Source organism: Pseudoxanthomonas mexicana (assembly GCF_046736355.1).
Taxonomy (GTDB): Bacteria; Pseudomonadota; Gammaproteobacteria; order Xanthomonadales; family Xanthomonadaceae; genus Pseudoxanthomonas_A; species Pseudoxanthomonas_A mexicana_B.
This window is the reverse complement of sequence record NZ_CP157201.1, coordinates 869,097-980,868: the sequence shown is the minus strand read 5'-3', so window position 1 is coordinate 980,868 and position 111,772 is coordinate 869,097. Positions and strand designations below refer to the sequence as shown.

The 111,772-nt window shown below is 69.5% G+C and carries 100 protein-coding genes, 1 tRNA gene and 2 pseudogenes (2 of these 103 only partly in view); 26 read left to right on the top strand and 77 right to left on the bottom strand.

The genetic code is table 11. The annotated features are described in order from the left end of the window. Nucleotides 1-495 carry the 3' portion of an ABC-type transport auxiliary lipoprotein family protein gene (locus AAG688_RS04400; protein WP_411834146.1) on the top strand. It extends 156 nt beyond the left edge of the window, so the window shows 495 of its 651 coding nt (coding positions 157-651); its start codon lies off the left edge, out of view; the stop codon is at nucleotides 493-495. Here the strand turns inward: AAG688_RS04400 and AAG688_RS04395 are convergent. Continuing rightward, a complete protein-coding gene (locus AAG688_RS04395) occupies nucleotides 444-1,097 on the bottom strand; it encodes an alpha-ketoglutarate-dependent dioxygenase AlkB family protein (protein WP_411834145.1) in 654 nt (217 codons plus the stop codon). The genes AAG688_RS04400 and AAG688_RS04395 overlap by 52 nt on opposite strands. 82 nt (nucleotides 1,098-1,179) lie before the next feature. On the opposite strand from AAG688_RS04395, the gene AAG688_RS04390 reads away from it, so the two are divergent. Next, nucleotides 1,180-2,805 carry a 4Fe-4S dicluster domain-containing protein gene (locus AAG688_RS04390; RefSeq protein ID WP_411834144.1) on the top strand — a complete coding sequence of 542 codons (1,626 nt, stop codon included), beginning with the start codon at nucleotides 1,180-1,182 and terminating at the stop codon, nucleotides 2,803-2,805. A gap of 239 nt (nucleotides 2,806-3,044) precedes the next feature. On the opposite strand, the gene AAG688_RS04385 is transcribed toward AAG688_RS04390, so the two are convergent. The 3 genes from AAG688_RS04385 to AAG688_RS04375 form a co-directional block, all read right to left on the bottom strand. Then, nucleotides 3,045-5,396 carry an FG-GAP-like repeat-containing protein gene (locus AAG688_RS04385; RefSeq protein ID WP_411834143.1) on the bottom strand — a complete coding sequence of 784 codons (2,352 nt, stop codon included), beginning with the start codon at nucleotides 5,394-5,396 and terminating at the stop codon, nucleotides 3,045-3,047. Nucleotides 5,397-5,576: 180 nt separating this feature from the next. Then, nucleotides 5,577-6,206, bottom strand: coding sequence for a CoA transferase subunit B (locus AAG688_RS04380; protein WP_411834142.1), 630 nt, complete (start codon nucleotides 6,204-6,206; stop codon nucleotides 5,577-5,579). Then, nucleotides 6,206-6,952 (bottom strand): CoA transferase subunit A, encoded by a 747-nt coding sequence (locus AAG688_RS04375; RefSeq protein ID WP_411834141.1) that lies wholly within the window; start codon nucleotides 6,950-6,952, stop codon nucleotides 6,206-6,208. Before AAG688_RS04375 ends, AAG688_RS04380 begins: the two co-directional genes overlap by 1 nt. 245 nt (nucleotides 6,953-7,197) lie before the next feature. Between AAG688_RS04375 and AAG688_RS04370 the strand changes: the two genes are divergently transcribed. The 8 genes from AAG688_RS04370 (at nucleotide 7,198) to AAG688_RS04335 (ending at nucleotide 13,340) form a co-directional block, all read left to right on the top strand. Next, nucleotides 7,198-7,944 carry an electron transfer flavoprotein subunit beta/FixA family protein gene (locus AAG688_RS04370; RefSeq protein WP_411834140.1) on the top strand — a complete coding sequence of 249 codons (747 nt, stop codon included), beginning with the start codon at nucleotides 7,198-7,200 and terminating at the stop codon, nucleotides 7,942-7,944. Nucleotides 7,945-8,033: 89 nt separating this feature from the next. Beyond that, nucleotides 8,034-8,975, top strand: coding sequence for an electron transfer flavoprotein subunit alpha/FixB family protein (locus AAG688_RS04365; RefSeq protein WP_411834139.1), 942 nt, complete (start codon nucleotides 8,034-8,036; stop codon nucleotides 8,973-8,975). 62 nt (nucleotides 8,976-9,037) lie between these two features. Then, complete coding sequence (locus AAG688_RS04360; protein WP_411834138.1) at nucleotides 9,038-9,985, top strand: glycosyltransferase family 2 protein; 948 nt, start codon at nucleotides 9,038-9,040, stop codon at nucleotides 9,983-9,985. Continuing rightward, a complete protein-coding gene (locus tag AAG688_RS04355; protein WP_411834137.1) occupies nucleotides 9,982-10,560 on the top strand; it encodes a hypothetical protein in 579 nt (192 codons plus the stop codon). The genes AAG688_RS04360 and AAG688_RS04355 overlap by 4 nt, the downstream gene beginning before the upstream one ends. Beyond that, complete coding sequence (locus tag AAG688_RS04350; protein WP_411834136.1) at nucleotides 10,557-11,282, top strand: WbqC family protein; 726 nt, start codon at nucleotides 10,557-10,559, stop codon at nucleotides 11,280-11,282. Before AAG688_RS04355 ends, AAG688_RS04350 begins: the two co-directional genes overlap by 4 nt. A gap of 72 nt (nucleotides 11,283-11,354) precedes the next feature. Beyond that, a complete protein-coding gene (locus AAG688_RS04345; RefSeq protein WP_411834135.1) occupies nucleotides 11,355-11,720 on the top strand; it encodes an EamA family transporter in 366 nt (121 codons plus the stop codon). 27 nt (nucleotides 11,721-11,747) lie between these two features. Beyond that, nucleotides 11,748-12,878 (top strand): dTDP-4-amino-4,6-dideoxygalactose transaminase, encoded by a 1,131-nt coding sequence (rffA, locus tag AAG688_RS04340; RefSeq protein WP_411834134.1) that lies wholly within the window; start codon nucleotides 11,748-11,750, stop codon nucleotides 12,876-12,878. 33 nt (nucleotides 12,879-12,911) lie between these two features. Then, nucleotides 12,912-13,340: a hypothetical protein gene (locus AAG688_RS04335; RefSeq protein ID WP_411834133.1), complete on the top strand. Its 429-nt coding sequence runs from the start codon at nucleotides 12,912-12,914 to the stop codon at nucleotides 13,338-13,340. 125 nt (nucleotides 13,341-13,465) lie between these two features. Here the strand turns inward: AAG688_RS04335 and AAG688_RS04330 are convergent, their stop codons facing one another. The 27 genes from AAG688_RS04330 to AAG688_RS04200 all read right to left on the bottom strand — a co-directional run bounded on the left by AAG688_RS04330 (nucleotide 13,466) and on the right by AAG688_RS04200 (nucleotide 42,679). Continuing rightward, the gene (locus AAG688_RS04330; RefSeq protein ID WP_411834132.1) at nucleotides 13,466-13,966 is read right to left on the bottom strand and encodes a hypothetical protein; all 501 of its coding nucleotides are present in this window, start codon (nucleotides 13,964-13,966) and stop codon (nucleotides 13,466-13,468) included. Next, on the bottom strand, nucleotides 13,963-15,090 hold the full coding sequence (locus tag AAG688_RS04325; protein ID WP_411834131.1) for a hypothetical protein: 1,128 nt from the start codon (nucleotides 15,088-15,090) through the stop codon (nucleotides 13,963-13,965). The genes AAG688_RS04330 and AAG688_RS04325 overlap by 4 nt, the downstream gene beginning before the upstream one ends. Nucleotides 15,091-15,136: 46 nt before the next feature. Next, on the bottom strand, nucleotides 15,137-15,688 hold the full coding sequence (locus tag AAG688_RS04320; protein WP_411834130.1) for an HAD family hydrolase: 552 nt from the start codon (nucleotides 15,686-15,688) through the stop codon (nucleotides 15,137-15,139). After that, nucleotides 15,685-16,377 (bottom strand): nucleotidyltransferase family protein, encoded by a 693-nt coding sequence (locus tag AAG688_RS04315; protein ID WP_411834129.1) that lies wholly within the window; start codon nucleotides 16,375-16,377, stop codon nucleotides 15,685-15,687. The genes AAG688_RS04320 and AAG688_RS04315 overlap by 4 nt, the downstream gene beginning before the upstream one ends. Continuing rightward, nucleotides 16,370-16,966, bottom strand: a complete 597-nt coding sequence (locus tag AAG688_RS04310) for an SIS domain-containing protein (RefSeq protein ID WP_411834127.1) — start codon at nucleotides 16,964-16,966, stop codon at nucleotides 16,370-16,372. The genes AAG688_RS04315 and AAG688_RS04310 overlap by 8 nt, the downstream gene beginning before the upstream one ends. 172 nt (nucleotides 16,967-17,138) lie before the next feature. Next, the gene (locus tag AAG688_RS04305) at nucleotides 17,139-18,173 is read right to left on the bottom strand and encodes an acyltransferase family protein (protein WP_411834126.1); all 1,035 of its coding nucleotides are present in this window, start codon (nucleotides 18,171-18,173) and stop codon (nucleotides 17,139-17,141) included. A 194-nt stretch (nucleotides 18,174-18,367) separates the two neighbouring features. Then, complete coding sequence (locus AAG688_RS04300) at nucleotides 18,368-19,804, bottom strand: hypothetical protein (protein WP_411834125.1); 1,437 nt, start codon at nucleotides 19,802-19,804, stop codon at nucleotides 18,368-18,370. Between the two features lie 267 nt (nucleotides 19,805-20,071). After that, nucleotides 20,072-22,315, bottom strand: a complete 2,244-nt coding sequence (locus AAG688_RS04295) for a type II secretion system protein GspD (RefSeq protein WP_411834124.1) — start codon at nucleotides 22,313-22,315, stop codon at nucleotides 20,072-20,074. A 74-nt stretch (nucleotides 22,316-22,389) separates the two neighbouring features. Next, entirely contained in the window at nucleotides 22,390-22,863 is a 474-nt protein-coding gene (locus AAG688_RS04290) for a hypothetical protein (protein ID WP_411834122.1), read from the bottom strand. After that, complete coding sequence (locus AAG688_RS04285; protein ID WP_411834121.1) at nucleotides 22,860-23,471, bottom strand: hypothetical protein; 612 nt, start codon at nucleotides 23,469-23,471, stop codon at nucleotides 22,860-22,862. Before AAG688_RS04285 ends, AAG688_RS04290 begins: the two co-directional genes overlap by 4 nt. Further along, nucleotides 23,464-24,513: a hypothetical protein gene (locus AAG688_RS04280; protein WP_411834120.1), complete on the bottom strand. Its 1,050-nt coding sequence runs from the start codon at nucleotides 24,511-24,513 to the stop codon at nucleotides 23,464-23,466. Before AAG688_RS04280 ends, AAG688_RS04285 begins: the two co-directional genes overlap by 8 nt. Beyond that, nucleotides 24,452-25,528: a hypothetical protein gene (locus AAG688_RS04275; RefSeq protein WP_411834118.1), complete on the bottom strand. Its 1,077-nt coding sequence runs from the start codon at nucleotides 25,526-25,528 to the stop codon at nucleotides 24,452-24,454. The genes AAG688_RS04280 and AAG688_RS04275 overlap by 62 nt, the downstream gene beginning before the upstream one ends. Continuing rightward, nucleotides 25,518-26,114 carry a type II secretion system protein gene (locus tag AAG688_RS04270; protein WP_411834117.1) on the bottom strand — a complete coding sequence of 199 codons (597 nt, stop codon included), beginning with the start codon at nucleotides 26,112-26,114 and terminating at the stop codon, nucleotides 25,518-25,520. The genes AAG688_RS04275 and AAG688_RS04270 overlap by 11 nt, the downstream gene beginning before the upstream one ends. A gap of 17 nt (nucleotides 26,115-26,131) precedes the next feature. Beyond that, nucleotides 26,132-26,554 (bottom strand): type II secretion system protein J, encoded by a 423-nt coding sequence (locus AAG688_RS04265; RefSeq protein WP_411834116.1) that lies wholly within the window; start codon nucleotides 26,552-26,554, stop codon nucleotides 26,132-26,134. After that, on the bottom strand, nucleotides 26,544-26,975 hold the full coding sequence (locus tag AAG688_RS04260) for a prepilin-type N-terminal cleavage/methylation domain-containing protein (RefSeq protein WP_411834115.1): 432 nt from the start codon (nucleotides 26,973-26,975) through the stop codon (nucleotides 26,544-26,546). The genes AAG688_RS04265 and AAG688_RS04260 overlap by 11 nt, the downstream gene beginning before the upstream one ends. Then, nucleotides 26,941-27,378: a type II secretion system major pseudopilin GspG gene (gspG, locus tag AAG688_RS04255; RefSeq protein WP_411834114.1), complete on the bottom strand. Its 438-nt coding sequence runs from the start codon at nucleotides 27,376-27,378 to the stop codon at nucleotides 26,941-26,943. Before gspG ends, AAG688_RS04260 begins: the two co-directional genes overlap by 35 nt. A gap of 22 nt (nucleotides 27,379-27,400) precedes the next feature. Then, on the bottom strand, nucleotides 27,401-28,609 hold the full coding sequence (locus tag AAG688_RS04250; RefSeq protein ID WP_411834113.1) for a type II secretion system F family protein: 1,209 nt from the start codon (nucleotides 28,607-28,609) through the stop codon (nucleotides 27,401-27,403). Further along, a complete protein-coding gene (locus AAG688_RS04245; RefSeq protein ID WP_411834112.1) occupies nucleotides 28,602-30,332 on the bottom strand; it encodes a GspE/PulE family protein in 1,731 nt (576 codons plus the stop codon). Before AAG688_RS04245 ends, AAG688_RS04250 begins: the two co-directional genes overlap by 8 nt. A 219-nt stretch (nucleotides 30,333-30,551) precedes the next feature. After that, complete coding sequence (locus AAG688_RS04240; protein WP_411834111.1) at nucleotides 30,552-31,580, bottom strand: dehydrogenase; 1,029 nt, start codon at nucleotides 31,578-31,580, stop codon at nucleotides 30,552-30,554. A gap of 10 nt (nucleotides 31,581-31,590) precedes the next feature. After that, complete coding sequence (locus AAG688_RS04235) at nucleotides 31,591-35,877, bottom strand: glycosyltransferase (protein ID WP_411834110.1); 4,287 nt, start codon at nucleotides 35,875-35,877, stop codon at nucleotides 31,591-31,593. Then, complete coding sequence (locus AAG688_RS04230) at nucleotides 35,877-37,229, bottom strand: ABC transporter ATP-binding protein (protein ID WP_411834109.1); 1,353 nt, start codon at nucleotides 37,227-37,229, stop codon at nucleotides 35,877-35,879. The genes AAG688_RS04235 and AAG688_RS04230 overlap by 1 nt, the downstream gene beginning before the upstream one ends. Beyond that, complete coding sequence (locus AAG688_RS04225; protein ID WP_411834108.1) at nucleotides 37,219-38,067, bottom strand: ABC transporter permease; 849 nt, start codon at nucleotides 38,065-38,067, stop codon at nucleotides 37,219-37,221. The genes AAG688_RS04230 and AAG688_RS04225 overlap by 11 nt, the downstream gene beginning before the upstream one ends. Next, on the bottom strand, nucleotides 38,064-39,236 hold the full coding sequence (locus AAG688_RS04220) for a cystathionine gamma-synthase (RefSeq protein WP_411834107.1): 1,173 nt from the start codon (nucleotides 39,234-39,236) through the stop codon (nucleotides 38,064-38,066). Before AAG688_RS04220 ends, AAG688_RS04225 begins: the two co-directional genes overlap by 4 nt. Nucleotides 39,237-39,333: 97 nt before the next feature. Next, entirely contained in the window at nucleotides 39,334-40,704 is a 1,371-nt protein-coding gene (locus tag AAG688_RS04215; protein WP_411834106.1) for a pyridoxal-phosphate dependent enzyme, read from the bottom strand. Nucleotides 40,705-40,825: 121 nt separating this feature from the next. Continuing rightward, nucleotides 40,826-41,044, bottom strand: coding sequence for a YdcH family protein (locus AAG688_RS04210; protein ID WP_411834105.1), 219 nt, complete (start codon nucleotides 41,042-41,044; stop codon nucleotides 40,826-40,828). A gap of 358 nt (nucleotides 41,045-41,402) precedes the next feature. Further along, a complete protein-coding gene (locus tag AAG688_RS04205) occupies nucleotides 41,403-42,293 on the bottom strand; it encodes an OmpA family protein (RefSeq protein WP_411834104.1) in 891 nt (296 codons plus the stop codon). Then, on the bottom strand, nucleotides 42,290-42,679 hold the full coding sequence (locus AAG688_RS04200; protein ID WP_411834102.1) for a DUF4398 domain-containing protein: 390 nt from the start codon (nucleotides 42,677-42,679) through the stop codon (nucleotides 42,290-42,292). The genes AAG688_RS04205 and AAG688_RS04200 overlap by 4 nt, the downstream gene beginning before the upstream one ends. Nucleotides 42,680-42,772: 93 nt before the next feature. Here AAG688_RS04200 and AAG688_RS04195 point away from each other — a divergent pair, with 93 nt between their 5' ends. Further along, nucleotides 42,773-43,912 (top strand): PilT/PilU family type 4a pilus ATPase, encoded by a 1,140-nt coding sequence (locus tag AAG688_RS04195; RefSeq protein ID WP_411834101.1) that lies wholly within the window; start codon nucleotides 42,773-42,775, stop codon nucleotides 43,910-43,912. A 518-nt stretch (nucleotides 43,913-44,430) separates the two neighbouring features. On the opposite strand, the gene maiA is transcribed toward AAG688_RS04195, so the two are convergent. From maiA to rplM, 6 genes and pseudogenes are all read right to left on the bottom strand, one after another. Further along, nucleotides 44,431-45,093 (bottom strand): maleylacetoacetate isomerase, encoded by a 663-nt coding sequence (maiA, locus tag AAG688_RS04190; protein ID WP_411834100.1) that lies wholly within the window; start codon nucleotides 45,091-45,093, stop codon nucleotides 44,431-44,433. A gap of 83 nt (nucleotides 45,094-45,176) precedes the next feature. Beyond that, nucleotides 45,177-46,163, bottom strand: a pseudogene (locus AAG688_RS04185) (fumarylacetoacetate hydrolase family protein); the annotation flags it as partial. Nucleotides 46,164-46,209: 46 nt separating this feature from the next. Continuing rightward, entirely contained in the window at nucleotides 46,210-46,980 is a 771-nt protein-coding gene (locus AAG688_RS04180) for a 2OG-Fe dioxygenase family protein (RefSeq protein ID WP_411834098.1), read from the bottom strand. A 63-nt stretch (nucleotides 46,981-47,043) separates the two neighbouring features. Further along, nucleotides 47,044-47,118 (bottom strand) — tRNA-Gln (locus AAG688_RS04175). Nucleotides 47,119-47,190: 72 nt separating this feature from the next. Then, nucleotides 47,191-47,583, bottom strand: coding sequence for a 30S ribosomal protein S9 (rpsI, locus tag AAG688_RS04170; RefSeq protein ID WP_411834097.1), 393 nt, complete (start codon nucleotides 47,581-47,583; stop codon nucleotides 47,191-47,193). A gap of 2 nt (nucleotides 47,584-47,585) precedes the next feature. Further along, nucleotides 47,586-48,014 (bottom strand): 50S ribosomal protein L13, encoded by a 429-nt coding sequence (gene rplM, locus AAG688_RS04165; RefSeq protein WP_411834096.1) that lies wholly within the window; start codon nucleotides 48,012-48,014, stop codon nucleotides 47,586-47,588. A gap of 226 nt (nucleotides 48,015-48,240) precedes the next feature. On the opposite strand from rplM, the gene coq7 reads away from it, so the two are divergent. After that, a complete protein-coding gene (gene coq7, locus AAG688_RS04160; protein WP_411834094.1) occupies nucleotides 48,241-48,885 on the top strand; it encodes a 2-polyprenyl-3-methyl-6-methoxy-1,4-benzoquinone monooxygenase in 645 nt (214 codons plus the stop codon). An 88-nt stretch (nucleotides 48,886-48,973) separates the two neighbouring features. Here coq7 and sugE read toward each other — a convergent pair whose 3' ends face one another. Together sugE and speD are read right to left on the bottom strand one after the other, a co-directional pair. Then, complete coding sequence (gene sugE, locus AAG688_RS04155; RefSeq protein WP_411834093.1) at nucleotides 48,974-49,294, bottom strand: quaternary ammonium compound efflux SMR transporter SugE; 321 nt, start codon at nucleotides 49,292-49,294, stop codon at nucleotides 48,974-48,976. Nucleotides 49,295-49,482: 188 nt separating this feature from the next. Beyond that, nucleotides 49,483-50,277: an adenosylmethionine decarboxylase gene (speD, locus tag AAG688_RS04150; RefSeq protein WP_411834092.1), complete on the bottom strand. Its 795-nt coding sequence runs from the start codon at nucleotides 50,275-50,277 to the stop codon at nucleotides 49,483-49,485. A gap of 204 nt (nucleotides 50,278-50,481) precedes the next feature. Here speD and crp point away from each other — a divergent pair, with 204 nt between their 5' ends. Next, the gene (gene crp / locus AAG688_RS04145; RefSeq protein WP_411834091.1) at nucleotides 50,482-51,174 is read left to right on the top strand and encodes a cAMP-activated global transcriptional regulator CRP; all 693 of its coding nucleotides are present in this window, start codon (nucleotides 50,482-50,484) and stop codon (nucleotides 51,172-51,174) included. A 95-nt stretch (nucleotides 51,175-51,269) separates the two neighbouring features. On the opposite strand, the gene AAG688_RS04140 is transcribed toward crp, so the two are convergent. From AAG688_RS04140 to AAG688_RS04100, 9 genes are all read right to left on the bottom strand, one after another. Continuing rightward, entirely contained in the window at nucleotides 51,270-51,992 is a 723-nt protein-coding gene (locus AAG688_RS04140) for a haloacid dehalogenase-like hydrolase (protein ID WP_411834090.1), read from the bottom strand. Then, nucleotides 51,989-52,783, bottom strand: a complete 795-nt coding sequence (gene trpC, locus AAG688_RS04135) for an indole-3-glycerol phosphate synthase TrpC (protein WP_411834089.1) — start codon at nucleotides 52,781-52,783, stop codon at nucleotides 51,989-51,991. Before trpC ends, AAG688_RS04140 begins: the two co-directional genes overlap by 4 nt. Nucleotides 52,784-52,842: 59 nt before the next feature. Beyond that, entirely contained in the window at nucleotides 52,843-53,190 is a 348-nt protein-coding gene (locus AAG688_RS04130) for an antibiotic biosynthesis monooxygenase family protein (RefSeq protein ID WP_411834088.1), read from the bottom strand. Continuing rightward, nucleotides 53,187-54,230: an anthranilate phosphoribosyltransferase gene (trpD, locus tag AAG688_RS04125; protein ID WP_411834087.1), complete on the bottom strand. Its 1,044-nt coding sequence runs from the start codon at nucleotides 54,228-54,230 to the stop codon at nucleotides 53,187-53,189. Before trpD ends, AAG688_RS04130 begins: the two co-directional genes overlap by 4 nt. Nucleotides 54,231-54,326: 96 nt before the next feature. Next, complete coding sequence (locus tag AAG688_RS04120) at nucleotides 54,327-54,905, bottom strand: anthranilate synthase component II (RefSeq protein WP_411834086.1); 579 nt, start codon at nucleotides 54,903-54,905, stop codon at nucleotides 54,327-54,329. A 9-nt stretch (nucleotides 54,906-54,914) separates the two neighbouring features. Beyond that, nucleotides 54,915-56,396 (bottom strand): anthranilate synthase component I, encoded by a 1,482-nt coding sequence (trpE, locus tag AAG688_RS04115; RefSeq protein WP_411834085.1) that lies wholly within the window; start codon nucleotides 56,394-56,396, stop codon nucleotides 54,915-54,917. 152 nt (nucleotides 56,397-56,548) lie between these two features. Further along, on the bottom strand, nucleotides 56,549-57,496 hold the full coding sequence (yegS, locus tag AAG688_RS04110; RefSeq protein ID WP_411834083.1) for a lipid kinase YegS: 948 nt from the start codon (nucleotides 57,494-57,496) through the stop codon (nucleotides 56,549-56,551). A 400-nt stretch (nucleotides 57,497-57,896) separates the two neighbouring features. Continuing rightward, on the bottom strand, nucleotides 57,897-58,571 hold the full coding sequence (gene rpe / locus AAG688_RS04105; RefSeq protein ID WP_411834082.1) for a ribulose-phosphate 3-epimerase: 675 nt from the start codon (nucleotides 58,569-58,571) through the stop codon (nucleotides 57,897-57,899). A gap of 23 nt (nucleotides 58,572-58,594) precedes the next feature. Continuing rightward, nucleotides 58,595-58,951, bottom strand: coding sequence for a J domain-containing protein (locus AAG688_RS04100; protein ID WP_411834081.1), 357 nt, complete (start codon nucleotides 58,949-58,951; stop codon nucleotides 58,595-58,597). A gap of 140 nt (nucleotides 58,952-59,091) precedes the next feature. Between AAG688_RS04100 and AAG688_RS04095 the strand changes: the two genes are divergently transcribed. Both AAG688_RS04095 and AAG688_RS04090 read left to right on the top strand, forming a co-directional pair. Then, on the top strand, nucleotides 59,092-60,018 hold the full coding sequence (locus AAG688_RS04095; RefSeq protein WP_411834080.1) for a phosphoribosylaminoimidazolesuccinocarboxamide synthase: 927 nt from the start codon (nucleotides 59,092-59,094) through the stop codon (nucleotides 60,016-60,018). Nucleotides 60,019-60,185: 167 nt separating this feature from the next. Next, nucleotides 60,186-60,662: a DUF962 domain-containing protein gene (locus AAG688_RS04090; protein WP_411834079.1), complete on the top strand. Its 477-nt coding sequence runs from the start codon at nucleotides 60,186-60,188 to the stop codon at nucleotides 60,660-60,662. A 13-nt stretch (nucleotides 60,663-60,675) separates the two neighbouring features. Here the strand turns inward: AAG688_RS04090 and AAG688_RS04085 are convergent, their stop codons facing one another. From AAG688_RS04085 to hppD, 12 genes are all read right to left on the bottom strand, one after another. Then, a complete protein-coding gene (locus AAG688_RS04085; RefSeq protein ID WP_411834078.1) occupies nucleotides 60,676-61,548 on the bottom strand; it encodes an NAD-dependent epimerase/dehydratase family protein in 873 nt (290 codons plus the stop codon). Further along, on the bottom strand, nucleotides 61,541-61,924 hold the full coding sequence (locus tag AAG688_RS04080) for a Na+/H+ antiporter subunit G (protein WP_411834077.1): 384 nt from the start codon (nucleotides 61,922-61,924) through the stop codon (nucleotides 61,541-61,543). The genes AAG688_RS04085 and AAG688_RS04080 overlap by 8 nt, the downstream gene beginning before the upstream one ends. Further along, nucleotides 61,921-62,163: a K+/H+ antiporter subunit F gene (locus tag AAG688_RS04075; RefSeq protein WP_411834928.1), complete on the bottom strand. Its 243-nt coding sequence runs from the start codon at nucleotides 62,161-62,163 to the stop codon at nucleotides 61,921-61,923. Before AAG688_RS04075 ends, AAG688_RS04080 begins: the two co-directional genes overlap by 4 nt. Nucleotides 62,164-62,186: 23 nt before the next feature. After that, nucleotides 62,187-62,672, bottom strand: a complete 486-nt coding sequence (locus tag AAG688_RS04070) for a Na+/H+ antiporter subunit E (protein WP_411834076.1) — start codon at nucleotides 62,670-62,672, stop codon at nucleotides 62,187-62,189. After that, a complete protein-coding gene (locus AAG688_RS04065) occupies nucleotides 62,669-64,195 on the bottom strand; it encodes a monovalent cation/H+ antiporter subunit D (RefSeq protein ID WP_411834075.1) in 1,527 nt (508 codons plus the stop codon). Before AAG688_RS04065 ends, AAG688_RS04070 begins: the two co-directional genes overlap by 4 nt. Further along, on the bottom strand, nucleotides 64,192-64,602 hold the full coding sequence (locus AAG688_RS04060; protein ID WP_411834074.1) for a Na+/H+ antiporter subunit C: 411 nt from the start codon (nucleotides 64,600-64,602) through the stop codon (nucleotides 64,192-64,194). The genes AAG688_RS04065 and AAG688_RS04060 overlap by 4 nt, the downstream gene beginning before the upstream one ends. After that, nucleotides 64,602-67,427 (bottom strand): monovalent cation/H+ antiporter subunit A, encoded by a 2,826-nt coding sequence (locus AAG688_RS04055; RefSeq protein ID WP_411834073.1) that lies wholly within the window; start codon nucleotides 67,425-67,427, stop codon nucleotides 64,602-64,604. The genes AAG688_RS04060 and AAG688_RS04055 overlap by 1 nt, the downstream gene beginning before the upstream one ends. An 87-nt stretch (nucleotides 67,428-67,514) precedes the next feature. Then, complete coding sequence (locus AAG688_RS04050; RefSeq protein WP_411834072.1) at nucleotides 67,515-68,465, bottom strand: calcium/sodium antiporter; 951 nt, start codon at nucleotides 68,463-68,465, stop codon at nucleotides 67,515-67,517. 182 nt (nucleotides 68,466-68,647) lie between these two features. Beyond that, nucleotides 68,648-69,268, bottom strand: coding sequence for a lectin (locus AAG688_RS04045; RefSeq protein ID WP_411834071.1), 621 nt, complete (start codon nucleotides 69,266-69,268; stop codon nucleotides 68,648-68,650). Between the two features lie 78 nt (nucleotides 69,269-69,346). After that, nucleotides 69,347-70,651, bottom strand: coding sequence for a homogentisate 1,2-dioxygenase (hmgA, locus tag AAG688_RS04040; RefSeq protein ID WP_411834070.1), 1,305 nt, complete (start codon nucleotides 70,649-70,651; stop codon nucleotides 69,347-69,349). 28 nt (nucleotides 70,652-70,679) lie between these two features. Continuing rightward, the gene (locus AAG688_RS04035) at nucleotides 70,680-71,066 is read right to left on the bottom strand and encodes an endonuclease domain-containing protein (protein WP_411834069.1); all 387 of its coding nucleotides are present in this window, start codon (nucleotides 71,064-71,066) and stop codon (nucleotides 70,680-70,682) included. Between the two features lie 130 nt (nucleotides 71,067-71,196). Beyond that, the gene (gene hppD / locus AAG688_RS04030) at nucleotides 71,197-72,267 is read right to left on the bottom strand and encodes a 4-hydroxyphenylpyruvate dioxygenase (protein ID WP_411834927.1); all 1,071 of its coding nucleotides are present in this window, start codon (nucleotides 72,265-72,267) and stop codon (nucleotides 71,197-71,199) included. A 123-nt stretch (nucleotides 72,268-72,390) separates the two neighbouring features. On the opposite strand from hppD, the gene AAG688_RS04025 reads away from it, so the two are divergent. After that, nucleotides 72,391-72,894, top strand: coding sequence for a MarR family winged helix-turn-helix transcriptional regulator (locus AAG688_RS04025; RefSeq protein WP_411834068.1), 504 nt, complete (start codon nucleotides 72,391-72,393; stop codon nucleotides 72,892-72,894). A gap of 280 nt (nucleotides 72,895-73,174) precedes the next feature. Here the strand turns inward: AAG688_RS04025 and AAG688_RS04020 are convergent, their stop codons facing one another. The 3 genes from AAG688_RS04020 to AAG688_RS04010 form a co-directional block, all read right to left on the bottom strand. Beyond that, on the bottom strand, nucleotides 73,175-74,704 hold the full coding sequence (locus tag AAG688_RS04020; protein WP_411834067.1) for a peptide MFS transporter: 1,530 nt from the start codon (nucleotides 74,702-74,704) through the stop codon (nucleotides 73,175-73,177). Between the two features lie 151 nt (nucleotides 74,705-74,855). After that, nucleotides 74,856-75,488, bottom strand: coding sequence for an energy-coupling factor ABC transporter permease (locus AAG688_RS04015; RefSeq protein ID WP_411834066.1), 633 nt, complete (start codon nucleotides 75,486-75,488; stop codon nucleotides 74,856-74,858). A gap of 3 nt (nucleotides 75,489-75,491) precedes the next feature. Further along, nucleotides 75,492-76,364 (bottom strand): tryptophan 2,3-dioxygenase, encoded by an 873-nt coding sequence (locus tag AAG688_RS04010; RefSeq protein ID WP_411834065.1) that lies wholly within the window; start codon nucleotides 76,362-76,364, stop codon nucleotides 75,492-75,494. A gap of 285 nt (nucleotides 76,365-76,649) precedes the next feature. On the opposite strand from AAG688_RS04010, the gene pdhA reads away from it, so the two are divergent. From pdhA to AAG688_RS03995, 3 genes are all read left to right on the top strand, one after another. Then, nucleotides 76,650-77,735, top strand: coding sequence for a pyruvate dehydrogenase (acetyl-transferring) E1 component subunit alpha (gene pdhA / locus AAG688_RS04005; protein WP_411834064.1), 1,086 nt, complete (start codon nucleotides 76,650-76,652; stop codon nucleotides 77,733-77,735). Nucleotides 77,736-77,782: 47 nt separating this feature from the next. Beyond that, the gene (locus AAG688_RS04000; protein ID WP_411834063.1) at nucleotides 77,783-78,790 is read left to right on the top strand and encodes an alpha-ketoacid dehydrogenase subunit beta; all 1,008 of its coding nucleotides are present in this window, start codon (nucleotides 77,783-77,785) and stop codon (nucleotides 78,788-78,790) included. A 112-nt stretch (nucleotides 78,791-78,902) separates the two neighbouring features. Further along, the gene (locus tag AAG688_RS03995) at nucleotides 78,903-80,354 is read left to right on the top strand and encodes a dihydrolipoamide acetyltransferase family protein (protein ID WP_411834062.1); all 1,452 of its coding nucleotides are present in this window, start codon (nucleotides 78,903-78,905) and stop codon (nucleotides 80,352-80,354) included. A 51-nt stretch (nucleotides 80,355-80,405) separates the two neighbouring features. Here the strand turns inward: AAG688_RS03995 and AAG688_RS03990 are convergent, their stop codons facing one another. The 4 genes from AAG688_RS03990 to AAG688_RS03975 all read right to left on the bottom strand — a co-directional run bounded on the left by AAG688_RS03990 (nucleotide 80,406) and on the right by AAG688_RS03975 (nucleotide 86,841). Further along, nucleotides 80,406-81,242 carry an aldose epimerase gene (locus AAG688_RS03990; protein WP_411834061.1) on the bottom strand — a complete coding sequence of 279 codons (837 nt, stop codon included), beginning with the start codon at nucleotides 81,240-81,242 and terminating at the stop codon, nucleotides 80,406-80,408. Then, entirely contained in the window at nucleotides 81,232-82,251 is a 1,020-nt protein-coding gene (locus AAG688_RS03985; protein ID WP_411834060.1) for a glycoside hydrolase family 43 protein, read from the bottom strand. Before AAG688_RS03985 ends, AAG688_RS03990 begins: the two co-directional genes overlap by 11 nt. Before the next feature lie 25 nt (nucleotides 82,252-82,276). Next, a complete protein-coding gene (locus tag AAG688_RS03980; RefSeq protein WP_411834059.1) occupies nucleotides 82,277-83,755 on the bottom strand; it encodes an MFS transporter in 1,479 nt (492 codons plus the stop codon). A 131-nt stretch (nucleotides 83,756-83,886) separates the two neighbouring features. Next, on the bottom strand, nucleotides 83,887-86,841 hold the full coding sequence (locus tag AAG688_RS03975) for a TonB-dependent receptor (RefSeq protein WP_411834058.1): 2,955 nt from the start codon (nucleotides 86,839-86,841) through the stop codon (nucleotides 83,887-83,889). Between the two features lie 417 nt (nucleotides 86,842-87,258). On the opposite strand from AAG688_RS03975, the gene AAG688_RS03970 reads away from it, so the two are divergent. From AAG688_RS03970 to AAG688_RS03950, 5 genes and pseudogenes are all read left to right on the top strand, one after another. After that, nucleotides 87,259-88,572: an MFS transporter gene (locus tag AAG688_RS03970; RefSeq protein ID WP_411834057.1), complete on the top strand. Its 1,314-nt coding sequence runs from the start codon at nucleotides 87,259-87,261 to the stop codon at nucleotides 88,570-88,572. Nucleotides 88,573-88,628: 56 nt separating this feature from the next. Further along, nucleotides 88,629-89,669: pseudogene (locus tag AAG688_RS03965) on the top strand (endo-1,4-beta-xylanase); the annotation flags it as partial. A 104-nt stretch (nucleotides 89,670-89,773) separates the two neighbouring features. After that, nucleotides 89,774-92,677 carry a glycosyl hydrolase 115 family protein gene (locus AAG688_RS03960; RefSeq protein WP_411834056.1) on the top strand — a complete coding sequence of 968 codons (2,904 nt, stop codon included), beginning with the start codon at nucleotides 89,774-89,776 and terminating at the stop codon, nucleotides 92,675-92,677. A gap of 48 nt (nucleotides 92,678-92,725) precedes the next feature. Then, nucleotides 92,726-94,150 (top strand): glucuronate isomerase, encoded by a 1,425-nt coding sequence (gene uxaC, locus AAG688_RS03955; RefSeq protein ID WP_411834055.1) that lies wholly within the window; start codon nucleotides 92,726-92,728, stop codon nucleotides 94,148-94,150. A gap of 136 nt (nucleotides 94,151-94,286) precedes the next feature. Beyond that, nucleotides 94,287-95,474 carry an endo-1,4-beta-xylanase gene (locus AAG688_RS03950; RefSeq protein ID WP_411834054.1) on the top strand — a complete coding sequence of 396 codons (1,188 nt, stop codon included), beginning with the start codon at nucleotides 94,287-94,289 and terminating at the stop codon, nucleotides 95,472-95,474. Here the strand turns inward: AAG688_RS03950 and AAG688_RS03945 are convergent, their stop codons facing one another. From AAG688_RS03945 to AAG688_RS03930, 4 genes are all read right to left on the bottom strand, one after another. Continuing rightward, entirely contained in the window at nucleotides 95,475-96,953 is a 1,479-nt protein-coding gene (locus tag AAG688_RS03945) for a mannitol dehydrogenase family protein (protein WP_411834053.1), read from the bottom strand. It abuts the gene before it with no gap. A gap of 5 nt (nucleotides 96,954-96,958) precedes the next feature. After that, nucleotides 96,959-98,212: a D-mannonate dehydratase ManD gene (gene manD, locus AAG688_RS03940; RefSeq protein WP_411834052.1), complete on the bottom strand. Its 1,254-nt coding sequence runs from the start codon at nucleotides 98,210-98,212 to the stop codon at nucleotides 96,959-96,961. A 148-nt stretch (nucleotides 98,213-98,360) separates the two neighbouring features. Further along, nucleotides 98,361-100,337 (bottom strand): sialate O-acetylesterase, encoded by a 1,977-nt coding sequence (locus AAG688_RS03935; RefSeq protein ID WP_411834051.1) that lies wholly within the window; start codon nucleotides 100,335-100,337, stop codon nucleotides 98,361-98,363. Next, nucleotides 100,334-102,475: an alpha-glucuronidase family glycosyl hydrolase gene (locus AAG688_RS03930; protein WP_411834926.1), complete on the bottom strand. Its 2,142-nt coding sequence runs from the start codon at nucleotides 102,473-102,475 to the stop codon at nucleotides 100,334-100,336. Before AAG688_RS03930 ends, AAG688_RS03935 begins: the two co-directional genes overlap by 4 nt. A gap of 260 nt (nucleotides 102,476-102,735) precedes the next feature. On the opposite strand from AAG688_RS03930, the gene AAG688_RS03925 reads away from it, so the two are divergent. After that, entirely contained in the window at nucleotides 102,736-103,782 is a 1,047-nt protein-coding gene (locus AAG688_RS03925) for a LacI family DNA-binding transcriptional regulator (RefSeq protein ID WP_411834925.1), read from the top strand. Nucleotides 103,783-103,881: 99 nt separating this feature from the next. Here AAG688_RS03925 and xylA read toward each other — a convergent pair whose 3' ends face one another. The 6 genes from xylA to AAG688_RS03895 form a co-directional block, all read right to left on the bottom strand. Then, nucleotides 103,882-105,213: a xylose isomerase gene (gene xylA, locus AAG688_RS03920; RefSeq protein WP_411834050.1), complete on the bottom strand. Its 1,332-nt coding sequence runs from the start codon at nucleotides 105,211-105,213 to the stop codon at nucleotides 103,882-103,884. 42 nt (nucleotides 105,214-105,255) lie between these two features. Beyond that, nucleotides 105,256-106,749: a xylulokinase gene (gene xylB / locus AAG688_RS03915; RefSeq protein ID WP_411834049.1), complete on the bottom strand. Its 1,494-nt coding sequence runs from the start codon at nucleotides 106,747-106,749 to the stop codon at nucleotides 105,256-105,258. 402 nt (nucleotides 106,750-107,151) lie between these two features. Then, a complete protein-coding gene (locus AAG688_RS03910; RefSeq protein ID WP_411834048.1) occupies nucleotides 107,152-108,804 on the bottom strand; it encodes a M28 family metallopeptidase in 1,653 nt (550 codons plus the stop codon). Between the two features lie 46 nt (nucleotides 108,805-108,850). Further along, complete coding sequence (locus AAG688_RS03905) at nucleotides 108,851-109,780, bottom strand: MBL fold metallo-hydrolase (protein WP_411834047.1); 930 nt, start codon at nucleotides 109,778-109,780, stop codon at nucleotides 108,851-108,853. Nucleotides 109,781-109,865: 85 nt separating this feature from the next. Beyond that, on the bottom strand, nucleotides 109,866-110,165 hold the full coding sequence (locus tag AAG688_RS03900) for a hypothetical protein (RefSeq protein ID WP_411834046.1): 300 nt from the start codon (nucleotides 110,163-110,165) through the stop codon (nucleotides 109,866-109,868). Between the two features lies 1 nt (nucleotide 110,166). After that, complete coding sequence (locus AAG688_RS03895) at nucleotides 110,167-111,462, bottom strand: tryptophan--tRNA ligase (protein WP_411834045.1); 1,296 nt, start codon at nucleotides 111,460-111,462, stop codon at nucleotides 110,167-110,169. A 113-nt stretch (nucleotides 111,463-111,575) separates the two neighbouring features. On the opposite strand from AAG688_RS03895, the gene AAG688_RS03890 reads away from it, so the two are divergent. Next, a protein-coding gene (locus AAG688_RS03890) for a hypothetical protein (protein ID WP_411834044.1) crosses the window boundary here: on the top strand, nucleotides 111,576-111,772 show its beginning. The gene runs 622 nt beyond the window's last position; 197 of the gene's 819 nt are visible here — the first part of the coding sequence; the start codon lies at nucleotides 111,576-111,578; the stop codon falls past the right edge of the window.

Below are 111,772 nucleotides of genomic sequence, written 5' to 3'. Positions count from 1 at the left end.
GTGGCCAAGCCCAATGCCACCCGCGTGGTCGACAGCCCGCGCATCGCCGTGCGGCCGGTGCCGGGCGAGCTGCAGGTCTACCAGGGCGCGGCCTGGGCGCAGCCTTCCACCGACCTCGTGCTCGACGCGATCCTGCGCGCGCTGGAGGATTCCGGCCGCATCCATGCGGTGGCCAGCAGCGAGGCCGGCATCCGCGCCGACTATCGGCTGGTCACCGACATCCGCCGTTTCGAGGCCGACTACGACGGCGGCGCGCAGCCCTCGGTGGTCATCGAGATCAACGCCAAGCTGGTGCACTACCGCGACCAGCGCGTGGTCGCCTCGCGCACCTTCCTGCGCAGCGATGCGGTCGGCGGCACCGACGTGGCGCGGGTCGCGGCGACCTTCGAGCGCACGCTGGCGGCGATCACCGGCGACATCGCCGGCTGGACGCTGGCCAGCGGTCAGCAGGACCGTCCTGCGCCGCCGATCGCGCCGCCGCGCCGCGGCGGCTGAACCAGGCGGAAGGTCAGGTTGATCCGCGCGGCCACCGGCCGCGCCGTGCGCGGCAGCGCGTGCCGGTAGTCGCGCTGGGTGTCGCCGCCCATCAGCAGCAGGCTGCCATGCGGCAATGGCAGCGCCAGCCGATGCTGCGGCTGGCGGCGGTGCTTGAGCAGGAAGCGCCGCTCGCCGCCCAGGCTGATCGAGGCGATCAACGGGCGCGCGCCCAGTTCCGGCTCGTCGTCGCTGTGCCAGCCCATCGCGTCGCGGCCGTCGCGGTAGAGGTTGGCCAGCACGCTGTTGAAGCGCGCGCCGGTCTCGCGCTGCAGGCGCGCGCGCAGCGCCTGCAGTTCCGGCGTCCACGGATGCGGCTCGAAGCGCGTGCCCGAATAGCGGTAGACCGCGTCGGCATCGCCGATCCAGCAACTCAGCCGCGGCGAATCGACCTCGCGCCCGAACAGGCGGATACGGTGCGTTTCCCAGGCGATATCGCCCATCAGCATCGCCAGCAAGGCGTCGGCGTCATCGCGCGGCAGCCAGCCCGGCAGCAGGCGCAGTTCCGCGCCGGGCAGCTGCGGCGCGATTCCATGCGGATTTTCCGCCATCGGTACGGTCATGGCGGAAATGCTGGCCGATTTGCCCGCGTTCGCGCAAACGCCGAAAATGGCCGCAGCCCAAAGCCAGCCAAGGAATCCCGCGATGACCGATGCCGAACATGCCCCCGTCGAACGGGACGTCATGGAGTACGACGTCGTCACCGTCGGCGCCGGACCGGCCGGCCTGGCCTTCGCCATCCGCCTGAAGCAGATCAATCCCAAGCTCAGCGTCTGCGTGATCGAGAAGGCCAGCACGGTCGGCGCGCAGATCCTGTCCGGCGCGGTGATCGAACCCGGCCCGCTCGACGCGCTGCTGCCCGGCTGGCGCGACAACCCGCCGCCAATCTGCGTGCCGGCCCGCGAGGACGAGCTGTGGTACTTCAGCAGGAACGGCGGGCGCAAGTTCCCGATCGTGCCGCCGGGCATGCGCAACCACGGCAACTACATCGTCAGCCTCGGCGCGATGTGCGCCTGGCTGGCACCGCAGGCCGAGGCGCTGGGCGTGGAGATCTATCCCGGCTTCGCCGCCGCCGAAACGCTGCACGACGCCGACGGCAAGGTCATCGGCGTGCGCATCGGCGACATGGGCGTGGCCAGGGACGGCACCCACAAGCCCGGCTACACCGCCGGCATCGACATCCACGCCAGGGTCACCGTGCTGGCCGAGGGCGCGCGCGGCCACCTGACCAAGCGCCTGGTCAAGCGCTTCGCGCTCGACGCCGGCAGCGACCCGCAAGCCTATTCGATCGGCATCAAGGAACTGTGGCAGGTGCCGGAAGGGCGCGTGTCGCCCGGCAAGATCGTGCACACGCTGGGCTGGCCGGCCGACAACAAGACCTACGGCGGCAGCTTCCTCTACCACCTGGACAACAACCAGGTCGCGCTGGGCTACGTCAGCGGGCTGGACTACGCGGATCCGCACTACAAGCCGTGGGAGGCCTTCCAGCAATGGAAGAACCACCCGCTGATCAAGCCGCTGCTGGAAGGCGGCAGCATCCTGTCGGCCGGCGCCCGCGCCATCGTCACCGGTGGCTGGCAGTCGCTGCCGAAGGTGGAGATGCCCGGCGCGCTGCTGATCGGCGACACTGCCGGCCTGCTCAACGTGCCCAAGATCAAGGGCACCCACCAGGCCATCCGCAGCGCCATGCTCGCCGCCGAACACCTGGCGGCCAATGCGCTGGATCCGGCCGGCTTCGATGCGAAACTTCGCGCCTCCGACGCGATGGCCGAGCTCAGGCAGGTCCGCAACGTCAAGCCCGGCTTCAAGAAGGGCCTGTGGTTCGGCCTGCTCAACGGCGCCTGGGAAACCGCCGTCGGCGGCCGCTCGCCGTGGACGCTGAAGATGACGCCCGACTGGTCCTCGCTGGACAAGGTCGGCGAGCACGAACAGCCCCGGCGCGACTACGTCGAGCGCACGCTGGCCCCGCGCGACCGCCTGCAGGGCGTCTACTACGCCGCCACCGAGCACGACGAGGACCAGCCGGCCCACCTCAAGGTCGCCGACACCAACATCTGCATCGAGCGCTGCAGCGTCGAATACGATAACCCCTGCACCCGCTTCTGCCCGGCCGGCGTCTACGAAATAGTCGACGCCGCCGAAGGCCGCCGCCTGCAGATCAACGCCGCCAACTGCGTCCACTGCAAGACCTGCGACATCAAGGATCCCTACGAGATCATCACCTGGGTCACGCCGGAAGGCGGCGCGGGGCCGAATTACCAGAACCTTTGATCCCTGCGGACCCGCTTCGAGGATCAGGCCGGAGGCAATGAGCCTGCGGGCGGCTTCAGCTCCGGCAACCGGGCTGTCGGGTAGCCGTCAGGCATCCAGGTCGGGCCGGATGACGAAAAAGCGAGGGCGCCTCTTCGGCGCCCTCGCTCGTGTCGATTGTTCCATCGGCATCATTCGACGCGTGGTTCGCCGGAACCCACCGCCTCGCATTCTTGAGGCGGTGAGACACTGCCGGGGGCTTACAGAACCGGCGACCAGTTGCCGAGAACGGCGATGTTCAAGGTGCTGTTCGCGGATTTGCCCGACCACCAGATGATCGATTGACCAGTCGTCTGGTTGAACCAGAAAAGGTCGAAACGCGCATCGCCATTGTAGTCGCCCGCGGCGACCACCCGCCAACCCGCCGAAACCCGCAGATCGGCGCTCGAACCTGCATGGCTTCCCGAGTGCCAGGTCACCGTTTCGCCGGTCGCGGAGTTCGACCAGAAGACATCCGCCTTCCCGTCGCCATTGAAATCCCCCGTCGCCGCCACTTGCCAGGCCTGATTGGGAATCGTGGTCTGCACCAGATAGTTCGTGCTTACGCCCGACTGCCAGATGATGTTTTCACCGGTGCTGGAATTCCTCCAGAACAGGTCGTCCTTGCCGTCACCGGTGAAATCCCCGGTGCCCACCACGCGCCAGGCCGTGGAGACCGTGGCGCCTGCCGACTGTTGCAACGCGTTACCGGCCCACCAGATCAGGTTCTGGCCCGAGGTCGCGTGTTGCCAGAAGATGTCCGCCTTGCCATCTCCGTTAAAATCTCCAACACCGGCTATCCGCCAGTTCAAGTCCGTCACGGACAGCAGCCACTGGAGTTCCGCGGCACTGCCGGAAGGCCACAGGATGTTCTGCCCGGTCGCCGAGTTGCGCCAGAAAATATCCGACTTGCCGTCGCCGTTGAAATCTCCGGAAGCAACCGCCTTCCACTGCTGATCGGCCACCGTCGCGGCATAGCCGCTCAGGTTGTGGTTGGCTGCCTTCCAGATGATGTTCTGCCCATTCGCGCTATTGCGCCAGAACACGTCCGACTTTCCGTCACCGTCGTAATCGTTGCGCAGGTTGTTGACGAACGGCACCACCGTCGCCCTGAACTGCGCCACCACCGGAATCGTCTGGTTCAGGCTGCGCGCGTTGTCGGTCTGGTTGGCGACGCCGCAGGCGCGCCCGCCGCAGAAGGTGATGTTCGGGTTGGAGAACACCCGGTAGCCGGTCTGCCCGGTGGCGCCGTAGGCCATCACCGTGTAGAAGTTGCCGTTGGCCGAATCGGTCTTCATGCCGAAGGAGTAGGCATAGCGGCCGTACTGCAGGTCGCCGTTGCTCTTCTTGGCGTTGTCGCGATCATGCGCCGAACCCATCACGTGGCCGACTTCGTGCACCAGGGTCTCGAGGGCACAGAAATAGTTGTTGCCGTCCGTGCCCTGGTCACTGCCGTCGCTGACCACCGCATAGCCGAAGGCGGCATCGGTGGCCGGATTGATCGCCGTCTGGTCGGCGCCGTTGAGCCAGGCCACGCCGCAGCCGTCGTTCTCCGGGGTGTTGAACTTGCGGACCAGCACGGCGACGTCGGCACCGCTCTCGTCTCGCGCGGTGCGCAGCGGCACCAGCGAGGCCGGCACGGCGACCGCCGAGGTTCCGTTGTGGCCGGTGAGCTGGGCCAGGGCATCGGTATTCTTGGTGTTGTCGGCGTAATTGACCTCCACCGCCTTCACCAGGCGCAGGTAACCGTCGATCTGGCTGTTGCCGAAGGCCTGGTTGCCGACCTGGACCAGGAAGGTCAGGCGGGTCACCGCCGCCGACGCACCGCCCTGGGCGGCGGCGAAGGCCGGCGTGTAGCCGATCGCCAGATCAATGGTATTGCCGCCGTGCGGAGCGGCGGCGGCCATGACCGCCGACTGCATGACCGCGCCGGAAGCCATCGCGGCGTTCGATGCCTGCGCGGCCACCGACTCGCGCAGCGCGCGCGCCGGCGGCAGCATGATGTCGGTCTCGGCGGTGTTGGGATTGCGCACCTTGCTCGGGTCGGTCTGCACCGCCCACAGCACGCCGCCGCGGGTTTCCAGGTTCAACGCCGGGCCGCTGGCCTGCGGGATGGAGCCATAGACCGCCCTTTCGCCGAAGGTCAGGATGGCCTCCTGGTTGGGATCGCCGCCTTCCACGCGGCCGACCCAGGTCCAGTTGCCATCGGGATGTTCCTCATGGCGCTCGTAGCGCAGCTTGACCTGGCTGCCATCGGGCGCCGGCACGATCATCTCGCCGCCGACCACCGCCTTGAGGGCGTGCGCCTCGCTGATCGCGATCGGGTACCAGGTATAGGCGCCCTCGCGCTTGGCCGGCTTGCCGTCGTTCTTGTAGCTGACCAGCGCGCCACGGTCCGGCGCGTTGGCCACCGAGGCACCCTGGCGCTGCAGGGAAAGGCTGGCATCGACGGCCGCTGCGAGTGGGCGGTTGTCGATGTGGGCGGAAGCGGCAGCCTGGCTTCCCGTGTCGCCACCCTGGCAGCCGACCAGAAGGATGAGCGACGCGCAGACGCCGCCAATGCGAAGTTTCATGAGCACCTCGGTGATGGTCCGGTCAAAAGTCCCTGGATTGGGCACTATAGCGCAGCCGCCTCGCCCGCCGCCAAGCAGCGATCCCGATTTCCGACGCCGGTCGATTCCCGGGGTCAGCGCGGCTTAAGCCATATGCCCGCGCCCTGGGCGCCGGCGAAGGCCCGCCGGCGCTGGCGCGGCTCATTTCATGAACGGCACCCCGGTCTTGCTGCGAAGCTCGTCCTCTTGCACCCCTTCGGCCATCTCCACCAGCTTCAGCCCCTCCGGGGTGACGTCGAACACCGCCAGGTCGGTGATGATGCGGTTCACCACGCCGACCCCGGTCAGCGGCAGGTCGCACTTGGGCAGGATCTTGTGGCTGCCATCCTTCGCCACGTGCTCCATCAGCACGACGATGCGGCGGACGCCGGCCACCAGGTCCATCGCCCCGCCCATGCCCTTGACCATCTTGCCGGGCACCATCCAGTTGGCCAGGTCGCCGGTGTCGGTGACCTGCATGGCGCCCAGCACCGCCAGGTCGATGTGGCCGCCGCGGATCATCGCGAAGGAGTCGTGGCTGCCGAAATAGCTGGCGCCGGCGCGCGCGGTGACGGTCTGCTTGCCGGCGTTGATGAGGTCGGCGTCGACCTCGTCGTCGGTGGGGAACGGGCCGATGCCGAGCAGGCCGTTCTCGGACTGCAGCCACACGTCGATGCCGTCGGGGATGTGGTTGGCCACCAGCGTCGGCAGGCCGATGCCGAGGTTGACGTAGGCGCCGTCGGTCAGCTCGCGCGCGGCGCGCTGGGCCATTTCATCGCGGGTCCAGGGCATCACTTGTCTCCTTGGCGGATGGTGCGCTGCTCGATGCGCTTCTCGGGCGCGGGGTTGTGGACGATGCGGTCCACGTAGATGCCCGGCAGGTGCACGTGGTCGGGGTCGATGGCGCCGATCTCCACCACTTCCTCCACCTCGGCGATGCAGACCTTGCCGGCCATCGCGCAGGCCGGGTTGAAGTTGCGCGCGGTCTTGCGGAACACCAGGTTGCCGGCCTTGTCGGCCTTCCACGCCTTGACCAGCGCCACGTCGGCCACCAGCGCGGTCTCCATCACGTACCAGTGCTCGCCGAACTGGCGCGTCTCCTTGCCCTCGGCCACCACCGTGCCGTAGCCGGTGCGGGTGAAGAACGCCGGGATGCCCGCCCCGCCGGCGCGCAGGCGCTCGGCCAGGGTGCCCTGCGGGTTGAACTCCAGCTCCAGCTCGCCGGACAGGAACTGCCGCTCGAACTCCTTGTTCTCGCCCACGTAGGAAGAAATCATCTTGCGGATCTGGCGGGTCTCCAGCAGCAGCCCCAGGCCGAAGCCGTCCACGCCGGCGTTGTTGGAGATGGCGGTCAGCCCCTTGGCGCCGGAGTCGCGCAGCGCCTCGATCAGCGCCTCGGGGATGCCGCACAGGCCGAAACCGCCGACCGCCAGGGTCTGGCCGTCGGCGACGACGCCCTGCAGGGCCGCGCGGGCGTCGGGAAAGAGCTTGTCTGGCGCGCGGCCCTGCGGCGGCGCGGATGCAACGGCTTCTGCCATGACCACTCCAAATCGGGATTGAACCGCACAAGTCTAACCGGCGCTGCCGACGGCCCACACCGGTACTTTCGGGCAATGGAAGCCCGCGCCCTGCTTCGTCCCGCGCCGCGTTTGCGCGCAACGAACCCGCAGCGCCGCAACATACCTGCTCGCACGGTCGCCGGGCCGCGGTTAAAATCGGCCCCCTGCCCTCGGTCAGCCGTCGCGGCCGGGCCACTCCGTAGCATTCAAGGAAATCCCACAGGATGAAGATTCTGGTCGCCTACAAGCGCGTGGTGGACTACAACGTCCGCATCCAGGTCAAGCCGGACGGTTCCGGCGTGGTCACCGACGGCGTCAAGCTGTCGGCCAATCCGTTCGACGAGATCGCGCTGGAGGAGGCCCTGCGCCTGCGCGACAAGGGCATCGCCACCGAGGTGGTGGTCGCCACCATCGCCCCGGCCGACGCCCAGCCGCACCTGCGCAACGGCCTGGCGATGGGCGCCAACCGCGCCCTGCACGTGGTCACCGACGCCGCCGTGCAGCCGCTGACCGCCGCGCGCATCCTGCTCAAGCTGGTGGAGAAGGAGCAGCCGGACCTGGTCATCCTCGGCAAGCAGGCCATCGACGACGACGCCAACCAGACCGGGCAGATGCTGGCCACGCTGTGGGGTCGCCCGCAGGCCACCTTCGCCAGCAAGCTGGTGGTGGAAGGCGGCAAGGCCACCGTCACCCGTGAGGTCGACGCCGGCCTGGAGACGCTGGAAGTGGACCTGCCGGCGGTGGTCACCACCGATCTGCGCCTGAACGAGCCGCGCTTCATCAAGCTGCCGGACATCATGAAGGCCAAGAGCAAGCCGCTGGAGACGCTGCCGCTGGCCGATCTGGGCGTCGAGTCCGCCGACACGCTGGCCACCACCCACCATGCCCCACCGGCCAAGCGCAGCAAGGGCGTCATGGTCAAGGACGCGGCCGAGTTGGTCGCCGCCCTCAAGGCCAAGGGATTGCTGTAACCGCTCCTCATCCCCGCTCAGGCGGGGACCAGTGACTTTCCGCGCCGGCCGCTTCCGCAGCGCCGCGCATTGAAAACAAGGGAACCGCAATGTCCAAAGTCCTCGTCATCGCCGAACACCTCGACGGCAAGCTCAACAGTTCCACCGCCAAGACCGTCAGCGCCGCCGCCGCGCTGAATCCGGAAGCCATTGACGTGGCCGTGCTGGCTGCCGACCCGGCCACCGTCGCCGCGCAGGCCGCGCGGATCGCCGGCGTCACCCGCGTGCTGACCGTCGCCAACGCGGCCAACGTCCACGCCGTCGCGCAGGTGCTGGCGCCGCAGGTGGCCGCGCTCGCCGCCGGCTACAGCCACGTCTTCGCGCCCTCCACCACCTTCGGCAAGGATCTGCTGCCCTGCGTGGCCGCCCTGCTCGGCGTCAACCAGGTCTCCGACCTGATGGCAGTGGAAGGCGAGCACACCTTCAAGCGCCCGATCTACGCCGGCAATGCCGTCGTCACCGTGCAGGCGCCGGCCGGCCAGGTGGTCGTGGCTACCGTGCGCACCGCCTCCTGGCCGGAAGCGGCGCAGGGCGGCAATGCGGCGATCGAGGCGGCCAGCGTCGATGCCGCGCTGCCCACCCACACCCGCTACGTGGGCCTGGCCGCCGGCAGCTCGGATCGTCCCGACCTGCAGAGCGCGCGCCGCGTGGTCTCCGGCGGCCGCGGCGTCGGCTCGGCGGAGAACTTCGCCATCGTCTACGCGCTGGCCGACAAGCTCGGCGCGGCGGTCGGTGCCTCGCGCGCGGCGGTGGACGCCGGCTACTGCCCCAACGAGATGCAGGTCGGCCAGACCGGCAAGATCATCGCGCCCGAGCTGTACGTGGCGGTCGGCATCTCCGGCGCCATCCAGCACCTGACCGGGATCAAGGACGCCGGCACCATCGTGGCGATCAACAAGGACGCCGAGGCGCCGATCTTCGAGATCGCCGACATCGGGCTGGTCGGTGATCTGTTCACGCTGCTGCCGGAGCTGGAAGCGGCACTGGCCTGAGCAATGCCTGGGGATGACAGTCCGTGCCTTCGATCTCCCGCCCACGGACATCACCCAGCAACATGGAGGACGCCATCGTCGAACCGCCCTTGCCAAGAGTTTCCGTCGTCGTGCCGGTGTACAGGGGCGCGAAATCCATCCCCGCGCTGTGCCAGCGGCTTGCGGCCGTGCTCGAACCGCTGGGTGGCGGCCATGAAATCATCCTGGTCGACGATCGCGGCAGCCCGGAAAACTGGCCGGCCATCGAAGCCCTCACGGCTGCAGGCGACAGCGTCAGGGGCATCCGGCTCAGCCGGAATTTCGGCCAGCACGCGGCCACGCTGTGCGGCATCTCGCGGGCGCGCGGCGAATGGATCGTCACCATCGACGAAGACCTGGAGCAGCCCCCGGAATCGGTGCCGGCCTTGCTGGCGAAGGCCACGGAAGGCCATCTCGTGGTCTATGGCGTCAACACCACCCGTTCGCATGCCTGGTGGCGCAATGCGACTTCCGAGCTGGGACGCAACCTGTTCAAGTTCGCCATACCCAGCCTCAATCGCGAGTACACCTCCTTCCGCGTCATCCATCAGTCCGTTGCCAGGGAACTCGAGCGCTTCCAGTCCCCCTTCACCTTCATCGACGGCTACATCTCATGGGTGACCAACGCATACGCCACCGTCGTGGTGCCGCATGCGACCGGCGCGCATGCCGCCAGCAGCTACAGCCTGCGCAAGCTGGTATCGCACATGGTCAACATTTTCGTGACCTTTTCGAACCTGCCCCTGCGCGTGGCGACCTGGCTGGGCATCGGCGCGTCGATGGGGGGCGCGGCCTGGGGCGCGTTCATCCTGTTCGCCAAGCTCACCGGCGGAGTGGGCGTGAGCGGATATGCGTCCATCATGGCCGGCATGACGTTCCTGGGCGGATTGCAACTGCTCATCCTCGGCATATTCGGCGAGTACCTCGCGCGCATCAACTTCAAGACCGCGTCGATGCCGTTGTTCCTCGTTGAACGGGAAACCCGGCATTGAAGAAACCCCTGCTGATCATCGGCGGTTCCTCCTTCGGCTCGCTGTCGCGCATCTTGGCCGAGGAATGCGGCCATCAGGTTGCCGGCTTCGTGGATGACTTCCACACCGGTCCCGACGTCCTGGGCAGGATGGATGATCTGGGAAGCCGCCTCGCCGCGGCCGATTTCGGGCTGGTGATGGCAATCGGCTACAAGCACCTGCCGTTCCGCTTCGACTTGTTCCGCAGGCTGGTCGAAGCCGGCTTCGATTTCCCCAGGCTGCTGCATCCATCGGCGCGAATCAGCGCCCATGCCGAAATCGGCGCAGGCTGCATGGTGATGGCCAGCGCGGACATCGATGCCTTCAGCAGGCTCGGCGATGCGTGCGTGGTATGGCCGCACGCGACGATTAGCCACGACAACGACATTGGCGCCAATACCTTCATCAGTCCCGCGGCCACGCTGTGCGGCTTCGTCAGCGTCGGCCATTCCAGCTTCATCGGCGCCAACAGCACCCTCGTCAACGGCGCATCCCTGCCCGCAAACTCCTTCGTCAAGGCAGCCACCCGGCATCACGGGACCACGGGAAGACAATGAAAGAAAAGAAACGGGTCGCCGTCCTGCAATCCAGCTACATCCCCTGGAAGGGTTATTTCGACATCATCCATGACGTCGATACCTTCATCTTCTACGACGACGTCCAGTTCACGTACCAGGACTGGCGCTCCCGCAACCGCATCATCTCGAACGGCAAGCCCGTATGGCTGACCGTGCCCACCGGCGGCAACATAAAGCGCCTGATCAACGAAGTCAGGCTGGCGAGCACCGACTGGCAGCGCAAGCACTGGGCCACCATCCGCCATGCCTACACGAAGTCGCGGTATTTCCGCGACTATGCCGAGGCCCTGGAAAACATCTACCTCGGGCACGAATGGGCCTCCCTTTCGGAACTGAACCAGCATGTCATCCGCCTGATCGCCAGGGACATGCTCGGCATCACCACCGAATTCCGCGACTCGGTCGAATATGGCGCGGTCGGCAGCAAGCAGGAACGGCTGCTGGACCTGCTGAAGAAAGCCGGCGCCACCCACTATCTTTCCGGCCCGTCCGCACGCGCCTACATCGATCCGGAACACTTCGCGCAGGCCGGCATAGCACTGGAATACAAGGATTACTCCGGCTATCCGCACTACCCGCAAGGCAGCGAAGTCTTCGAGCATGCCGTGAGCGTCCTGGATCTGCTGTTCAATGTCGGCAGCGCGGCGCCCCGGCACATCTGGGGCTGGCGCGACGACGCCCCAGCCCCGGGAACCGCATAGCGCGGCGACCAGCCACGACACGCGGCCTGCAGCTGGCCGCTCCCGGATGAATCACCTGCAGGGGAATTCCACATGGCTTATTTCTTCATTGCCGCCACCATCCTGCTGACGGTCTATGGCCAACTCGTCCTGAAGTGGCAGGTATCGCTCTACCCGCAGTTGGTGAGCGCGCCCTTTTCCATCGGCAACATCATGGCCCTGCTGCTGAAGCCCTGGGTCATCTCGGGCTTCGTCGCCGCTTTCGGCGCCTCCCTCTGCTGGATGGCGGCGATCAGCCGGCTGCCCCTGAGCCGGGCCTATCCCTTCATGTCGATCAACTTCGTGCTGGTGGCGCTGCTGGCTGCGTGGCTGTTCCGCGAACATCTCGACGCCTACAAAGTCGCCGGCACCGCCGTCATCGTCGTCGGCGTCATCATCCTTTCCCGTTCGGCAGGCTGAGCCGGATACAACGACCCTGGACTCCCCATGATCCCGTTCAACAAGCCCTACATGACTGGCCGCGAGCTGTGGTACATCGCCCAGGCGCATGCCAATGGCCATCTTTCCGGCGATGGCCCCTACACCCGGCAATGCCACCAGTGGCTGCGGGAAAACACCCGGGCCAGTGCCGCCCTGCTCACCCATTCCTGCACGGCGGCGCTGGAAATGTCCGCGCTGTTGCTGGATCTGGAGGCGGGCGACGAAGTGATCATGCCGTCCTACACCTTCGTCTCCACGGCCAATGCGTTCGTGCTGCGTGGCGCGGTCCCGGTATTCGTCGACATCCGCGCCGATACCCTCAACATCGACGAACGGCTCATCGAAGAGGCCATCACGCCCCGCACCAAGGCCATATGCGTGGTCCACTACGCCGGCGCCGCCTGCGACATGGATCCGATCCTGGAGATCGCGGAGCGCCACGGCCTGAAGGTCGTCGAGGACGCGGCGCAGGCGCTCATGTCCAGCTACAAGGGGCGCCCGCTGGGCACCCTCGGGGACCTGGGCACCCTGAGCTTCCATGAAACCAAGAACATCGTCTCCGGCGAGGGCGGCGCCCTGCTCTGCCGCGACGCCGCCTTCGCCGAGCGCGCCGAGATCATCCGCGAGAAGGGCACCAACCGCAGCCGCTTCTTCCGTGGCCAGGTGGACAAGTACACCTGGGTGGACTTCGGCTCGTCCTTCCTGCCGGGCGAGATCACCGCCGCCTTCCTTGCCGCGCAGTTCGAAGAGGCCGCCACCATCACCTCGCGGCGCCTGGGCATATGGGAGCAATATCATGCCTGGGCCGGCAGGCACGAGGCCTCGGGCCTGTTGCGACGGCCGGTCGTCCCCGCCTACAGCGGCAACAATGCCCACATGTACTACCTGTTGCTGCCCTCGCTCAAGCATCGCACCCGTTTCATCTCGCTGCTGAAGGAGCGCGGCGTGCAGGCTGTGTTCCACTACATCCCCCTGCATTCCTCCCCTGCGGGGCGGAAATACGGCCGCAGTAGCGGGGATCTGCCGGTGACCTGCAGCGTGAGCGACCGCCTGGCCAGGCTGCCGCTGTGGATCGGCGTCGAGGATCACCTGCCACAGGTCCTGGACGCTCTTGAAGGCACCGTTGCCAGCCTGTAAACGATCCGACTTCCTTCAACCCGGTCCCACGCCATGAACATTCTCCGACACGGCATCCTCCTTCTCCCCATCCTGCTTGCCCTGAACATCGCCGCGTGCAGCCAGCCGGAGGAACCTCCCACCGCGCCCGCCGACGCGCCAGCCACCGCATCCGCTGGCAAGGCCGCGACCGCCACCGGTGAACAGGGCCTGCTGAAAGCCACGCATGGCGGCGTTTCCTGCGACAGCCCGGCCGACGTCAGCATTAGCTGGGATGCCTCGGACAAGGGCACGGAGGCGGTCGAGGTGCGGGTCGGCGAAGGCGAGGATGCCACCCTCTTTGCCACCGGCGGCGCCACCGGTTCGCAGTCGACCGGCCCGTGGGTGAAGCCGGGCACCCTGTTCGTCCTCCGCAACCAGGCCGACAAGGCCGTACTCGATCGCCTGACCATCCCGGGCGATGCCTGCCTGCCGGCGCAATGACGACTCCAGCTCGCCGTGAACGCGCAAGTCGCGCGCGTGGAAGGCGCTGCTGAAACGAGCGCCTGCTTCCCGCTCCCTCCCCCGCTTGCGGGGGAGGGTTGAGGTGGAGGGATTGCGGCAGTTCCTCAGTCCGCGCAGACGCGGATGCGGCCAATCGCCACGCCCAGCCAGCGCCTGTCCTCGCCTTCGGGCGGCGCCATGCCGTCGCTGTCGAGGACAAGCGTGGCTGTCCCGGGTTCGGGAGAGGCCGGCAGTTGCAGGCTGTAGGCACCCTCCCGGGTGGTCGCGTAGCGGCGTTCGCTTCCCAGCAGGCGCAATCCCAGCGATCGCGCCTTCAGGTTGACCACCTCGATGTCCATCCGCCCGCCCGCCGGCAATGGCGGCACCTTCACCACGATGTAGGCCTGCGCCCGATCCGTCCAGGAATGATGCGCTTCGTGGTTCATCCCCAGCGTGGCGACGGCCGGGTCGCTTGGCAGCATCCAGGCGCACGCCGCAACGCCTTCCGGGATGCGCGCAGCCAGGTAGTCGACCTTGCTGCGCGCCTTCGCCAGCAGCCAGACGCCCCAGACCAGGCAGGTCGTCAGGACCACGATGTTTGCAGCCGCAACCAGCTTCCTGTTCATGACACCCACACGCCACGGTAATAGCGATCCACCGAAGCGATGTTGATGGTCGCGGAGAACAACAGCCACGGCGCCAGGATCAGGACCTGGTGCCACCACGTCCTGGCGGTGCGGGCACTGGCGATGCCGGCGAGGATCGCCCACGGCACCATGAAGAACAGGTGGCGGGCGACGTTGATGGCGTCGAACGAGGCGCTGAGGAACAGGAAGGCCAGCGACGCGACGTAGAACGCCGCCACCAGCCTGGGACCGTTCAGCGCGAACATCAGCACGGCGAAGCCCATCCCCACCGAAAGCATCGCCAACAAGGTCGTCCACGACGTCAGCACCGGGCTTTCGGCCGATGCCGCGGACACGAAATAGGACACCGCATCCAGCAGCGACAGGCTGCCGTCATGGAAACTGCCCCGCCGCCAGGCTTCCAGCGAATGCACGTACACGGTCGAGTCACCGAACGCCACCGCGTAGTAAGTCGCCAGGCAAAGGATGGGGAACGCCATCACCGCGATCTGCAGGGGCACCGTCGTCGCCAGCAGCCTGCGCCATTCCAGCCGCCGCGCCCACAGCAGGGCAACCAGCACGAAGGCGATCAACACGGCGGCCTGCGGACGCGCCAGCAGCGCGATGCCGGCCATCACGCTGGCCGGCCAGAAGCGTTTTTCCCCGATGAAGTTGAGCACCCACACGCACATCAACGCATACAGGGGATCCGAATACCCGGTGAAGTTGTAGAAGCCCAGCGGCGACAAGGCCCACAACGCCACCGCCACCCGGGCCGCATTCGCGTCGGCGTGCGAAAGCACCAGCCGGTATATGCCCAGCAGGGTGGCAAACAGGATGGCGAACCCCAGCAGCGCCACCTCCACCAGCTGATGGTCGCCGGGAATGATGTCGCGGGCCGCCTCGATCATCACGCCCATCAACGGCAGGAAGGCGGTGTCCTGCTTCTCCTCGAAGTCGCCGCTGAACTGGTAGCCGAACTGGCCGATGCGCGAGTAATACGTGCCGTCGAAGGTCACGCTTCCCTGCAGCCCCGGCAACACCTGCACCTTCGCGTACGCAAACAGCGCCAGTGCGGCGGTGGCCAGCAGGAAACACCACGCTGCACGCTTTGCCCTGTCCATTGGAGGCATCTACCGTTCTCCGGTTTCGTTGGATTGCCGGGGATTGCTACGGGCAGCCATGCGCGGGCAAGGCTCCCGATACCAGCGTGCGCCTGCCGACCCCGGCCGCCGCCGCCGCCTGCAGGTCGCCGGGCTTGTCGCCCAGCAGCTCCGAAGCCTGCATGTCCAGCGCGAACAGATCCCTGGCCGCCAGCAACATGCCCGGTTCCGGCTTGCGGCACGGGCATTGCCGCATTGTCCCGAACCGCGGGTGGTGCGGGCAATGGAAGGTCGCCGCCAGCGGCGCGCCGCGCAGGCGGAATTGATCGTGCACCCAGGCCGTATAGCGCAGGAAGCCCTGCTCGTCGTAGTAGCCACGCGCGATGCCTGCCTGGTTGGTGACCACGATGGGCAGGTAGCCGCGCACCAGCGCGCCGGCGACCAGCTCGAAGATGCCGGGGAGCCATTCGGTCTCCTCGGCCGTGTGCACGTAGCCGCGATCGACGTTGATCACGCCGTCGCGATCCAGGAACAACGCCTTCCGCGGCGCCGACAACCGCGCCAGCAGGGCGGGCAGTTGCGGATCCAGGTAGGGGGCGGGGATGGGCGAGGCGTTCATCCGGCGCCGAACAGGATCTGCGCGCGGGCGTAGTCCTCGGGCACGCCGATGTCGATGAAGCCCTCGCCTCCCTTGAGGCCGACGATGCGGCCGGCGGCGGCCAGCGGCGCCAGGATGTCGGTCTCGAAGGAATACCGCCCGCCGGGCAGGCCCGCCAGGACGTCCGGCGCCAAGTAATAGCAACCGGCATTGATGTGGCCCGGCCCGCTGCCGCCCTTCTCGTCGAAGCCGAGGATACGCTCGCCTTCCAGCCGTACCGAGCCGTAGCGGCCCACCTCCGGCACCTGCGCCAGCGCCACCCCGATACCGGCACCGTGTGCCTGCACCAGCGCGGCCAGCGCGGCCGGCGAGTAGCGCAGCCAGGTGTCGCCGTTGAGCACGTGCGCCGCGGTGCCGCGCAGGCGCGCGCGCGCCAGGGTGATGGCGCCCCCGGTGCCGAGCGGCTCGGGTTCCACCGAATGGCTCAGGGCCATGCCTTTCCATTCCTCGCCGAGCGTGCTTTCGACCTGCTCGGCCAGATAGCCCGTGGCCAGTACCACATGGGTCATCCCGGCCTCGGCCAGCCGGTCCAGCAGCCAGGCCAGGAAAGGACGGCCCGCCACCGGCGCCAGCGGCTTGGGCACCTCGCCCACCACGCTGCGCAGGCGCGTACCGAAGCCTCCCGCCAGGACGATCGCCTCGTCAGCCATCTTCGGGGAACAGCGTGCTTTCGATCAGCGCGCACAGCAGGTGGCCGAGGAACTCGTGGCCTTCCTGGATGCGGGGCGTCTCGTCCGAAGGCACGCGGAAGCACAGGTCGCTCAGCCCGGCCAGCTTGCCGCCGCCCATGCCGGTGAAGCCGATGACGTGGAGGCCACGCTCGCGCGCGGCCTGGCAGGCGCGCACGATGTTGGGCGAATTGCCGGAGGTGGAGATGGCGACGAACACGTCGCCCTGCCGGCCCAGCGCCTCGATCTGGCGGGCGAACACGTAGTCGTAGCCGTAGTCGTTGCCGATCGCCGTCAGGATGCTGCTGTCGGTGGTCAGCGCGATCGCCGCCAGCCCGGGACGGTCGTAGTAGAAGCGGCTGACCAGCTCGCCCGCCCAGTGCTGCGCGTCGGCGGCGCTGCCGCCGTTGCCGGCGAACAGGAGCTTGCCGCCGCCGCGCAGCGCGGTAACGCACATCTCCAGGGCCTGCGCCACCTGCTGTTTCAGACCGGCGTCGGCGGCCATGCGGTTGAAATTGGCCAAGGTCTTGTCGAATTCGGCCGCGACGACGCGATCCACTTTGTTTTCCACGGGGGACTCCAGGAGATACGGAATGCAGCCCCCTTCGACCCGGCGGCAGGATGCGCCACCTGGGGTCTTTGTCGCAGGCGACCTGCCCAACGGAGCGGATGCCGCCCGGCTAAGGGGGCCGAGCATGGTAACAAACGGGCCGGAACAGTCGGTGCGCAGGTACCGGCGCCGTTCAGGCAACCGCGCGCGCGCGGATCCGCACGCCGCTCAGGGGCCGCTCGAACAGCCACCAGGAAAGCGCGGAAGCGGCCAGCGCCGCGGCCAGCACCAACCCGGGCGCGAGCAGCGGGAAGCGTTCGGGGATGCCGAGTCGCTGCATCGCCGCCAGCACCGGCATGTGCCAGAGATAGAGGCTGAAGCTGATCAGGCCGACCCAGCGCAGCGGTTTCCAGGCAAAGACCCTGCGCAGCGCCTGCCCGCCATGCAACAGTGACAGCAGCAGCACCGACCAGAGCAGGCCGAAGAACAGGAACCAATTGCGGGTGATGGTGGCCTCGAAAGGCCGGCCCAGCAGCCAGCACCAGAGGACGGGAATGGCCACGCACCAGGCCAGCAGCGCGAGCAGGCCCGCCGCGCTCCATAGCGCGGGCCGGGCAGCAGAGCGTTGCGCCCATGCGTCCACCCTCGCGGCAAACGCGCCGCACAGGAACACCGCCAGGTAAGGCCCCAGGCGTACGTCGTTCTCGATCGTCTGCGAAGGCGGCCAGGCCAGCATCACCGCCGCCAGGACCAGCACGAAGGCGCCCGCCTGCGCCAGTGGCGACCAGCCGCGCCTTGCCATCAGGTACAGGCCGGCGGCCAGCAGCGGCAGCCAGAGATAGAAAGTGAACTCGACCGGGATGCTCCACAGCACGCTCTGGCCCTCGCGCAGGGTGAGGTGGCGCCATAGCGAGGCGGTGTCGATGGCGTATAGGACCGGATGGCCGGCGCGATGGGTCAGCCAACTCGACACCAGCACCACCAGGTAGAGCGGCCAGATGCGCAGGATGCGGCGCAGCGCGTAGTCCAGCCAGGTATGCGGCCGCGCCAGCGCGCCGTCCGGCAGCCGCAACAGGTTGCGCGCCAGCAGCCAGGCGCTCAACACGAAGAACAGGTAGACGCCGCTCTTGCCGACGCCATGCAGCGCCGGGCGCGGGAACAGGCCGGCGCTGGAGAAATGCGAGGCGAGGACGATCAATACGGCCAGGCCACGCAGGCCGTCGAGCACGGCCAAATGGCTCCCCGGTTGGGAGCCTGGATACGCCTGCGTTGGGCCGGGGAGAGAGGACGCCACGAGTTGCCTCGGGATATGGGGCCAAGCGGGAATCCGCCGGCCATCACGGCGCAAGCTGCTGCGCCCAAGAGAAAGGCCCGCCGAAGCGGGCCTTTCCATGTTGCGTCAAACCAATCCGTGTCGCTGGATCAGTTGCTGCCCGGACGGACCATCACGTGGTTGGTGATCAGGCCGTTGGTCGGGTTGACCACCTGGTACAGACCCTGCACCTGGTTGGTCGGGCCGGCGACGTTGACCACCAGGGTGCCGCGGCGGCCGCTGCCGCCGGCCAGGTCCAGATCTTCATCCGACAGCTGGATGACCTGGGTGCCATTGGCCGGGACGGTACCGGACAGCTTGCTGCTGGCGATCTCGAAGGTGGCGCCGGTCTCGGTCAGCACGCTGATGGTGTACGGACGGGCCGCACTACCGGTGTTGGTCAGCGCGATGCGGGCCAGCCAGCCGGACGGGACCTGCACCAGCGGAGCCTGCAGCTCGGTGCCGTTGCGGACGATCGAACCGAAGCTGACACCGGTGATGTCGGTGACGCTGTACGTGGTCGCATCGGCGGCAGCGACGCGGAGGCTGGCGGTGTATGCAGCAGCCGGGATCAGCACGCCAGCACGGCGGGTCAGATCAAAGTCCGCAGTGGCAAAGCCAGTGCTGCCCACGGTGAACGAGGCAGTGGTCGCATTCAGAGTGTTGGCGTTGGCACCATTCAGCTGGACTCGGCCCAAGGCAGCACCGGTGTAAAGCGGAGCGGCGGCGTTGGCAGCCAGAGCATAGTCACCAGCAACCTCGATGCGGGTGGCGGCAGCAAACAGATCCGCCAGCGTAATCGCCGTGCCATCGACCCTGAACGGAGCAGACTGCGCACCACCACCATCCGGATCACGCAGACGGTAAGCGATGGAGCCGTTGGCCAAGGAGGCAGTGGCCACAGTGGTATTGGCGTCTGCCAAGAAGTCGCTGAACGACGGCGTGGCCTCGACGTTGGCGGTGTGCGTGGTGGCATCGGCAACCAGCTCGTAGCTCGGCGCAAACACGATGTACGGACCCGAGAAGCTGGTGTTGGCGATCAGGCCCGTGCTGCCGCCGGCCTGGGCCTGCGACGGCTGATCGTACATGCCGACCGAGCAATTGACATTGCTGTCGGTACCGGTGATGGCATGGTTGCCGCTGACCAGCAGGGTATCGGTACCGATCACATTGTTGCCCGGGCCGCCGACGGAGGTGATCGAGAAGGTCAGGACGTTGGTGCCCAGACCATTGACCGCACCCACGTTGCCCGCGGCAGCGTCGCTCAGGGCGACGGTCGTGGCACCGGCAAAGCGGATGTTGTTGGAGCACTCGACACGGACGTAGCGCACTTCATCCTGGGAGAAGTTGTAGCCGATGTTCCAGGTCAGCTGGGTCGCTGCACTGGCCGAGGTGGTCAGGGTACGCGGCGCAGCCGGAGTGGCGACGATTTCCTTGGCGAAGTACGCCGGCACAACAGGGTTGGCCGACAGATTGGCCGCCGCGGCATTGCCGGCGGCAAACAGGGAGCCGACGATGGCGGCGGCGAGAACCTTCTTGTTCAACATTTGGGAGTTACTCCTAAGCTTAGGATTGAATTTGGATTTGCACTGACACCTGGACACCACTCGCCGTTCCGCATGCACGTGCCGGCGCCGGCACCGGGCTGAGGCGGCTGCGAAGGTCCCTTACTGGCCATGTCCCCCACAGTTCCCTCACCCACCTGCGCATGCATCAACCCCTGCGCAGTCCCCAGATGCGAAGGGACTATATAGGCGTGGTTGGAACATCGTCAACTCTTTGCAAGCCCCGTTGGCGCATTTCTTCGCGCCATTCTATGGCGTGGGATTTGCATTGCCCGGCCGCGGCGGATGCCCCTGCGCGGGCGGCGCCGGCACGGCGTTGGCATCGCCCTCGCCGGTCGCGGCCGCCGGTTCCGGCCCACGGCCGTCGGCGCTGCCGAAACGCGCGCGGATGGCCTCGGTGATGGCGCGGGTCTGGCTTGCGTCCTCGACCACGTAGGGGGTGATCAGCATCAGCAGCTCGGTGCGGGTGTTCTCGGCGCGGCGGCTGTGGAAGGCCGCGCCCAGGATCGGGATGTCGCCCAGCAGCGGCACCTTGGTCTTGCCGACGCTGCGGTTGCTGGAGATCAGCCCGCCCAGCAGGGTGCTCTCGCCGTCGGACAGGCTCAGGCTGGTCTGCAGCCTGCGGCTGAAGATGCTGGGCGAGGAGATCTCGCTGGTGTCGGTGGTGGACGCTTCGCTGACCTCCTGCGACACCTTCAGGTCCACCCGCTGGCCGGAATGCACCACCGCGGTGATGTCCAGCAGCATGCCGGTCTTGCGGTACTGGATGGACTGCAGGATGGAACTGCCGGTGTTGGGCAGATCCGGCGCGGTGGCCTGGCTGGTGATGATCGGCACCTCGGTGCCGACGTCGATGCTGGCGCTCTCGCCGCTCTTGACCAGGATGCGCGGCGTGGAAAGGATCGAGACCCGGTTGTCGCGGGCGAACAGGTTGACCAGCGCCTTGACCTGGCCGGAGGACGACAGTCCTTCCCAGACCAGCCCGGTGCGGCCGGCCGTGCCCTGCAGCAGGTTGAGCGGCCCGCGCACGCCGTTGATGCTGATGTTCTGCAGCGCCCATTCCACGCCGTTGGCGAACTCGTCGGTGAGGGTGACCTCGGCCACGGTGACCTCGATCACCACCTGGCGGGCAGGCTGGTCCAGCCGCGCCAGCACGCCCTGGATGGCGCGCCAGCGCTGCGCATCGCCCTGGAAGACGATGACGTTGCGGACCGGATCCACCGCCAGTTGCCCGCCCAGGCCGGACATGGCGGTCACCTGGTTGGCCGGGGCGCGGGCAGCAGCAGCCTGGCTGCCGCCGCCCAACTCGTTGCCCGCCGAGGCCGGGGAGGAAGCCGTGCCCGCCGCCGCGCCACCGGGGGTGGCGGATGCGCCTATCAGTGCCTGCAGCACCGGGACCAGCGTCTCGACGGTGGTATGCCGCGCCGGGTACAGGAACATGCCGCCACCGGCGCCGTCGTCGCTGGGCTGGTCCAGGCGCGTGGCCCATTCGCCCACCAGCGCCAGGGCGTCGTCGGAATCGGCGAACACGATCAGTGCGTTGGCCGAGTTGACCGGCACGAAGGTCACCGCGCCGCCGCTGCCCGGGCCGGCGCGAACCGACACGCCCTGCCCGGCCAGCACCTCGCGCAGCTCCCGGGCCAGCAGATCGGCGGTCAGGTAGAGCGGGTTGATGCGGATCGAGCGCTTGCCGCGCAGGGCGCTGCGATCCAGCGTGATCACCGCTTCCATCGCCGCCTTGACCGCATCGCCGGGGCCGGAGATCAGCAGCGCGTTGGCCTCGACCATTTCGCTGAAATTGACCGAATGATTGCCGAACAGGCTGCGCAACTGCGCGGCCACGCTGCCCGGCTGCGCGGCCTCCAGTGGCAAGGCCACGAACACGGTGCGCTGCCCCGCCGGCACTTCCGGCAGCGAGCGGGTGGCCAGCAGTTGCGGCATCTGCCCGCTCCCCTGCGCGCTGGCGGCGGTGAAGCGCAGCACGCCGCCCAGTTCGCTGACCTCCACGCCGTAGTTCTTCAGCACTTCCTGCGCAATGGCGTAGACCTTGGCCGGCGGCTGCGGCTCGGTCAGGCGCAGGCTGACCACGTCGGCGCGCGAACGCACGCTCTGGTCGATCTGCACGGCGAAGTCCAGCTCCATCCCGAACACGACGTTGATGAAGGTCTCCAGCGGCACTGCGTCCAGCACCAGGGCGACCGGCTTCTTGCGCGGTATCTCCGGCACGCGCGGCTCGGCGGCCGTGGCCGAAGGCGGCGTGGCCTGCGCGGGAGCCGGCTGCTGCTCGACCAGCGGGCGCTGGCGCTGCCCGGGCCGGCCCTCATCCTGGAGGAGCACCTCGTCCTGGCTGGCCTCGGCCTTGGGCGCACGCAGCGGCTGCGGCAACTGCGGCGGGGGGAAGCTGCTGCACGCGGCCAGCATGCCCAGCAGGGACGTGGCCAGGAACAGGCGCACGCCCGTGGGCAGCGCATGCCGCGCGGTCTTTTTTGCCATCGTGGGAACCACTCTTGTTTCGTGAGGCATGGGAGATACGGAAGGACGCATGGCGCCGCAGGCCAGGGGCGGGTTCATGGCGGCTGATCCGCCCCGGAGGGTTGCATGGGATCGAGGAACAGGCGCCGCCGGTGGCGCTGCCCTTCGCCATCGACCCAGGCGACCTGCATGCCGGAGATGCCCAGCAGCCGCCCGCCGTCGGGAAGCTGGCCCCCGATCCTGATCCGCAGCTCGCCGCTGCCGTGGATCAGGAAGATGGCCTCGGCTCCGTGCGCGCCGCGGACGATGCCCACCGGCACCGGCGGCGGCGGGGGCGGCGGCGGGGGCGCTTCCACCGGCTTGGGCACCGCTCCCCAGGGAGCGCGCGCTTCCCAGACGGCATCCTCGGCCGCCAGATCTGGACTCCGTATCGAGGGCGCGACCCATTCCGGCTCGGCCAGGGCCGTCGGCACCACCGCCGCCGGCGAGGCGCCCAGCAACAGGCAGCCGCCCCCTCCCAGCAACAGCGCCGCCACCACGATCAGCACGTCACGCCACAGCGGCTTCATCCTCCCCCCTCCGGCTGCACCGCCGCATCCTGCGCCGGCGGCTGCGCGCGCCGATAGTAGCCGCGCACCACCAGGTTCAGGCGCGCCGGGGCGCTGTCGTCGATTTCGATGCGCTCGACCTGGATCCACGGCAGCGCCTCGGAAACGGCGCGCAGGAAGGCGGCCTGGCCGTATTGCGGGATCTGGCCGTCCAGGCGCGCCAGCACCTGCCACATCTCCGGGTGCCCGGGTACGTCCAGGGTTTCCTCGACCCGGATGCGCGGCTCGGCCATCGCATTGGACGCCGCCAGCTCGCCCAGCCAGTTCTGCAGTTCGGCCTGGGCCAGGCCGGCGCTGGAAACCTCCGGCATGCGCTGCCGCATTTCCTGCAGCCGGGTGGCGGCTTCTTCCGCGCGTGCGCTCCAGTCGTCCTGCTTGCGCAATCCTTCCAGCCGCGCCTGCAATTCGAGATCGTCGGCATGGCGCTTGCGATGCGCCTCGGTGCGTGCATCCAGCGACGAGAGCCCATGCGCGGCCAGGATCACCAGCGCGACCAGGGCGGCCAGGCGCAAACGCTGGTTGGCCCGCCATTCCGAACGGACCCGGTTCCACCACGCCTGCTCAGCCATCGCCTTCTTGCCCATCTCCGGCCACGCCGGCGAACACGAGTTGCATCCTGCCGCCCACCGGGGTGGCGGTGACTTCGGCCAGCCCGGGCACGCCGGCGAAGGCGGCCACGTACTTGCGCGGATCGGTCTGGCTGGCGCTCACCACGGTGGTGATCTTGTTGGGTTCGCGACGCCAGGTATGGATGAGGGTGCCTTCGGGCAGGGCTTGGGCCACTTGCGCCATCAATCGGTAATCGCTGCGGCCCTGCTGCAGTTCCAGCAGATGCAGCGCCTCGGCCTGCATCTGCTCGGCGCGCTCGCGCGCGGCCAGGATGGGCGCGGCTTCGGCGCGGGTGGCTTCCAGCCGAACCACCAGCCGGCTGCTGGCCAGGTTCCAGCGCGCCCAGGCCGTCAGTTGCCACCCCAGCGCGAAGGCCAGCAGCGCGCAGCCGCCGACCCAGGCCAGGCGCTCACGGGCCGCCGGCGTGCCGGGCAGCCAGCTGCGCCGGCGTTCGCCCCAGGGCTGGTCCAGCCATGGGTGCGCCTGTGCCGGCGGCAGGGGCAGCGGCTGCTCCATGCCGGCCGAACGCAGGAAGCGCAGCCAGGGCTCGTCTCCGGGCAGTTGCGGCCACCATTGGCTGGTGATGAGCTGGCGGTTCGACCAGACCTGTCCTTCGACGCCCTCGGCCAACCGCAGCAGGCGCGGGCCGTCGGTTTCCGGGAGGGGTACCAGCAGGCTTTCGGGCAGCCATTGCTGCTCGCCGGCGCGCGCCTCGGCCGGGGCCTCGGTCCATATCCAGAAATGCGCCACGCCCTGGCGCCAGGCGATGTGGCAGGCGGCCTCGGGGGCGGGCAGGTAGCGGGCCGCGGCAAGCCGGGCAGCCGCCTCGCGCTGGCGTGCCGGTATCGCGCCCAGGTCCAGTTGACGGTACTGGCAATGCATCCGCGGGACGACCCATTGCCGTCCCCCCAGCACGCCGCCCTGCTGGACCTGCCCCGCTTCAGTGCCGATCAGCCGCCGGGTCGGCAAAAAGTACGCTGCCAGTTTCTTCTGCAGGTTCATCGTTGTCTGGGCGCGCTATCGGGTAGGAAGCCAGGATCGACCAAGGTCCTCGCCGGTCCGCAAGGGGCGTCAATCGTACATGGATTCGCCAGGCCGCGCCCGTGCGCGACCACAGGGTGAGCCGCAGGGTTTCGTCGGCGACGAAGCGATAATCGCCCGCATCGTCGCCCAGCAGCGCGCCTGAACGCCCCTGCACGTCGCGCAGCGAACGGAAGGATGCCTGCCGGCGCATCTCCAGGAGCCGATCGCAGGCTGCAGGGCAATCGGCCAGCCACAGGGGAAGCAGATCATGCGGAACCGTGTTCAGGTTCAGGGCGCCGGCATAGTAGGGCGTGATGCGCGCGGCGATGGCTTCCAGCTGCCCGGGCGACAATTCCTCCCAGCCGAGCACGCTGCCGATTTCGCGGGGCACCAGCAGGCGCCGGTTGGGCGGCCCACTGCGGCCCGCGCGCCGGTACTCGCGCCGCTCGGCGCCGTTGAGCCGGTTCAGGTCGTCGGCATCGACATAATCCAGCAGGGCATCGCGTAAACGGGGCAAGCGCCGTTCGTCGATGCCCTGCTGCAGGAGGAAACGATCCAGGCTGGTGCTACGCGTCCATGCCAGCGGGATCAGCCCGGCCTCGTCCTGGATGGAAAACAGGCTGCCCTCCAGCCCCTGGTAGACGGTGTCGTCCAGGCTCAACTCGCCGCCGACCGGATCCCGGATCAGGCCGCCCATTTCATCCAGCCGCCGGACCGCCTGTTGATCCTCGGCCAGTACCGAGGTCGGCAATCCGGCATAGGTCAATTCACGGGTCGCGGCCAGGTAGAGCAGGGTATCGCGGGTACCGGCCAGCGCCATCTCGTCCTGCAGGCGCTCATGGCCGATGCGCGCCTGCGCCACCTGGTCCAGCGACCACAGGGTCATCAGCGCCACCGCGATGGCGATGCCCGCCAGCAGCCACAGCGTGATGGCCAGGACGAACCCGCGCGGCACCCTCCCGGCCGGCCCGCGGCGACGGCGCTCAGAGATCACTGTTGACCTCGTCGAACCGCAACAGCGCCGGCGGGATGGGATCCGACAACAGCGGCACCAGCCAGTACAGGCGCCCGCGCGCGGTCGTGGCTTCGAACCGCACCAGCCGCGGCAGCCTTTCCGGGTCCGCCGGTTCGGGTTTCCAGCTGTCGCGCCATGTGCCATCGCGCCCGAGATAGGAGAACGAGGCATCCCGCAACGGACCGGGAACCACGATCAGATCGGGGGTCGCGTTGTCGGCATAGTGGAGCGAAGCCTCGTCGGCGCTGCCGGCCAGCCACCAGCGGACCTGCGACATGCCCTGGCCCACCAGCGGTACCGGGGTGACATAGGACAGCGCGTCGCGGCCGCCCTCCATCGTGCCCAGCGCGTCGTCCAGATCCGCCTGCGCGGCGCCGACCGTCTCGCGGAACCAGGCTTCCTGCAGGAAGTCGGTGCGTGCCTCGCCCTGCAGGCGCAGCAGCCGCGTGCGCAGGTTGAGCGCGTGGCCCAGGGCCTGCATCAGCACCGCCACCAGCAGCGACACGATGACCAGCGTCACCACCGCTTCCAGCAGGCTGAAGCCGGCGGCGTGGCGGCGCGTCATGCGGGAGGAAAGGCGGCTCACAACCGTTCGGGCTCGCGTACCTGCCGGTAGCCGACACGGCGCACCACCACTTCGGCCAAGGGCCTTCCGGACTGGCTCACCTCCAGCGTCACATCGTACAGGCCGACCTGGAACAGGCCGGCCTGCATGTATCCGGTCATCGCATCGCGCGCCGGCTCGACCAGTTCGGCATGCCAGCGCAGGCGCGCCTCGCCCAGTTGCTGCTCGCCCTGCGGCGTCTCCGCGGGATTGACCGTTTCCAGCCAGGCCATCGCGTTGCGCAGCGCTGAGTCGGCCAGGCGCGCGTTCTCGGCACGGCTGGCCATCTGCACCGACTGGTTCATCGCGGCGAACAGGGCCAGGCCGGCCGTTGCCAGGATCGTCAGCGCGACGATGGCCTCCAGCAGCGAGAAACCGCACTGATCGCGCCTACCCTTCATCGGTGACCCCGCAGTCCGGCGCGGCCAGCGCCCATTCCTCCACCACGCCGCCACCTTCCACGCGCACCTTGGCGGGCATGCACACGCCACTGGCCTGGATCACTACGCGGGTCGAGGCGGTCACCTTCCAGCCCTGCGGCATCTGCATGCCCTCCGCGACCACCGGTTCCCCGGCCTCGATGATGAACGGGTGGCCGCCGGCGCGCGCGAGCAGGGGCAGGCGCTCGATCTGGCGCGCCGCTTCGGCGCGATCCCCGCTGCCGGCGATGGCCTGCACCATGGTGGCCAGGCGTGGCGCGATCAGCGCGGCCATGACCGATACCAGCAACAGCACCACCAGCATTTCCAGCAGCGAGAAACCTTCCGGCGGGCGATCGGCCCCCGCGTTACTGCGGAGGCAGGAATCCGATGTCCGCATCATTGCCCTCTCCGCCCACCTGGCCGTCCGCGCCCAGGGAATAGATCGCGAACGGCAATCCGTCGCGGCCAGGCACCGAGTAGCGGTAGGGATTGCCCCACGGATCGGCCGGCACCGCCTCGTCCAGGTAGGGACCGCGCCAGCGCGCGCGGGCGCGCTCGTCGGCCGGTGCGCTGTACAGCACCGCCAACCCCTCTTCCGCCGTGGGGATGCGCCCGACTTCGAGGCGGAAGGTCTCGACCGCGCCGCGCAGCAGCCTGACCTGGGTTTCGGCCACCTGGATCTTGGAACTGTCGACGCGGCTGAACAGCCGCGGTCCCACCAGGCTGGCGATCAGGCCGATGATGACCAGGACGACCAGCATTTCGAGCAGGGTGAAGCCTGCGGGCTTGGAGGGGACGCGCATGGAAACTCCGTGCATTGCGGTTCTAGAGGGGAACGTCGTTGACGCTGGTGATGGCGAGGATGATCGCGGTCATGATGGTGCCGACCACCACGCCGATGATGATGATCGCCAACGGCTCGATCAATTGTAGCGCGCGCTTCATCCGGTCCCGGCCCATCGTCTCGTACAGCCTGGCCAGCGCCGCGAGCAGCTTGGGCAACTCGCCGCTGGCCTCGCCGACCGCGACCAGGTCGTAGCCGGTGGGATTGAGGGCGCGATGTTCGCGCAGCGCGGCCGACAGCGTCGTGCCGGCCTTGACCGACTTGGCCACCGAACCCAGGCGGTTGCGCAGGAAGGCCATCCGCACCGCGGACGCGGAAAGCCCCAGCGCCCGTATCAGTTCCACGCGCCCGGCCAGCAGGGCGGAAAGCGTGCTGGCCCAGCGTCCGACCTCGGCCTCGATCAACCAGTCGCCGATCACCGGCAGCCGCGCCACGCGCTCGGCAAGCCGTCCGGTGAAGCCGGGCGATTTGAAAAGGGCGCGCGCCAGCACCGCCAGCGCCACCACCGCCGCCAGGACCATCCAGGCATGGTTGCTGAGCCATACGCCGGTGGCGATCGTCCAGCGCGACAGCGCGGGCATGGATTCGCCATGCTGGGTCAGCAGGCCGCCGAAACGCGGCACCACCCACATGAAGATGATGCCGACGGCGGTGATGCCCGAGGCGACCAGCACGGCCGGGTAGATCATCGCGCCGGTCATTTCCTGGCGGACGCGCTGGTCGTATTCGTACTGGTCCACGCCGCCGCGGATCGACTCGGCGAGGCGACCGGTCGCCTCGCCCGCATGCACCAGCTGGTGGAAGTACTCGGGCACCGGCAGCTTCGACTCCCGCAGCGCGGTGCTGAAGCTTTCGCCGCGACGCACCGAGCGCTCCATGCCGGCGAAGGCGCCGGTCAGCGCCGGGTGGTGGCTGGACTTGGCCAGCGAGGACAGCGAGGTGACCAGGCCGACACCGGCCTCCAGCAGGGTGGTGAACTCGTGCAACACCAGTTGCAGTTCGCGCGAGGAGGCGGTGCGTCGCCGCGGGCCGGTCCAGGCGCCGCGCGCCGCCTTCAGCACGTACGGCGTCATGCCCTGCTGGGCGAGCAGCCGCGACGCATCGCCATCCGAGGCGGCGTCGATTGTCCCGGAGACCTTGTTGCCGGAACGGTCGATCGCTTCGTAGCGGAAAGCCGTCGGCTCAGCCATCGGCGCCGACCCCGCCGGTGACCCGCACCACTTCCTCGACGGTCGTCAACCCGGCCCTGGCCTTGAGCAGCCCGTCCTCGCGCAGGTTCCTGCCACCCTGCGCGATGGCCAGCGCGCCCATCTTCTCGGCGGTGGCGGAGGAAAGGATCAGTTCCTGCATTTCCGGGGTAACGTCGACCAGTTCGTAGATGCCCAGCCGGCCCCGGTAGCCCGTCCCCTGGCAGCGCGGGCAACCCACCGCCCGCCGCCAGTTCGCCGGTGTTGCGGATTCGACGTGCGGCTGCACGATGCGCTCCACGGAAGGCAGCACCTCGGTCGGCTCGCTGCAATGCGCGCATATGCGCCTGACCAGGCGCTGGGCCTGTACCGCCCGCACGCTCGTCGCCACGAGGAAGGGCTCGACGCCCATGTCGATCAGCCGGGTGAACGCGCTGACCGCGTCGTTGGTATGCAGGGTGGACAGCACCAGGTGGCCGGTCAGCGCCGACTGGACCGCGATCTCGGCGGTTTCCAGATCGCGGATTTCGCCGATCATGATCACGTCGGGGTCCTGGCGCAGGATGGCGCGCAGCGCGCGCGCGAAGGTGTATCCGATCTCGGCGTTGGCCTGGATCTGGGTGACCCCGGCGACTTCGTACTCGACCGGATCCTCGACCGTGATCATCTTGCGATCGCGCTGGTTCATCTCTTCCAGCGTCGCGTACAGGGTGGTCGACTTGCCCGAACCGGTGGGTCCGGTGACCAGGATGATGCCGTGGGGCTCGCGCACCCAGGTGCGGAACAAGCCGATATCCCGTGGCGAGAAGCCCAGCCGGTCGAGGTTGAGATCCTGGCGCTCCTTGGGCAGCAGGCGCAGGACGATGGACTCGCCGTGCACGGCGGGGACCGCGGATGCGCGGACGTCGACTTCCTGGCCGCTGACGCGCGTGCCGAGCCTGCCGTCCTGCGGCAGCCGGCGTTCGGCGATGTCCATCCCGGAAATGAGCTTGACCCGGGACGCCACCGCCGGGTAGCGGCTGGCCGGCAGGGTCATGCGCGTATGCAGGATGCCGTCGATGCGCATGCGGATATGGAAGACGAGTTCCTCCGGCTCGATGTGGATGTCCGAAGCCCGCTGGTCCATCGCCTGGGCGAGGATGTTGTTGACCAATTCGATGACCGGCGCTTCCTCGGCCAGTTCGCGGAGGTGGCCGACATCGTCGTCGTCCAGCAGCGAATCCGACGCGGACCTGCCGCTGCCGACCATTTCCAGCAGGCGCTCGACGTCCTGCGACGGCGCCAGCCGCCAGAACCAGGGGCGACCGGCGAAGGCCGCGCCCAATGCCTCGTTGACCAGCGGGTCGAGCGGATCCCGCGCAACCACCAGGACGCCGTCCCGCGACGGGGATTCCCAGGCGACGACGCCGTTGTCCAGCCACCAGCCAACGCTGTAGCGGGAGCCGGCCAGCAGCTCGCGGACGGCGTCCGCGCCCTCGGGCCATTCGTCCCCGCCCAGCAGCGGCATGGCGAGCTGCTCCGAGAGCACGGCCAGGAGGTTTTCTTCCGACAAGGCGCCCAGGCGGACCAGGATGCTGCCGATGCGGCCACCGAACTGTTCCTGGAAGGACAGCGCCTTGGACACGTCACCGCTGGAGACGATCTGCCGCTCGACGAGGACTTCGCCGAGGCGACGTGTCCGGATGGAAGCCGCGTCGGCAATGGGCTGCGGTTCGAGCGTGTTCATCTGTGCATTCTTGTTCGGGGAGGGCCCGTGCGATGCGGCCGCAGCGGCGACGGGAGCGTAGATGCGCGCCGGCATGCGTTCGACATGGGGAAGGTGCCTGCCGGCATTATCCGGCCAAATACCGGCCTTGTCGCGCGACGATGCGCAGGGCGTCGCCGGCCCTTGTTTTCCGGCATCCGCGCGGCCTGGCCATGAACTCCCGCCCGCACGGCCTGCGTTTCAGCCAAGCCGCCAGGCGGAAGCGCCATGTGGCGTGAAGTGGGCGTCGTAGACGCTGCCCTGGGAACGGCTGAGCGCACGCACCAACCGAACCCGGTCGCCCGGGTCGCAGATGAACATCATGAAGCCGCCGCCGCCGGCGCCGGAGACCTTGGCCGCGTGGGCGCCGTTGGCGAAGGCCAGCGCCTCGATCTCGTCGATCATCGGGTTGCTGATGCTCGACGCGCTCTGCTTCTTGGCCTCCCAGCCGGATCGCATGACGTCCGCCAGCCGCGCCAGGTCGCCTCGCAGCAGGGCCTCCTTCATCTGCACCGCCTCTTGCTTGAGCCTGTGCATGGCCTCGATGGACTGCGTCTTGCCCTCGCGCACGTTGCGCGCCTGCTCGTCGATGATCATCGCCGAGGAGCGCGACACGCCGGTGAAATAGAGCACCAGGCCGGCTTCGAGTTCGTTCCAGATCCAGTCCTTGATGCGGAGCGGGTTCACGATGACGCGATCGTTGGCGTAGAACTCCATGAAGTTGAAGCCGCCGAAGGCCGCGGCGTACTGGTCCTGCTTGCCCCCGGACAATCCCAGGTCCTTGCGCTCGATGTCGAACGCCAGCTGCGCGATCTCGTATTCGCCCAGCGCCAGGCTGAAGTACTCGGCGAAGGCGGCCACCAGCGTCACCACCATCGTCGAGGAGGAGCCGAGTCCCGAGCCGGGCGGCGCATCCGAATGCGCGCGTATCCGCACCGGCGGGCGGCGCCCTCCGAGCAGGCGGTCGGCCACGCGCAGGTACACGCCGCGGATCAGCTGCGTCGGTCCCGGCGCCAGGGTCACTTCGGCCGGCGCCATCGTTTCGTGGCACTGGGAATCGAGCGACTCGAACTCCACCAATCCCGAATCGGACGCGGCGATGGTGGCGTACGCGTACTTGTCGATGGTGACGTTCATGACGAAGCCGCCGTGCTCGTCGCTGAACGGCGACACGTCGGTGCCGCCCCCGGCCAGTCCCAACCTCAACGGCGCCCTGGATCTGACGATCATCCTGCCTCCTTCACCGGTTGCCCGACAGTGACTGCACCAACTGGCTCGACAACGCCTCGCGCGAGAACAGCGATCGCGCCAGCGCAGCGCCGCCGCGCGAGCATTGCAGCCATGCGGCGTCCTCGGTCAACAACGATCCGATGTCCGCCGCCAGGCTTTCGGCCATCGCGGAAATGCGGGCGACGCGCTCCAGTCCCGGCAGCCCCTGCGCACCGACGGGCGTGGTCACCAGCGGCAGGCCCGCCTGCAGCGCTTCCACCACCTTGCTCTTCACGCCGGCCCCGTAGCGCAGCGGCACCACGGCCACGCGCGCGCGGCCATAGCGGCGCGCCAGCTCGGCATCGCTCACGTAGCCGGTCACCTCGACGCGCTCGCCCGCCAGTTGCCTGACCTGGCGGCATGGGTTGGCGCCGACCAGGGCGACGCGCACCTCGGGCAGGCGCTTCCATACTTCCGGCATGATCTCCTCCACCAGCCAGGTCGCCGCATCGGCGTTCGGCGGATGGGCGAAGCCGGCGACGAACAACAGGTCGGCGCGGCCCTGCGGTTCGGCCTCCTCGTTGAACCGGTCGAAGGCATACGGGGATATCGCGCGCACGTTCGCTTCCGGCACCAGCGCGGCGACATCGTCCGCTTCCTCCTGCGAGGGATACAGCACGACGTCCGCCTGCCGCCAGATCTGGCGTTCGAGGCCTTCCAGGCGGCGCGCCTCTTCCCGCAGGTCGCCGCGGCCGGTCACTTCCGCCTCGCGGTCGAGGCGGCGGAAATGCAGGTCATGGCCGTAGTAGGCCACGCGCACCTCCGGCGCGAGGGAGCGCAGCGACTGCAGGTACGGCAAGGACACATGCGGGCGGGACAGGAGCACCGCGTCCAGCTCGGCTCCGCATTCGCGCAGGTAATCGGCGAAGCCCCCAAGGCGCTTTTCGCCGTGGATGATCTCCACGCCGCGCTTCTGCAGCGGCGGCCCGTAGTCCGGATCGAACCAGAGGTTGTCGGGCCAGAACTTGACCAGCCAGCCGGCCGCCAGCAGCGCATCGATGAAAGCCACCATCGTGCGCGAACCCGCGTCGCGATCCGGCTGCGGAATGTAGTGGTCGACGATGAGCGCAATCTTCCGGTCCCACGCGCGGTCGCGGGCGCGGAACACGTTCTGCCCATTCGGGTAGTGCAGGGCGAGCGTATCGGACCAGCGCTCCAGGAACTTCCGCTGGTTGGCCACTTGGTAGGCCTTCACGCCGCTGCCGGTATCGGTCCCGTGCGAAATGCCCTCGAAATGGATGACCGTCGAGAAGGGCGTGTAATAGACCTGCCGGCCGGCCTCGCGGATCCGGAAGGCGAGATCCGAATCCTCGTTGTAGGCGGGACAGTAGCGCTCGTCGAAGCCGCCGAGAGAACGGAACAGCGCCGTCGGCAGCAGGATGCTCGCGCCGGAGCAGTAATCCACGCGGCGGACGTAGTTGAACTCGTGGTCGCGCGGATCCTGCAGCCGCCCGTAGTTCCAGGCGGACGCGTCGCGCCAGACGATGCCGCCGGCCTCCTGCAGGCGCCCGTCGGGATATATCAGGCGCGAACCGGCCATGCCCGCATCGGCATGCAGCGAGAACACCTCGAGCAGGCCCTCCAGCCAGCCGGGCGCCACCTGGGTGTCGTTGTTGAGGAAGCAGACGTACTCGCCCCTGGCCAGTTCCGCCGCCACGTTGCACGATCGCAGGAACCCCAGGTTCTGCGGGTGCTCGTGGTAGCGCAGTCCGGGCACCCCGGCCAGCCGTCCGATCTCGGCATCCCCCGAGGCGTCCTCGGCGACGATGACCTCGTAGGGCACGGACGGCGCCGACTCCACGATGGAGCGCACCGACGCGGCGGTGTAGCGCAGGTTGCCGTAGGCCGGGATGACGATGGACACGCGCGGCGCCTCGCACGCGGGCACGCGAAGTCCGTCCAGCGTCACCGCCGGATCGTCCCCGGACAACGGCACCGGCAACGGCGCCTGCGATTGCTCGCGCCTGAGCAGCCAGGCTTTCACCGGCCGGGCGAAAGGCGCCAGCCACGGCCGGGAAGCCAGCCCGGTCCCGCGCAGCGATTGCGCGGCCGTCTCCCAGTCGCCGCGAACGATGCGGCCCATGAAACGCAACGGCTTGGTAAGTCGCCAGGAAAGCGATCGCTGGATGATCGACAGCTGTCCGTCCAGTTCCCGTATCTGGCTGCGGTAGGCATCGCCGCGCACGACGACTTCCACTCGCAAGGTTTCCAGTTCCTCGCGCTGGATCCGATGGCCTTCCTTAATTTCCAGCAATATGCTCCTCAGCTCATCAGCGCGCTCGCGTACTTCTGCCGCTTGCTGCTCCTGGTGCAGGCGGAGTTCTTCCACGCTCCGGCCGAATTCATCGATGCGCCGCCCCAGGTCCGCGCCCCGCCTCAGCTCAACCACCTCGGCATCCAGCGAATGCGCCCAAGCGGCCACGCGCGAATGCTCGGTCTCCAGGCGCGCGTACACCTCGCGCAGCCGGTCGAGATCGCGCTGCCGCGCCCATGCATCGCCCACCGCCTGCCCCGCGCTGCCCTCGACCCTGGCGAAGGGCGCGATCCGCAGGCTGGCCGCGGCGATTTCGGCCATGTCCGATTGCCTGGAGGACACGGAAACCGCGTGCTGGAACGCCTGTTCGTACTGGAGATACGCGGACAGCCGCGGCTCATCGAGGATCAGGCCAGGACCCAGCGCGCCGGCCAGCCGGTCCATGAAGGTCATGAACGACAGTTCGGCTTCATCGTAGGGGCGTGCGACCGGAGGACAGGACGCCAGCGTCTCGAACAGGCCGCGGAACACCAGGTAACCCAGCGGCAGGTCGCCATTCCGATTCCATTCGTGATCGAAGAAGTGCAGCTTCCCCTGCGGATCACGCATCAGGTTCTGCGGAAGCATGTCCAGGCACTCGCCGGGCAACGGCCTGTCCGCCGCATACCCGCTTTCGTGCAGTTCACGCCAGGGCAGGCCGACCTGCGCACAGACCGCCTCCAGCCAGCCGCGCAGCCAGTCGGCGAACTCCTCCGCCCGCCAGCCATCGCGGCGCAGGCCGCGATAGAGCAGCCGGCTCCAGCTTTCGCCCGCCACGTAATCCTCGTCCGCAGGCGTGCAGGCGTACTCGCCCGCGCCCGCGCCCGTGCCGGCCGGCGTGGCGGCCAGCATCCTGCGGATCACCTTCCCGCCGCCGTCCCGCCCGCGCACGAAGGCCGCCTGCTTGCAGAACTGCGGCAATCGCTCGACCGAATAGTGGTAACCGGAGCAATCCGCGTTCTGCTCGCCGTAGGCATGCCCGGACTCGCCGGCATGGGCCACGACCAGGAAGGAGTTGGCCATGTCGACGAGCAGGCCGTTGTCCGCCAGCGCCGACCAGCTGCGATCGATCGGGAACAGCGGCAATCCGCCGAGACTCGCGTCCCGCATCGTCGCCGCCTCGACCAGCGCGGCGCCTCCGTCGAACCCCGGCATGGCGTCCGCTGCCGCGCTCAGCAATACCGAAGTCGGCAGTTTGTAGTCGGGGAAGGGCAGCGCGAAGCCGGTCGTGCCGTAGCCCGCCGCGCGCAGCATGGCTTCCAGCTCGGCACGCCCGTAGGTGCGGGGGCCGCATGGCTCGTACAGATCACCGATGCCCAGCATGGGGCGCCCGAGGTGATCCTCCGGCGCGCCGGCGAAATACTTCAGGCCGAGCTTGTTCTCGATGGCGAGCAGCAGCACGCCACCCGGATTGAGCATCTCGTGCGCCAAGCGCAGCCAGTGGATCGGCGCGTCTTCGCGGTCGCAGAACCGGTACGCATACTCGAGCACGCCGATCAGGGTGATTGCGTCGAACTTCCCGCCGGTTCGCCGGAACGACTCCAGCTCGTCCACGACCACCTTGACGTTGCGCAGGTCCTGGCAGCGCGTGGCGGCCACGCGCGCGCGCCGCGCCGAGGGCTCGAGCGCCACCAGTTCGGCCGCAGTCTCGCCCAGGTAGCGGCTCAACGCGCCGCAGCCCGCCCCGACTTCCAGCACGCGCCCTGCCAGCAGTGAAGCGAAGGGCCGCAGCAGGTTGGCGCGGCGCGCGCTGAAGTAGTAGCGGGTCGGCCAGTCGCTGATCTTGCCGGCCAGTTCGGCGGACAGGGTCGAGCGATCGGCGCATCCCTGCAGGATCTCGAGCAGGCCGCGCTCGACCTGCTCGCCATCGCTGTAGCCCCAGTCCACGGGCGCGCCCATCTTCAGCCACAGCCCCGTCTCGGGACTGCGCGCATACATCCTGGAAAAAGCGGCACTGTCTTCCATTACACGACTCTTATTTCTGCACGCAGATCGGTGATGCCGAGGAACTCGTCGCCGGGATCGACGCGGATGTGCACCGAATCGTAGCGCCGGTCATGCGGAACGACCTCGCCACGGATGTCGCGGCTGGCGATGCCCAGGGAGATGAAGTAATCCCCCGGCGCGCAGTTCACCTCGAACGTGCAGCAGATCACCCCGCCCCCCGCCTCGGTCGAGAAGGATCGTTCCAGGCGCGACATCTCGGTGTTGGTACCGTAGACGGTCAACCCTTCCTTGGTCTTCAGGCTGATTCCGAAGATCGGCCGGATGATGCCGGTGACGAAGCGGTAGCGCACGTAGAGGGTCAGGATGCTCCGGACGCGCACGCTCTGGGGATAGGCATCCGCACCCGCGAACACGGCGAAATCCATGATCTCGGCGCTGCGGTCGCCCCAGCGGTGCTCGTACGGGTTGTACAGCGGCCGCGATTCGAACGCCGGATCCGGCCTGGACGAGAACCCGGGGTCGGCATCGTGCAGTTGCGATGGCAAGGCCACCGCATGTCCGCCCGCGCCGCCGGCGGCGGCGGGCATTGCATCGATCGGCTCGCGCCCATACAGCAGATCGAGGTACTGGTTGACGATCTGCCGGGGCACGCCATCGGCGAGCTTGTTCCCGTGGTCGAGCAGGATCGCGCGATCGCAATGGGTGACGACCTGTTCGGTCGAGTGGGTCACCAGAAGGATGGAGGTGCCCCGCTCGCGCAAGGCCTTGAGCCGGGCGAAGCACTTGGCCTGGAAACGGGCATCGCCCACCGCCAGCGCCTCGTCGACGATCAGGACGTCCGGATCGATCTGCGCCTGCACCGCGAACGCCAGCCGCACGACCATGCCGCTCGAATAGGTCTTGACCGGCTGGCCGATGAAGTCGCCGATGTCGGCGAACGAGAGGATGTCGTCCAGCCGCGCCTCGACCTCGCTGCGCTGCATGCCCAGCAGCGAGGCGTTGAGGTAGACGTTCTCAAGGCCGGTGAATTCCGGGTTGAAGCCCGAACCCAGTTCCAGCAGCGCCGCGACCCGCCCGCTCACTTCGACCTCGCCCGCGGTCGGCGACACGGTGCCGGTGATGATCTGGAGCAGGGTGGACTTTCCCGAGCCGTTGCGGCCAATCAGGGCCACGCATTCCCCGCGCCCCACTTCCAGCGACACGCCGCGCAAGGCCCAGAACTGCGAGTGGTAGCGCTTCAGCGGAACGCCGGCGAGGCGATGCAGCGCCGAGGCCGCCATCTGCTTCAGCCGATCGGACGGGCGATCGAAGATCGCATAGCATTTCGAAACATCGCGCGCGCGGATGGCCACTGCGGAATCAGAGGACATCGGCGAAGCCTCTCCTGGTCAGCTGGAACGTCACCCATCCCAGCCAGGCGACGACGAGCGCGGCCAGGGCATAGCCCAAGGTCGCCTGCCAGTCCGGCAGCCGGTTCCAGAGCACCAGGTCGCGTCCCGCCTCGACCACGAAGGTCAGCGGATTGATCGACAGCAGCCAGCGGTACTGCTCGGGCAGCATCGTCCGCGGATAGAAGATGGGCGCCAGGAACACCAGCGCGGTGGCGAACACGGTGACGAACTGCTGCAGGTCGCGGAAGAAAACTCCCATCGCCGCCAGGAACCACATGAAGCCGGCGGCCATCGGCACGAACAGGACGAACAGCAGCGGAAGCAGGAACGCCGTCGCCGCGATCGGCGTGCCCGTCACGATCATCGCGAGCAGCAGCACGACGATGCTGATCGCGGCATGGAACAGCGCGCCGCCGGCGGCGACCCAGGGCAGTATCTCCAGCGGGAAGACCACCTTCTTGACGTAGTTCGGGTTGGAGACCACCAGGGTGGGCCCCCGATTGAGGCACTCGGACAGGAAGTTGGCGAAGATGAGCCCGACGAACAGGACGATGGAGAAGTTTATGTCGCCGGTTTCGGCGGACGTCCAGCGGGACTGGAAGATGTAGCCGAAGACGAACGAATAGATCGCCAGCATCAGCAGCGGCGTCAGGAACGCCCACAGTTGCCCGCCGACGGCGCCGCGATAGCGGCCGGAAACGTCGCGGCGCGCCAGATCGAAGGCGAGCCGGCCATGCATGACGAGCGACGCGTACGGCAGCAGCGGATTCAGCAACCGGCGCGCGGATACCTGCCGCGCCGTGTGAAGGGGGTTCATGCCAATGCGCCTTCCAGGTCGCGGCGCAGATCCTCCCATGCCTCGATGCCCACGCTCAGGCGCACCAGACTCTCACTGATGCCCAGTTGCCCCCGCCGCTCCACCGGCACCGACGCATGCGTCATCACCGCCGGATGGTTGACCAGGCTTTCCACGCCGCCGAGCGACTCGGCCAGGGTGAACAGCTCGGTGCGCTCGCAGAAGCGCCGGGCCGCCTCGAAGCCGCCCTTGAGCACGATCGAGACGATGCCGCCGAAGCCGTGCATCTGCCGCGCCGCCAGCGCGTGCTGGGGATGCGATTCCAGGCCGGGATAGAGCACCTTCTCGATGGCCGGATGGCCCTGCAGCCACTGCGCCAGCGCCATCGCGTTCTCGCAGTGGGCTTTCATGCGCAGGTGCAGGGTCTTCAGGCCGCGCAGGGCGAGGAAGCTGTCGAACGGCCCCTGCACCGCGCCGATGGAGTTCTGCAGGAACGCCATCTGCTCGGCCAGTCCGGCGTCGTCGCCGACCACGGCCATGCCGCCGACCATGTCGGAATGGCCGTTGAGGTACTTGGTGGCCGAGTGCATGACGATGTCGGCACCCAGTTGCAGCGGGCGCTGCAGGATCGGCGAGGCGAAGGTGTTGTCGACGACGACGAGAAGGCCTTGCCGGTGCGCGATTTCGCCGACCGCGGCGATGTCGACGATCTTCAGCATCGGGTTGGTCGGGGTTTCCACCCACACCATCCGGGTCTCGGAACGGATCGCCGCCTCGAAGGCTCCCAGGTCGGTCAGGTCGACGAAGCTGAAGTCCAGCCCGGCGCTGCGCCGGCGCACCCGCTCGAACAGGCGGTAGCTGCCGCCGTAGAGGTCGTCCATCGCCACGACGTGGCTGCCGCTGTCCAGCAGCTCCAGCACGGTCGAGGTCGCCGCCATGCCCGAGGCGAAGGCGAAGCCGCGGCTGCCGCCTTCCAGCGCGGCCACGCAGCGCTCGTAGGCGAAGCGGGTCGGGTTGTGGGTGCGCGAGTATTCAAACCCCTGGTGCACGCCCGGGCTGCTCTGGGCATAGGTCGAGGTGGCGTAGATCGGCGGCATCACCGCGCCGGTGCTCGGGTCCACCGACTGGCCGCCGTGGATCGCCACGGTGCCCATGCCCCGCTCTGGACCGTCGTTATTGTTGATTGACATGCGCTCTCCGGATGCAAGCCGCCTATCGTACCCGCTGGGTCTTGGCCGGCTCTTCAATTTCACGTGATGCAACTGAACGGAACGGTGACGGCGCGGCCTACTGTGCCCGCCGTCGCAGATAGTTCAGCAGGTCGATGCGGGTGATGAGGCCGAGGAAGGCATCGCCATCGGTGACGATGGCGACCTGGCCGCGGTCGAACACCGGCAGCAGCGCCTCGATCGGCGACTTCACGTCCAGCTTTTCCAGCTTGCTGACCATCGCCACCGAGACCGGGTCGCGGAAGCGCGCCTCGTCGCCGTAGACGTGCAGCAGCACGTCGCTCTCGTCGACGATGCCGACCAGCCGGTCGCCTTCCATCACCGGCAGCTGCGAGACGTCGTACAGCTTCATCCGCTGGTAGGCGGTAGTCAGCAGGTCGCGCGGGCCGACCACCACGGTGTCGCGCTGGCTGTACGGGCGCAGGATCAGATCGCGCAGGTCGCCGTGTTGCGGGCGCTCGACGAAGCCGTTGTCCAGCATCCAGTAGTCGTTGTACATCTTCGACAGGTACTTGTTGCCGGTGTCGGGCACCAGCACCACCACCCGCCTGGGCGCGGTCTGCTCGCGGCAGTACTTCAGCGCGGCCGCCAGCAGCGTGCCGGTGGAGGAGCCGCCGAGGATGCCCTCTTTCGCCAGTAGTTCGCGCGCGGTGTGGAAACTCTCGCCGTCGCTGATGGCATAGGCCTTCTTCACCCGCGAGAAGTCGGCGATCTGCGGCAGGAAATCCTCGCCGATGCCTTCCACCAGCCAGCTGCCGGACTTCTCGCTCAGCGTGCCCTCGTTGATGTACTCGGTGAGGATGGAGCCGACCGGGTCGGCGAGGATCAGTTCGGTGCCCGGCGAGCGCTCGGCAAAGCAGCGCGACAGGCCGGTCATGGTGCCGGAACTGCCGCAGCCGAACACGATCGCGTCCAGCCTGCCGTCCATCTGCTCGAGGATCTCCGGGCCGGTGCCGAACTCGTGCGCGGCCGGGTTGTCCGGGTTGCCGAACTGGTTGACGAAGTACGCGCCGGGGGTGTCGGCGGCGATTTTCGCGGCCAGGTCCTGGTAGTACTCCGGGTGGCCCTTGGCCACGTCCGAGCGGGTCAGCACGACCTCGGCGCCCATCGCCTTGAGGTTGAAGATCTTCTCCCGGCTCATCTTGTCCGGCACCACCAGGATCAGCTTGTAGCCCTTCTGCTGGGCGACCAGCGCCAGGCCGATGCCGGTGTTGCCGGCGGTGCCCTCGACCAGGTTCGCGCCGGGCTTGAGCTCGCCGCGCTTCTCGGCGGCCTCGATCATCGACAGGCCGATGCGGTCCTTGATGGAGCCGCCCGGGTTGGCGCTTTCGAGCTTGAGGAACAGTTCGCAGACCCCGGTGTCCAGGCGCCGGGCTTTGACGATCGGCGTGCGGCCGATCAGTTCGAGGACGGAATTGTGGATCGCCATGCTGGCTGTGCGCTCACCGGCAGCTGAAGTGGCCGGGATTATCGCACCGGGTGGCGCGGGCGGCGATGGCCGACGAGGAGACCATCGCCGCCCGCGACGGGAAAATGGCGGGCGGGGGATGCTAGTGCGGCTTGGAATCGTAGATGCGCAGCAGCCGCTGCTTGGCGACGAGCTTCTCGCGCTTCATCTGGCCCAGCAGGTTGCCATCGATGGGCAGCACGCCCAGTTCGGCGTCGGTGACCTTCTTGTCCAGTTCGCGGTGGCGCTGGTAGAGCTGCTTGAACTCGGGGTCGGCCTTGATCAGTGCCTCGATTTCGGCCTGCGGCTGGTTTTCGAACATGGTGTTTCCTCCTGCAGCAGATACACGAACGCCCCGGCCTTTCGGCACGGGGCGTTGCTTGGGAGCGGGTACTCGAAACGGATGTCGCCGGGGTCTTTCTTCCGATAAGCCCCCGCCCTGGCTTTGCTGCCGGCGGGGTTCTCCACGGGAGGGATCAACGGCGTCATCGGACTCGGGTCTCCGGTGATCCAGGCAGCGAAGGCCGCCTGGGTATATGACCCTACTCCTGCCGGACGGACCCGGCAAGCCTGCCGGTCGAGGAAATGGCCGATTCGCGCGGACCGGTGCCCGATGCGACGGCCGCGGTTAAGCGCGGTGAACCCGCATAACGCCCAACAAACTGATTTCAAACGAAATTCTAGTGAGTGAGCAGCAGTTCGACCGCGCGCGCGCGGGTGCCGGCTTCCTTGGCGGCGACCGTCTGCAGGCGCGATTTCGGGACGCCGGCGGCGACCAGCGCATCGCGCACGGCCTCGGCGCGCCGCTGGCCGCCGGTCTGCGCATCGCCATGCCCCTGGATGCGCGCCCTGGCCCTGGGCATGGCCTGCAGATAGGCCGCCAGCGCGCTGATGCGCTGGTTGCCGGCGGCCGACAAGCGCGCGCTGCCGGCCTCGAAGCTGTCGGCGGCCAGCGCCATCACCTCGCCGCGGTTGTCGAACTTCGAGGCCGGCAGCTTGTGGCCGGACATCAGCTCGGCCTCCTGCCGCGCCAGTTGCGCCTCCTTCTGGCGCGCGGCGCTGAGCCGGGCGGTCTGCTGGCCGGCGACGCTGGTCAGCGCGGTCTCGGCCTCCTGGCGGGCCAGCGCCTCGGCCTCGGCCGCCTGGCGCAGGCGCTCGGCCTCCTCGCTCTGGATCTGGGCCTGGATGCGCAGGCGCTCGGCCTCCCGGCGCGCGCGCTCGGCCTCGCGGCGGCTGGCCTCGACCAGCAACTGGCTGCGGGTCCGATCCAGGCGATCGGCCTCGCGGCGCGCGAGCTGGGTGCGCGCGGCGATCTCGGCGATGCGCACGCGCCGCTCGGCGAGGTACAGCACGCGCTCGCGATCCCGGCTGCGCGCCTTGGCCAGCGCCTCGACGGCCTGCTGGGCCTGCAGCTTCTCGAAGGGCGCGGCCTCGGACAGCTCGGCGTCGGCGCCCAGCGCCTGCAGGCGCTGGTTCAACGCGGCGACCTCGGGACGCTCGGCGGCGAAGGCGGCCGGAGCGGCCAGCATCAGGCCGGCCAGCAGCCAGCCGCGGCCCGGGCGAAGGCTCATCGCGTTTCCTCCTGCCCCAGCCGGCGCTGCAGATCCTCGACCTGCGCGCGCTGGTGCTGCAATTCGGCGTTGGCCACCGCCTCCAGGCTCAGCGCGCGGGCCAGGTCGGCCTCCACCGCCGCCCGCAGCGCCAGGTCCAGCGCCAGCCTGCGATCACGCTGGCTGTGCGCGGCCTGCGCCTGGGCCAGGGACTGCCGCGCCAGCGCGATCGCCTCCGGCGCGTACTGGTCGGCGTCGGCCTGGTCGGCGCGCTGGACCGCGACCCGCGCCGCATCGAGTTCCGGCGTCGTGGCCGTCTGCGCCTGCACGCCGAAGGCCAGCATCAGCGCGAATGCGGCCGCCATCACATGCAGGGGCCTGCGGATTTGTGCGAAGCTAGAAAACATTGGGGTGCCGTGTTGGACAGGGGACGCGCGGCCATTGTCTGAAGCCTTTGGCGCCGTTGCAACGCCGCGCCGCGCATCGTGGGGAGATTACATATGGACATCGGCTATTTCCTCAAGCTGATGACCGAGAAGAACGCCTCGGACATGTTCCTGACCACCGGGGCCCCGGTCTACATCAAGATTGAAGGCAAGCTGTACCCGCTGGGCAACACCGGCCTGCCCCCGGGCATGGTGAAGAAGATCGCCTATTCGCTGATGGACGAGGGCCAGGTGCCGGTGTTCGAGCGCGAACTGGAGCTGAACATGGCGATCGCGCTGGCCGACGCCGGGCGCTTCCGCGTCAACGTGTTCAAGCAGCGCGGCGAGGTCGGCATGGTGATCCGCGCGATCCGCAGCGTGATCCCGTCCATCGAGGAGCTGAACCTGCCGCAGGTGCTGAAGGACATCATCATGACCCCGCGCGGGCTGGTGCTGCTGGTCGGCTCCACCGGCTCGGGCAAGTCCACCTCGCTGGCGTCGATGATCGACTACCGCAACAGCAACACCACCGGCCACATCCTCACCATCGAGGATCCGATCGAGTACCTGCACCGGCACAAGCAGTCGATCGTCAACCAGCGCGAGGTCGGCCTGGACACCCACGCCTTCCACAACGCGCTGAAGAACGCGATGCGCGAGGCGCCGGACGTCATCCTGATCGGCGAGATCCTCGACGCCACCACGATGGAGGCGGCCATCGCCTTCGCCGAGACCGGCCACCTGTGCCTGGCGACGCTGCACTCCAACAACGCCGACCAGACCATCGAGCGCATCCTCAACTTCTTCCCCGAGAGCGCGCACAAGAACGTGCTGATGAACCTGGCGCTGAACCTGCGCGCGGTGGTCTCGCAGCGCCTGGTCAAGGGCGTGGACGGCCGCCGCCTGCCCGCCGCCGAGGTGTTGATCAACACGCCGATGATCCGCGACCTGCTGCGCCGCGGCCAGGTGCACGAGATCAAGCAGGCGATGGAGGCCTCGCTGGAGGAAGGCATGGAGTCGTTCGACCAGTGCCTGTTCCGGATGGTCAAGGAAGGCCGCATCGAGCAGGAGGAGGCGCTGCGCGCGGCCGACTCGCGCGACGGCCTGGCGCTGAAGTTCCGACTGTCCGAGGGCTCCAGCGGCGAGCACGACCCCTACGCCGACTACAGCGGCGGCGCGGGCGGTTCGTCGCAGATCACCCACGGCTTCGGCTAGCCAGGCAGCGGAGCAAGCTCCGCTCTACATCGCCCCTTGTAGAGCCGAGCTTGCTCGGCTGCTTTTGCCCGACAACAGGCGATCCTTCAGCCGGCCTGCGCATCCGGCGGGTTCTTCCGGCCGTACCCGCTCCGGCCGGGCAACACCAGGCAGCGGAGCAAGCTCCGCTCTACATCGCCCCTTGTAGAGCCGAGCTTGCTCGGCTGCTTTGGCTCGATGACGCGTGGTCCTTCAGCCGGACTGCGCGTCCGGCGGGTTCTCCGGCCGTACCCGCTCCGGCGGCAACACCAAGGAGCGGAGCAAGCTCCGCTCTACGCCCTTTCTTGTAGAGCCGAGCTTGCTCGGCTGCTTTTGCCCGACAACAGGCGATCCTTCGGCCGGCCTGCGCATCCGGCGGATTCTTCCGGTCGTACCCGCTCCGGCCGGGCGACACCAGGCAGCGGAGCAAGCTCCGCTCTACGCGCTTTCCTGTAGAGCCGAGCTTGCTCGGCTGCTTTGGCTCGATGACGCGTGGTTCTTCAGCCCGGCTGCGCGTCCGGCTGGTTCTCCGGCCGCGCCCGCTCGAACGCCGGCAGCGCCAGGCAGGCTTCCTCGATCCGGGTGATGGTCGGGAACGCGCTCAGGTCCACGCCGAAGCGGCGCGCGTTGAATACCTGCGGCACCAGGCAGCAGTCGGCCAGCCCGGGGGTGTTGCCGTGGCAGTAGGTGCCGGTGGCGGCCTCCTGCGACAGCAGCGTCTCCATCGCGGTGAAGCCCTCGAGGATCCAGTGGCGGATCCAGTCGTCGCGCTCGCTCTGCGGCACCTTCCAGGTGTGCTCGAAATACTGCAGCACGCGCAGGTTGTTGAGCGGATGGATGTCGCTGGCCACCATCTGCGCCAGCGCGCGCACGCGGGCGCGGTCGCGCGCGGTCATCGGCAGCAGGCGCGGCGAAGGCCAGGCCTCGTCCAGGTATTCGAGGATGGCGACCGACTGCCGGATCACCCGCGCGCCATGCTGCAGCGTCGGCACCATGTGCTGCGGATTCTTGGCCACGTACTCGGGCCGGTGCTGCTGGCCGCCGTCGCGGACCAGGTGCACCGGCACGGTCTCATAGGCCAGCCCCTTCAGGTTCAGGCCGATGCGGACGCGATAGGCCGCACTCGAACGCCAGTACGAGTACAGCCTCAGTTGTTCACCCATGCCACCGCCCCCACGGTCTGGCCGCCATTGCCGATCCTTCCTGTCCGTCCCTGGACGCGGCCTGCCCCAAGGGGCGCCGGCGACGGCAAGGGTTGTTGTTCGATGCGTTGTTCTATCACACCGAAAACGCTTTGGCCGTCACGATCGAGCATTTCGATGCGGACCACGTCGCCGAAGCCCATGAACGGGGTGCTGGGCTTGCCGTCGCGCAGGGTTTCCACCGTGCGCTGCTCGGCGAAGCACGAGGCGCCCCTGGAGGTGTCCTCGTTGGCGATGGTGCCCGAGCCGACGATCGTGCCGGCCGACAGCGGCCGCGTCCTGGCCGCGTGCGCGACCAGTTGGGCGAAATCGAACTGCATGTCCACGCCGGCCTCAGGCGCGCCGAACCACTTGCCGTTGATGTGGGTGAGCAGCGGCAGGTGGACCTTGTTGCCGCGCCAGGCGTCGCCCAGCTCGTCCGGGGTGACGAACACCGGCGACAGCGCCGAGCGCGGCTTGGACTGCAGGAAGCCGAAGCCCTTGGCCAGTTCCGGCGGGATCAGGTTGCGCAGCGAGACGTCGTTGACCAGGCCGATCAGCTGGATGTGGCCGGCGGCCTGCCCAGGCGTGACCGCCATCGGCACGTCGTCGGTGATCACGACGATCTCGGCCTCCAGGTCGATGCCGTAGTCTGCGCTGACCACCTTGACCGGATCGCGCGGGCCGTAGAAGCCAGCGCTGGTGGCCTGGTACATCAGCGGGTCGGTGTAGAAGCTCTCCGGCACCTCGGCGCCGCGCGCGCGGCGCACGCGCTCGACGTGCGGCAGGTAGGCGCTGCCGTCGACGAACTCGTAGGCGCGCGGCAGCGGCGCGGCCAAGGTGTTGAAATCGACGTCGAACTCGCCGTCCGCCTGCCCGGCGTCGAGCGCCTGGTACAGCGCGTTCAAGCGCGGCGCGGCGTTGGACCAGTCCTCCAGCGCCTGCTGAAGGGTGGCGGCGATGCCGGTGGCGCGCACCGCGCGGGACAGATCGCGGGAAACGACGATCAGCGTGCCGTCGCGCCCACCTTCCTTCAAAGAACCCAGTTTCATGCCGACTCCCGTTCTCGCCGTCCGGCGATTGTTTCAACTGAAACGATTATGCCGGCATCCCCGCCGCAGGTACATCGTCGCCACCCTCGCCCTGGAATCCGCCGGCACGGTAGGTCAGCACCAGGGTATCGCGGTGGCCGCGCTCGCCCAGCGGCTGGATCGGCGTCGATTCGTGGATGACGCGCTCGTCGTCGAGCAGGATCATCGACCACGGCGCGGTCAGGGTGAAGCGCTGGCCGTCCGGCCCGGCCGCCGCGAACACCCGCGTCTCGCCGCCCTTGATGCCGGCCCGGTCCACCAGCAGCACCGCCACCAGGTCCACGCCGTCGCGATGCGCGCCTTCCGGGGTCGGCCGGCCGATGCCGTCGGTGGTGTCGATGCGGAACTGGTGCGCCTCGACGAACCAGCGCGTGGCGCCCTTGAGCGCCGTCGCGGTGCGCGCCAGCGCGCCCAGCAGGCCGGGCCAGGCCGGGCTGGCGACGACGGCCGCGTCCATCGGCTCGAACCAGCGCTGCATGCCGCCGTGCAGGGCGTTGTAGTCCAGCGACTGCCAGTGCGCGCGGTGCGGCGCCTGGCGGGGCTGGCCGTCGTCGACGACGAAGCAGGAATGGCGGCGGCGACGGTAGCGGCCGCCGTCCTTCAGGTAGGTATCCGGCGGCAGCTCGTCCCAACTGGACTTGAGCGCGTCCAGCGCCGCCAGCGGGAAGCCGCACAGTTCCACCACCGTGGCCGGCTCCAGCACCGCGTAGCCGCGCTGGCGCAGGTGCGCCGGGTATTCGCCATGCGGTGAGAAAGGCGGCAGGAAAGTGGCGACCATGCGCGATGCGACCCCGGCAATGCAAAAACCCGCACGAGGCGGGTTTCTGCGGTCCTTCGAATTTGGCAGCCCCGGATGGATTCGAACCACCGAATGCCTGAGTCAGAGTCAGGTGCCTTACCGCTTGGCGACGGGGCTATGGAGCGATTGTAACGCCTTTGCCGGGCGATTCGCACGTCTGCGCGCGAACCGCCGGCAGGGCCAGCGCGATCAGCGCTTGGAGAACTGGGTGGCGCGGCGGGCCTTGTGCAGACCGACCTTCTTGCGCTCGACCTCGCGCGCGTCGCGGGTCATGAACCCGGCCTTGCGCAGTTCGCCCTTCAAGGTCTCGTCGTATTCCACCAGCGCGCGGGCGATGCCCAGGCGGATGGCGCCGGCCTGGCCGGTGGTGCCGCCGCCGGTGGCGGTGACGACGATGTCGAAGCTCTCGGTGTTCTTGGTCAGCTCCAGCGGCTGGCGCACGATCATGCGCGCGGTCTCGCGGCCGAAGAACTCGTCCAGCGGACGACCGTTGACCGAGATGTTGCCGGTGCCCTTGCGCAGGAACACGCGGGCGGTGGAGGACTTGCGACGGCCGGTGCCGTAGTTCTGAGTGATAGCCATGATTAGATGTCCAGGACCTGCGGCTGCTGGGCGGCGTGCGGATGGTTCGGGCCGGCGTAGACCTTGAGCTTGCGATACATGTCGCGGCCCAGCGGGCCCTTCGGCAGCATGCCCTTGACCGCGATCTCGATCACGCGCTCGGGGTGGCGCTCCAGCGCCTGGGCCAGGTTCTCGGTCTTGAGGTTGCCGATGTAGCCGGTGAAGCGGTGATACATCTTGTCCTGCAGCTTCTTGCCGGTGACGGCGATCTTCTCGGCGTTGATCACCACCAGGTAATCGCCGGTATCGACGTGCGGGGTATAGACGGGCTTGTGCTTGCCGCGCAGGCGGCGGGCCAGTTCGGTGGACAGCCGGCCCAGGGTCTTGCCGGTGGCGTCGACGAGGTACCAGTCGCGCTGGACGGTCTCGGACTTGGCGGTGAACGTAGTCATTGAGGAGCTCTTGGATTGGTCGGGCGGATTCCGGCGCGACCGCCCTCCGGAACTTTGCCACGCGTTGTGAACTGCGGGACGTAAGAAGCGGGATTGTAGCCGGGCCCGCCGGCACATGCAAACCCGCCCCCCACCGGCCTCCCCCGGCCGGCTTGGCAGGACCGCGGCGCGCGGCGAGAATCGGGGCCATCGTCCCCGTCCAGGCCCGCCCACAGCGCCCACCCGCATGTCCGCCCCCCGCCTGCATACCCCGCTCGACCGCTTCATCGTCGAGACCCAGCGCGCGCTGGAAACCGTCTTCGGCGACCCGCCGGCGCGCCGCCCCAACCCGGCCGCCGGCATCCCGGAAATGGCGCTGGAGCAGGACCAGCAGCGCCACGCCGCCGGCCTGATGCGGATCAACCACGTCGGCGAGGTCTGTGCGCAGGGGCTGTACTTCGGCCAGGCGGCGGTGGCCCGCGACCCCGGCACCCGCGACCACCTGCTCGAAGCGGCGCAGGAGGAGACCGACCACCTCGCCTGGTGTGCCGATCGCCTGCGCGAACTGGACAGCCGCCCCAGCCTGTTCAACCCGCTCTGGTACGCGGGCAGCTACGCGCTGGGCGCGCTGGCCGGCCTGCGCGGGGACGGCTGGAGCCTGGGCTTCGTGGTCGAGACCGAGCACCAGGTCGAGGCGCACCTGGACGAGCACCTGGAGACCCTGCCGGCGGGCGACCTGCGCAGCCGCCGGATCCTCGAGGTGATGAAGGCCGACGAGGCCCGCCACGCCGAGCAGGCCCGGCAGGCCGGCGCGCGGGTGCTGCCGCCGCCGATCCCGGCCCTGATGGCCGGCGCCTCGAAGCTGATGAAGGCGATCGCCTACCGGCTTTGATTCGCCGGTGGGGGCGACGTGAGTCGCGGGGGGCATTCATGGGAAAGCCCCTCGCGACTCACGTCGCTCCCACCGGGGCATTCCGCGCTCAGGCCGGCGAGGCCAGCTTCAGCCCGATCACGCCGGCCACGATCAGGCCGATGCACAGCAGCCGCGCCGGGGTGACGCTCTCGGCGAACAGCGCGATGCCCAGGGTCGCCACGCCGACCGCGCCGATGCCGGTCCACACCGCGTAGGCGGTACCGACCGGGATCGCCTTCAGCGCCTGGGTCAGCAGCCACAGGCTGACCGCCGCCGCCGCCGCCGTGCCCAGGCTGGGCCACAGGCGGGTGAAGCCCTCGGTGTACTTGAGGCCGATCGCGAATCCGATCTCGAACAGGCCGGCCAGCAGCAGGTAGATCCAGGCCATGGGGTTTCTCCGGTCATCCAGTCATGCAGAAAGAAAAAGCGGCCCGGAGCCTTCGCTCCGGACCGCCGTCGGTCTACGTTTGCGGCGCTTTAGCCACCGCATGCGGGCCGTCCCGCCGTTTTCAGCCGCGCCAGTCTAGCCGCGCCTGCCCGAACCGGATGTAACCCGGCCGCGGGCGCGGCGCCGGCTCACTCGACCAGGTTGCGGCCGTGGAACAGTTCCTCGATCTCGCGCTTGAGCAGCGCCTCGATCTTCATCCGCTCCTTGAACGAGAGGTTCTTGGCCTTCTCCTCGAACAGGTACTGGTCCAGGTCGAAGTCCTTCAGGTGCATCTTGGTGTGGAAGATGTTCTCCTGGTAGACGTTGACGTCGAACATCTCGTAGCGGGCCTTGATGTTCTTGGCCAGGAAGTTCTGGATCGAGTTGATCTTGTGGTCGATGTAGTGCTTCTTGCCCTTGATGTCGCGGGTGAAGCCGCGCACCCGGTAGTCCATGATGACGATGTCCGACTCCAGGCTCTCGATCAGGTAGTTGAGCGCCTTCAGCGGCGAGATCACGCCGCAGGTGGCCACGTCGATGTCCGCGCGGAAGGTGGCGATGCCGTGCTGCGGATGGGTCTCCGGGTAGGTGTGGACGGTGATGTGGCTCTTGTCCATGTGCGCCACCACGGCGTCGGAGATCAGCTCCTTGCCGGCCGCCTTCTTGTCGATCACCGGCTCTTCCGAGATCAGGATCGTCACCGACGCGCCCTGCGGATCGTAGTCCTGGCGGGCGATGTTGAGGATGTTGGCGCCGATAATCTCCGCCACATCGGTGAGGATCTGGGTCAGGCGATCGGCGTTGTATTCCTCGTCGATGTACTCGATGTAGCGCTGCCGCTCCTCCTCGGAGACGGCGTAGCAGACATCGTAGATGTTGAAGCTCAGCGCCTTGGTCAGGTTGTTGAAACCTTGCAGCCGCAGGCGAGGCAGTGGTTTGACCACGGCGGGAGTCCCTCTTGGGGGTGGCGGAAAGAGGGGCGCGATTATGCGGCATACGGCGTGACAACGAAATGTCCCGCGCCGGCCGGTGCCAGCCATGCTGGCGGGCTGGCGGCAAGCCCCCCGGCGGAGTGGCCCACGGCTTGCATGGCCGGGGTTTGCCGTCGGCCACGTGTTCAGACTAAGCTTCAGGAATTGGACTTCCCGATGACCATGAACCCAGGCCTCCCCTATTCCACTCCGGCACGCACCGCCGCCAGCCCGCTGATGCCGGATGCCGCCGCGATAGAGCGCTTCCTGGCCCATAGCCACCGGCGCCGCTATCCCGCCCGTGCCGACGTGTTCCGCCCCGGCGACCCGGCCGGGACGCTGTACTACGTGGTCAGCGGCTCGGTCAGCATCATCACCGAGGAAGACGACGACCGCGAGCTGGTGCTGGGTTACTTCGGCGCCGGCGAGTTCGTCGGCGAGATGGGGCTGTTCATCGAGTCGGACCGCCGCGAGGTCATCCTGCGCACCCGCACCCAGTGCGAACTGGCGGAAATCAGCTACGAGCGCGTGCAGCAGCTGTTCCTCGGCTCGCTGGCCGCCGATGCGCCCAAGCTGCTGTACTCGATCGGCGCCCAGCTGTCGCGCCGGCTGCTGGACACCAGCCGCAAGGCCAGCCGGCTGGCCTTCCTCGACGTCACCGACCGCATCGTGCGCACCCTGCACGACCTGGCGCGCGAGCCGGAGGCGATGAGCCATCCGCAGGGAACGCAGTTGCGGGTATCGCGGCAGGAGCTGGCCCGGCTGGTCGGCTGCTCGCGCGAGATGGCCGGCCGCGTGCTGAAGAAGCTGCAGGCCGATGGCGCGCTGCATGCGCGCGGCAAGACCGTGGTGCTGTACGGCACGCGCTGAAGCCATCAGTTGTCCCTGGTGGGAGCGACGTCAGTCGCGACCGGACGTTGCCCGTCGCGACTGACGTCGCTCCCACCAGGACATGCGATTGGCGCTCAGCCGACCGGATCGCCGCCGCGGTCCGCACAGCCCCAGTTGAGGATCGGCGTGCCGGCCGGCAGCACGCGGCGGAACATCTCCACCCGGCCATGCTTGGGATTGACCACGACCGGGCGCCGGGCCGCCTGCAGCAGCGGCAGGTCGGCGCTGCTGTCCGAATAGGCCACCGCCACCTCGCCGTAGCCGCGCTCGCGCAGCATGCGCATCTTTTCCTCGTTGTGGCAGTGGCGCGTGGCCACCACCGCGCCCAACCGCGGGCCGACCGCGGTGCCGACCACCGGCACGTCCTCGTGGGCGACGAAGCCGAGGATGGCGCGCGCCAGTTCCGGCGGCGCGCCGGTGGCCACGACGACGCGGTCGCCGGCCTCGCGATGGCCGCGCAGCACCTCCAGCGCGATCGGCAGCAGGCGCCGGCGCAGTTCCTGCCGGTGGGTGGCGACGTAGTGGTCGATCAGGGCGTCGAAACTGCGCCGGCCCGGCAGGCCGAAGGTGCCGATCCAGATGTAGCCGGAAATGCCGCGGCGGCGCGTCGGCAGCATCGCCACCATCGGCCCCAGCAGCACCGAGGCCAGCAGCGCCACCGCGCTGCGCAGCGGGTTGCGCAGGATCAGCCACTTCACCAGGTGGCCGCCGGAATCGCCGTCGTACAGCGTGTGGTCGAAGTCGAACACCACCAGCGGCGCATCGGGCCGCGGGGCGGGGCGGGGCGTGTCGCTCATGCGCCGAAGAATAGCTGACGCAGCGCCTCGCCCGGCTCGTCGGCGCGCATGAAGGTCTCGCCGACCAGGAACGCGTCCACGCCGGCGGCGCGCATCCTGACCACGTCGGCGGGCGCGAGGATGCCGCTCTCGGTGACCAGCAGGCGGTCGCGCGGCACCGCGTCCTTCATCGACAGGGTGGTCTCCAGCGAGACCTCGAAGGTGCGCAGGTTGCGGTTGTTGATGCCGACCAGCGGCACCGGCACCTGCAGCGCGCGCTCCAGCTCGTCGATGTCGTGCACCTCGACCAGCACGTCCATGCCCAGTTGCATCGCCAGCCCGGCCAGCTCGACCAGCTGCCCGTCGTCCAGCGCGGCGACGATCAGCAGGATGCAGTCGGCGCCGAGCGCGCGCGCCTCGTACACCTGGTAGGGATCGACGGTGAAGTCCTTGCGCAGCACCGGCAGCGTGCAGGCCTCGCGCGCCTGTCGCAGGTAGTCGTCGGCGCCCTGGAAGAAATCCACGTCGGTCAGCACCGACAGGCAGGCCGCGCCGCCGAACTCGTAGCTCACCGCGATGTCGGCCGGGCGGAAATCCGGCCGGATCACGCCCTTGGACGGGCTGGCCTTCTTCACCTCCGCGATCACCGCCGGATCGCCTTGCGCGATCGCCATGTTCAGGGCATCGGCGAAGCCGCGCGCCGGCGGCATCGCCTGCGCGCGCGCGGCCAGTTCGGACAATGGCGTGCGCGCGCTGCGTTCGCTGATTTCCTCGCGCTTGCGGGCGAGGATGGTGTCGAGGATGTCGCTCATGCTGTCCCTGGGAATCGCCGCCGGCCGTGCGGCGAGCGCGCATTCTCGCATGCGCCGCTCTACGCTTCCCGTTTCCAGCCGTAGGCGCGCTCGACCTTGGCCACGCGCAGTTCGTAGCGATCGTACCAGTCGCGCCGGCCCTGCCCGCGCGCGAGGGCGTGCTCGGGATGCTCGCGCCAGTCGCGGATGGCCTCCTCGCTTTCCCAGTAGGTGACGGTGATGCCGAAGCCGTCCGCGCCACGGATCGATTCGGCGCCCAGGAAACCCGGCTGCGCCTGCGCCAGTTCCACCATCCGCTGCGCAGTGGCCGCATAGCCCGCCTCGTCGCGCGGACTGCGCGTGGAGGTGAACACGACCATGTAGTAGGGCGGCCTGGGCAAGCGCGCGAAACCGTCTTCTGTCGTCATCGTTGCTCTCCTGCCGCCAGCGCCCGGGTGGTGGAAACGAAGTCCTGCAGCCTTGCCATCGCGCGGCCGTCGGCGATGGCCTGGCGCGCCATGCCGATGCCGTCGGCGAAGCTGTCCGCCACGCCGGCCACGTACAGCGCCGCGCCGGCGTTGAGCGCGACGATCTCGCGCGCCGGGCCGGGGCGGTTGTCCAGCACGCCGAGCAGCATCGCCTTCGATTCGGCCGCATCGCCGACGCGCAGGTTGCGGCTGGCGGCCATCGCGATGCCGAAGTCCTCCGGGTGCACCTCGTACTCGCGCACCACGCCGTCGCGCAGCTCGCCGACCAGGCTGGCCGCGCCCAGCGAGAGCTCGTCCATGCCGTCGCGCCCCCACACCACCAGCGCGCGCCGCGCGCCCAGCTCGTGCAGCACGCGTGCCTGGATGCCGACCAGGTCCGGATGGAACACGCCCATCAGGATGTTCGGCGCGCCGGCCGGATTGGTCAGCGGACCGAGGATGTTGAAGATGGTGCGCACGCCCATCTCGCGGCGCACCGGCGCGACCACCTTCATCGCCGGATGGTGGACCGGCGCGAACATGAAGCCGATGCCGGTGCGCGCGATCGACTCGGCCACCTGCGCCGGTTGCAGCTCGATGGACGCGCCCAGCGCCTCCAGCACGTCGGCGCTGCCGGAACTGGAGGAAACGCTGCGGTTGCCGTGCTTGGCCACCTTGGCCCCGGCCGCGGCGGCCACGAACATCGAGCAGGTGGAGATGTTGAAGGTGCGCGATCCGTCGCCGCCGGTGCCGACGATGTCGACCAGGCGCTCGCGATCGTCCACCTCCACCGTGCGCGAGAACTCGCGCATCACCGTCGCCGCGCCGGCGATCTCGCCGACGGTTTCCTTCTTCACGCGCAGGCCGGTGAGGATGGCGGCGGTCATCGCCGGCGAGACGTCGCCGCGCATGACCTGGCGCATCAGATCGACCATCTCGTCGTGGAAGATCTCGCGGTGCTCGATGGTGCGCTGGAGGGCTTCTTGCGGAGTGAGGGGCATGGTGATTCTCGTGGGAGCGACGCGAGTCGCGGCCTGGCGCTGCGGGATTCTATCCGTCGCGACTCACGTCGCTCCCACAGGGAGATGGCGGGGATTTCATCGTTGCAGGAAGTTGTTCAGCAGCGCATGGCCATGCTCGGTCAGGATCGACTCGGGATGGAACTGCACGCCTTCCACCGGATGCTCGCGGTGGCGCAGGCCCATGATTTCCTCGAAGGAACCGTCGTCGTTCTCGGTCCAGGCGGTGATCTCCAGGCTGTCCGGCAGCGAGGCGCGCTCGACCACCAGCGAGTGGTAGCGGGTGGCCTCGTAGCGGTCCGGCAGGCCGGCGAACACGCCCCTGCCCTCGTGGCGGATGCGCGAGGTCTTGCCGTGCATGATGCGCCCGGCGCGGATCACCCTGCCGCCATAGGCCTGGCCGATGCCCTGGTGGCCCAGGCACACGCCCAGGATCGGCGTGGTCGGCCCCAGCCGCTCGATCACCTCCAGCGACACGCCGGCCTCGTTGGGCGTGCACGGGCCGGGCGAGATGACGATGCGCTCGGGCGCCAGCCGCCGTATCTCGTCCACCGTCAGCGCGTCGTTGCGCACCACCTGCACCTCTGCGCCCAGCGACTGCAGGTACTGCACGAGGTTCCAGGTGAAGCTGTCGTAGTTGTCGATCATCAGGATCATGGCGTCACCTCACAGTCCCTTCGCCGCTTCGGCCACCGCGCGGAACAGCGCGCGGCCCTTGTTCATCGTCTCGTCCCATTCCTTCCGCGGATCCGAGTCGTGGACGATGCCGGCGCCGGCCTGCACGTGCAGGCGGCCGTCCTTGATGACGGCGGTGCGGATGGCGATGGCGGTATCGGCGTCGCCGTGCCAGCCGAGGTAACCGATGCTGCCGGCGTAGACGTTGCGCTTGATCGGCTCCAGTTCGCGGATGACCTCCAGCGCGCGGATCTTCGGCGCGCCGCTGACGGTGCCGGCCGGGAACGTCGCGCGCAGCACGTCGGCATAGCTCAGGCCCGGCAGCAGCTTGCCGGTGACCTCGCTGACGATGTGCATGACGTGGCTGTAGCGCTCGATCACGAACTGCTCGCCGACCTGCACGCTGCCGGCCTCGGAGACGCGGCCGGCGTCGTTGCGGCCCAGGTCGATCAGCATCAGGTGCTCGGCGCGCTCCTTGGGATCGGCCAGCAGTTCGGCTTCCAGCGCCAGGTCCTCGTCATGGGTCGCGCCGCGCGGGCGGGTGCCGGCGATCGGGCGCACGGTGACCTCGCCGTCCTGCAGGCGCACCAGGATTTCCGGCGACGACCCGACCACCTGGGTGTCGCCGGTGTCGAGGAAATACATGTACGGCGAGGGATTGAGCGCGCGCAGCGCGCGGTAGACGTCGACCGGGCGCGCGTTGAACGGCACGCTCAGGCGCTGGCTCAGCACCACCTGGAAGATGTCGCCGGCGCGGATGTATTCCTTCGACTTCTCCACCGCGGCGATGAAGCCCTCGCGGGTGAAGCCGGAAACGAAGTCGGCCTCGTCCAGCGCCGCCGGCTGCAGGGTTTCCGGGTAGCCGGCGCCGGCATGGCGCAGGCGGTGGTTGAGCGCGTCGAGCCGGCGGTTGGCGCGCGCCCACGCCTGCGGCTGGCCAGGATCGGCGTGCACGATCAGGTACAGGCGGCCCTTGAGGTTGTCGAACACCGCCACTTCCTCGCTGAGCATCAGCAGGATGTCGGGGGTGCCGAGTTCGTCGCGGCGCGCGCCGCCGCTGGCGGCCAGGCGCGGCTCGATGTACTCGACGCACTCGAAGCCGAACCAGCCGACCAGGCCGCCGGTGAAGCCGGGCAGGCCGTCGAGCCGGGGGACCGAGTGTTCGCTGCGCAGGCGCTCGACCTCGGCGAAGGGATCGGCGACCTCGCGGGTCTCGACGGCCTCGCCCAGTTCGCTGACGGTCAGCGTGCGGCCGTGGAAGGCGTACACGCGGGTGGCCGGCAGGCCGATGATCGAATAGCGGCCGAAGCGCTCGCCGCCCTCGACCGATTCGAACAGGTAGCTGTAGGGCCCGTCGGCGAGCTTCAGGTAGACCGACAGCGGCGTGTCCAGATCGGACAGCACCTCGCGGACGACGGGGATGCGGGTATGGCCTTCAGCGGCGTGGCGCTGGAACTGTTCTTGCGAAATCAAGCGGGCTTTCCTTCCGGGATGCGGTGACGTGGCGGGCGACGGCAACGGGCCACCATCGCCAGCAAGGGCGCACGGAAGAACGGGAAAGCTGGCGCGTCGTGGGGAACATGCGCGCTACTTTACCCCATCGCCGCGGCCGCGGGCGGTCGCGCTCAGGCCGCAGGCGCCGCGCCGCGCGACAGCAGCGGGCAACCGGCCGGCAGGCGCGCGCGGATGCGCGCGGCGACGCACTCGATGCGGAAGCGGCGCGCCTCCAGCGGCTCGCCGTCGAGGTTGAGCGTCATCGGCGCGGCCGCGTCGATTTCCACCCACGGCAGCCGCGCGCGCACCGCCGCGCGTTCCAGCGCGGCGGCCTTGCCCGCGGTCACCAGCGTGCCGAGCGTGGCGGCGAGCTCGCCGGACATTTCCGGCACCACGGTCAGGTCCAGCAGGCCGTCGTCGACCCGCGCTTCCGGGCACAGCGCCTGCCCGCCGCCGGCCTGGCGGCCGTTGCCGATGCCCAGGGCGATGAAGTCGCCTTCCCAGTCGAAATCCGGGCCCTGCAGGCGCGCGCGGATCGGCTCGATGCGGCCCAGCCGGGCGATGCCGGTGAGCAGGTAGGCCAGGCCGCCGAGCATCTTCTTCAGGCCCTCGTCGGTCTCCACCGTCACCTCGGTGCCGAAGCCGCCGCTGGCCAGGTTGGCGCACCAGTGCGTGGCGCCGCCGCTTTCGATCCTCAGCAGGTCCATCGGCGCGGCCGGCGCGGACAGCGCCAGTTCCAGCGCTTCGGCGGGTCCTTCGGGCAGGCCGGCGGCGGCGGCGAGGTCGTTGGCGGTGCCCAGCGGCAGGATCGCCAGCGCGGGCAACCGCTGCGCCGGTTCGGCACGCTGCGCCAGCGCGGCGGCCACCTCGCTGACGGTGCCGTCGCCGCCAGCGGCGATCAGCGTGTCCGCGCCCTCGGCGATGGCCTCGTCCACGTAGCGGGCGGCGTCGCCGCTTTCCCAGGTCACGCGCACGTGCAGGCGATCGCCGCGCGCGCGGCAGGCGGCGACCGACTCGCGCAGATCGTCGTCGCCGGCGGACTTGCCGTTGAGGATCAGCCAGCCGTGGCGATGCGTCATGGCGTTGCGGGTGGGGAAAGCGCCGAGCTTAGCCGACGCCGGTGCAGGTGGAGTGAGGAAGAGGGCCGGGTTTCAGGTGGAGTCGCCATCGAGGCGCCTCTTCCTTCGTTTGCGTTCGATGGGGCGTGGGAGAGGCGGGAAAGCGCCCTCATCCGCCCCTGCGGGGGGCACCCCGTATCAAGTACGGGGCAGGCCCTTCTCCCGCAGGCGGGAGAAGGGAGGCGACCTTCTCCACACGTCCTCCAAGAACAAGGCGCGTTGTCATCGTCCGGTCATCGGGACCGCGCAGCATGGAAGGCCATAGCAGGGACGACGGGCGGAGGCGGGATAAGCCTCCAGTATCCACGGAGCCGATGCCCGCGAGGGCATCGGCTCCATTCCATGCCGGAACGCCGGCGGCTTACCGCGCCGCAGCCACCGCCGCGCGCATCCGCGCGATGACGTCGGCGTAGTCGGACGCGTTGAAGATGGCCGAGCCGGCGACGAAGGCGTCAGCGCCGGCGGCGGCAATCTCGCCGATGTTGTCGGCCTTGACCCCACCGTCGATCTCCAGCCGGACGTCGCGGCCGGACGCGTCGATCTTCCCGCGCACCGCGCGCAGCTTGTCCAGCGCCGAGGGGATGAACGCCTGCCCGCCGAAGCCCGGGTTGACCGACATCAGCAGCACCAGATCCAGTTCGTCCAGCACCCAGTCCAGCACGTCCACCGGCGTGGCCGGGTTGAGCACCAGCCCGGCCTGGCAGCCGTGCGACTTGATCAGCTGCACGGTGCGGTGGACGTGGCGGCTGGCCTCGGGGTGGAAGCTGATGATGCTGGCGCCGGCGGCGGCGAAGTCCGGCACGATGCGATCCACCGGCTCGACCATCAGGTGCACGTCGATCGGCGCGGTGACGCCATGCTTGCGCAGCGCCTGGCACACCATCGGGCCGATGGTCAGGTTGGGCACGTAGTGGTTGTCCATCACGTCGAAGTGCACCCAGTCGGCGCCGGCGGCGAGCACGTCGTCCACCTCCTGCCCGAGGCGGGCGAAGTCAGCCGAGAGGATGGACGGGGCGATGATGCAGGGCCTGGACATGGAATCGGGTCTCTTCGGAAGGTTCAGCGCTTGCGCAACGTCTTGATGCGGTCGTAGGCGGCGTTGATCTCGCCGGCCTTCTTCTCGGCCTGGCGGCGCAGGTCCTCGGCCGCGCCGGCCATCTTGTCGGGGTGGTACTGCGACATCAGCCGGCGGTAGGCCTGGTCGATCTCGGCGTCGGAGGCGTCGCGGGTCAGGCCGAACACCTGGTAGGGGTTGTCGCGGCTGAGCCTGAACCAGTCCTCGTCGAAGGCATGGCCGATGATGAGGCCGATCAGCCCGCCCAGCGGGTGGCGCATCAGCAGCCAGCCGGCGATGAAGCCGAGCAGTTTTCCGTACCAGCGCTTCATCGATGGGGTTTCCTCGGGCAGGCCGGTCATTTTACGGCACATGGCCGGCCGCCGGCCGTACACTACGCGGCCCGGTCGGCGCCGGGCCTGCCCGCGGGCGGCCGGGGAATGCAGCGGAAGGGCCCGCCCTTCCGGCGTCCATGCTGGTTTCGGCTCCCCAAGGAGTGTTTGTGCCCACGACGTTGCTCCAATCCGATCTGCCCGGCCTGCCGCTGCGCCATCGCGGCAAGGTCCGCGACGTGTTCGACATCCCCCGCGAGCGCCTGCCGGCCGATGCGCCGCCCGGCGACTGCCTGCTGATGGTCGCCACCGATCGCCTGTCCGCGTTCGACGTGGTGCTGCCGGATCCGATTCCCGGCAAGGGCGAGATGCTCTGCCAGATCTCCAACTTCTGGTTCGCCAGGACCGCGCACCTGATGCCCAACCACCTGACCGGCATCGACGTGGCGTCGGTGCTGCCGGAAGGCGTGGACGCGGCGCTGTACGCCAAGCGCGCGGTGGTGACCAGGAAGCTCAAGCCGGTGCCGGTGGAGGCGATCGCGCGCGGCTACCTCATCGGCAGCGGCTGGAAGGACTACCAGCGCACCGGCAAGGTCAGCGGCATCGAGCTGCCCGACGGCCTGCGCCAGGCCGAGAAGCTGGCCGAGCCGATCTTCACGCCCTCGACCAAGGCGGCGGTCGGCGACCACGACGAGAACATCGACTTCGACACGATGGTCAGGACCATCGGCGCCGAACTGGCCGAGCGCGTGCGCGACGCGACGCTGCGGCTGTACCGCTTCGCCGCCGACTACGCGGCCGAGCGCGGCATCCTGCTGGCCGACACCAAGTTCGAGTTCGGCACCGACGCCGACGGCCGCCTGTACATCATGGACGAGATGCTCACGCCCGACTCCTCGCGCTACTGGCCGGCCGAACAGTACGAAGTCGGCACCAGCCCGCCGAGCTACGACAAGCAGTTCGTGCGTGACTACCTGGAGACGCTGGACTGGGACAAGACCGCGCCCGGCCCGAACCTGCCGGCCGGGGTGATCGAGCGCACCCGCGCCAAGTACGCCGAGGCGCTGCAGAAGCTGGCCGGCATCGTCGTCGACTGACCGTCGATGCCTCTTCCCTGTGGGAGCGACGTCAGTCGCGATGGGGCTTTACCGGCACCCTGTCGCGACTGACGTCGCTCCCACAGGTATTCCATCGCGTTCCGGCATGCCCTGCCGGCCTGCGCTATGCTCGCCCTGCCCTGCCGCATGCCTACGCGGGAAAATGAATGAACGCCACGCAACGCCCGCTGGACCGCTGGTTCGCCAGCTATTCCAGCGACCACCGCAACGCCGTCAACCGGCGCATCCACGTGTTCGCGGTGCCGGCCATCCTGTGGACGGTGGTCGCGCTGCTGTGGTGCATCCCGGTGTTCGGCACCTGGATGAAGACCGGCATCTGGGCGGCGCTGGCGATGTTCGCGGCGTGGATGTTCTATTACCGGATGTCGCGCCCGCTGGGGCTGGGCATGCTGGCGGCGTTCGTGGCGATGGCGTGGATCACGCGCTGGCTGGAGATGCTGCTCGGCACCGCCGGCCTGTTCCGGCTGGCGCTGGTGGTGTTCGTCGTGGCCTGGGCCGCGCAGTTCCTCGGCCACCGGATCGAGGGCCGCAAGCCCAGCTTCATGACCGACCTGACCTACCTGCTGATCGGCCCGGCCTGGGTGCTGGGCAGGCTTTACCGCCGGCTGGGCTGGAAGTACTGAACCGCGCCCGCGCTCAGCGCTGGCCCAGTTCGGCGGCGGTGGGGCGGAACATGCGCGGCGCGTAGCCGAGATCGCGGCGCGCGGGCGCGGCGTCGAAGCACAGGTCCTCGCCCATCCGCCCGATGGCCGCATCGCCCAGCCCCTGCATCCTGCCCAGCCGCCGCGCCGCCGCCAGCGCGAGGCGGAACAGCGGCGGCGGCACTTCCAGCAGCCGCGCCGGCGGCCGCAGGGCCAGCAGGCAGCGCCGCACCATCTCCCGGTATTCCAGCGTCTCCCCGCCCGGCAACGCATAGGCCTGGCCGGCGGCGGCGTTGCTGTCGATCGCGGCCAGCGCCGCGTCGGCCAGGTCCTGCACGTGCACCGGCTGGCGCAGGCCGGTCGCGCCGCGGGGCAGGACGAAGAAGCCGCTGCGCGCAGCCATCGCGGCGATGCGGGTCAGCGTCCGGTCCTGGCCGGCGCCGTAGACCAGCGTGGGCCGCAGCAGCGTCGCGCCGGCGCCGAGCCCGGCGGCGGTGGCGAATACCCCGGCCTCGCCCGCGCGCAGGCGCGCGGCCAAGTCGCGCTCGTGATCGTCGGCCGACGCCTGCTTGGTCTCCACGCTGGTCGAGCCGAACGCGACCACGCGCGCGGCGTCGAAGCGCGTGCGCGAGTACCAGTGGGCGAAGCGATCCAGCGGACCGAGGCTGAAGAGCGCATCGGCGCGCACCGGCAGGCCGTCGATGCCATCGAACCCGCCCGGCAGCCATCGCAGTCCCGCCTGCGGCGCGCGCGGCTGCCGCGACACCGCCGCCACCTGCCAGCCTGCGGCCAGCAGGCGCGCGATCACCGCCTGCCCGATCTGCCCGCTGCCGCCGAAGACCAGCGCGCTGCGCATCGGCTCAGGCATCGCGCCCTTGCGCCGGCGCGGATGCGGCGTCATCGGCCACGAGCGGATCGGAAGGATGGACCTTCGGCAGCTTGGGCCGGGTCTCCATCATCAGCGACAGCGCCGCCTTGGACATCATGTGCGCGCTGATCGGCGCGGTGACGAACAGGAACGCGGTGATCAGCAGTTCGCGCGGCTGCAGGCCGTCGCCCTGCACGGCGTGGTAGCCGATGGACGCCATCAGCACGCAGCCCACGCCCAGGGTGCTGGCCTTGGTGGGCCCGTGCAGGCGCTTGAAGAAGTCGTCCATCTTCACCAGCCCCAGCGAGCCGACGAAGATGAAGAAGCTCGACACCGCCAGCAGCGCGACCAGCGCGATTTCGACCAGCGGGTTCATTCGACGATGTCCCGGCGCAGCACGTACTTGCTCAGCACCACCGTGCTGACGAAGCCGAACGCGGCGATGATCAGCGCCGCCTCGAAATAGATCGGCGAGTCCAGGTACATGCCGAACAGCATCAGCTCGGCGATGGCGGCCACGTTCAGCGTGTCCAGCCCGAGGATGCGGTCCGGCACGGTCGGCCCGCGCAGCACGCGCCACAGCGCCATCAGCATCGCAAGGCCCACCACCATCATCGATACCACGATCGCGGTCTGGATCACGGGAACACCTCCATCAACGGGGCTTCGTAGCGCTGCTTGATCTCGGCGATGGTCGCATCGGCGTCGCGCAGGTTGAAGCAGTGGACCAGCAGGTGGCGCCGGTCCGGCGACAGTTCCGCCGACACCGTGCCGGGCGTCAGGGTGATGATGCTGGTCAGCACGGCCATGCCGTGGATGTTGCGGATGTCCAGCGGCACCCAGATGAAGCCGGGCGTGATCGCCGACTCCGGCCCCAGGATCAGCCGCGCCACCTCGATATTGGAACGCACGATGTCCAGCGCCACCGTGGCCACCAGCCGGGGCAGCGCCCGCAGCGCGCCGATGCGGGCGAACTCGCGATCCAGCCGCGCCGCGAACAGCGGCATGCACACCGCCAGCAGCGCGGCGATGGCGAGCTGGCCGGGCTTCACGCTGGCCACCAGCAGCAGCCAGAACACGAAGGTCAGCACGCTCATCGCCGGCGACGGGAACAGGCGCTTCATGGCGACGGCTCCCGCAGCTGGGGCGGCGTCTGCCGCACGCGATCGACGACGGCCTGCGGATCCAGCAACTGGTCGGCGGTGGCCCGCGCATAGTCCAGCACCGGCGCGGCGGCCACCGTCATCGCCACGCCGTAGCCCAGCAGCAGCAGCACCGCGCCGGTCTCGACCGCGCGCACCGGCCGGCGCATCGGCACGCCGTCGTCCTCGACGCGCCAGAACAGCGCGCTGCCGGCGCGCGCCAGCGCCGCGATGACGATGAAGCTGCTGGCAAGCACGATGCTCCATACCCAGCCGGCCTGTCCGGCCGGCGTCGCGTCCAGCACCATCAGCTTGCCGAGGAAGCCCGAAAGCGGCGGCAGTCCGGCCACCGAGACCGCCGCGACCAGGAACACCAGGCCCAGCTTGGCGCGCCGGTGCATCGGCGCGGCCACGCCGAAGCGATCGCCGGCCTCGCCACGGCTGCGCCGCACCAGGTCGGCGATCAGGAACAGCGCGGCGGCGACGAAAGTACTGTGCAGCAGGTAGTAGAGTCCGGCGGCGATGGTTTCCGGCCGCGCCAGCGCGAAGGCGACGAACAGCGTGGCCGCCGACACCAGCACCAGGTAGGCCACCAGCGCGCGCAGCCGGGTTGCCGCCATCACCCCCAGCGACGCCAGCGCCAGCGTCGCCAGTCCCAGCGGCAGCAGCCACTGCCAGGCGAAGCCGGCCAGCGCGCCGGCCAGCGGGCCGAAGATCAGCGTGCCCACCCGCAGCACCGCGTACAGCCCGACCTTGGTCATGATCGCGAACAGCGCCGCGATCGCCGCCGGCGCGCGGGTATAGGCTTCCGGCAGCCACAGGTACAGCGGCAGCAGCGCGGCCTTGGCGCAGAACACCAGCAGCATCAGCGCGCCGGCGGCCTGGATCAGCGGCAGGTTGCCGGCCGGCGCCTGCCCCACCCGCAGCGCCATCTCGGCCATGTTGAGCGTGCCGAGCATGCCGTACAGCACGCCCAGCGCGATCAGGAACAGCGTCGATGCGGTGACGTTGAAGACCACGTAGTGCAGGCCCACGCGCATGCGCACGTTGCGCCCGCCGCTGAGCATCAGCCCGTACGAGGCGATCAGCATCACCTCGAAGAACACGAACAGGTTGAACGCGTCGGCGGTCAGGAACGCGCCGTTGATGCCGACCAGCTGGAACTGGAACAGCGCGTGGAAATGCGGCGAGCGCTGGTCCCAGCCGGCGCAGGCGTAGAGCAGGCACGGCAGCGCCAGCAGCGCGGCGGCCAGCACCATCAGCGCCGACAGCCGGTCGGCCATCAGCGCGATGCCCAGCCGAGCCGGCCAGTCGCCGAGCAGGTAGACCAGGGTCTCGCCGCGGCCGGCGCGCCACAGCAGCGCGATCGCCACCGCCAGCAGCGCGGCCATCGCGGTCAGCGCGATCGCGCGCTGGGCGAGGATGCCGCGGCGCTCGGACATCAGCACCAGCGCGCCGGCCATCAGCGGCAGCAGGATCGGCAGGATCGCCAGGTGCTGCGTCATGCGCGCGGCTCCGCGGCGCCGTCGGCCGCGTCGGCGGATTCCTTCGGGCGCACCGGCGCGCCGGCCAGGCCGGGCCGGCCGGCGTCGACGTGATCGCTATGGTTGTCGGCGCGGTTGCGGATCGCCAGCACGATGGTCACCGCGGTCATCGCGAAGGCGATCACGATCGCGGTCAGCACCAGCGCCTGCGGCAGCGGGTCGGCGTAGTTGGCCAGGGTCGGTGCCACGCCCTCGCGCAGCACCGGCGCCTTGCCCATCACCAGCCGGCCGCTGCAGAAGATCAGCAGGTTGGTCGCATACGACAGCAGGGTCATGCCGATGATCACGTCGAAGCTGCGCGGGCGCAGCAGCAGGTAGACGCCGGCGGCGGTGAGGATGCCGATGGCGCTGGCCAGTGCGAGTTCCATCAGTGCAGTTCTCCGGTGATCTTGGAACGCTGCGCCGGATCGATGGTGCCGCGGTGCGAGGAGATCCGCCTGGACGGGCGGATGGTGCCCATCATCGACAGGATTAGCATCGCGCCGCCGAACACCACCAGGTAGACGCCGATGTCGAAGCCGATCGCGCTGGTCAGCGGGATGCCGCCCAGCAGCGGCAGCTGCGGCTCGGCGTGGCCGCTGGTCAGGAACGGATGGCCCCACAGCATCGGCGCCACGCCGGTCGCCAGCGCGATCACCAGGCCCATGCCGATGCAGGCCACGTAGTTGAAGCCGAAGCGCGACTCGACCGACTCGGCGCCCTGCACCACGTACTGCATCAGCAGCGGCACCGCCAGCACCAGGCCGGCGATGAAGCCGCCGCCGGGCGCGTTGTGGCCGCGCAGGAACAGGTAGATCGACACCGTCAGCGCCATCGGGAACAGGATCTGGGTCAGATCGGCCGGCACCGGCAGCAGGATCGGCCCGCCGGGCATGCGCTTCTCCGGCGCCATCCGCACCCGCCGCAGCAGCGCGTGCACCACCAGCGCGGCGATGCCGAACACGGTGATCTCGCCCATCGTGTCGAAGCCGCGGAAGTCCACCAGGATCACGTTGACCACGTTGCTGCCGTAGCCCTCGGGCAGCGAGCGCGCGAGCAGCTCGCCGGCGATGGTGTCGGCCGGGCGCATCAGCATCGCGTAGGCCAGCCCGCCGACGCCCAGGCCCACCGCCAGCGCGATCGCGCCGTCGCGGATCTTGCGCGCGCGCGCGCGTTCCGGCGGCGACGACGGCGGCAGGTAGTTCATCGCCAGCAGCAGCAGCGCCAGGGTGACCATCTCCACCAGCAGCTGGGTCAGCGCCAGGTCCGGCGCCGACAGGAAGGCGAAGGTCAGGCTGACCACCAGCCCGGCCACGCCGACCACGATCACCGCCAGCAGGCGGTGGCGGTGCAGCCGCAGCGTCATCACCACCGTGGCCAGCAGCATCCACCACAGCAGCCAGCCCAGCGGCGGCTGGTTGACCAGGCGCGGCGTCGGCAGGCGCAGATCCTGCAGCAGCGGCAGCGCAATCGCCGCCAGCGCGGCCAGCATCAGCCACAGCAGGCTGCGCTGCACGCTGCGGTTGACCACCAGCCCGGTCACCCGCCGCGCCAGCCGGAACACCGCCTCCATCTGCCGCTGGAACAGCCAGCGGCCCTGCGATTCCTGCTCGATGGCGTGCATGTCCAGCCGCCGGCGCAGGCCCAGGTACAGCAGCACGCCGCCGACGATGCCGCCCAGGCTCATCATCAGCGGCTGGTTGAAGCCGTGCCAGATCGCCAGGCTGTAGGCCGGCAGCGCCTCGCCCAGCAGCGCGCGCGCGGCCGCGTCCAGCGCCGGCGCCACCGTCAGCGACGGCAGGATGCCGACCGCCAGGCACAGCACCACCAGGATCTCGACCGGGATCTTCATCCAGCGCGGCGGCTCGTGCGGCATCGTCTCCAGCCCGCGCGGCCCCTTGCCGAAGAAGGTCTCGTAGACGAAGCGCAGGCTGTAGGCCACGCCGAGCACGCCGGCCAGGAACGCCGCGGCAATCACCGCCTGCCGGATCGGGCCTCGCTGCTGGACGTCCAGCGCCTCGGCGAAGAACATCTCCTTGGACAGGAAGCCGTTGAGCAGCGGGATGCCGGCCATCGCCAGCGAGGCGATGATCGCCAGCGCGCTGGTGAACGGCAGGTAGCGGCGCAGGTTGCCCAGTTTGCGGATGTCGCGCGTGCCGGTCTCGTGGTCGATGATGCCGGCGGCCATGAACAGCGAGGCCTTGAAGGTGGCGTGGTTGAGGATGTGGAACAGGCCGGCGACCACCGCCATCGGCTTGGACAGGCCGAACAGCAGCGTGATCAGGCCCAGGTGCGAGATGGTCGAATACGCCAGCAGGCCCTTCAGGTCGTGCTGGAAGATCGCGTTCCACGCGCCTATCAGCAGGGTCAGCGCGCCGATGATGCTGACCGCGTAGAAGAACAGGTCGGTGCCGGCCAGCACCGGGTGCAGCCGCGCCAGCAGGAACACGCCGGCCTTGACCATCGTCGCCGAGTGCAGGTACGCCGACACCGGCGTCGGCGCGGCCATCGCGTGCGGCAGCCAGAAGTGGAACGGAAACTGCGCGCTCTTGGTGAACACGCCCAGCAGCACCAGCGCCAGCGCGGCCGGATACCAGGGGCTGTTGCGGATCTGCGCGCCGGCGGCCAGCACCGCGTCCAGTTCGAAGCTGCCGACGATGCGGCCGATCAGCAGCACCCCGGCGAGCAGCGCCAGCCCGCCCGCGCCGGTGATGATCAGCGCCATCTTGGCGCCTTCGCGCGCGTCGCGGCGGTGCGACCAGAACCCGATCAGCAGGAACGAGCTGATGCTGGTCAGTTCCCAGAACACCACCAGCAGCAGCAGGTTGCCGGCCAGCACCATGCCCAGCATCGCGCCCATGAACAGCAGCAGGCAGGCGAAGAAGCGCCGCGCGCTGTCCCTGGCGCTGAGGTAGTAGTGCGCGTACATCACTACCAGCGCGCCGATCGCCAGCACCATGCCGGCGAACATCCACGACAGCCCATCCAGCCGCAGCGAGAACGTCAGCCCGATCTGCGGAATCCACGCATGCCCGGCGCGGATGACGTGCCCGCCCAGCACCGCCGGCGTCAGCCAAGCCAGCAGCAGCAGGCCCAGCACCGGCGCCAACCCCGCCAGCAGGGCGGTCGCGGCGCGCGGCAGGCGGCGGGGCAGCGCCACCAGCAGGGCCATTGCGAAGGGCAAGGCCAGCAGGACTTCGAGGAATGGGATCATCGGCACCTAGGCAGGGAACACGGGATTCGCGAGCAGGCGGCCCAGTTTAACAGGCGATCCCGCGCCAGCCGCGCGCCCGGGCCGTGATCAGGACAGCATCAGCAGCTCCAGCGCGATCCAGCCGGCGAAGGCGGCCAGCAGCACCGCGCCCTCGTTGCGGCTGACGCGCAGATCCCCGCGCAGCATCGGATACAGGACCAGCACGAAGGCGATGGCCGCCGGCAGTTCCAGCCGCACGAACGATCCGGGCAGCGGCAACGGACGGAACGCCGCCATGCCGCCGACCACGACCAGCAGGTTGAACAGGCTCGATCCGATCACGTGGCCGACGACCATGTCGCCCTGCCCGCGCCGCGCCGCCGCGATCGCCGCGGCCACTTCGGGCAAGGCGGTGCCGATCGCCACCGGCAGCAGGCCGGTCAGCAGCGGCGACAGCCCCCATTGCGCGCCGATCACCGGCGCGCCCTGCACGACGTACTTCGCGCCGTAGTACAGCAGCGCCGCGGCCACGGCGAAGCGCAGCAGGTTCATCCACAGCGTCGCGTGCGTCTGTGCGTAGGCGATCACGCCCTCGCGCACGTCCTGCGCCTCGCGCGGCGCGCGCGCCAGCAGGAAGCCGAGCATCGCCACGAACAGCAGCAGCAGGGCCACGCCTTCGCCGCGGCCGACCACGCCGTCCAGGCCGAACGCGATCAGCGCCAGCGTGGCCAGCGCCAGCAGCACCAGCAGCGGCGACAGCAGGCGCACGCGCACCAGCAGCGGCGCCGCCAGCGCGGCCGCGCCCAGGGTCAGGCCGAGGTTGACGATGTTGCTGCCGACCGCGTTGCCCAGCGCCAGGTCCTGCGCACCGATCCAGATCGCGCGCGCGTTGACCGCCAGTTCCGGCAGCGAGGTGCCGAAGGCGATCAGCAGCAGGCCGGCGACGAACGGCGAGGCGCCGATCCGCTGCGCCAGCCCGGCGGCGCCCTTGACGATGGAATCGCCGCCCAGCGCCAGCAGCGCCAGGCCCAGTACGAAGTATCCCCATGCCGCGAGCATCGCCTTCTCCCCCGATCGCGCGTTGCGAAAGCCGCTTCGTGCGCGGCCGGCACCGGGCCGCGCGGGCCGGTGCCGGGCAAGCTTAGCGCGACCCGGCGCGGGTGATGTTGGGTGTCCCGCTGGAAACTTTCATCCGTCATCCCGCGCAGGCGGGGATGACGACCTGGGGTTCGCGGAACCCCCTACGAACACCCTTCGACATAGTCGGCCTGCGGCAGCAGGCCGACCCGCCACGCGGTGACGATGCCAGCGGCATCGACCTCGAACACCAGCTTGCTCGGCGCCACTCCGCTGGCGTCGATGCTCAGGTACTGCCCGCCCTCGACGTACTTGTGCGGCGCCGACGCCAGCGCGCCGCCGTACATGGCCTGCAGCTCGGTCGCGCTCATGCCGACCTTGCCGCCGCCCGGCGCGGTCTCCTTGTCGGTGCCGACGTCGTAGCGGACGAAGCGGCCGTCCTCGATCATGAAGGCGAAGTCGGCCGGCCGCGCGACCCACTTCGGGGTCAGGTAGTAGCAGCTGCTGTCCTGCCCGGGCAGGCCGTTGAGTTCGCCGCCCCAGGCCGCGCGCGCCTGCTCGACCGTCTCGCCCAGTCGCATGTCGCCGTAGCCGAGGAAGCTGGCCTGGCTGATCGCCACCGGCGGAGCGGGCTGCGCATCGTCCTGCTGCGCGTCGTCCTGCTGCGCGGCCGGCGGCGGTTCGGCCATCGAAGCGGTGGTGACCGGTTGCGGCGCGGGTTCGGGCGGCTTGCATCCGCCCAGGACCACGGCCAGCAGCACGGCCGACGGCAGCATCGCTCTCATCAAGGATCTCCGGTTCGCGGGAAACCCCGGAGACTAGCCCGCCGCGGCGTTAACAAACTGCAAAGGCGGCCGCGTTTTTCAGCTTCCGGCGAAATGCTTCTTCAGGCCGGTCCAGCACGCCTGGTAGTCGCGCTGGCGGTGCGCCGCCTCGACCGCCTGCCGGGTCGGCCGGATCACCGCGCGCGTCTCGAACATGAAGGCCATCGTGTCGGCGATGACGTCCGGCCTCGACAGATCCGCTGCCGACGCCTTCTCGAACGTGGCCGCGTCCGGGCCGTGGCCGGTCATGCAGTTGTGCAGCGAGGCGCCGCCAGGCGCGAAGCCCTCGGCCTTGGCGTCGTAGGCGCCGTGCACCAGCCCCATGAACTCGCTGGCGACGTTGCGGTGGAACCACGGCGGGCGGAACGTGTCCTGCGCCACCAGCCAGCGCGGCGGGAAGATCACGAAGTCCATGTTGCTCACGCCGGCGCTGTCGCTGGGCGAATGCAGCACCAGGAAGATCGACGGATCCGGGTGGTCGTAGCTGATCGAGCCGATGGTGTTGAAGCGGCGCAGGTCGTACTTGTACGGCGCGTAGTTGCCGTGCCAGCCGACCACGTCCAGCGGCGAGTGGCCGATCGGCGCGCGCCACAGGTGGCCCTGGAACTTGGCGATCAGCTCGAAATCGCCCTCAATGTCCTCCCAGGCCGCGTGCGGGGTCAAGAAGTCGCGCGGATTGGCCAGGCCGTTGCTGCCGATCGGCCCCAGGTCCGGCAGCTTGAGCAGGGCGCCGAAGTTCTCGCACACGTAGCCGCGCGCGGCGCCGTCGGGCAGCGTCACCCGGAAGCGGATGCCGCGCGGGATCACCGCGATCTCCTGCGGTTCGACGTCGAGCACGCCCAGTTCGGTCTCGACGTGCAGGCGGCCCTGCTGCGGCACGATCAGCAGTTCGCCGTCGGCGTCGTAGAACCAGCGCCCGTCCATGTCGCGGTTGGCCGCGTACAGGTGGATGCCCACGCCCGACTGCGCGGCCGGCGAGCCGTTGCCGGCCATCGTGTACAGGCCATCGACGAAATCGCGCGGCGTGGCCGCGTCGGGCAGCGGCAGCGGGTTCCAGCGCAGTTGCTCCGGGGTGACCGGGCCGTCGCCGAAATCGTTGTGGAAGGCCGGCGCCGCGGCATACGGCGCGAAGGCCCCGTGCATGGCCGCCGGGCGGATGCGGTACAGCCAGCTGCGCCGGTTGGCGTGGCGCGGCGCGGTGAACGCGGTGCCGCTGATCTGCTCGGCGTACAGGCCGTGCGCGACGCGCTGCGGCGAATTGCGCCCGACCGGCAGCGTGCCGGGGATCGCCTCGGTGGCGAACTCGTTGCCGAAGCCGGTTTGATAAGCGTTGCTCTCAATCATCGCTGGCATCCCTCTTGATCCTGCTTTGCTAAAGCCCCTCTCCCACCGGGAGAGGGGTTGGGGAGAGGGCCGGCCGGGACACGACGTCCCAGATCGCCTCGACCACCGCTTCCGTCCGTGTCAGTACTTCATCGTCCCAGAATCGAATCACCTTCCAACCCTGCGACTCCAGATAGCGCGTACGGCCGGCATCCGTCGCGACCGTATGCTGGGATCCATCCAGTTCGATCACCAGCATCTTTTCCATACAGCAGAAATCAACGATGTAGGGCGGAACAGGATGCTGACGCCTGAACTTCATTCCACCCAGTCTCCCGGCCCGCAGATGCCGCCAGAGCTTGCGCTCGGCGTCGGTCATGGCGCTGCGCAGGCGTTTCGCATTCTCCAGCGTACTCGTGGGAAGCGGTGGTTTCATCGTCCTTGACATGAAGCATCCCGATGGCTTGATGGATGCGGAACTTCCCTGGGGCGTCATGCCCATCGCTTCGCCTTACCCTCTCCCCAACCCCTCTCCCAAGGGGAGAGGGGCTGTCATCGCGAGGGGTTTACAGCACGCCGCGCCTCATCTGGTCGCGCTCGATGCTCTCGAACAGCGCCTGGAAGTTGCCTTCGCCGAAACCCTCGTTGCCCTTGCGCTGGATGATCTCGAAGAAGATCGGGCCGATCGCGTTCTGGGTGAAGATCTGCAGCAGCTTGCGCTGCTTGGTCTCCGGATCGGCGTCGATCAGGATCTTGTTGCGCGCCAGCCGCGGCACGTCCTCGCCGTGGTCGGGCACGCGCTGGTCGATGACGTCGAAGTAGGTGTCCGGCGTGTCGAGGAACTCGATGCCCTGCGCGCGCATCGCCTCCACCGTGTCGTAGATGTCGTCGGTGAAGCAGGCGATGTGCTGGATGCCCTCGCCCTTGTAGGCGTCGAGGTACTCGTTGATCTGCGACTTGGGATCCGAGGACTCATTGAGCGGGATGCGCACGATGCCGTCCGGCGCGGTCATCGCCTTGGACAGCAGGCCGGTCTTGGCGCCCTTGATGTCGAAGTAGCGGATCTCGCGGAAGTTGAACAGCCGCTCGTAGTAGTCCGACCACTTCTGCATGTTGCCCACGTACAGGTTGTGGGTCAGGTGGTCGATGAAGGTCAGGCCGAAGCCCTTCGGATCCTCCTCCGCGCCCTCCACCGGCACGTAGTCGGCGTCGTAGATGCTGCCGGCCTCGCCATAGCGGTCGACCAGGTACAGCATGCAGTCGCCGATGCCCTTGATCACCGGCGCCGGCACCGCGCGGGTGCCGGCCTTGTGATCGACCGCCTCGCCGCCATTGCCGATGACGGTGGCATACACCTCGTCGGCCGGCTTGCGGAAGCGGATCGCGAAGCCGCAGGCGCACGGGCCGTGCGCGCGGGCGAAGTCGGCGGCGAAGGAATCCGGATCCTCGTTGACCAGGAAGTTGACCCCGCCCTGCCGGTACACGGTGATCGGGCGCGTGCGATGGCGCAACACCGCGCTGAAACCCAGCTTGCGGAAGTAGTCGTGCAGCGCCTCGCCCTGGCCCTGCGGCGCGGCGAACTCCACGAACTCGAAACCGTCGATGCCCATCGGGTTCTCGAACGTGGTGACCTGCATGCCGGGATTGGGTTGTGTGCTCATGGGACGCCTCGCTAGGCTTGCGGGAACCAGTCGCCGTTATAGTTTCAGGTGAAACTATTTGCAAGTGGCGGCGCAACATCCCTCCTGCAGCCCACGGCCATGAACCCGGACAACCCCGATTCCCACGACGAAAACGGCCACGCGCGGCTGGATCTCGAACATTTCCTGCCGTATCGGCTCAGCGTGCTGTCCAACCGGGTCAGCCAGACCATCGCCGGCCTCTACGGGCGCCGCTTCGGGCTGGCGATCACCGAGTGGCGGGTGATGGCGGTGCTCGGCCGCTACCGGGATCTTTCCGCCGGCGAGGTCGCCGAGCGCACCGCGATGGACAAGGTCGCGGTCAGCCGCGCGGTCGCCCGCCTGCTCGATCGCGGCCTGATCGAGCGCGACACCCACGGCAGCGATCGCCGCCGCTCGATGCTCAAGCTGTCCGAGGTCGGCTATTCGGTCTACGACGAGGTCGCGCCGATGACGCTGGAATGCGAGCGCCGCCTGCTCATGCACCTGGACGCGGAAGAACGCGCCCAGCTCGATCACCTGATGCGGAAGCTGGGCGACGGCGTGGAAGGCCTGGCCGAGGGGATGAAGGCGTGGCCGGGCTGAGCGGACCGCCGGATCGCGCCGGCGGCGGGAAACATGGAAAGAAAAAACGGCGGCCTGGGCCGCCGTTTTTCTGTCTGTGCGTGCGCAATGCCGGTCGAGTGGTGGAGCCTGGCTGCGGAACGATGATGCTGCGTTGCGATTGTCGTCTTCGTCTCCCCCTCACCCGCCTTCGGCACCCTCTCTCCCGCAAGCGGGGGAGAGAGGCTACTCCATCGAATCCAGGGGCCGGCAGGGATGACGTTTCCGCAAAGCCGCCCGCTCGCGGGCGCGGGCGGAATCGTCACTTCACGCCGTGCATCAGCTTCTGGATCAGCGGCGCGATCACGAACAGCAGCACGCCGGGAATCACCAGCGCCCAGAAACCGAACGTGTAGCCGGACAACGCCGATTCGACGTTCATGCCGCTTTCGCCGCTGACGTGGCTGGCGAAGATGCCCGACAGGTTGTTGCCGATCGCCGTCGAAAGGAACCAGCCGCCCATGCCGAAGCCGACCAGCCGCACCGGCGCCAGCTTGGTCACCATCGACAGTCCGATCGGCGACAGGCACAACTCGCCGACCGACTGGATGACGTAGACCATGAACAGCGTCCAGAACGGGATCTTCAGCGTCTGCGGGTCGACCAGGCTCGACAACGCGAACATCAGCAGCAGGAAGGCCAGGCCGTTGAAGATCAGGCCGAGGCCGAACTTGCGCGGGATCGACGGATTGTGGCGCCCCATCTTCACCCACAGCCAGGCCAGCAGCGGCGCCAGGGTGATGATCGCCAGCGAATTGACCGACTGGAACCAGCCGACCGGGAAGATCCAGCCATTGAAATCGCGGTTCACGATGTTCTGCGCGAGGAAGTTGAACGAGCTGCCCGCCTGCTCGAAGAAGCACCAGAACAGCACGTTGAACACGAAGATGATCAGCATGGCGATGGCCATGTCGCGCCGCACCGCGCCGTCGCGGAAGCCCTCCTTGAGGATCAGCACGCACAGCGCGATGAACAGCGCGGAGAGGATCCACTGCAGGGCGCCGGCGCCGATCGACAGCAGGAAATAAATCACCGGGATGGCGATGACCGCGCAAATCGCGGTCACCAGGACGCGCCCGGTGCCTTCGGCGCCCGCGAGCGGCCGCCCGACGCCCTGCAACTGCCTGCGGCCGAACCAGAACCACACCAGGCTGATCAGCATGCCGATGCCCGACACGAGGAAGACGACCTTGTAGGCCGGCATCTCGGGCGTTCCGCCCATCACGCGCTCGGCCAGGATGCCGGTCAGCCACGGCGCGATCATCGCGCCCAGGTTGATGCCCATGTAGAACAGGGTGAAGCCCGAATCGCGGCGGCCGTCCGTCGCGCCGTAGAGCTTGCCGACCATCGTCGAGATGTTGGGCTTGAACAGGCCGTTGCCGACGATGACCGTGGCCAGGCCGAGCCTGAAGAGCTGTTCGTTCGGCAGCATGATCAGGAAAAGGCCGGTCGCCATGATCACCGCGCCGAGCAGGATCGAGCGTTGGTAGCCGATGACGCGGTCGGCGACGTAGCCGCCGAACAGGGCCGCGGCGTAGACCAGCGCCAGGTAGGCGCCGTAGAGCCGGCTGGCCGGCGCTTCGCCGGCACTGTCGCCGCCATAGAACTGGGCGACGATGTAGAGGGCCAGCGCCCAGCGCATGCCGTAGAACGCGAAGCGCTCCCAGAACTCGGTCATGAACAGCATCCACAGCGGCCGCGGATGCCCCATCAACTGCGGATAGGAGGGCGGCTCGCTCGGCGGCTGCGGCGGGATGGGTTCGAGTTTGGGCGCGATGGTCTCGACGCTCATGCGGTGGTTTCCCCCTGGACATACGGGTTGAACGGATGCGGAAAGCCCTGCGGCCCCCGCGGGACGCGGCAGCATTACCGACGCGGGTGGTCCGCGTCAAAGATCGAGGCCTCGCGCCGGTGCCGGCGCTGGCGCCTTCCCCTGTTCAGGCTCAACGCGGCGGCGGCAGGTAGCGCGCGTCGTCGAAGCTCGCGCACCACTGCGGCCGGTACACCACCACCAGCGCCATCGTGCCGCCGCTGAGGAAGCCTTCGCCGAACATCATCAGCGGCGTGGCGATCAGGTAGGCGCCGGCGCTGCCCACGTCCAGCCACGCCGCCACCGCCGCCTTGAACAGGTTGCACACCAGCATCGCCAGCGCGCCGCCGAGGAAGGCCTGCACCATCACGTAGATCAGCAGGTGCGGCGGCAGCCAGCGCTCGGCCGCGCGAGAGAGGCCCAGGCTGCACAGCACCGGCAGCAGCGCGGTGGCGATGAAGTCCGGGCCGAAGCCGATCCAGGCCTGGCCGAAGAAGCTGGCCGTCAGCGACGCGGCCGCCAGCGCCCACAGCGCGAAGCGCGGGCCGAACATCAGCGTGGCGATCACCGCGCAGGTGAAGTTGAGGTGCGCCCCGCCCAGGCCGTGGGTGTTGAAGCCGCGCATCAGGATCAGCGCGGCGGTGGCGATGCCGAGCACGCGCTGCGCCTCGGCGTCGCCGCGCAGCTTGTACCAGGGCAGCCGGCGCGCGGCGGCGGCCAGCACCGCCACCGCCACGCCCGCCGGCAGCCATTGCACCCAGGCCATCGCTCAGCCGGGGGCAGCCACCGGTCGGCCGATGCGCGTGCGCACCTCGAACAGTTCCGGGAAGAAGGTCAGGTCCAGCGCCTGCCTGAGGAAGCCCACGCCGCTGGATCCGCCGGTGCCGGGCTTGAAGCCGATGATCCGCAGCACCGTGCGCATGTGGCGGAAGCGCCACAGCTGGAACTGGCTTTCCAGATCGACCAGATCCTCGGCCAGCGCGTACTCGCGCCAGTAGCGGTCGGTGTCGGCGTAGATGCGCTCGAACACGTCCACCAGCGCCGCGTCGTCGGCGTGCGGCAGGCTCCAGTCGCGCTGCAGCTGGGTGGCCGGCACGGCGTGGCCGAAGCGCGCCAGGTACTGCAGGAACTGCTCGTACAGGCTTGGCGCGCGCAGCACCTCGTCCAGCCGCGCCTGCCCTTCCGGATCGTGGGCGAACACCTTCAGCATCGCCGCGTTCTTGTTGCCGAGCAGGAACTCGATGGTGCGGTACTGCAGCGACTGGAAGCCCGACGACGGCCCCAGCAGGTCGCGGAAGCCCATGTACTCCGACGGCGTCAGCGTCTCCAGCACCGACCACTGCTCGATCAGCTGGCGCAGCACCTGCTTGCTGCGCGCCAGCACCTTGCGGCACTGCCAGACCTGGTCGCGCCGGAGGAAGCCGATGGCCGCGCTCAACTCGTGGATCAGCAGCTTCATCCACAGCTCCGAGGTCTGGTGCTGGATGATGAACAGCATCTCGTCGTGGTGCTGCGGGTCGGACACCGGCTGCTGCGCCGACAGCAGCCGGTCCAGGCGCAGGTAGCCGCCGTAGGTCAGGCGTCCCTCCAGGTCGGTATGGATGGACTGTTCGAGGGGACGCTGATTGTTCTCGACGGACATGGCGGCTCGCGGGGGTGCTGCATCCTGCAGTGAGCGGGCAAGGGTAACCGATGGCCGCCGCCGCACGCCCGGCGGCGCGATCCACCTCGCCCGGCGAGGCGGCGCGACGATCGCGCCGGCGGCCGCCGCGCCGCCGGCAAAGCCGCGCCGCGCTTCGCTTTCCGCCTGCGCTGCGGACTCCATCCGGCGGTGTGTTGTTGCAGCGCAGGACGGGGGTTGGGCTCCGCTTCCTTAACATGTGCGGTCATACCATTTGCAACCAATCCCCACGAGCGACCTGTTTCGATGACCATCGCCGCAAGATTCGAGATCGAATACCTCCAGTACCTCGGGCCGGACGGCACCCTGGTGCGGGACGACCTGCCCGAGGCCGGGCGCGACACCGCGCGCCTGCGCGAGCTGTTCAGGCAGATGCTGTTCGTGCGCACCTTCGACACCAAGGCCATCGCCCTGCAGCGCACCGGCAAGCTGGGCACCTACGCCTCCTGCCTGGGCCACGAGGCCGCCCACGTCGGCATCGGCGCCGCGATGCAGCCGGGCGACGTCTACGCGCCCAGCTACCGCGAGTACGGCGCGATGTTCATGCGCGGCGTGCGCATGCGCGACGTGCTGATGTACTGGGGCGGCGACGAGCGCGGCAGCGACTTCGACCGCGGCAGCGACGCCCGCAACGACTTCCCGTTCTGCGTGCCGATCTCCACCCAGTGCCTGCACGCGGCCGGTGCGGCGCTGTCGTTCAAGCTGCGCCGGCAGCCGCACATCGCCGTGGCCACCTGCGGCGACGGCGGTTCGTCCAAGACCGACTTCTACGCCGCGCTCAACTCGGCCGGCGCCTACGAGCTGCCGCTGGTGCTGTGCGTGGTCAACAACGGCTGGGCCATCTCGGTGCCGCGCAGCGCGCAGACCGGCGCGCAGACGCTGGCGCAGAAGGGCCTGGCCGGCGGCCTGCACTGCCTGCAGGCCGACGGCAACGACCTCATCGCCGTGCTGGAGGCGATGCGCCGCGCCTCCGAGCGCGCGCGCAAGGGCCAGGGCGGCAGCGTGCTGGAACTGGTCACCTACCGCCTGTCCGACCACACCACCGCCGACGACGCGCGCCGCTACCGCGACGATGCCGAGGTCAAGGCGGCGTGGCAACGCGACCCGATTACCCGCCTGCGCACCTGGCTGACCGCGCAGGGCCTGTGGAGCGAGGACGAGGAGGCCGCCTGGAAGGCCGAATGCGGCGCGCGCGTGGACGAGGAGGTCAACGCCTACCTCAACACGCCGGTGCAGCCGGTCGAGGCGATGTTCGACTACCTGTACGCCGATCCGCCGCCGGAACTGCTGGCCCAGCGCGCCGCCGCGATCGCCGCGGAGGGCCGCCAATGAGCAGCGTGATCGACAAGTCCCCCACGACCCCGGCAGGAGCGACTACGGTGGCGAGCAACGACAAGGCGGCCACACCCGTCGCCATCACCCTCATCGAGGCCATCACCCAGGCGCTGGCCTGGGAGATCGCCCACGACGACTCGGTCATCGTGCTGGGCGAGGACGTGGGCGTGAACGGCGGCGTGTTCCGCGCCACCGCCGGCCTGCAACAGCGCTTCGGCGCCGAGCGCATCCTCGACACCCCGCTGGACGAGACCACCATCGCCGGCCTGGCGGTCGGCATGGCCGCGCAGGGCATGAAGCCGGTGGCCGAGGCGCAGTTCGACGGCTTCGTCTACCCGATGCTGGATCACCTCATCTGCCACGCCGCGCGCCTGCGCACCCGCACCCGCGGCCGCCTGCACTGCCCGATGGTGCTGCGCGTGCCGTGGGGCGGCGGCATCCGCGCGCCCGAGCACCACAGCGAGGCCAACGAATCCATCTTCACCAACGTGCCGGGCCTGCGCGTGGTGATGCCGTCCAGCCCGCAGCGCGCCTACGGCCTGCTGCTGGCGGCGATCCGGGATCCGGATCCGGTGATCTACATGGAGCCCAAGCGCATCTACCGCCAGTACAAGGAAGTGGTCGCCGACGACGGCGAGGCGCTGCCGCTGGACGTGTGCTTCGTGCTGCGCGACGGCACCGACGTGACCCTGGTCAGCTGGGGCGCGCAGGTCAAGGAAGCGCTGGAGGCCGCCGACAAGCTGGCCGCCGAGGGCATCAGCGCCGAGGTCATCGACGTGGCCACGCTCAAGCCGCTGGACTTCGACACCATCGCCGAGTCGGTGAGCAAGACCGGCCGCTGCGTGATCGTGCACGAGGCTCCGCGCACCGCCGGCTTCGGCGCCGAGATCGCCGCGCGCCTGGCCGAGCATTCGATGTACGACCTGCTCGCGCCGGTCGAGCGCGTCACCGGCTACGACACCCACATCCCGCTGTTCCGGCTGGAGATGAAGTACCTGCCCAGCGTGGACAAGATCGTCGCCGCGGCCAGGCGCGCGCTGGCCAGCGGCTGATGCGGGCCGGCCCGCCGGCCCCCTTCGCACCCCCCATCCGGCGTGGCGCCGCGGCAGCGCGCGGGCCGCGCCGGCGAACGCACACGAATACGCATACAGAGCAGGAACCCGCATGAGCCAGAGCAAGACCTTCAACCTCCCCGACCTGGGCGAAGGCCTCCCCGACGCGACCATCGTCGAGTGGTTCGTCAAGGAAGGCGACGTGATCCGGCTGGACGAGCCGCTGGTGTCGATGGAGACGGCCAAGGCCGTGGTCGAGGTGCCTTCGCCGGTGTCCGGCAAGGTGCTGAAGCTGGCTGGCGGCGCGGGCGACATCGTCGTCACCGGCACCATGCTGGCGGTGTTCGAACCCGATCCCAACCTGCCGCAGCGCGCCGAGGGCCAGGACACCGGCCACCACCACGGCCCGGCCAGCGGCCACGGCGCCGGCGCGCCGGCGCCGGCCGCGGGCAAGGTGATCGCCAGCGACGACGGCGGCCAGTTGCCGGCCGCGCCCGCGCCGTCGGAGGCGCAGGGCGGCAACGACGCCGGTGGCGAGCGCGACGACGCCGGCACCGTGGTCGGCGCGATGCAGTCCTCCAACGCGGTGCACGCCGAGCAGGCGATCGCCGTGGGCGGGGTCAAGGCGATGCCGGCGGTGCGCGCGATGGCGCGCAAGCTCGGCGTGGACCTGTCGCGCGTGCGCGCCAGCGGCGCGGACGGAGCGGTGACGATGGCGGACGTGAAGCAGGCGGCGGCGGATGGCAGCGCCCGCGCGGGAGGGGCCTCAGCATCGCCCGCCGTGCGTTCAGCCGCGTCTGGAACCACGCCCGCATCCGCCGTCCGGGCACCTTCCCCCGCAAGCGGGGGAAGGGAAGCGCACGAGCGCACCGCACTGTCCGCCTCCGGCAAGCCGATGCGCACGCAGCCGCCGGGCGTTTCGGTCAGCGGCCAGCCCGAGCAGCTCAAGGGCGTGCGCCGCAACATGGCGCGGGTGATGGCCGACGCCCACGCCAAGGTGGTGCCGACCACGCTCAGCGACGACGCCGACGTGCACGCGTGGACGCCGGGCAACGACGTCACCGTGCGCCTGATCCGCGCCATCGTCCGCGCCTGCCAGGCGGTGCCGGCGCTGAACGCGTGGTTCGACGGCGACAAGCTGACCCGCACCCTGCACCCGCAGGTGGACATCGGCATCGCCGTGGACACCGACGACGGCCTGTTCGTGCCGGCGCTGCGCAACGCCGACATCCTCGACGCGCGCGGCATCCGCGAGGGCGTCAACCGGCTGCGCGCGCAGGTCGAGGATCGCAGCATCCCGGCTTCCGAGCTGAGCGGCTACACCATCTCGCTGTCCAACTTCGGCATGTTCGCCGGCCGCTACGCCACCCCGGTGGTGGTGCCGCCGTGCGTGGCCATCGTCGGCGCCGGCCGTGCCCGCCACCAGGTCACGCCGGTGATGGGCGGCTTCGAGTCGCACAAGGTCATCCCGCTGTCGGTCACCTTCGATCACCGCGCCTGCACCGGCGGCGAGGCGGCGCGCTTCCTCAAGGCGCTGATCGACGACCTGGCGCTGCCGGCCTGATGCGCGCCCGCCCTCCCTGCCCCGGCCGGGCGTGGAGGGCGGCGACAGGCTTTAGTCCCACTCCAGCCGGAACCAGGCCGAGCGGGTGGCGCCCGCCGCCAGCGGCGCCGGCTCCAGGTTGAACGCATCGGGCGGGCCGCTCTGCGGCTCGAAGCAACTGGCGTGCGGGGCGCCGTCGTACACCACCCAGTGGCGGCAGTCCGAGGCCAGCCGCAGCGCCTGCCCGGCGCGGTGCAGCACGATCGGGGCCTCGTTGACGAAGCAGTCGTCCCACGGGCCCGGCGGCGGTTCGATCAGGGGATGGACGGCGATGCCTTCGGCGTCGCGCGGATAGGCCTCGCGCGGCGCGAACTCCACCCGCTCCGGCTTGCGGAACCACGGATGCCAGCCGAGCACCACCGGCATCGCGCGCGCGCCGGCGGTCACCGACAGCGTCATCGCCAGGCGCGCGCCCTGCACTTCGATGCGCTGGCGGCACAGGCCGCCGAACGGCCAGCGCGCGTCCTCGGGCAGCGGCAGCGACATCTCCATGCAGTCCCGCGCATGCCGATCGACGCGCCAGGGCAGCGCGAACGCCACGCCGTGGATCGCGTGCGCGCCGAGATTGGGCGGCAGCCGGTACTCGCGTCCCCCGAAGCCGAACCGGCCCCGCCGCAGCCGCCCCGCCCACGGCGCCATCGGATAGCTGCCCCAGCCGATCATCGCCGGCACCTCGTGGTGCCCGACCAGCCACGGCTCGCCGTCGCAGGCGATCTGCGCGATGCGGCCGCCGGCGTCGGGGGCGAGGTGGACCGTGAGCCGATCCGAGGCGATCGCGATCAGCGGCCCCGGCGCGAACGGGCGCAGCGCGTCGTCCTGCGCCGGCGCGCGGCGCGGCTCATTCCCCATAGGGATGCAGGGTGACGATGCGCCCCTGCGCGTCGTAATCCAGCGGCGCGACCTTGACCGAGCGCAGGTGGGTCACCCCGCCGGACTGCAGCGCGTCGTGGTAGTACAGCCACCAGCGGCCGTCGAACTCGACGATCGAATGGTGGGTGGTCCAGCCGACCACCGGGGTCAGGATCCGGCCCTGCCAGGTGAAAGGGCCATAGGGACTGTCGCCGATCGCGTAGCAGAGGAAATGCGTGTTGCCGGTGGAATAGGACAGGTAGTAGCGGCCCTGGTGGCGATGCATCCACGGGCCTTCGAAATAGCGGCGCTCGTGGTCGCCGGCGCGCAGCGGCCGGCCGTCCTCGTCGAGGATGAGCACCTCGCGCGGCGGCTCGGCGAACTGCTTCATGTCCTCGCCCAGCCTGGCCACCCGCGGCCCCAGCGCCGGTTCGTGGTCGGCCGGCTCGGCATGGTGGTCGGCGCGCAGGTTGTCGCGATATTGCTGCAATTGCCCGCCCCACAGCCCGCCGAAATACAGGTAGTGCGCGCCGTCTTCGTCGGCGTACACCGCCGGGTCGATGGAATAGCTGCCGTCTATCGGCTGCGGCTCGGCGGTGAACGGCCCCTGCGGGCGATCGCCCACCGCCACCCCGATCCGGAACACGCCGTCGGCGCGCTTGGCCGGGAAATACAGGTAGTAGCGGCCATCCTTCACCGCCGCGTCCGGCGCCCACATCTGCCGCGCCGCCCACGGCACGTCGCGCAGGTGCAGCGCCACCCCGCAGTCCACCGCCTCGCCCTGCGGGTGGTCCTGCCGCAGCACGTGGTAGTCCTCCATGCAGAAGTGGCCGCCGTCGTCGTCGAACGCGGCGCCGGCGTCGATGTCGTGCGAGGCGTAGACGTAGAGCCTGCCCTCGAACACGTGCGCCGAGGGATCGGCGGTATGCAGGTGGGTGACCAGCGGCTGCGAGAGGGCCTTGTCGGCCAGCGCCTGCAGCTCGGCCCGGGTGTATTCGCGATCTGCCATGGGGGAACTCCGATGCGTGGGCGGATCAGGCCGGCTGGCCGGCGCGGCGCGCGGCCAGTTCGCGCTCGATCCGCGTTTCCAGCGGTTTGTTGATCTCGTACAGGAACAGCAGGGCCACGCCGGCCAGGAACGGCAGCGAGCAGTAGAGGCTGATGGCCAGGCGGATGCCGCCCACGGTGGCCGGCGACTGCGCCTGCAGCGCCGCGTCGTAGCCGTAATGGGCCAGGATGCCGGCCACCAGCGCGCCGCCCACGCTCAGGCCGACCTTCAGCCCGCACAGCATCGCCGAGAAGATGATCGCGGTGGCGCGGCGGTTGTTCCTCCACTCCGAGTAGTCGGCCACGTCGGCGATCATCGCCCACAGCAGCGGGATGGTGATGCCGTAGAAGAAGCCGTGCAGGATCTGCGAGGCGAACACCAGCCCGATCGCGTCCGGCGGGTAGAGGTAGAACGCCAGCATGAACAGCGTGGACACCAGCAGCGCGCCGCCGAACACGTCGCGCTTGCCGAAGCGATCGGCCAGCCGCCGCGAGAAGCCGATGCCGACGATCATGAAGACGATTCCGCCGGCGTTGAACAGGCTGAAGGCCGAGGTCGGCGCGTCCTGCGGCCAGCGGAATTCGGTCAGGCCCACGCCGGTCAGCGCCGCGTTGAGGCCGGCGATGGCGCGGTTGAAGCCGATGCCGTCGAGGAACGCGGCCAGCGCCGGCTCGCTGAGGTAGTACTGGAAGTAGTAGACGTACATGCCGCCCTTCAGCGCCAGGGTGACGAACACCAGCACGGTCAGCGCCAGCATCACCAGCCAGGGGCGGTTGCGCGCCAGGTCGCGCAGGTCCTGGCCGATGCTGGAGCCCTGTTCGGCCGTCGGCACCACCCGCTCGCGGGTGGTGAAGAAGGTGATCAGGAAGAACACCGTGCCGACCACGGCGAACAGCATCATCGCGTTGTGGAAGCCCTGCACGCGGTCGCCGTCGCCGAGGATCAGCACCAGCGGCAGCAGCAGCACCTGGATGACGAACTGCGCGATCATCACCGCCACGAAACGGTAGGACGACAGGCTGTTGCGCTGGGCCATGTTGCCGGTGAGCACGCCGCTGAGCGCCGCGTACGGCAGGTTGTTGGCCGCGTAGACCAGCATCAGCAGGGTGTAGGTGACCAGCGCATAGGTCACCTTGCCGCGCTCGCCCAGTTCCGGCGTGCTGAAGGCCAGCAGCGACAGCACGCCGAACGGGATCGCCGTCCACAGGATCCACGGGCGGAACTTGCCCCAGCGGCTGCGGGTGCGGTCGGCCAGGATGCCGACCACCGGCGTGAACACGAACGCGCCGAGCAGGCCGACGACGAAGATGATGGTCGCCGCGGTGGCGGCCGGGATGCGGTAGACGTCGGTGTAGAAGAACGCCAGGAAGGTCACCAGGGTCTGGAAGATCAGGTTGGCCGCCAGGTCGCCGAGGCTGTAGCCGATCTTTTCCCTGACCGGGAGGACTTCGGAAGTAGTGTTCATGACCACCGCTGGAGTGTTGGGGACGGAGCGCGCGACATCATCGCCGATGCGCGCCGCCGACATGCCGCGGCCCGCCCGGCGCAGTGCCGGTGCGGGCCGCGGGTCGCCTTGCGGTCAGCGCAGGCGGTGGCTCAGAACGTGCCGCGGATGCCGACCATGAAGGTGGTGCCCGGGTCGTACTGGTCGTTGACCGCGTTGGGGAACGCGAAGTACGAGCGGCGCTCCTTGCCGGTGATGTTGAGCACGTTGAAGGTCAGCTGCGGCTGCGACCACACGCCCTTGAGCGTGTAGCTGGCCGACAGGTCGAGCTGGCCGCGGTCGGTGCCGTAGATCTGCGCGAACGGGATGCCCTGCTGGTTGGGGCCGGTGCCGACCGCTCCCTCGGACCAGGAGTAGGACAGCCGCACCGAGGCGACATCGTTCTCCCAGTACGTGGTCGCGTTCCACAGCGACGGCGCCACGCCGTAGACGTTGCCGGCCAGCGCGCGCGCGTCCTTGCCCAGCGTCTTGATGTCGATGCTGGTGTAGTTGGCCATGAAGCCCAGGCCTTCCCAGACGAAGCCCAGCGGCTGTACCCAGATCACCTCCCAGCCGCGGATCTCCAGCTCGGCGTCGGCGTTGACCTGCTGGTTGACGTTGACCGTGGCCACGTCCGGGCCGCCGCGCTGGTCCAGCGCCTGCCGCTGGGTGTCGGTCAGGTCCTCCAGCGGGATGCCAAGGGAACGGAACGGGCGCGTGGTCACGCCCTGGAAGGTGTAGCCCTCGACGCGCTTGTTGAACAGGGTCAGGCCGACGAAGCCCTCGGCGCCGGTGTACCACTCGCCGCCCAGGTCGAAGTTGGTCGAGATGTACGGCGTCAGGTCCGGGTTGCCCTGGTTGGCCACCTGCGCCGACTGATCGGTGAAGGTGGTAGCCGGCAGCATCGAGCTGGGGTTGGGGCGGGTCATCGTGCGCGAGCCGGACATGCGCAGCACGACGTTGTCGGCCACGTCCCAGGCGGCGCTGAACGAGGGCAGCCATTCGCTGTAGTCGCCGTCCAGGGTTTGCCAGCGGCGCACGCCGCCCAGGGTGACCGGGCCGCTGACCGACTGGTCGGTGCTGGCCCAGCGCACGCCTGCGTTGAAGCGCAGCGGACGGTTCCAGATGTCGGCCTCGCCGTTGACCTCGACATAGGCGGCCAGCGTTTCCTCGGCGAAGCCGCCGGTGGAGCCGCCGGTGTTGGGGCCGCCGGATTCCGGCGCGCCGTCGCGGAAGCGCGCGTAGTCGGTGTCACGCTTGAAGCGATCGGCGTCGATGTCGATGAAGCCGAACGGGCCGGGCCGCAGGTAGCCGGCCAGTTCCGCGTCGGAAACCAGCGCCAGCGGGCCGCCGGAGCAGGACGGGCGCGGATTGGGCACGCTGCCGTCCGGGTTCAGGCCGCGGCAGACCAGGTCCTCCCACGCGCCGCTGTTGTCGAAGCCCTGGATGCGGCGCTCGTTCTCGTCGTAGGCCACGCCGATGCGGACGTTGCGCCGGTCCTCGCCGAACTGCAGGTCGGCGCGGGCGCCGCGGGTCTCGGTCACGCGCTTCTCGTTCTGCACGTTGAGGCGGCCGCCGGCCCAGGTCCAGCCGAGGTTGGGATCGTTGAGATCCAGGCTGGTGGTCCAGGTCGGCAGCTTGCCGTCGTTGCTGTACTGCAGGGTGGTGAACGGCGAGTTGATCAGGATGGTCGGCGACTCGCGGCGCATCCAGCTGCGGCTGTTGTGCGCCTGCAGGTCGAGCTTGATGCCGCCGTCCTCGCCGAACCAGAACGTCGCCCCGGGCGAGGCCTGCCAGTACTGCACGTCCTCGACGTAGGGCCGCGCCTCCAGGAAGAACTGCGCGTTGGTGAAAGTGGCGCTGGTGATGACGTTGTTCGCGTCCAGCTTCATGTCCAGCGGGATGATGTTGCCGTTGCGTCCGACCAGGTTCATGTCGATGCGCTGGTTGGTCCGGTGCGCCTTGGTGTACAGCGTGTCCAGCCAGAAGTGCAGGGTGTCGCTCGGCCGCCATTCCAGCGTGCCGAGGAAGCCGTCGCGATCACGGTCGCCGGACATGTGCACGGGGCGGCCCAGGCGCGGCATCAGCGCCTCGCCGATCTGCGCGGTGGTCAGGCCCGGGTTGCGCGCCAGCAGCCAGGCCGCGTCGATGCTCTGTCCCGGCGTCAGGCCGGCGCCGACCGTCGACGGGTTGTTCGGCACGGTGTCGGGGATGCGCCAGCCGTTGCCGCCGGTGACGTTGCAGGGCTGGCCCAGGGCGGGGAAGCCGCCGGCGGCGCCGCCGTTGCCGCATTGCGCATTGGTCAGGTTGGGATTGGTCCAGCCGATGGTCTCGTAGCCTTCCACGCCGATGCGGCCGCGGGTCGAGGTCACGCCGACCAGCGCGCCGAAGGTGCCCTGCTCGTTGGTCCAGCTGAACAGGGACGAGCCGCGCGGGCTGATCTCGTCGGCGATGTCGTTGTAGTCGGCCTGCAGGTGGTAGGTGATGTGGGTGCCGGGGCGATCGAACGGACGCGCGTTGCGGATGTCGACCACGCCGGCCGCGCCGCCTTCGACCAGGCTGGCCTTGGGCGACTTGTAGACCGTCAGCTGGTTGAAGAACTCGGTCGGGAACAGGTTCAGGTCGACTTCGCGGTTCTGGTTGGTCGCGTCCAGGCCGATCGAGGCGGTGGCGACCGACGCGCCGTTGATCGTGGTCTTGGTGAAGCTGTTGCCCAGGCCGCGGATGCCGATGTTCAGGCCTTCGCCGTTGACGTCGCGGCTGAGCTGGATGCCCGGGATGCGGGTCAGCGACTCGGCGATGTTGGTATCCGGGAACTTGCCGATGTCCTCGGCGAAGATCGAGTCGGTGAAGCCGGTCGATTCGCGCTTGGCGTCGGTCGCGTACTGCAGGCTCTGGCGGTAGCCGGTGACGGTGATGCGATCCAGTTCCACCGCGGACTCGCCGCCCGCCGGCTGTTGCGCCGGCGCGGTGGCCTGCGCCTGCGCCAGCAGCGGAGCGCCCGCCAGGCTGAGCAACGCCAGGCCCAGCGCGTGCGACAAAGTCGATTTTGCGTATTTGTTGTGCACCGTACTCCCCTCCCGTTTCTGGTGATTCGGCGGTTCCGCGATGGTGCGGAACGCGCCTGTTGGCTGGTTGTGGGTATTACCGTTCTTGACGCTACAGCTGCCTTGCAAGGCCCTTCGCGATTGATGGTAGCGCTACCATTAGACTCCTACACGCTGCATAGCAGCATGGCGGCGGCGGCCCCGCGATTTCGTCATCGGCACGGGTAAAACCGCTTGAATTACGCTACCGAGCGGGCGGAAGGCGAAGGCCACGACGGGCCCGGGCGGCGGCAGTAGCTTTCCTTGCCCCTCCTGTGATAATGGTAGCGCTATCAGAAATGGTATTGCGCGGGGGCGGACGATGACGCGGTACGCGATGAACTCCACGGGGATGGCGCGATGCGGCAGCCGGCGTGCCGCCGCCGGGCATGCCGCGCCATGAGCGGCACGACGCCCGCGCAGGCCTCCGCGCCGCTGGAGAAGGTCGGCTGGTACCGCTGGCGCATCTGCGCCCTGCTGCTGGCCGCGACCACCATCAACTACATCGATCGCCAGGTGCTGGGCGTGCTGGCGCCGTTCCTGCAGCAGGAAATCGGCTGGAACGAGATCGAGTACGGCTACATCGTCACCGCGTTCCAGGCCGCCTACGCGATCGGCCTGCTGTGCGCGGGCGCGATCATCGACCGGCTCGGCACCAGGGTCGGCTACGCCATCGCGATCTGCGTATGGAGCATCGCCGCGATGAGCCACTCGCTGGCCGCCAGCGTCGCCGGCTTCATGCTCGCGCGCTTCGTGCTGGGCCTGGGCGAGGCCGGCAATTTCCCCGCCGCGATCAAGACCGTCGCCGAATGGTTCCCGCGCCGCGAGCGCGCGCTGGCCACCGGCATCTTCAATTCGGGCTCCAACATCGGCGCCATCGTCGCCCCGCTGCTGGTGCCGATCATCGCGATGACCTGGGGCTGGCAGGCGGCCTTCCTGTTCACCGGCGTGCTCAGCGCGGCCTGGCTGGCGGTGTGGCTGCTGACCTACAAGTCGCCCGAGCAGCAGCCGGCGCTGTCGGCCGCCGAACTGGCGCACATCCGCAGCGATCCGCCGGAACCTTCGGTCAAGGTGCCGTGGTCGCGCATCCTGCGCCACCGCCAGGCCTGGGCCTTCGTCGCCGCCAAGTTCATGACCGATCCGATCTGGTGGTTCTTCCTGTTCTGGCTGCCGAAGTTCCTGCACGCCGAATACGGGCTGACCCTGCTCGGGCTGGGCCTGCCGCTGGTGGTGATCTTCGTGCTCGCCGACGTCGGCAGCATCATGGGCGGTTGGCTGGCCGGCCGTTTCATCCGGCTGGGCTGGAGCGTCAACCGCGCGCGCAAGGGCGCCATGTTCGTCTGCGCGCTGTGCGTGGTGCCGATCGTGTTCGCGGCGCAGGCCGACAACCTGTGGCTGGCGGTCGCGCTGATCGGGCTGGCCACGGCCGGCCACCAGGGCTGGTCGGCCAACGTGTTCACCCTGACCTCGGACATGTTCCCGCGCCATGCGGTCGCCTCGGTGGTCGGCATCGGCGGTTTCGCCGGCGCGGTCGGCGGCATGATGATCGCCACCTTCACCGGTTTCCTGCTGCAGAGCACCGGCAGCTACCTGCCGGTGTTTCTGATGGCCGGCTCGGCCTACCTGCTGGCGTTGGCGGTGGTACACCTGCTGGCGCCGCGGCTGGAACCGGCCCACCTGGGCGCCATGCCCGCATCCGCACCGCGCGGCTGACGCGCGGCAACCCACTCGCGCGCGCATGCCGCGCACCGAAAGACCAGAGGTTCCCCATGCGCAACCGTGCCCTGCCCTTCCACTCCTTCGCCGCCGCAGCGGCGCTGGCGCTGGCCGCATGCGGTGGCCCGCCGGCGGCGGACGATGCCGCCGGAAAGGCCGATGCGGCGCAGGCCGGCAACGCGCTCGCCGCCGGCCAGGCCAAGTTCCTCGGCAGCGCGCACTCGCCGCTGCAGTCGGAAGGCTTCCTCGATCTCTGGAACAAGGTGACGCCGGAGAACGCCGGCAAGTGGGGCGAGGTCGAGGAGCGGCGCGACCTGATGGTCTGGGACCGGCTCGATGCCGCGTACCGCCTCGCCAAGGACAACGGCCTGCCGTTCCAGATGCACGTGATGGTGTGGGGCAACCAGCAGCCGGAATGGATGCGCGCGCTGCCGCCGCAGGAGCAGCGCGCCGAGATCGAGCAGTGGTTCGCCGCCGTGGCCGCGCGCTATCCGCAGATCGACATCGTCGAGGTGGTGAACGAACCCCTGCACGATCCGCCGACGAAGGATGACCCCGACGGCGGCAACTACGCGCGCGCGCTGGGCGGCGAAGGCGCCAGCGGCTGGGACTGGATCCTCGAATCCTTCCGCCTCGCCCGCCGCCACTTCCCGTCCTCGAAGCTGATGCTCAACGACTACAGCATCACCAACACGCCGGCGGACGCCAGGCGCTATGTCGAGATCGTCAGGCTGCTGCAGGCCGAGAACCTGATCGACGTGATCGGCGTGCAGGGCCACGCCTTCTCGACCACGCTGGAAACACCGATGTCGGTGCACCGCCAGAGCCTGGACCTGCTGGCCTCGACCGGCCTGCCGATCCACGTGACCGAACTGGACATCGACGGGCCCACCGACGAGCAGCAGCTCGCCGACATGCAACGGATCTTCCCGGTGTTCTGGGAGCACCCCGGCGTGGCCGGGATCACGCTGTGGGGCTGGCGGCCGGGCGTGTGGCGGCACGAGCAGCGCGCGTACCTGATCGATGCCGAAGGCCGCGAACGGCCGGCGCTGCAGTGGCTGCGCCGGTACCTGCGCGGCGAGGCGAAGGCGCCGGGCGATGCCGAGGCCGAAGCTGCTTCGAAGGCGGCCGCGGCCAGGGCCGCGAGCGCGGCGAACGCGCCCGGCGCCGACGGAAGCAATGCGCCGGAGCGCGCAGAATGAAGGCGACGGGCGCATCGGCGCTGCGGCGCGCGGCATGGCTGCTGCTGTGCGCGGCGCCGCTGCCGGCGATCGCGCAGGCGCCGGACTGCCGTGCGCCGGCCGCCGTCTGCGAAACGGCCACGCGCGGCGGCATCGCGCTGATCGTGCGCGGCATCCCGATCGAAGTGCGGGTCGATGCCGACGACTTCCCCGGCGTGCGGCGCGCAGCCGGCGATCTGCGCGCGGACCTGGCCGCGGTCGCCGGGCGCGAACCTCCCGCAGCGGACGCCACGACCACGGCGGCGCCGGCGCCGCGCACGGCGATCATCGCCGGCACGCTGGGCCGCAGCGCGCGCATCGATCGCATCGTGCGCGAGCGCGGCCTCGACACCGCCGGCGTGGCCGGGCGCTGGGAGGCCTACCTGCTGCAGGTGGTCGAGCATCCCGAACCCGGCATCGATCGCGCGCTGGTGATCGCCGGCGCCGACAGGCGCGGCACGATCTTCGGCCTGTACGAACTGTCGCGCCGCATCGGCGTCTCGCCGTGGAGCTGGTGGGCCGACGTGCCGGCGCCGCGCCGCGCGAACCTGCACGCCGCGCCGGGCCGCTTCGTCGACGCGCCGGCGGTGCGCTACCGCGGCATCTTCATCAACGACGAGGACCCGGCCCTGGGCGGCTGGCTCAAGGCCCACTACGGCGGCGTCGCCGACCACCGCTTCTACGAGCGCGTGTTCGAGCTGATCCTGCGCCACAAGGGCAACTACCTGTGGCCGGCGATGTGGATACCGCGCGCGTTCTACGACGACGACGCGCTCAACGCCAAGGTCGCCGACGACTACGGTGTGGTGATCGCCACCACCCACCACGAGCCGATGATGCGCGCCCACGACGAGTGGAGCCGCTACGGCCAGGGCCCGTGGGACTACACCCGCAACGCGGCCAGGCTGCAGGAATTCTGGCGTGGCGGCCTGGAGCGCCTGCAGGGCCGCGAAGCGGTGGTGACCCTGGGCATGCGCGGCGACGGCGACGAGGCCATGACCGAGGGCACGGCCACCGCGCTGCTGGAACGGATCGTCGCCGACCAGCGGAAGATCATCGCCGAGGTCACCGGCAAGCCGGCCGAGCAGACCCCGCAGGTGTGGGCGCTGTACAAGGAGGTGCAGGACTACTTCGACGCCGGCATGCGCGTGCCCGACGACGTCACCCTGCTGTTCTCCGACGACAACTGGGGCAACATCCGCCGCCTGCCGGCGCCGGGCGACCAACGCACCGGCGGCTATGGCGTGTACTACCACTTCGACTACGTCGGCGGCCCGCGCAACTACAAGTGGATCAACACCACCCAGGTCGAACGCGCCTGGGAGCAGATGCGCCTGGCCTGGGCGCACGGCGTGGAGCGGCTGTGGATCGTCAACGTCGGCGACATCAAGCCGCAGGAACTGCCGATCAGCGCCTTCCTCGACCAGGCCTGGGATCCGGACGCGGCCGACCTGGAATGGATCAAGGCCTATCCGGCGGCTTGGGCGGCCGAACAGTTCGGCCACGACCATGCCCAGGCCATCGGCCGGATCCTCACCGGCTACACCCGGCTCAACGCGCGCCGCAAGCCGGAGCTGATCTCGGCCGAGACCTGGAGTCTGGTCCACGAGCGCGAGGCCGAACGCGTGCTCGGCGAGTGGGACGCGCTGGTGGCGCGCACCCAGGCCCTGGCGGCGAAGATTCCCGCGCGCCAGCGCGACGCCTGGTACCAGCTGGTCGAGTACCCGGTGCTGGCCAGCGCCAACCTCAACCACCTGCACGTGGCGGTGGCCCGCAACCGGCTGTATGCGGCGCAGGGCCGGGCCTCGGCCAACGCCTGGGCCGACAAGGCGCGCGCGCTGTTCGCCCGCGACGCCGAGCTGCAGCGCGTGTACGAACAGGACGTCGCCGGCGGCAAGTGGGCCAGCATGATGGTCCAGCCGCGCATCGGCTATACCCATTGGCAGTCGCCGCAGCGCAACGTGCTGCCGGCGCTGGCCAGCGTCGACGCGCCGGAGAAGGGCGTAACCGGGGTGGTGGTGGAAGGCGATCCGACCGGCTACCCGGCCCTGCTGCGCGCCCCGCGCCTGCCCGAACTCGATCCGGTCGCCGCACCGACCCGCGAGGTGGTGGTGTTCAACCGCGGCCGCGAACCGATCGCGTTCACCGCCAGCAGCCGGACGCCGTGGCTGAAGGTGTCACCGGCCTCCGGCGAAGTCGCCGACGCGCAGCCACTGCAGCTGGAAATCGACTGGAATGCGCTGACCGAGGGCCGGCACGAGGGCCAGCTCTACATCCGCGGCAAGGACTGGACCGAGGTCACCGTGACGGTGCCGGTGCACAAGCCGCCGGCGCACCGCGGCGCGCGCGGCTTCGTCGAGGGCAACGGCGTGGTCGCGATCGAGGCCGAGCACCACGCCCGCGCGGTCGCGCCGACCGGCGGCCAGTGGCAGGTGATCCCGAACCTGGGCCGTACCCTGTCGGGCGTGACCGCCTGGCCGGCCACCGGCGGACCGCGGGTGCCCGGCGGCGACGGCGCGCGGCTGGAATACCCGCTGGTGATGGATGAGGACGGCGAGGTCGAGGTGCGGGTGCTGGTGTCGCCGACCCTGGACATCGGCCACCGCGGCGGCCTGCGCTACGGCCTGTCGATCGGCGACGAGGCGCCGCAGCAGGTGAACGTGCGCCTGGACCCCACCCCCGGCGACCACGACTTCCGCGCCTGGGAAGCAGCCGTCATCGACAACGTCCACGTCGCCAGCTCGCGCCACCGGGTGCGCGCCGGCGCCAATACCCTCAAGCTGTGGCTGGTCGACCCGGGCCTGGTGTTCCAGCGCATCGAGGTCGTGCGCCGGCCGCTGCCTCCCACCACCCTCGGCCCGGAGGAAAGCGTGCGCCGCTGAGCGCGCGCCCTTCCCGTCCGCCAAGCAACCCGAACCGGAAACTCCCCCATGAGCCCGCCCGGCCGCCTCCTGCACCTGCACGAAGACCGCCTGTTCCCGTCCGATCCGGCGCAGCGCGCGATCGCCCGTCGCCTGTACGCCGGCATCTCCGGCCTGCCGATCATCAGCCCGCACGGCCACACCGACCCGGCCTGGTTCGCGACCGACGCGCCGTTCGCCAATGCCACCGAACTGCTGCTGGTGCCGGATCACTACGTGTTCCGCATGCTCTACAGCCAGGGCGTGCCGCTCGACGCGCTCGGCATCCCGCGCGCCGACGGCTCGCGCGCCGAGGTCGATCCGCGCGCGGCCTGGCGGCTGTTCGCCGAGCACTTCCCTCTGTTCCGCGGCACGCCGTCGATGATGTGGCTCGACCACGTCTTCCACGAGGTGTTCGGCCTGCGCGTGCGCCTGTCGGCCGCCAGCGCCGACCACTACTACGATGCCATCACCGACGCGCTCGCTACCCCGCGGTTCCGCCCGCGCGCGCTGTTCGAGCGCTTCAACATCGAGGTCATCGCCACCACCGAGTCGCCGCTGGATCCACTGGTCCACCACGCCGCCATCCGCGACAGCGGCTGGAACGGCCGGGTGATCACCGCCTACCGCCCGGACCCGGTGATCGATCCCGAGCACGAGCAGTTCCCCGCCGCATTGCGCCGCTTCGGCGAGATCACCGGCGAGGACGTTCACACCTGGGACGGCTACCTGCGTGCGCATCGCCAGCGCCGCGCCTTCTTCGCCGCGGCCGGCGCCACCTCGACCGACCACGGGCATCCCAGCGCCGCCACCGCCGATCTCTCCGCGGCGCGGGCGCGCAGGCTGTTCGACACGGTCGTGCGTGGCGCGGCCACGGCGGAGGACGCCGAGCTGTTCCGCGCGCAGATGCTCACCGAGATGGCGGCGATGAGCCTGGACGACGGACTGGTGATGCAGATCCACCCGGGCTGCTTCCGCAACCACAACCGCGCGCTGTTCGGGCTTCATGGCCGCGACAAGGGCGCCGACATCCCGCTGCGCACCGACTACGTGCATGCGCTCAAGCCGTTGCTGGATCGCTTCGGCAACGAACCCGGCTTCAGGCTGATCCTGTTCACCCTGGACGAGAGCACCTACGCGCGCGAACTGGCGCCGCTGGCCGGCCACTGGCCCTGCCTGTTGCTCGGCCCGGCATGGTGGTTCCACGACGCACCGGAAGGCATGTGGCGCTTCCGCGAGCAGACCCTGGCCAGCGCCGGCTTCTACAACACGGTTGGCTTCAACGACGATACCCGCGCGTTCCTGTCGATCCCGGCGCGCCACGACGTCGCCCGGCGCGTGGATTGCGCCTTCCTGGCCAGGCTGGTCGCCGAGCATCGTCTCGACGAGGACGAGGCGGCCGAGGTCTCGGTCGATCTCGCCTATCGGTTGCCGAAGCGCGCCTACAGGCTATGAGTTGGCCCCGGCAGCCATTGTGGGAGCGACGTGAGTCGCGAATGCTTTTCAGGCAAGAGCGTTCGCGACTCACGTCGCTCCCACAACCAACGCCACCCCCTGCCGTCCTGATTGCCGGCACTGGAGATGCCCCACCATGATCGCCCTGATCCGCCCCGCCCTGCTCGCGCTTGCGATCCTGGCGCCTGCCGGCGACGCGCGGTCTTCCGAACCCGCCACAGGTCTTGCATCACGTGCCGACGCCACGACGTTGCGAAGCGCCTACGCCGACGCCTTCCGCATCGGCACCGCGGTCAACGACGATATCGTGTCCGGCCGTGATGCGCGTTCGCAGGCGCTGGTGCCGCTGCACTTCGATTCGATCACCGCCGAGAACGTGATGAAGGCGGAAGTGCTGCACCCCGAGCCCGGCGTCTGGGACTTTGCCGCCACCGATGCCTTCGTCGCGTTCGGCCGGCGCCACGGCCTGTTCCTGGTCGGCCACACCCTGGTCTGGCACAACCAGACGCCGGACTGGTTCTTCCGCGACGACGCGGGCGCGCCGCTCGCCGCCGATGCGATGGCCGCACGCATGCGCGACTACATCGCCACCGTCGCCGGCCGCTATCGTGGCCGCGTGCAGGCTTGGGACGTGGTCAACGAGATCGTCGGCGAGGACGGCGAATACCGCGACACCGTGTGGACGCGCGCGCTTGGCGATGGCGATGCCGTGGTGCGCGAGGCCTTCGCCGCGGCCGCTCGCGCCGCGCCGGACGCCGAGCTGTACTACAACGACTTCAACACCTGGCGGCCGGAGAAGCGCGCCGGCATCGTGCGCATGGTGAAGATGCTGCAGGCCGCCGGCATCCGCATCGACGGCATCGGCATGCAGGGGCACTGGGGGCTGAACTATCCCTCGCTGGAAGACATCGAGGCCTCCATCGACGCCTACGCCGCGCTGGGCGTGAAGGTGATGATCACCGAACTGGACGTGGACGTGCTGCCGCTGACCCGGGAAGGCCAGGTCATCGGCACCGGCCTGCAGCATCCGCAGTTCCGGTTGCCCGAGTTCGAGCGCTATCTCGATCCCTATCCCGACGGCCTGCCGGATGCCGTGCAGCGGCAATTCGCCGAGCGCTACGCCGAACTGTTCCGCCTGTTCCACCGCAAGCGCGACGTCATCGACCGGGTGACGCTGTGGGGCGTGCACGACGGCATGTCGTGGAAGAACGACTATCCGGTGCCCAACCGCACCAACCATCCGTTGCTGTTCGACCGCGCGCACCGGCCCAAGCCGGCGCTGGAGACGGTGCTGCAAATACCCGCCGAAGCGCAGGCGCGCTAGCTAGCCCCGGCCGGCGACCGCCAGCGCGCCCCGTACCGCATCCGGGCCGGCGTCTCCCAGCGATCGGTACGCATCGCGCAGCGCCGAGGCGAAGCGCGCATCGCCGGACAGCGGCGCGAACACCGTATCGAACGCGAGGAAGGCTTCGACCTCGGCCCGCGCATCGCCGCCGGTTGCGCGCCCGAGCGCGGCCAGCGCATCGCCCAGCGGATCGACCAGTGCCACGCCATCGCGCGCCTGCCGGCGCACGTAGTGCATCCATGCCGCCACCGGCAGGCACAGCCGTTCGATGGGGCGGCCGGCGGCGAGCGCGTCGGCGATGGTGCCGAACAGGCGCACCGGCAGCTTCTGCGAACCGTCCCAGGCGATCTGCGACAGCCGGTGGCCAATGGCCGGATTGCGGAAGCGCGCGAGGATCGCATCGATGTAGGCCTCGGGATCGAAATCTTGCAGCGTCCCCAGGCCGGGCGCGACGTCCTGCCGCATCAGCCGCTCGACGAAGCCGGCCAGCGCGGGTTCGCGCATCGCCTCGGCGACGGTCTCGATGCCCATCAGCGATCCGAGATAGGCCAGCGCCGAGTGCGGGCCGTTGAGCAGGCGCAGCTTGGCGCGATCGTGGCCGGCGATGTCGTCGCTCATCGTCACGCCGGCGCGCTCGAACGCCGGCCGGCCGTTGCAGAAGCGATCCTCGATGACCCATTGCGCGTAAGGCTCGCGCTGGATCGGCCAGGCATCGACGCAGCCCAGTCGGCTGGCGACGCGCTCGCGCAGGGCATCGTCGGTGGCCGGGGTGATGCTGTCCACCATCGAGCGCGGGAACGCGGCTTCGGCGGCGATCCAGCGCGCCAGATCCGCGTCGATGCGCTCAGCGTACTGCAGCACCGCGCGGCGCAGGCGGCCGCCGTTGTCGGCCAGGTTGTCGCAACTCAATACGGTGTACGGCGCCAGGCCGCGCTGCCGGCGCAGGCGCAGGCCGGCGACGAGGTAGCCGATGGCGCCGTCCGGCGCTTCGGGCGATGCGAGATCGTGGACGATTTCCGGATGCCCGAAATCCAGCCCGTCGCCGGCCAGGCAATAGCCCTTCTCGGTGATCGTCAGCGTGACCAGGCGGACGCCGGGATCGGCCAGCCGCGCCAGCACCGCCGCCGGCTCGTCGCGCGCGCACAGCAGCTCGCGCAGCGAACCGATCACGCGCAGCGCCGGCCGCTCGCCCAGCAACGCCAATGTGTAGAGCCCGTCCTGCGGCCGCAGCGCAGCGCGCACGCCGGCGCTGTGCAGCGAGACGCCACAGATCGCCCAGTCCGGCTCGTCGGCGAGCAGGTCGTCGAGGTAGACCGCCTGGTGCGCGCGATGGAACGCACCGGGACCGAAATGCACGATGCCGATGCGCGTGCGGCGGCGGTCGTACGCCGGGCGCGCGATCTCCGCCGGCAGGCCGGGCAGCGTCGCTTCGGAAAGATGCAGTTGGTCGCCGTCCATGCACATCACCAGTCCCACATCGCGCCGTCCTCCAGCCGCGCGATCGGCAGTTGCCTGGGCGCATACGGGTACTTGGCCGCCAGCACCTCGTCGATGTCCACGCCATGACCGGGCGTGTCGCCGACGTGCAGGCGGCCGTCGCGAAAGACGTAGTCGTGCGGGAACACGGCGTCGGTTTCGTGGGCATGGAACATGTATTCCTGGATGCCGAAGTTGGGCACCCAGGTGTCGAAGTGCAGCGCTGCGCCCATCGTCACCGGCGACAGGTCGGTGGCGCCGTGGAAGCCGGTGCGCACCTGGTGCAGCGCGGCGAAGTCGGCCAGCCGGCGGATATGGGTGATGCCGCCGCCGTGGACGATCGTGGTGCGGATGTAGTCGATCAGCTGCTGCTCGATCAGGTGCTTGCAGTCCCAGATCGAATTGAACACCTCGCCCACCGCCAGCGGCGTGACCGAGTGCCGGCGGATCAGCTCGAACGACTGCTGGTTCTCGGCCGGCGTGGCGTCCTCCAGCCAGAACAATCGGTACGGTTCGACGTCGCGCGCCAGTCGCGCCGCCTCGATCGGCGTCAGGCGGTGGTGCACGTCGTGCAGCAGTTCGACGTGGTTGCCGTGATCCTTGCGCAGCCGCTCGAACAGTTGCGGCACGGTCTCCAGGTAGCGCGGGGTGTTCCAGACGGTCTCGGCCGGCAGTTCGCTCTCGGCCGGTTCGTAGGGCTTGCCTTCGCTGGAAATCCCGTAGGCCTTCTTGACGCCGGGCACGCCGCATTGCGCGCGCACCGCCAGGAATCCTTTCTCGATGTACCTGCCGACCTCGTCGCTGGCCTCGGCGACGTCGCGGCCGTTGGCGTGCGCGTAGACCAGCGCGCCCTTGCGCGAACGGCCGCCGAGCAACCGATAGAGCGGCAGGCCGGCCATCTTGCCGAGGATGTCCCACAGCGCCACGTCCACCGCGGCGATGGCGGTCATCGTCACCGGACCGCGCCGCCAGTACGCGCCGCGGTAGAGGAACTGCCACAGATCCTCGATGCGGCCGGCGTCGCGGCCGATCAGGTTGGGCACGACGTGTTCCTGCAGGTAGGCGGCCACCGCCAGTTCGCGGCCGTTGAGCGTGGCGTCGCCCAGGCCGTGCACGCCCGAACGCGTGACGATCTTCAGGGTGACGAAGTTGCGCCCCGGGCAGGTGACGATGACCTTCGCCTCGACGATCTCGCGATCGCAGGTGGAGCCCTGTGCAACGGTTTCGGAATCGGTCGGCATGTTGGTGGCTCGGTGGATTTTCGGATCACGGTGTATTGCCCCCTTCAAGGGGGAGGCCGGGAGGGGGAGGGTGTCCGATTGCGATTGTCTGTACCACGTCGCTGCACCATCCCCACCCAACCCTCCCCTTGAAGGGGAGGGCTTGGTGTCATGGTGGTTCGATGTCCAGTTCGAACGGCCCGGCCGGCAGGCCGTTGCCGTCGAACAGGGTGATCACCGGGCTGTCGGCCCAGCCGTGGCGCACGCGCGTGGCGTCCGCTGCGTTCGCCGCGCGCAGGATCACTTCGTCGCCGCGGATGCGGGCCTCGGCATAGCGGCAGGTACCGGCCTGGGCGCCGCACAGCTCGAAACCGATCGGTCCCTGCGCGCCGTACGCGATCAGGCCGTCGTCGATATCGCCGAAACGCACCACGACCGCATCGCCTTCCCGCCGGGCCGACAACGGCCGCGGGCCGGAGGGCGGCACCGCCTCGCCATAGGCCACGCTTCGCGCCGCGCGCGCGAAGCGGCGGCCGAGTTCCTGCTTGTTGGGCGGATGCACATCGTAGCGATCGCCGATGTCGACGGTCACCGCCAGCCCTGTGTTCGCGTCCTCGTCTGCCACCCGCCGCTGCGCCTCGCGCATTGCGGCCCAGCCGCTCTCGCCGGGGCGCGTCGCCGGCATGCCGTAGCCGGCCAGTTGCGCCACCAGCAGCGGCAGGCGTTCGCCGAAGCGATCGCGCCAGTCGCGGCGCAGCAGGCGCAGCAGATCGCCGTAGCGGTCGGCCTCGAAGGTATTGGATTCGCCCTGGTACCAGAGCGCGCCGCGCAATCCGTAGCGTCCCAGCGGCGCGATCATGCCGTTGTGCAGGGTCGCCAGCCCGGCCGCCGACTGCCAAGGCGCGCGCGGCGGCCAGTCGTGGCCCGGCACGCTGCGGTAGCGCCAGCGCTTGTCCAGCGGCACGACGGTGCCGTCGCGCAGGCGCAGCGCATGCGCCGACGCCGGTCCGGACAGGCCGCCGTCGCGGTAGGTGTCGAGCACGTTGACGGCGACGACATTGTCGCCCTCGCGCAGCAGTCCCTGCGGCAGCGGATATTCGCGCGGCGCGCCGGCGCCGTAGCTGCTGCCGACGGCGCGGCCGTTGACCCAGGTCATGTCCATCTCGTCGACCGGGCCCAGCACCAGCACCGCCTCCTGCGCGGCCTGTCGCGCGGTCAGCGTCACCGTCGTGCGGTACCACATCATGCCGTCGTAGGCGGCCAGTTCCGGCACGTCCCAGCGCTCCCACGCACCGAGTCCGCGTGGCGCATCGCGCCAGCCATCGCCGGTGGCGTGGGCCGTGCTCCAAGGTTCGTCGCCCGCGACCGCATCGACGCGGCCGCGCCACCACCGGCCCCACACCTCGCCCCAGCGCCCGACCGCGGCCACGGGGTCGTCGGCGTACAGCGCCAGCACGTCGAGTTCGTCGTCGTAATGGCCGGTCGTGCGCAGCGCTCCGGCGCGGGTCCACGCCTGGATGCGCGATCCGCCCCAGGACGCGTTGATCAGGCCCATCGGCACCTCGACCGTCTTGCGCAGCTCGCGTGCGAAGTAGTAGCAGGCGGCGGAGAAGTCGCGCACGCTGTCCGGCGTGACCGCCTGCCAGCGCACCGGATCGGGGAACCGTTCCAGCGGCGCCGCGCTGCCCACCTGCGGCACCGTCAACAGGCGGATGCGGTTGTTGGCCGCGCCGGCGATCTCGGCGCGCGCATCCAGCGATCGCCAGACCTGCAGTTCCATGTTCGACTGGCCCGAGCACAGCCAGACGTCGCCGACCAGCACGTCGCCGACGCGCTGGGTGATCGCGCCGGCGCTCGCGGTCAGCACGTGCGGCCCGCCCGCCTTCAGCGCCGGCAGCAGCGCCTCCCAGCGGCCTTCGGCATCGCTGCGCGCGCTTGCGCGCTTGCCCGCCAGCGCGATGGTCACCTGCTCGCCCGGCCGTGCGCGTCCCCAGACCCGGATCGGCTGGTCGCGCTGCAGCACCGCATGGTCCTGGAACATCGGGTGCAGCAGCACCGCTGCATCGTCGGCGCGCGCGGCCGCCGCGCCCGTGCAGGACGCCAACGCCAGCAGCGTGGCGGCCACGCGATGCGGCAGCCGCTTCATCGTCCGTCTCCCGGCGCATGCGGGAATTGCAGCGCCTTGTAGTGTTCCAGCGGATGCGGCGGCGGCGCCTGCCCGGCCGGCAGTGGCCGGCCGGAGAAGGTCTGGAAGTAGGCGATGCTGGCATCGCGCCACCACTGCGCCTCCTTCTGCTGGATCGCCAGGAACGCGGCCACCTGCGCGTGCCGCTCGCCGTCGATGTGCGCGCCCAGCCCGTCCCAGGTCGCGCGCATCCGCTTCACGTAGTCCACCCCGCGCGCGTAGCGATGCACCAGTTCCTCCCACAGCGGGCGTCCCGAGCGCATGCGGTGATCCCACGGCACGTGGTGGAACCACAGCAGGTATTCCTCCGGCACGCGCCCGACGTCGCCGAACCGCCGCGCCACCGGCGGCGCGTACTGCGCCACCGCGTTGCTGCCGCTGGCGCTGCGATCGAAGCCGATGCCTTCGCGCGTGGCGCGGTGGTAGTAGACCGAGGTCCAGTCGGCGCGCGGCCCGCCCTCGACCCACGGCGCGGGGCCGTAGTGGTGCCCGCGGCCCATCAGGTGGTGCAGGCCCAGCGGCGTCATGTAGTCCACCACCGCCTCGCGCGAGCCCATCATCATCTCCACCACCGGCGCGACGAAGGCAGGATCGTTGGAGAACGTCATCCGCGTCCATTCCTCGGCGATGGCGCGCGCGTCCAGCGCGGGATTCCAGGCCAGCCGGCCGAAGGCGTACCAGTTGGCCTGGTCGAAGTGGGAACCGCTCCAGTTGCGATCGCTGCCGATGTTGGCCACGCCGGCCATGCCGGTCAGCGCGTACCGGTGCAGCGATCCGTCGATCACCCGCGCCACCGTCGAGCCCTTGCCGCGCGCATGGGTGTCGGCCTTCAGCACTTCCTCGTACATCGGCCCCAGGTAGGCCAGGTGGGTCGCGAAGCCGAGGTATTCCTTGGTGATCTGCAGTTCCATCATCAGCGGCGTGGACGGCATCGCGCCGAACAGCGGATGGAACGGCTCGCGCGGCTGGAAGTCGATCGCGCCGTTCTTGACCTGCACCATCACGTTGCCGGCGAATGCGCCGTCATGCGGCACGAACTCGCTGTAAGCCTGCCTGGCGCGATCCTCCGGCTCCTCGTGCGAGTAGACGAAGGCGCGCCACATCACGATGCCGCCGTGCGGCGCCAGCGCCTCGGCCAGCAGGTTGGCGCCGTCGGCGTGCGAGCGGCCGTAGTCCTGCGGGCCGGGCTGGCCTTCCGAATTGGCCTTGACCAGGAAGCCGCCGAAATCGGGGACATGCCGGTAGATCTCATCGGCCTTGTCGCGCCACCAGCGGCGCACCGCCGGATCCTGCGGATCGGCCGTCGCCAGCCCGCCGATCTCGATTGGCGCGGAAAAACGCGCGCTCAGATAGACGCGGATGCCGTACGGACGGAACACCCCGGCCAGCGCGGCGACCTTCTCCAGGTACATCGGCGTGAGGATCTGCGCGTTGGCGTTGACGTTGTTGAGCACCGTGCCATTGACGCCGATCGAGGCGTTGGCGCGCGCGTAGTCGGTGTAGCACGGATCGCGCCAGTCCGGCAGTTTGTGCCAGTCCCAGATCGACTGGCCGGCGTAGCCGCGCTCGACGTAGCGATCCAGGTTGTCCCAGTGATTGAGCACGCGGCGCTGCAAGCGCGGCCGCTCGCGAACGTCCAGCCGCGCGATCGGCTGCCCGCCCTGCAGCAGGCGCAGGAAATGGAACGCGCCGTACAGCGCGCCGATGTCCTCGTCGGCCGCGATCACCGTGGCGGCGTGGCCATCGACGACGACGCTGCGGATCAGGTAGCCCTCGCGGCCGAGCCCGCCGGTCTGCAATCCCAGCCGCGCGATCAGCGGCGAGGACGCCGGCGTGCCGACGATTAGCGCGCCGGGCCGGGTGACCGCGGCGGACAGCGGCGGCGCGGCGCCGAGCAATCCCTCGAGTCCGCGCAACAGTTCGGCGCGCGTGGCGGCCTGGGTCGGCGTCGCGTCCCCGGCGACCAGTTGCGATGCCGCCGCGCGATAGGCGTCCGCGTGCTCCGGCGCGAGCGCGCGGTAGCGCAGCCACAGGTCGTAGCCGTCCTCGGCGCGCAGCGGCGGTGCGATCCAGGCCGCCAGCAGCCACACACCAAGCAGGAAAAACGCGCGGCCCGGACAAATCCGGGCGCCACCGCTTCCATCATGGGGCGCTCGCCCCGCTTCTTCTTCGCGGCGCGCGGATGCGCTGTCGCCAGCCTCGTCTGTTATCGCTACCATGACCGCGTCCATCGTTCTCATGCTCCCACCCATGCAGATAATGCTTCCGGCGATCGCCACGCGGGCGGATCCTTTCCGCCGCGCCGTTCGCCGACCCGCGCCATCCGGAGGGCCAGACCTTGGGGAAAGTTAAGAAGTCGATGCGCCGCAAGGGCCACGCGATCACCATCGACGAGGTGGCCTCGCTCGCCAACGTCTCGCCGATGACGGTGTCGCGGGTCGTCAACGGCAACGCCAGCGTGCGCGAATCCACCCGCGAGCGGGTCATGCGCGCGGTGCACGAACTGGGCTACACCCCCAACCTGGCGGCCAGTTCGCTGGCCGCCGCGCAGGGCACGCGGATCGCGCTGATCTACACCAACCCCAGCTCGGCCTACCTGAGCGAGCTGCTGGTCGGCGCCTTGCGCGGCACCGCGCGCACCGCCACCCAGCTGGTCATCGACGCCTGGGACAACCTCGACGCCAAGGCCGAGCGCGACGCGGCGCGCGCGCTGGCCAAGAGCGTGGCCGGCGTGGTCCTGCCGCCGCCGCTGTGCGAGTCCAAGGCGGTGATCTCCGAACTGGTCGGCGCCGGCGTGCCGGTGGTCGCGCTGGCGTCGGGGCGCTTCGACGACGACATCTCGCACGTGCGCATCGATGATTTCCGCGCCAGCAAGGAGATCACCGCGCACCTGATCGCGCTCGGGCACACGCGCATCGGCTACATCAAGGGCCATCCCAACCAGACCGCGAGCACGCGCCGTTTCGAGGGCTTCCAGGCCGCGCTGGGCGAGGCCGGCATCGCGCCGGATCGCACGCTGGTCCAGCAGGGCTACTACACCTACCGCTCGGGACTGGAAGCGGCCGAGAAGCTGCTGGCCCGCAAGCAGGGGCCGACCGCGATCTTCGCCAGCAACGACGACATGGCCGCCGCGGTGGTGTCGGTGGCGCACCGCCGCGGGCTCGACGTGCCGCGCGATCTGTCGGTGGTCGGCTTCGACGACACCTCGGCGGCCACCACCGTGTGGCCCGAATTGACCACCATCCGCCAGCCGATCGCGTCGATGGCCGACTCGGCGATCGACATCCTGCTGCGCAGCATCCGCCGCAAGGAGCAGGCCACCAAGGTGGTGGTCGATCACGTGGTCGCGCACGTGCTGGTCCAGCGCGACTCGGTCGCCGCGCCCGCCGATCCGGCGCGGCGCTGACGCGGCGGTCCCGGCGCGCCGCGCGCTGCAACAGGACGCGGGCGATCGCCGGCGCCGCATCCCGGCTGGCATCGTGGCTTGCACGCGCCGCCCTTGCCGTCAGCGCAGCAGGTACTGGTTGAGCAGGTTCTCGTAGCGCTCCTGCTTGCCGCTGATCTGCTTCGGCCCGGCCTGGCTGCCGGCCAGCGCGGCCAGATCGGCCAGGCTCATGCGGCCCTGGGCGAAATCCTTGCCCGCGCCCACGTCGAAGCTGGCATAGCGCTCGCTGCGCCAACGCTCCCACGGCGAGTCGTGCAGCAGCGCGTGCGCCACCTCCAGCCCGCGCGCGAACGCGTCCATGCCGCCGATGTGGGCGATGAACAGATCCTCCAGGTCGGTCGATTCACGCCGCGCCTTGGCGTCGAAGTTGAGGCCGCCCTCCAGCCCGCCCTGGCGCAGCACCACCATCATCGCGCCGACGGTGTCGTAGAGGTCGGTCGGGAACTGGTCGGTGTCCCAGCCGTTCTGCGGGTTGCCGCGGTTGGCGTCGATGCTGCCGAGCAGGCCGTGGTCGGAGGCCACCTGCAGGTCGTGCTCGAAGGTATGCCCGGACAGCGTGGCGTGGTTGGCCTCGATGTTGAGCTTGAAATCCTTCTCCAGCCCGTGCTCCTTCAGGAAGCCGGCGACGGTGGCGCTGTCGAAGTCGTACTGGTGCTTCATCGGCTCCATCGGCTTGGGCTCGATCAGGAAGTTGCCCTTCAAGCCGATGCTGCGGCCGTAGTCGCGGGCCATCGTCAGGAAGCGCGCCAGGTGCGCCAGTTCACGCTTCATGTCGGTGTTGACCAGCGAGGCATAGCCCTCGCGGCCGCCCCAGAACACGTAGTGCTCACCGCCCAGTTCGACCGTGGCCTCCAGCGCCGCCTTGACCTGCACCGCCGCGCGCGCGACCACCGCAAAGTCCGGATTGGTCGACGCGCCGTTCATGTAGCGCGGGTGCGAGAACAGGTTGGCCGTGCCCCACAGCAGCCTGACGCCGGTGGCGTCCTGGCGCTGTTTGGCCAGCGCGACCATGTGCCGCAGGTTCTTCTCGTACTCGCCGATGTCCTCGGCGTCGGGCGCCAGATCGACATCGTGGAAGCACCAGTACGGCACGCCCAGCTTGGTGAAGAACTCGAACGCGGCGTCCACCTTGGCCTCGGCCGCGGCCATCGGCGCGCCACCGTCCCAGGGGAAGCGGCGCGTGCCCGGGCCGAACGGATCGTGGCCGGCGTTGGTGAAGGTATGCCAGTAGCACACCGCGAAGCGCAGGTGCTCTTCCATCGTCTTGCCGCCGATCCTGCGCCCGGCCTGGTAGACCTTGAAGGCGAGCGGGTTGTCCGAATCGCGCCCCTCGTAGGGAATGCGGCCGATGCCGGGGAAATATTCCTTCGCGCCGATGAATGGATTGCTCATGGTCGGGTCTTCCGTCGTGTCGTGGTGGGAGGGCGCGGCCGGTCAGCCCGCGTAGAGCGGCCGGATCGCGTCCAGATGGGAAAGGAAGCGCCGGTACTGCGCGCGGTAGGCGTCGGTGGCTTCGGCGCGCGGCTGCGCGGCCAGGCGCGGATCCAGGCGCACGTGTGCGGCCGCCAGCGCGGCCAGGTCGGCGCCGGGATCGGACGCGCGCTGGCTGGCCCACAGCGCCTGCAGCGCCGCGCCGAACGCCGCGCCCTCGGCCTGCTCCGGCACGTCGACTGGCAGCCCGAACACGTCGGCCGCCATCTGCCGCCAGGTCGCGCTCTGGCTGCCGCCGCCGGTCAGCCGGATCGCCTCGAAGCGCAGGCCGGCGTCGACGAAGCCGTCGTAGCCGTTCTTCAGGCTGTACAGCGCGCCTTCCATCGCCGCGCGATACAGGTTGGCCGGGGTCAGGTTGGCGGCGGTCATGCCGAACAGGCTGCCGCGGCCGTGCGGTAGGTCCGGCGTGCGCTCGCCGTTGAGGAACGGCAGCATCAGCAGGCCGTCCGCGCCCGGGCGGGTGCCGGCCAGCAGCGCGTCGCCGTCGCGGCTGGGGAAGCCGCACAGCCGCGCGATCGCCTCGGTGGCCACGGTGCAGTTCATCGTGCAGATCAGCGGCAGCCAGCCGCCGGTGGAATCACAGAACGCGGCCCAGCGCGCCGCCTCGTCCACCACCGCATGCCCGGCGTGGGCGAACAGCGTGCCCGAGGTGCCCAGGCTCATGCTCAGCATGCCCGGCGCGACGTTGCCGGTGCCGATCGCGGCCATCATGTTGTCGCCGCCGCCGGCCGAGACGCGCACGCCGCGCGGCAGCCCGAGCTCGTCGGCCACCGCCGCGGCGATCGGGAACAGCGCGTCGGCTTCGACCAGCGGCGGCAGGCAGGCGCGCAGATCGCGGTCCGGATCGGTGGCGGCCAGCATCTGGTCCGACCATTGCCGCCGGCGCACGTCGAGCCAGCCGGTGCCGGAGGCGTCGCCATGCTCCATCCAGCGCTCGCCGGTGAGCCAGAAATTGACGTAGTCGTGCGGCAGCAGGATCGTCGCCAGCTGCGCATAGGCCTGCGAGCGGTGCTCGCGCGTCCACGGCAGCTTGGAAGCGGTGTAGCCGGCCAGGATCGGGTTGCCGGCCAGTTCGATGCAGCGCTGCGCGCCGCCGGCCGCCTGCATGATCTGAGCGCACTGCGGGCCGGTGCTGGTGTCGCACCACAGCTTGGCCGGCGCCAGCACGTTGCCGGCGCGATCCAGCGGCACGAAGCCGTGCTGTTGGCCGGACACGCCGATCGCCTCCACCCGCGCGCGCAGCGCCGGATCCAGCTGGGCGAAGCAGGCGCGGATCGCCTCGATCCACCATTCGGCACGCTGCTCGCGGCTGCCGTCCTCGCCGGCGGCCAGCTCCAGTGGCCGCCCGGCGCCGGCCACCACCTGCCGCGCCTGTGGGTCGTAGGCGACCAGCTTGACGCTCTGGGTGCCGACGTCCAGTCCGATGTACAGGCTCATGCCCCTGTTCCCGCAGCTGGTATTAGCGCTATCGAAAACGTGCGCGGCAATGCCGCGCTGCCGCACGCGGCGCGACGGCGACCGCAGGCAGCACGCGCGCAGGCCGCCGCCGCCGCATGGCCGCCGGGCGCCCGCCCGCATCGGCGGTGGCGGCTTGGCGGGAGGCTTCCGATCGCATGTACCATCATTTTGTTAGCGCTAACATATTGAAGGAATTAAAAATCGCGAACCGTCGGCGCCTTGGGGAAGGTTCCCACCCGAAGCTGCCACCGTGTTGCGATTCGGCCCCTTTGCGGGGATCCGTGCGTGCACTCTACCAGCGATTGCGGAAAAGCCTTGCTGCGCTGCGAAATCAACGCCTGCAGGCAGGCGCGCGAGGCCGTCCGACGCGCCCGCTCGCCCTCAGCGGCGCGCCCCTGCGCTGCGCTCGCGCACCGCGCGGAACTCCGAATCCTCGTCCCACTGCGGCCAGGCATCGCCGTTGGCCAGCGCGTTGCCGAGGTCGTACAGCAGCGTCGCGTCCTGCGCCTGCCCCTCGGCGTTCCAGTCCGCGCGCCACGCATCGCAGGGCTGGTGGTAGCAGTCGGCGAAATAGCGCTCGCGCAGCGCGCGGCCGGCCGCCTCGCCGCCCTCCAGCCGATCCAGCCCGGCGCCGACGGTGATCGCCGGCACCCCGGCGCGGGCGAAGGCGAAGTGATCGGCGCGGTAGAAGAAGCCGGCCTCCAGGTTCGGATCCGGCGAGTAGGTGCGCCCGCGCGCCTGCGCGGCGGCGGCCAGATCCCTTTCCAGCGAGACGCGACCCTTGCCCCAGCTGGCGATGTCGCGGGTCGGGCCGTCCGGGCTGAGCATCTCGATGTTGAGCACGGCGGCGGTCTTCTCCAGCGGCGCCAGCGGATGGGCGGCGTAGTGCAGCGCGCCGAGCAGGCCCTTCTCCTCGGCGGTGAGCGCGACGAACAGCAGCGTGCGCGCCGGGCGCGGGCCGGCGGCGTGCACGCGCGCCAGCTCCAGCACCGCCGCCACGCCGGTGGCGTTGTCGATCGCGCCGTGGCGGACGCGCTCGCCTTGCGCATCGGCCCCGCCGACGCCGAAGGCATCCCAGTGCGCCGAGTAGATCACGGTCTCGTCGGGACGGCGCGCGCCCTCGATGCGGCCGATGACGTTGCGGCTGAGCACGCGCTCGCGGCGCACGTCGAATGCCGCCGACAGCGTCGCATCGCCCAGCGCCACCGGGCGGAAGCCGCGCGTGCGCGCCCGCTGCTTCTCCGCCTCGAAATCCAGTCCTGCGCGCGCGAACAGCGACACCGCCAGATCGCGCTGCAGCCAGCCGCGCAGGTGCGTGTGGTAACGCTGCGCGTCGGCGCGCTCGATGTCGAACACCGGCGACAGGCCCGAGGCGCGCACCGTCGCCCAGCCATAGGCGGCCGGCGCGGTCTCGTGGACGATCAGCACGCCCAGCGCGCCCTGCCGCGCCAGTTCCTCGTACTTGTAGGTCCAGCGGCCGTGATAGGTCATGCCGCGGCCGTCGAAATCGCCCTGCCAGGTCTCGAAATCCGGATCGTTGATCAGCACCACCGCGACCTTGCCGCGCAGGTCGGCGCCCTTGTAGTCGTCCCAGCCGCGCTCGGGCGCGGAGATGCCGTAGCCGACGAACACCAGCGGCGCATCGGCCACCTGCACGCGCGATACCGGCTGCAGCGTCTGCAGCACGATGTCCTCGCCGTTGGCCAGCGCCTGCGCGCCGCCGGCGACCTTCAGCGTGGCCGCGACCGCGCCGTCGACCTGCGCGCGCACCAGCGGCACCGCCTGCGTCCAGCCACCGTCCTCGCCGCCGGGTTGCACGCCGGCGGCGCGGAAGGCCTCGATCAGGTAGGCGACCGTGCGCTCCTCGCCCGCCGTGGCCGGGGCGCGGCCCTCGAACTCGTCCGAGGCCAGCACGCGCACGTGCCGCGAGAGCGCTGCCGCGTCGATGCCGCCGCCGGGGACTTCGGCGCCGGCCGGGATGACGAAGGCGGAAACCAGCAGGCTCAGTGCGATCCGGGTGACGGGCAATCTCATGGGGCATGCTCCGGTGAAGGAAGGAAACTACGGGAATCCGCGCCGCTCAGCGCCTGTCGCGATCCAGCCAGCAGGCCAGTCCCTGCGCGTTGAGCTCGATGTCCATCGCCAGCACCCGGCGCACGCCGGCCTCGTCCAGCGCGCAGCCATGCGCGTGCGCGCGCTCCAGGTACAGCGCCTCCAGCGCGGCGACCAGGCAGCGATGGCGGTCCGGCTGCCCGTCGCAGCTTTGCGCCAGCGCGACCATCGCGTCGATCTGCTCGACCAGATCCCGCCCCAGCCTGTCCACGTCCCCGACCCGGCCGTAGTGGGTCAGGTACATCGCCTGCGGCGAATACGACAGCAGCCGCGCGATCGAGGCCTTCAGCGCCTCCGGCTCGAACTGCACCGGCGAGCTGGTCGGCACCACGAACGCGCCGCGCGCGCTGTCCAGCTCGCGGTAGGACAGCCCGAAGGTGTCGCCGGTGAACCAGCTGCGGCTGCGCGCGTCCCACACGCAGTAGTGGTGGCGCGCGTGGCCGGGCGTGTCGAGGCAGAGCAGTTCGCGGCCGGCCAGCGACAGGGTGAAGCCGTCCTGGGCCACGACCACCCGCTCTTGCGCCACCGGCGCGATCTCGCCGTAGCTGCGCGCCATCTCTTCTTCTCCGTAGACGGCGGTGGCGCCGGCGATCAGCCGCGCCGGATCGATCATGTGCGGCGCGCCGCGCGGGTGCACGACCAGCCGCGCGTTCGGCAGCTCGCGCATCAACGCGCCGGCGCCACCGGCGTGATCCAGGTGCACGTGGGTGACCAGCAGCCAGTCCACGTCCGCCGGCGCCAGGCCGCGCTCGCGCAACGCGGCGAGCAGGCGCGGGACCGCGTGCGAGGTGCCGCAGTCGACGAAGGCCGCGCGGCCCTGCTCGACGATCAGGTAGGCCGCGTCGAAGTGATCACGCAGGAAAGCGGTATCGAGGGTGTGGATGCCATGTTCGCTCATGCGCTTGCGTCGGCTTGCGTTCGAGACCGACGATTTTACCGCCGGCGCGGCGGCGGCACGATGCGGCTTTGGTCGGCAGGCGACGTCAACGGCGCGCGAGCCACCACGCGCGCAGCGGCACCGCCAGCGTCATCACCATCAGGAACGCGCCGTAGGCCACCAGCGTGGCCAGCACCTGCTTCCAGATCGCACCGGTGCCGGCATCCGCCGCGCCGAGCCGGTAGCCCCACAGCATGCCGGCGACGCTGAGCGCGAACGCCACCGCCAGCGCCGCACCGTCGAACAGGCGGCGGCGGCGGTGCCTCGGCTGGCGCGGGAACAGCCAGAACAGCGAGCCCAGCAGCCCGAACCATGGCAGGAACAGCACGATCGCCAGGTACGGCACGTCAGCCCTCGGCCTCGCGCAGCTGCGCCAGCGCGGCCAGCGCCCGCTCGGCGGGCGCATGCAGGACGATCTCCGGCGTCTCCATCGCGTCGGCGCGATCGACCTTCTTCAGCACCGCGATCAGCTCGCCGGCGGCCTTGGGCGAATCGAAGCCCTCGCTCTGGATCAGCAGATCGCCCTGCCCGTCCAGCAGCTTGAAGTAGAAGCGCCCGTCGGACTTCTCGCGGTACTGCTTGAACTGCGGCAGCGCGGCCTTCTCCACCGCCGCGGCCGCCGTCTGCGCGCGCGCGGACAGGTTGCGCAGGCCCACCGCCTGGCGCAGTTCGGCGATGAAAGGCGTGGCGTAGCGCGCGCGCAGCCGCGCCGCGCCGTCGCGCAGGATCTCCTCGATGTCGGCCGGTCGCGCCATCAGCGCCTCGTACTTCTCGCGCAGCGGCGCGACCTCGGCGTCGATCAGCTCGAACAGCGCCTGCTTGGCCTCGCCCCAGCCGATGCCGGCGGCGAAGGCGTCGCGCATGCGCTCGCTGTCCTGCACCGAGGCGAACGCGCGGTGGAGCTGGAACACGTGCGAGCCCTCGGCCTCCTTCGGCTCGCCCGGCGCCCTGGAGTCGGTGACGATCGAGGCGATCAGCTTCTTCAGTTCCGCGCGCGGGGCGAACAGCGGGATGGTGTTGTCGTAGCTCTTGCTCATCTTGCGCCCGTCCAGGCCGGGCAGCGTGGCCACGTTCTCCTCGATCACCACTTCCGGCAGGGTGAAGTAGTCGCCGCCGAACAGGTGGTTGAAGCGCTGGCCGAAATCGCGCGCCATCTCGATGTGCTGGATCTGGTCGCGCCCCACCGGCACCTTGTCGGCGTTGAAGATCAGGATGTCGGCGGCCATCAGCACCGGGTACATGAACAACCCGGCGGTGATGCCGGCGTCGTCGTCCTCGCCCTCGGCGCGGTTCTTGTCCACCGCCGCCTTGTAGGCGTGCGCGCGGTTGAGGATGCCCTTGCCGGCCACGCAGGTCAGCAGCCAGGTCAGCTCCGGGATCTCGGGGATGTCGCTCTGCCGGTAGAACCACACCTTGTCCGGCTCCAGCCCGCAGGCCAGCCAGGTCGCGGCGATCTCCAGCGTCGAGCGCTGCACGCGCGCCGGATCCTGCACCTTGATCAGCGCGTGGTAGTCGGCGAGGAAGTAGAAGCTCTCGACGCCTTCGCTGCGGCTGGCGGCGATGGCCGGGCGGATGGCGCCGACGTAGTTGCCCAGGTGCGGCGTGCCGGAGGTGGTGATGCCAGTGAGGACGCGGGTGGTCATTGCGAGGGTTTTCTGGAAAGCCTGAACCGGCGCAGTTTAACCGCTGGCGGCGCAACCCCGCCGCGCACCGCCGTGCGTTGAGCCGTGGGAGTCCCCTTCGATGGAGAATCCCGATGCGCCGCCTCCCCCCGCTTGCGCTGCTGCTGGCCGTGCTCTCGCTGGCCGCCTGCCTGCCCGTCCTGGCCCGACCGTTAGTGCAGCTGGACCTGGTCGATCGCGATACCGGCCAGTGGCTGCCGTCCCAGCCGCATCGCGGCGAACGCTGGATCGCCGGCGATCCCGGCCACCGCTACGCCGTGCGCCTGACCAA

What these genes read in the sequence shown, in the direction of transcription:
- AAG688_RS04395 (WP_411834145.1), bottom strand. Translation starts at nt 1,097, where the DNA reads ATGACCGTACCGATGGCGGAAAATCCGCATGGAATCGCGCCGCAGCTG.
- AAG688_RS04390 (WP_411834144.1), top strand. Translation starts at nt 1,180, where the DNA reads ATGACCGATGCCGAACATGCCCCCGTCGAACGGGACGTCATGGAGTAC.
- AAG688_RS04385 (WP_411834143.1), bottom strand. Translation starts at nt 5,396, where the DNA reads ATGAAACTTCGCATTGGCGGCGTCTGCGCGTCGCTCATCCTTCTGGTC.
- AAG688_RS04380 (WP_411834142.1), bottom strand. Translation starts at nt 6,206, where the DNA reads ATGCCCTGGACCCGCGATGAAATGGCCCAGCGCGCCGCGCGCGAGCTG.
- AAG688_RS04375 (WP_411834141.1), bottom strand. Translation starts at nt 6,952, where the DNA reads ATGGCAGAAGCCGTTGCATCCGCGCCGCCGCAGGGCCGCGCGCCAGAC.
- AAG688_RS04370 (WP_411834140.1), top strand. Translation starts at nt 7,198, where the DNA reads ATGAAGATTCTGGTCGCCTACAAGCGCGTGGTGGACTACAACGTCCGC.
- AAG688_RS04365 (WP_411834139.1), top strand. Translation starts at nt 8,034, where the DNA reads ATGTCCAAAGTCCTCGTCATCGCCGAACACCTCGACGGCAAGCTCAAC.
- AAG688_RS04360 (WP_411834138.1), top strand. Translation starts at nt 9,038, where the DNA reads ATGGAGGACGCCATCGTCGAACCGCCCTTGCCAAGAGTTTCCGTCGTC.
- AAG688_RS04350 (WP_411834136.1), top strand. Translation starts at nt 10,557, where the DNA reads ATGAAAGAAAAGAAACGGGTCGCCGTCCTGCAATCCAGCTACATCCCC.
- AAG688_RS04345 (WP_411834135.1), top strand. Translation starts at nt 11,355, where the DNA reads ATGGCTTATTTCTTCATTGCCGCCACCATCCTGCTGACGGTCTATGGC.
- rffA (WP_411834134.1), top strand. Translation starts at nt 11,748, where the DNA reads ATGATCCCGTTCAACAAGCCCTACATGACTGGCCGCGAGCTGTGGTAC.
- AAG688_RS04335 (WP_411834133.1), top strand. Translation starts at nt 12,912, where the DNA reads ATGAACATTCTCCGACACGGCATCCTCCTTCTCCCCATCCTGCTTGCC.
- AAG688_RS04330 (WP_411834132.1), bottom strand. Translation starts at nt 13,966, where the DNA reads ATGAACAGGAAGCTGGTTGCGGCTGCAAACATCGTGGTCCTGACGACC.
- AAG688_RS04325 (WP_411834131.1), bottom strand. Translation starts at nt 15,090, where the DNA reads ATGGACAGGGCAAAGCGTGCAGCGTGGTGTTTCCTGCTGGCCACCGCC.
- AAG688_RS04320 (WP_411834130.1), bottom strand. Translation starts at nt 15,688, where the DNA reads ATGAACGCCTCGCCCATCCCCGCCCCCTACCTGGATCCGCAACTGCCC.
- AAG688_RS04315 (WP_411834129.1), bottom strand. Translation starts at nt 16,377, where the DNA reads ATGGCTGACGAGGCGATCGTCCTGGCGGGAGGCTTCGGTACGCGCCTG.
- AAG688_RS04300 (WP_411834125.1), bottom strand. Translation starts at nt 19,804, where the DNA reads ATGTTGAACAAGAAGGTTCTCGCCGCCGCCATCGTCGGCTCCCTGTTT.
- AAG688_RS04295 (WP_411834124.1), bottom strand. Translation starts at nt 22,315, where the DNA reads ATGGCAAAAAAGACCGCGCGGCATGCGCTGCCCACGGGCGTGCGCCTG.
- AAG688_RS04290 (WP_411834122.1), bottom strand. Translation starts at nt 22,863, where the DNA reads ATGAAGCCGCTGTGGCGTGACGTGCTGATCGTGGTGGCGGCGCTGTTG.
- AAG688_RS04285 (WP_411834121.1), bottom strand. Translation starts at nt 23,471, where the DNA reads ATGGCTGAGCAGGCGTGGTGGAACCGGGTCCGTTCGGAATGGCGGGCC.
- AAG688_RS04280 (WP_411834120.1), bottom strand. Translation starts at nt 24,513, where the DNA reads ATGAACCTGCAGAAGAAACTGGCAGCGTACTTTTTGCCGACCCGGCGG.
- AAG688_RS04270 (WP_411834117.1), bottom strand. Translation starts at nt 26,114, where the DNA reads ATGACGCGCCGCCACGCCGCCGGCTTCAGCCTGCTGGAAGCGGTGGTG.
- AAG688_RS04265 (WP_411834116.1), bottom strand. Translation starts at nt 26,554, where the DNA reads ATGAAGGGTAGGCGCGATCAGTGCGGTTTCTCGCTGCTGGAGGCCATC.
- AAG688_RS04260 (WP_411834115.1), bottom strand. Translation starts at nt 26,975, where the DNA reads ATGATGCGGACATCGGATTCCTGCCTCCGCAGTAACGCGGGGGCCGAT.
- gspG (WP_411834114.1), bottom strand. Translation starts at nt 27,378, where the DNA reads ATGCGCGTCCCCTCCAAGCCCGCAGGCTTCACCCTGCTCGAAATGCTG.
- AAG688_RS04250 (WP_411834113.1), bottom strand. Translation starts at nt 28,609, where the DNA reads ATGGCTGAGCCGACGGCTTTCCGCTACGAAGCGATCGACCGTTCCGGC.
- AAG688_RS04245 (WP_411834112.1), bottom strand. Translation starts at nt 30,332, where the DNA reads ATGAACACGCTCGAACCGCAGCCCATTGCCGACGCGGCTTCCATCCGG.
- AAG688_RS04240 (WP_411834111.1), bottom strand. Translation starts at nt 31,580, where the DNA reads ATGATCGTCAGATCCAGGGCGCCGTTGAGGTTGGGACTGGCCGGGGGC.
- AAG688_RS04235 (WP_411834110.1), bottom strand. Translation starts at nt 35,877, where the DNA reads ATGGAAGACAGTGCCGCTTTTTCCAGGATGTATGCGCGCAGTCCCGAG.
- AAG688_RS04230 (WP_411834109.1), bottom strand. Translation starts at nt 37,229, where the DNA reads ATGTCCTCTGATTCCGCAGTGGCCATCCGCGCGCGCGATGTTTCGAAA.
- AAG688_RS04225 (WP_411834108.1), bottom strand. Translation starts at nt 38,067, where the DNA reads ATGAACCCCCTTCACACGGCGCGGCAGGTATCCGCGCGCCGGTTGCTG.
- AAG688_RS04220 (WP_411834107.1), bottom strand. Translation starts at nt 39,236, where the DNA reads ATGTCAATCAACAATAACGACGGTCCAGAGCGGGGCATGGGCACCGTG.
- AAG688_RS04215 (WP_411834106.1), bottom strand. Translation starts at nt 40,704, where the DNA reads ATGGCGATCCACAATTCCGTCCTCGAACTGATCGGCCGCACGCCGATC.
- AAG688_RS04210 (WP_411834105.1), bottom strand. Translation starts at nt 41,044, where the DNA reads ATGTTCGAAAACCAGCCGCAGGCCGAAATCGAGGCACTGATCAAGGCC.
- AAG688_RS04205 (WP_411834104.1), bottom strand. Translation starts at nt 42,293, where the DNA reads ATGAGCCTTCGCCCGGGCCGCGGCTGGCTGCTGGCCGGCCTGATGCTG.
- AAG688_RS04200 (WP_411834102.1), bottom strand. Translation starts at nt 42,679, where the DNA reads ATGTTTTCTAGCTTCGCACAAATCCGCAGGCCCCTGCATGTGATGGCG.
- AAG688_RS04195 (WP_411834101.1), top strand. Translation starts at nt 42,773, where the DNA reads ATGGACATCGGCTATTTCCTCAAGCTGATGACCGAGAAGAACGCCTCG.
- maiA (WP_411834100.1), bottom strand. Translation starts at nt 45,093, where the DNA reads ATGGGTGAACAACTGAGGCTGTACTCGTACTGGCGTTCGAGTGCGGCC.
- AAG688_RS04180 (WP_411834098.1), bottom strand. Translation starts at nt 46,980, where the DNA reads ATGGTCGCCACTTTCCTGCCGCCTTTCTCACCGCATGGCGAATACCCG.
- rpsI (WP_411834097.1), bottom strand. Translation starts at nt 47,583, where the DNA reads ATGGCTATCACTCAGAACTACGGCACCGGCCGTCGCAAGTCCTCCACC.
- rplM (WP_411834096.1), bottom strand. Translation starts at nt 48,014, where the DNA reads ATGACTACGTTCACCGCCAAGTCCGAGACCGTCCAGCGCGACTGGTAC.
- coq7 (WP_411834094.1), top strand. Translation starts at nt 48,241, where the DNA reads ATGTCCGCCCCCCGCCTGCATACCCCGCTCGACCGCTTCATCGTCGAG.
- sugE (WP_411834093.1), bottom strand. Translation starts at nt 49,294, where the DNA reads ATGGCCTGGATCTACCTGCTGCTGGCCGGCCTGTTCGAGATCGGATTC.
- crp (WP_411834091.1), top strand. Translation starts at nt 50,482, where the DNA reads ATGACCATGAACCCAGGCCTCCCCTATTCCACTCCGGCACGCACCGCC.
- AAG688_RS04140 (WP_411834090.1), bottom strand. Translation starts at nt 51,992, where the DNA reads ATGAGCGACACGCCCCGCCCCGCCCCGCGGCCCGATGCGCCGCTGGTG.
- trpC (WP_411834089.1), bottom strand. Translation starts at nt 52,783, where the DNA reads ATGAGCGACATCCTCGACACCATCCTCGCCCGCAAGCGCGAGGAAATC.
- AAG688_RS04130 (WP_411834088.1), bottom strand. Translation starts at nt 53,190, where the DNA reads ATGACGACAGAAGACGGTTTCGCGCGCTTGCCCAGGCCGCCCTACTAC.
- trpD (WP_411834087.1), bottom strand. Translation starts at nt 54,230, where the DNA reads ATGCCCCTCACTCCGCAAGAAGCCCTCCAGCGCACCATCGAGCACCGC.
- AAG688_RS04120 (WP_411834086.1), bottom strand. Translation starts at nt 54,905, where the DNA reads ATGATCCTGATGATCGACAACTACGACAGCTTCACCTGGAACCTCGTG.
- yegS (WP_411834083.1), bottom strand. Translation starts at nt 57,496, where the DNA reads ATGACGCATCGCCACGGCTGGCTGATCCTCAACGGCAAGTCCGCCGGC.
- rpe (WP_411834082.1), bottom strand. Translation starts at nt 58,571, where the DNA reads ATGTCCAGGCCCTGCATCATCGCCCCGTCCATCCTCTCGGCTGACTTC.
- AAG688_RS04100 (WP_411834081.1), bottom strand. Translation starts at nt 58,951, where the DNA reads ATGACCGGCCTGCCCGAGGAAACCCCATCGATGAAGCGCTGGTACGGA.
- AAG688_RS04090 (WP_411834079.1), top strand. Translation starts at nt 60,186, where the DNA reads ATGAACGCCACGCAACGCCCGCTGGACCGCTGGTTCGCCAGCTATTCC.
- AAG688_RS04085 (WP_411834078.1), bottom strand. Translation starts at nt 61,548, where the DNA reads ATGCCTGAGCCGATGCGCAGCGCGCTGGTCTTCGGCGGCAGCGGGCAG.
- AAG688_RS04080 (WP_411834077.1), bottom strand. Translation starts at nt 61,924, where the DNA reads ATGAACCCGCTGGTCGAAATCGCGCTGGTCGCGCTGCTGGCGGTGTCG.
- AAG688_RS04075 (WP_411834928.1), bottom strand. Translation starts at nt 62,163, where the DNA reads ATGATGGTGGTGGGCCTTGCGATGCTGATGGCGCTGTGGCGCGTGCTG.
- AAG688_RS04070 (WP_411834076.1), bottom strand. Translation starts at nt 62,672, where the DNA reads ATGAAGCGCCTGTTCCCGTCGCCGGCGATGAGCGTGCTGACCTTCGTG.
- AAG688_RS04065 (WP_411834075.1), bottom strand. Translation starts at nt 64,195, where the DNA reads ATGACGCAGCACCTGGCGATCCTGCCGATCCTGCTGCCGCTGATGGCC.
- AAG688_RS04060 (WP_411834074.1), bottom strand. Translation starts at nt 64,602, where the DNA reads ATGGAACTCGCACTGGCCAGCGCCATCGGCATCCTCACCGCCGCCGGC.
- AAG688_RS04055 (WP_411834073.1), bottom strand. Translation starts at nt 67,427, where the DNA reads ATGATCCCATTCCTCGAAGTCCTGCTGGCCTTGCCCTTCGCAATGGCC.
- AAG688_RS04050 (WP_411834072.1), bottom strand. Translation starts at nt 68,465, where the DNA reads ATGCTCGCGGCATGGGGATACTTCGTACTGGGCCTGGCGCTGCTGGCG.
- AAG688_RS04045 (WP_411834071.1), bottom strand. Translation starts at nt 69,268, where the DNA reads ATGAGAGCGATGCTGCCGTCGGCCGTGCTGCTGGCCGTGGTCCTGGGC.
- hmgA (WP_411834070.1), bottom strand. Translation starts at nt 70,651, where the DNA reads ATGATTGAGAGCAACGCTTATCAAACCGGCTTCGGCAACGAGTTCGCC.
- AAG688_RS04035 (WP_411834069.1), bottom strand. Translation starts at nt 71,066, where the DNA reads ATGAAACCACCGCTTCCCACGAGTACGCTGGAGAATGCGAAACGCCTG.
- hppD (WP_411834927.1), bottom strand. Translation starts at nt 72,267, where the DNA reads ATGCAGGTCACCACGTTCGAGAACCCGATGGGCATCGACGGTTTCGAG.
- AAG688_RS04025 (WP_411834068.1), top strand. Translation starts at nt 72,391, where the DNA reads ATGAACCCGGACAACCCCGATTCCCACGACGAAAACGGCCACGCGCGG.
- AAG688_RS04020 (WP_411834067.1), bottom strand. Translation starts at nt 74,704, where the DNA reads ATGAGCGTCGAGACCATCGCGCCCAAACTCGAACCCATCCCGCCGCAG.
- AAG688_RS04015 (WP_411834066.1), bottom strand. Translation starts at nt 75,488, where the DNA reads ATGGCCTGGGTGCAATGGCTGCCGGCGGGCGTGGCGGTGGCGGTGCTG.
- AAG688_RS04010 (WP_411834065.1), bottom strand. Translation starts at nt 76,364, where the DNA reads ATGTCCGTCGAGAACAATCAGCGTCCCCTCGAACAGTCCATCCATACC.
- pdhA (WP_411834064.1), top strand. Translation starts at nt 76,650, where the DNA reads ATGACCATCGCCGCAAGATTCGAGATCGAATACCTCCAGTACCTCGGG.
- AAG688_RS03995 (WP_411834062.1), top strand. Translation starts at nt 78,903, where the DNA reads ATGAGCCAGAGCAAGACCTTCAACCTCCCCGACCTGGGCGAAGGCCTC.
- AAG688_RS03990 (WP_411834061.1), bottom strand. Translation starts at nt 81,242, where the DNA reads ATGGGGAATGAGCCGCGCCGCGCGCCGGCGCAGGACGACGCGCTGCGC.
- AAG688_RS03985 (WP_411834060.1), bottom strand. Translation starts at nt 82,251, where the DNA reads ATGGCAGATCGCGAATACACCCGGGCCGAGCTGCAGGCGCTGGCCGAC.
- AAG688_RS03980 (WP_411834059.1), bottom strand. Translation starts at nt 83,755, where the DNA reads ATGAACACTACTTCCGAAGTCCTCCCGGTCAGGGAAAAGATCGGCTAC.
- AAG688_RS03970 (WP_411834057.1), top strand. Translation starts at nt 87,259, where the DNA reads ATGAGCGGCACGACGCCCGCGCAGGCCTCCGCGCCGCTGGAGAAGGTC.
- AAG688_RS03960 (WP_411834056.1), top strand. Translation starts at nt 89,774, where the DNA reads ATGAAGGCGACGGGCGCATCGGCGCTGCGGCGCGCGGCATGGCTGCTG.
- uxaC (WP_411834055.1), top strand. Translation starts at nt 92,726, where the DNA reads ATGAGCCCGCCCGGCCGCCTCCTGCACCTGCACGAAGACCGCCTGTTC.
- AAG688_RS03950 (WP_411834054.1), top strand. Translation starts at nt 94,287, where the DNA reads ATGATCGCCCTGATCCGCCCCGCCCTGCTCGCGCTTGCGATCCTGGCG.
- AAG688_RS03945 (WP_411834053.1), bottom strand. Translation starts at nt 96,953, where the DNA reads ATGGACGGCGACCAACTGCATCTTTCCGAAGCGACGCTGCCCGGCCTG.
- manD (WP_411834052.1), bottom strand. Translation starts at nt 98,212, where the DNA reads ATGCCGACCGATTCCGAAACCGTTGCACAGGGCTCCACCTGCGATCGC.
- AAG688_RS03935 (WP_411834051.1), bottom strand. Translation starts at nt 100,337, where the DNA reads ATGAAGCGGCTGCCGCATCGCGTGGCCGCCACGCTGCTGGCGTTGGCG.
- AAG688_RS03925 (WP_411834925.1), top strand. Translation starts at nt 102,736, where the DNA reads ATGCGCCGCAAGGGCCACGCGATCACCATCGACGAGGTGGCCTCGCTC.
- xylA (WP_411834050.1), bottom strand. Translation starts at nt 105,213, where the DNA reads ATGAGCAATCCATTCATCGGCGCGAAGGAATATTTCCCCGGCATCGGC.
- xylB (WP_411834049.1), bottom strand. Translation starts at nt 106,749, where the DNA reads ATGAGCCTGTACATCGGACTGGACGTCGGCACCCAGAGCGTCAAGCTG.
- AAG688_RS03910 (WP_411834048.1), bottom strand. Translation starts at nt 108,804, where the DNA reads ATGAGATTGCCCGTCACCCGGATCGCACTGAGCCTGCTGGTTTCCGCC.
- AAG688_RS03905 (WP_411834047.1), bottom strand. Translation starts at nt 109,780, where the DNA reads ATGAGCGAACATGGCATCCACACCCTCGATACCGCTTTCCTGCGTGAT.
- AAG688_RS03895 (WP_411834045.1), bottom strand. Translation starts at nt 111,462, where the DNA reads ATGACCACCCGCGTCCTCACTGGCATCACCACCTCCGGCACGCCGCAC.